93 protein-coding genes and 1 tRNA gene are annotated in these 98455 nt (G+C 68.0%); 49 read left to right on the top strand and 45 right to left on the bottom strand.

Going from position 1 to position 98455, the window contains the following annotated elements; all coding sequences use genetic code 11:
• Positions 1 to 156 precede the first annotated feature (156 nt).
• Together nifA and GH815_RS09130 are read right to left on the bottom strand one after the other, a co-directional pair.
• Positions 157 to 1950, bottom strand: coding sequence for a nif-specific transcriptional activator NifA (gene nifA, locus GH815_RS09135; RefSeq protein WP_153748463.1), 1794 nt, complete (start codon positions 1948 to 1950; stop codon positions 157 to 159).
• 234 nt (positions 1951 to 2184) lie between these two features.
• Positions 2185 to 2808, bottom strand: a complete 624-nt coding sequence (locus GH815_RS09130) for an exopolysaccharide biosynthesis protein (RefSeq protein ID WP_153748462.1) — start codon at positions 2806 to 2808, stop codon at positions 2185 to 2187.
• A 284-nt stretch (positions 2809 to 3092) separates the two neighbouring features.
• Between GH815_RS09130 and GH815_RS09125 the strand changes: the two genes are divergently transcribed.
• The 7 genes from GH815_RS09125 (at position 3093) to GH815_RS09095 (ending at position 9533) form a co-directional block, all read left to right on the top strand.
• On the top strand, positions 3093 to 4193 hold the full coding sequence (locus GH815_RS09125; RefSeq protein WP_153748461.1) for a hypothetical protein: 1101 nt from the start codon (positions 3093 to 3095) through the stop codon (positions 4191 to 4193).
• 96 nt (positions 4194 to 4289) lie between these two features.
• A complete protein-coding gene (locus GH815_RS09120; protein ID WP_153748460.1) occupies positions 4290 to 5150 on the top strand; it encodes a P-loop NTPase family protein in 861 nt (286 codons plus the stop codon).
• Between the two features lie 47 nt (positions 5151 to 5197).
• Complete coding sequence (gene metA / locus GH815_RS09115; protein WP_153748459.1) at positions 5198 to 6124, top strand: homoserine O-acetyltransferase MetA; 927 nt, start codon at positions 5198 to 5200, stop codon at positions 6122 to 6124.
• A gap of 2 nt (positions 6125 to 6126) precedes the next feature.
• On the top strand, positions 6127 to 6999 hold the full coding sequence (locus GH815_RS09110) for an alpha/beta fold hydrolase (protein ID WP_153748458.1): 873 nt from the start codon (positions 6127 to 6129) through the stop codon (positions 6997 to 6999).
• 56 nt (positions 7000 to 7055) lie between these two features.
• Positions 7056 to 8015, top strand: coding sequence for an alpha/beta fold hydrolase (locus GH815_RS09105; protein ID WP_246176375.1), 960 nt, complete (start codon positions 7056 to 7058; stop codon positions 8013 to 8015).
• Between the two features lie 35 nt (positions 8016 to 8050).
• Positions 8051 to 8923, top strand: coding sequence for a polyphosphate kinase 2 (gene ppk2, locus GH815_RS09100; RefSeq protein WP_153748457.1), 873 nt, complete (start codon positions 8051 to 8053; stop codon positions 8921 to 8923).
• On the top strand, positions 8916 to 9533 hold the full coding sequence (locus GH815_RS09095; RefSeq protein ID WP_153748456.1) for a TetR/AcrR family transcriptional regulator: 618 nt from the start codon (positions 8916 to 8918) through the stop codon (positions 9531 to 9533). Before ppk2 ends, GH815_RS09095 begins: the two co-directional genes overlap by 8 nt.
• Positions 9534 to 9620: 87 nt before the next feature.
• On the opposite strand, the gene GH815_RS09090 is transcribed toward GH815_RS09095, so the two are convergent.
• The 3 genes from GH815_RS09090 to GH815_RS09080 all read right to left on the bottom strand — a co-directional run bounded on the left by GH815_RS09090 (position 9621) and on the right by GH815_RS09080 (position 13243).
• Complete coding sequence (locus GH815_RS09090; RefSeq protein ID WP_153748455.1) at positions 9621 to 10085, bottom strand: cytochrome c-type biogenesis protein; 465 nt, start codon at positions 10083 to 10085, stop codon at positions 9621 to 9623.
• A 9-nt stretch (positions 10086 to 10094) separates the two neighbouring features.
• On the bottom strand, positions 10095 to 12071 hold the full coding sequence (locus tag GH815_RS09085) for a heme lyase CcmF/NrfE family subunit (RefSeq protein ID WP_153748454.1): 1977 nt from the start codon (positions 12069 to 12071) through the stop codon (positions 10095 to 10097).
• A 101-nt stretch (positions 12072 to 12172) separates the two neighbouring features.
• Positions 12173 to 13243 (bottom strand): PA0069 family radical SAM protein, encoded by a 1071-nt coding sequence (locus GH815_RS09080; RefSeq protein WP_153748453.1) that lies wholly within the window; start codon positions 13241 to 13243, stop codon positions 12173 to 12175.
• Between the two features lie 112 nt (positions 13244 to 13355).
• Between GH815_RS09080 and GH815_RS19185 the strand changes: the two genes are divergently transcribed.
• The 4 genes from GH815_RS19185 to GH815_RS09060 all read left to right on the top strand — a co-directional run bounded on the left by GH815_RS19185 (position 13356) and on the right by GH815_RS09060 (position 16008).
• Positions 13356 to 14315 (top strand): SGNH/GDSL hydrolase family protein, encoded by a 960-nt coding sequence (locus tag GH815_RS19185; protein WP_153748468.1) that lies wholly within the window; start codon positions 13356 to 13358, stop codon positions 14313 to 14315.
• A gap of 137 nt (positions 14316 to 14452) precedes the next feature.
• Positions 14453 to 15157 (top strand): corrinoid protein, encoded by a 705-nt coding sequence (locus GH815_RS09070; protein WP_153748452.1) that lies wholly within the window; start codon positions 14453 to 14455, stop codon positions 15155 to 15157.
• A gap of 60 nt (positions 15158 to 15217) precedes the next feature.
• On the top strand, positions 15218 to 15376 hold the full coding sequence (locus tag GH815_RS09065; RefSeq protein ID WP_153748451.1) for a hypothetical protein: 159 nt from the start codon (positions 15218 to 15220) through the stop codon (positions 15374 to 15376).
• Positions 15373 to 16008: a DUF1638 domain-containing protein gene (locus GH815_RS09060; RefSeq protein ID WP_153748450.1), complete on the top strand. Its 636-nt coding sequence runs from the start codon at positions 15373 to 15375 to the stop codon at positions 16006 to 16008. Before GH815_RS09065 ends, GH815_RS09060 begins: the two co-directional genes overlap by 4 nt.
• A gap of 6 nt (positions 16009 to 16014) precedes the next feature.
• Here GH815_RS09060 and GH815_RS09055 read toward each other — a convergent pair whose 3' ends face one another.
• Both GH815_RS09055 and GH815_RS19180 read right to left on the bottom strand, forming a co-directional pair.
• A complete protein-coding gene (locus tag GH815_RS09055; RefSeq protein ID WP_153748449.1) occupies positions 16015 to 16845 on the bottom strand; it encodes a hypothetical protein in 831 nt (276 codons plus the stop codon).
• A 170-nt stretch (positions 16846 to 17015) separates the two neighbouring features.
• Positions 17016 to 17447: a SufE family protein gene (locus tag GH815_RS19180; protein WP_343030759.1), complete on the bottom strand. Its 432-nt coding sequence runs from the start codon at positions 17445 to 17447 to the stop codon at positions 17016 to 17018.
• A gap of 132 nt (positions 17448 to 17579) precedes the next feature.
• Between GH815_RS19180 and GH815_RS09045 the strand changes: the two genes are divergently transcribed.
• Complete coding sequence (locus GH815_RS09045; RefSeq protein WP_153748447.1) at positions 17580 to 18047, top strand: hypothetical protein; 468 nt, start codon at positions 17580 to 17582, stop codon at positions 18045 to 18047.
• A 28-nt stretch (positions 18048 to 18075) separates the two neighbouring features.
• Here GH815_RS09045 and GH815_RS09040 read toward each other — a convergent pair whose 3' ends face one another.
• From GH815_RS09040 to purM, 5 genes are all read right to left on the bottom strand, one after another.
• Positions 18076 to 18447, bottom strand: a complete 372-nt coding sequence (locus GH815_RS09040; RefSeq protein WP_153748446.1) for a hypothetical protein — start codon at positions 18445 to 18447, stop codon at positions 18076 to 18078.
• Positions 18448 to 18507: 60 nt separating this feature from the next.
• On the bottom strand, positions 18508 to 18918 hold the full coding sequence (locus GH815_RS09035) for a hypothetical protein (protein WP_153748445.1): 411 nt from the start codon (positions 18916 to 18918) through the stop codon (positions 18508 to 18510).
• A gap of 98 nt (positions 18919 to 19016) precedes the next feature.
• Entirely contained in the window at positions 19017 to 20183 is a 1167-nt protein-coding gene (rnd, locus tag GH815_RS09030) for a ribonuclease D (RefSeq protein ID WP_153748444.1), read from the bottom strand.
• A gap of 147 nt (positions 20184 to 20330) precedes the next feature.
• The gene (gene purN / locus GH815_RS09025) at positions 20331 to 20921 is read right to left on the bottom strand and encodes a phosphoribosylglycinamide formyltransferase (protein WP_343030757.1); all 591 of its coding nucleotides are present in this window, start codon (positions 20919 to 20921) and stop codon (positions 20331 to 20333) included.
• On the bottom strand, positions 20918 to 21964 hold the full coding sequence (gene purM, locus GH815_RS09020; protein WP_153748443.1) for a phosphoribosylformylglycinamidine cyclo-ligase: 1047 nt from the start codon (positions 21962 to 21964) through the stop codon (positions 20918 to 20920). The genes purN and purM overlap by 4 nt, the downstream gene beginning before the upstream one ends.
• Before the next feature lie 118 nt (positions 21965 to 22082).
• On the opposite strand from purM, the gene GH815_RS09015 reads away from it, so the two are divergent.
• A tRNA-Ile gene (locus GH815_RS09015) sits at positions 22083 to 22159 on the top strand.
• Positions 22160 to 22370: 211 nt separating this feature from the next.
• Here GH815_RS09015 and GH815_RS09010 read toward each other — a convergent pair.
• From GH815_RS09010 to GH815_RS09000, 3 genes are read right to left on the bottom strand one after another with little or no spacing between them, the layout of a single operon-like run.
• Entirely contained in the window at positions 22371 to 23717 is a 1347-nt protein-coding gene (locus GH815_RS09010; RefSeq protein ID WP_153748442.1) for a cytochrome P450, read from the bottom strand.
• Entirely contained in the window at positions 23714 to 24907 is a 1194-nt protein-coding gene (locus tag GH815_RS09005) for a hypothetical protein (RefSeq protein ID WP_153748466.1), read from the bottom strand. The genes GH815_RS09010 and GH815_RS09005 overlap by 4 nt, the downstream gene beginning before the upstream one ends.
• Positions 24908 to 24944: 37 nt before the next feature.
• Positions 24945 to 25697 (bottom strand): cytochrome c biogenesis CcdA family protein, encoded by a 753-nt coding sequence (locus GH815_RS09000; RefSeq protein ID WP_153748441.1) that lies wholly within the window; start codon positions 25695 to 25697, stop codon positions 24945 to 24947.
• 107 nt (positions 25698 to 25804) lie between these two features.
• Here GH815_RS09000 and GH815_RS08995 point away from each other — a divergent pair, with 107 nt between their 5' ends.
• Positions 25805 to 26050 carry a sulfurtransferase TusA family protein gene (locus GH815_RS08995; protein WP_153748440.1) on the top strand — a complete coding sequence of 82 codons (246 nt, stop codon included), beginning with the start codon at positions 25805 to 25807 and terminating at the stop codon, positions 26048 to 26050.
• Between the two features lie 71 nt (positions 26051 to 26121).
• On the opposite strand, the gene GH815_RS08990 is transcribed toward GH815_RS08995, so the two are convergent.
• The 6 genes from GH815_RS08990 to purC form a co-directional block, all read right to left on the bottom strand.
• Positions 26122 to 28827, bottom strand: a complete 2706-nt coding sequence (locus GH815_RS08990) for an Rne/Rng family ribonuclease (protein ID WP_153748439.1) — start codon at positions 28825 to 28827, stop codon at positions 26122 to 26124.
• Positions 28828 to 29238: 411 nt separating this feature from the next.
• Complete coding sequence (locus tag GH815_RS08985; RefSeq protein ID WP_153748438.1) at positions 29239 to 30558, bottom strand: sigma-54-dependent transcriptional regulator; 1320 nt, start codon at positions 30556 to 30558, stop codon at positions 29239 to 29241.
• A 21-nt stretch (positions 30559 to 30579) separates the two neighbouring features.
• Entirely contained in the window at positions 30580 to 32343 is a 1764-nt protein-coding gene (locus GH815_RS08980) for a sensor histidine kinase (RefSeq protein ID WP_153748437.1), read from the bottom strand.
• 46 nt (positions 32344 to 32389) lie between these two features.
• Complete coding sequence (gene purQ / locus GH815_RS08975) at positions 32390 to 33058, bottom strand: phosphoribosylformylglycinamidine synthase subunit PurQ (RefSeq protein ID WP_153748436.1); 669 nt, start codon at positions 33056 to 33058, stop codon at positions 32390 to 32392.
• Between the two features lie 16 nt (positions 33059 to 33074).
• Positions 33075 to 33314 carry a phosphoribosylformylglycinamidine synthase subunit PurS gene (gene purS / locus GH815_RS08970; protein WP_153748435.1) on the bottom strand — a complete coding sequence of 80 codons (240 nt, stop codon included), beginning with the start codon at positions 33312 to 33314 and terminating at the stop codon, positions 33075 to 33077.
• 177 nt (positions 33315 to 33491) lie between these two features.
• Positions 33492 to 34253 (bottom strand): phosphoribosylaminoimidazolesuccinocarboxamide synthase, encoded by a 762-nt coding sequence (gene purC, locus GH815_RS08965; RefSeq protein ID WP_153748434.1) that lies wholly within the window; start codon positions 34251 to 34253, stop codon positions 33492 to 33494.
• A gap of 276 nt (positions 34254 to 34529) precedes the next feature.
• On the opposite strand from purC, the gene GH815_RS08960 reads away from it, so the two are divergent.
• The 3 genes from GH815_RS08960 (at position 34530) to bmt (ending at position 36507) form a co-directional block, all read left to right on the top strand.
• On the top strand, positions 34530 to 34982 hold the full coding sequence (locus GH815_RS08960; RefSeq protein WP_153748433.1) for an SRPBCC family protein: 453 nt from the start codon (positions 34530 to 34532) through the stop codon (positions 34980 to 34982).
• A 101-nt stretch (positions 34983 to 35083) separates the two neighbouring features.
• The gene (locus GH815_RS08955) at positions 35084 to 35398 is read left to right on the top strand and encodes a DUF1476 domain-containing protein (protein WP_153748432.1); all 315 of its coding nucleotides are present in this window, start codon (positions 35084 to 35086) and stop codon (positions 35396 to 35398) included.
• A 98-nt stretch (positions 35399 to 35496) separates the two neighbouring features.
• On the top strand, positions 35497 to 36507 hold the full coding sequence (bmt, locus tag GH815_RS08950; RefSeq protein WP_153748431.1) for a betaine--homocysteine S-methyltransferase: 1011 nt from the start codon (positions 35497 to 35499) through the stop codon (positions 36505 to 36507).
• Between the two features lie 132 nt (positions 36508 to 36639).
• On the opposite strand, the gene GH815_RS08945 is transcribed toward bmt, so the two are convergent.
• The 7 genes from GH815_RS08945 to GH815_RS08915 all read right to left on the bottom strand — a co-directional run bounded on the left by GH815_RS08945 (position 36640) and on the right by GH815_RS08915 (position 43985).
• Positions 36640 to 36786, bottom strand: a complete 147-nt coding sequence (locus GH815_RS08945; RefSeq protein ID WP_153748430.1) for a hypothetical protein — start codon at positions 36784 to 36786, stop codon at positions 36640 to 36642.
• Positions 36783 to 37388, bottom strand: a complete 606-nt coding sequence (locus GH815_RS08940; protein ID WP_153748429.1) for a holin family protein — start codon at positions 37386 to 37388, stop codon at positions 36783 to 36785. Before GH815_RS08940 ends, GH815_RS08945 begins: the two co-directional genes overlap by 4 nt.
• Complete coding sequence (locus tag GH815_RS08935; protein WP_153748428.1) at positions 37379 to 37990, bottom strand: holin-associated N-acetylmuramidase; 612 nt, start codon at positions 37988 to 37990, stop codon at positions 37379 to 37381. Before GH815_RS08935 ends, GH815_RS08940 begins: the two co-directional genes overlap by 10 nt.
• Positions 37991 to 38094: 104 nt before the next feature.
• Positions 38095 to 38544: a cytochrome c maturation protein CcmE gene (gene ccmE, locus GH815_RS08930; RefSeq protein ID WP_153748427.1), complete on the bottom strand. Its 450-nt coding sequence runs from the start codon at positions 38542 to 38544 to the stop codon at positions 38095 to 38097.
• A gap of 12 nt (positions 38545 to 38556) precedes the next feature.
• Positions 38557 to 39585, bottom strand: a complete 1029-nt coding sequence (argC, locus tag GH815_RS08925; RefSeq protein ID WP_153748426.1) for an N-acetyl-gamma-glutamyl-phosphate reductase — start codon at positions 39583 to 39585, stop codon at positions 38557 to 38559.
• Between the two features lie 57 nt (positions 39586 to 39642).
• Positions 39643 to 40455 (bottom strand): glutamate racemase, encoded by an 813-nt coding sequence (locus tag GH815_RS08920; protein ID WP_153748425.1) that lies wholly within the window; start codon positions 40453 to 40455, stop codon positions 39643 to 39645.
• 131 nt (positions 40456 to 40586) lie between these two features.
• Positions 40587 to 43985, bottom strand: a complete 3399-nt coding sequence (locus GH815_RS08915) for an indolepyruvate ferredoxin oxidoreductase family protein (protein WP_153748424.1) — start codon at positions 43983 to 43985, stop codon at positions 40587 to 40589.
• A gap of 151 nt (positions 43986 to 44136) precedes the next feature.
• Between GH815_RS08915 and GH815_RS08910 the strand changes: the two genes are divergently transcribed.
• The 6 genes from GH815_RS08910 to GH815_RS08885 all read left to right on the top strand — a co-directional run bounded on the left by GH815_RS08910 (position 44137) and on the right by GH815_RS08885 (position 49588).
• Complete coding sequence (locus GH815_RS08910) at positions 44137 to 45042, top strand: LysR family transcriptional regulator (protein WP_153748423.1); 906 nt, start codon at positions 44137 to 44139, stop codon at positions 45040 to 45042.
• A 344-nt stretch (positions 45043 to 45386) separates the two neighbouring features.
• On the top strand, positions 45387 to 46184 hold the full coding sequence (locus GH815_RS08905; RefSeq protein WP_153748422.1) for a lytic murein transglycosylase: 798 nt from the start codon (positions 45387 to 45389) through the stop codon (positions 46182 to 46184).
• Positions 46185 to 46259: 75 nt separating this feature from the next.
• Positions 46260 to 48419: a phosphoribosylformylglycinamidine synthase subunit PurL gene (purL, locus tag GH815_RS08900; protein ID WP_153748465.1), complete on the top strand. Its 2160-nt coding sequence runs from the start codon at positions 46260 to 46262 to the stop codon at positions 48417 to 48419.
• 72 nt (positions 48420 to 48491) lie between these two features.
• Entirely contained in the window at positions 48492 to 48734 is a 243-nt protein-coding gene (locus GH815_RS08895) for a BolA/IbaG family iron-sulfur metabolism protein (RefSeq protein WP_153748421.1), read from the top strand.
• Positions 48735 to 48738: 4 nt separating this feature from the next.
• Positions 48739 to 49101, top strand: a complete 363-nt coding sequence (gene grxD / locus GH815_RS08890; protein WP_153748420.1) for a Grx4 family monothiol glutaredoxin — start codon at positions 48739 to 48741, stop codon at positions 49099 to 49101.
• Positions 49102 to 49108: 7 nt separating this feature from the next.
• A complete protein-coding gene (locus GH815_RS08885; RefSeq protein ID WP_153748419.1) occupies positions 49109 to 49588 on the top strand; it encodes a hypothetical protein in 480 nt (159 codons plus the stop codon).
• Positions 49589 to 49594: 6 nt separating this feature from the next.
• On the opposite strand, the gene GH815_RS08880 is transcribed toward GH815_RS08885, so the two are convergent.
• Positions 49595 to 49993 carry a cell division protein ZapA gene (locus tag GH815_RS08880; RefSeq protein ID WP_153748418.1) on the bottom strand — a complete coding sequence of 133 codons (399 nt, stop codon included), beginning with the start codon at positions 49991 to 49993 and terminating at the stop codon, positions 49595 to 49597.
• Positions 49986 to 50471, bottom strand: a complete 486-nt coding sequence (locus GH815_RS08875) for a hypothetical protein (protein WP_153748417.1) — start codon at positions 50469 to 50471, stop codon at positions 49986 to 49988. Before GH815_RS08875 ends, GH815_RS08880 begins: the two co-directional genes overlap by 8 nt.
• Before the next feature lie 233 nt (positions 50472 to 50704).
• On the opposite strand from GH815_RS08875, the gene GH815_RS18850 reads away from it, so the two are divergent.
• Entirely contained in the window at positions 50705 to 50848 is a 144-nt protein-coding gene (locus GH815_RS18850; protein WP_170290324.1) for a hypothetical protein, read from the top strand.
• A gap of 123 nt (positions 50849 to 50971) precedes the next feature.
• Here GH815_RS18850 and coaD read toward each other — a convergent pair whose 3' ends face one another.
• From coaD to GH815_RS08860, 3 genes are all read right to left on the bottom strand, one after another.
• Positions 50972 to 51463, bottom strand: coding sequence for a pantetheine-phosphate adenylyltransferase (gene coaD, locus GH815_RS08870; protein WP_153748416.1), 492 nt, complete (start codon positions 51461 to 51463; stop codon positions 50972 to 50974).
• Positions 51464 to 51562: 99 nt separating this feature from the next.
• Positions 51563 to 51997: a CBS domain-containing protein gene (locus tag GH815_RS08865; protein ID WP_153748415.1), complete on the bottom strand. Its 435-nt coding sequence runs from the start codon at positions 51995 to 51997 to the stop codon at positions 51563 to 51565.
• Between the two features lie 66 nt (positions 51998 to 52063).
• Entirely contained in the window at positions 52064 to 52957 is an 894-nt protein-coding gene (locus tag GH815_RS08860) for a LysR family transcriptional regulator (RefSeq protein ID WP_153748414.1), read from the bottom strand.
• A gap of 106 nt (positions 52958 to 53063) precedes the next feature.
• Between GH815_RS08860 and GH815_RS08855 the strand changes: the two genes are divergently transcribed.
• Positions 53064 to 54563 (top strand): CoA-acylating methylmalonate-semialdehyde dehydrogenase, encoded by a 1500-nt coding sequence (locus GH815_RS08855; RefSeq protein ID WP_153748413.1) that lies wholly within the window; start codon positions 53064 to 53066, stop codon positions 54561 to 54563.
• A gap of 62 nt (positions 54564 to 54625) precedes the next feature.
• Here GH815_RS08855 and GH815_RS19175 read toward each other — a convergent pair whose 3' ends face one another.
• Positions 54626 to 55195, bottom strand: coding sequence for a VPLPA-CTERM sorting domain-containing protein (locus GH815_RS19175; RefSeq protein WP_246176374.1), 570 nt, complete (start codon positions 55193 to 55195; stop codon positions 54626 to 54628).
• 314 nt (positions 55196 to 55509) lie between these two features.
• On the opposite strand from GH815_RS19175, the gene GH815_RS08845 reads away from it, so the two are divergent.
• The 6 genes from GH815_RS08845 to GH815_RS08820 all read left to right on the top strand — a co-directional run bounded on the left by GH815_RS08845 (position 55510) and on the right by GH815_RS08820 (position 60722).
• Positions 55510 to 56643 carry a carboxylate-amine ligase gene (locus tag GH815_RS08845; protein WP_153748412.1) on the top strand — a complete coding sequence of 378 codons (1134 nt, stop codon included), beginning with the start codon at positions 55510 to 55512 and terminating at the stop codon, positions 56641 to 56643.
• A gap of 73 nt (positions 56644 to 56716) precedes the next feature.
• Positions 56717 to 57862: an acyl-CoA dehydrogenase family protein gene (locus GH815_RS08840; protein WP_153748411.1), complete on the top strand. Its 1146-nt coding sequence runs from the start codon at positions 56717 to 56719 to the stop codon at positions 57860 to 57862.
• The gene (locus GH815_RS08835) at positions 57859 to 58905 is read left to right on the top strand and encodes an enoyl-CoA hydratase/isomerase family protein (protein ID WP_153748410.1); all 1047 of its coding nucleotides are present in this window, start codon (positions 57859 to 57861) and stop codon (positions 58903 to 58905) included. The genes GH815_RS08840 and GH815_RS08835 overlap by 4 nt, the downstream gene beginning before the upstream one ends.
• Complete coding sequence (gene mmsB / locus GH815_RS08830; RefSeq protein ID WP_153748409.1) at positions 58902 to 59774, top strand: 3-hydroxyisobutyrate dehydrogenase; 873 nt, start codon at positions 58902 to 58904, stop codon at positions 59772 to 59774. Before GH815_RS08835 ends, mmsB begins: the two co-directional genes overlap by 4 nt.
• Complete coding sequence (locus GH815_RS08825) at positions 59771 to 60430, top strand: Crp/Fnr family transcriptional regulator (protein WP_153748408.1); 660 nt, start codon at positions 59771 to 59773, stop codon at positions 60428 to 60430. Before mmsB ends, GH815_RS08825 begins: the two co-directional genes overlap by 4 nt.
• Before the next feature lie 97 nt (positions 60431 to 60527).
• Positions 60528 to 60722 (top strand): YgaP family membrane protein, encoded by a 195-nt coding sequence (locus GH815_RS08820; protein WP_153748407.1) that lies wholly within the window; start codon positions 60528 to 60530, stop codon positions 60720 to 60722.
• Between the two features lie 131 nt (positions 60723 to 60853).
• Here the strand turns inward: GH815_RS08820 and GH815_RS08815 are convergent, their stop codons facing one another.
• Both GH815_RS08815 and uvrA read right to left on the bottom strand, forming a co-directional pair.
• Entirely contained in the window at positions 60854 to 61747 is an 894-nt protein-coding gene (locus GH815_RS08815; protein WP_153748406.1) for a patatin-like phospholipase family protein, read from the bottom strand.
• Between the two features lie 4 nt (positions 61748 to 61751).
• A complete protein-coding gene (gene uvrA, locus GH815_RS08810) occupies positions 61752 to 64610 on the bottom strand; it encodes an excinuclease ABC subunit UvrA (protein ID WP_153748405.1) in 2859 nt (952 codons plus the stop codon).
• A gap of 178 nt (positions 64611 to 64788) precedes the next feature.
• Between uvrA and GH815_RS08805 the strand changes: the two genes are divergently transcribed.
• The 3 genes from GH815_RS08805 to GH815_RS08795 all read left to right on the top strand — a co-directional run bounded on the left by GH815_RS08805 (position 64789) and on the right by GH815_RS08795 (position 66023).
• Positions 64789 to 65163 carry a rhodanese-like domain-containing protein gene (locus GH815_RS08805; RefSeq protein ID WP_153748404.1) on the top strand — a complete coding sequence of 125 codons (375 nt, stop codon included), beginning with the start codon at positions 64789 to 64791 and terminating at the stop codon, positions 65161 to 65163.
• A gap of 99 nt (positions 65164 to 65262) precedes the next feature.
• Positions 65263 to 65685, top strand: coding sequence for a DUF6484 domain-containing protein (locus GH815_RS08800; RefSeq protein ID WP_153748403.1), 423 nt, complete (start codon positions 65263 to 65265; stop codon positions 65683 to 65685).
• Complete coding sequence (locus GH815_RS08795) at positions 65685 to 66023, top strand: hypothetical protein (RefSeq protein ID WP_153748402.1); 339 nt, start codon at positions 65685 to 65687, stop codon at positions 66021 to 66023. The genes GH815_RS08800 and GH815_RS08795 overlap by 1 nt, the downstream gene beginning before the upstream one ends.
• Before the next feature lie 3 nt (positions 66024 to 66026).
• Here GH815_RS08795 and GH815_RS08790 read toward each other — a convergent pair whose 3' ends face one another.
• Genes GH815_RS08790 through tssH form a run of 5 tightly spaced genes read right to left on the bottom strand, consistent with a single transcriptional unit; the run spans position 66027 to position 72899 of the window.
• Positions 66027 to 67040 (bottom strand): hypothetical protein, encoded by a 1014-nt coding sequence (locus GH815_RS08790; protein WP_153748401.1) that lies wholly within the window; start codon positions 67038 to 67040, stop codon positions 66027 to 66029.
• Complete coding sequence (locus tag GH815_RS19170) at positions 67040 to 68005, bottom strand: DUF4150 domain-containing protein (RefSeq protein WP_246176373.1); 966 nt, start codon at positions 68003 to 68005, stop codon at positions 67040 to 67042. The genes GH815_RS08790 and GH815_RS19170 overlap by 1 nt, the downstream gene beginning before the upstream one ends.
• Positions 68005 to 69036, bottom strand: coding sequence for a beta-ketoacyl synthase N-terminal-like domain-containing protein (locus GH815_RS08780; protein ID WP_153748400.1), 1032 nt, complete (start codon positions 69034 to 69036; stop codon positions 68005 to 68007). The genes GH815_RS19170 and GH815_RS08780 overlap by 1 nt, the downstream gene beginning before the upstream one ends.
• A complete protein-coding gene (locus tag GH815_RS08775; protein WP_153748399.1) occupies positions 69033 to 70139 on the bottom strand; it encodes a DUF2169 family type VI secretion system accessory protein in 1107 nt (368 codons plus the stop codon). The genes GH815_RS08780 and GH815_RS08775 overlap by 4 nt, the downstream gene beginning before the upstream one ends.
• Before the next feature lie 9 nt (positions 70140 to 70148).
• Entirely contained in the window at positions 70149 to 72899 is a 2751-nt protein-coding gene (tssH, locus tag GH815_RS08770) for a type VI secretion system ATPase TssH (RefSeq protein ID WP_153748398.1), read from the bottom strand.
• 141 nt (positions 72900 to 73040) lie between these two features.
• Here tssH and GH815_RS08765 point away from each other — a divergent pair, with 141 nt between their 5' ends.
• The 14 genes from GH815_RS08765 to tagF all read left to right on the top strand — a co-directional run bounded on the left by GH815_RS08765 (position 73041) and on the right by tagF (position 91005).
• On the top strand, positions 73041 to 75128 hold the full coding sequence (locus GH815_RS08765; protein ID WP_153748397.1) for a serine/threonine protein kinase: 2088 nt from the start codon (positions 73041 to 73043) through the stop codon (positions 75126 to 75128).
• Positions 75129 to 75202: 74 nt separating this feature from the next.
• A complete protein-coding gene (locus tag GH815_RS08760; RefSeq protein WP_153748396.1) occupies positions 75203 to 76363 on the top strand; it encodes a type VI secretion system protein TssA in 1161 nt (386 codons plus the stop codon).
• Between the two features lie 30 nt (positions 76364 to 76393).
• A complete protein-coding gene (tssB, locus tag GH815_RS08755; RefSeq protein ID WP_153748395.1) occupies positions 76394 to 76927 on the top strand; it encodes a type VI secretion system contractile sheath small subunit in 534 nt (177 codons plus the stop codon).
• A gap of 3 nt (positions 76928 to 76930) precedes the next feature.
• Entirely contained in the window at positions 76931 to 78442 is a 1512-nt protein-coding gene (gene tssC, locus GH815_RS08750) for a type VI secretion system contractile sheath large subunit (protein ID WP_153748394.1), read from the top strand.
• Between the two features lie 37 nt (positions 78443 to 78479).
• A complete protein-coding gene (locus tag GH815_RS08745) occupies positions 78480 to 78962 on the top strand; it encodes an Hcp family type VI secretion system effector (protein ID WP_153748393.1) in 483 nt (160 codons plus the stop codon).
• A 22-nt stretch (positions 78963 to 78984) separates the two neighbouring features.
• Complete coding sequence (tssE, locus tag GH815_RS08740) at positions 78985 to 79695, top strand: type VI secretion system baseplate subunit TssE (RefSeq protein WP_153748392.1); 711 nt, start codon at positions 78985 to 78987, stop codon at positions 79693 to 79695.
• A complete protein-coding gene (gene tssF, locus GH815_RS08735; protein ID WP_153748391.1) occupies positions 79695 to 81566 on the top strand; it encodes a type VI secretion system baseplate subunit TssF in 1872 nt (623 codons plus the stop codon). The genes tssE and tssF overlap by 1 nt, the downstream gene beginning before the upstream one ends.
• Positions 81530 to 82576: a type VI secretion system baseplate subunit TssG gene (gene tssG / locus GH815_RS08730; RefSeq protein WP_153748390.1), complete on the top strand. Its 1047-nt coding sequence runs from the start codon at positions 81530 to 81532 to the stop codon at positions 82574 to 82576. Before tssF ends, tssG begins: the two co-directional genes overlap by 37 nt.
• Positions 82573 to 83814, top strand: coding sequence for a type VI secretion system-associated FHA domain protein TagH (tagH, locus tag GH815_RS08725; protein WP_153748389.1), 1242 nt, complete (start codon positions 82573 to 82575; stop codon positions 83812 to 83814). The genes tssG and tagH overlap by 4 nt, the downstream gene beginning before the upstream one ends.
• A 4-nt stretch (positions 83815 to 83818) precedes the next feature.
• Entirely contained in the window at positions 83819 to 84274 is a 456-nt protein-coding gene (tssJ, locus tag GH815_RS08720; protein ID WP_153748388.1) for a type VI secretion system lipoprotein TssJ, read from the top strand.
• A 10-nt stretch (positions 84275 to 84284) separates the two neighbouring features.
• Positions 84285 to 85619 carry a type VI secretion system baseplate subunit TssK gene (tssK, locus tag GH815_RS08715; RefSeq protein ID WP_153748387.1) on the top strand — a complete coding sequence of 445 codons (1335 nt, stop codon included), beginning with the start codon at positions 84285 to 84287 and terminating at the stop codon, positions 85617 to 85619.
• 4 nt (positions 85620 to 85623) lie between these two features.
• A complete protein-coding gene (gene icmH / locus GH815_RS08710; RefSeq protein ID WP_153748386.1) occupies positions 85624 to 86979 on the top strand; it encodes a type IVB secretion system protein IcmH/DotU in 1356 nt (451 codons plus the stop codon).
• A gap of 3 nt (positions 86980 to 86982) precedes the next feature.
• Entirely contained in the window at positions 86983 to 90516 is a 3534-nt protein-coding gene (gene tssM / locus GH815_RS08705; protein ID WP_153748385.1) for a type VI secretion system membrane subunit TssM, read from the top strand.
• 3 nt (positions 90517 to 90519) lie between these two features.
• Positions 90520 to 91005: a type VI secretion system-associated protein TagF gene (tagF, locus tag GH815_RS08700; RefSeq protein ID WP_153748384.1), complete on the top strand. Its 486-nt coding sequence runs from the start codon at positions 90520 to 90522 to the stop codon at positions 91003 to 91005.
• Here the strand turns inward: tagF and GH815_RS08695 are convergent.
• The 4 genes from GH815_RS08695 to GH815_RS08680 all read right to left on the bottom strand — a co-directional run bounded on the left by GH815_RS08695 (position 90992) and on the right by GH815_RS08680 (position 97410).
• A complete protein-coding gene (locus GH815_RS08695; RefSeq protein WP_153748383.1) occupies positions 90992 to 93283 on the bottom strand; it encodes a type VI secretion system Vgr family protein in 2292 nt (763 codons plus the stop codon). The genes tagF and GH815_RS08695 overlap by 14 nt on opposite strands.
• 80 nt (positions 93284 to 93363) lie before the next feature.
• A complete protein-coding gene (locus GH815_RS08690; protein WP_170290323.1) occupies positions 93364 to 95778 on the bottom strand; it encodes an ImcF-related family protein in 2415 nt (804 codons plus the stop codon).
• Complete coding sequence (locus GH815_RS08685; RefSeq protein WP_343030746.1) at positions 95778 to 96647, bottom strand: M15 family metallopeptidase; 870 nt, start codon at positions 96645 to 96647, stop codon at positions 95778 to 95780. The genes GH815_RS08690 and GH815_RS08685 overlap by 1 nt, the downstream gene beginning before the upstream one ends.
• Before the next feature lie 4 nt (positions 96648 to 96651).
• Positions 96652 to 97410 carry a PP2C family protein-serine/threonine phosphatase gene (locus tag GH815_RS08680; protein ID WP_153748380.1) on the bottom strand — a complete coding sequence of 253 codons (759 nt, stop codon included), beginning with the start codon at positions 97408 to 97410 and terminating at the stop codon, positions 96652 to 96654.
• 129 nt (positions 97411 to 97539) lie between these two features.
• Between GH815_RS08680 and GH815_RS08675 the strand changes: the two genes are divergently transcribed.
• Positions 97540 to 98235, top strand: coding sequence for an OmpA family protein (locus tag GH815_RS08675; RefSeq protein WP_246176372.1), 696 nt, complete (start codon positions 97540 to 97542; stop codon positions 98233 to 98235).
• Positions 98236 to 98455: the final 220 nt, after the last annotated feature.

The raw sequence follows: 98455 nt of genomic DNA, 5'->3' as shown, positions 1-98455 counted from the left end.
CGGGATCAGCGGCGCGGACATGGGCAGGTCTCCTGTGCCTTGAATGTGCGAAAGGGAAGAAGCACAAACCATGCCAACAACACCAAACCCAACACCCAGGTCACCCAACCCCTCAAACCCAGAACACAACGTCGCAAAACAGACAGACAAAAGAACCTAAAAACGGCGCAACTCGATCCCGTGCTTCTTGAGGGCATAGCCGATCTGGCGCGGCGTCAGGCCCAGAAGGCGCGCGGCCTTGGCCTGGACCCAGCCCGCCCGCTCCATCGCGTCAACCAGACGGTCGCGTTCGTCCTGGGGCTCGCCCTCGGATTCGGGCATCGCGGGCGGGGGCGGCGCCGGGGCAAAACCGGCGGGGAAGGACGGTTCGCCAAAGCCTGGCGGCAGGGCGGGCGGCACCGGCGGGCGCTGGCCCGCGGCGCTGTCGATCACCGGCAGCGGCATGCGCACCGCGGCCAGCCCGCCGATCGGCGAGTGGTCGCCCGACTGCATGCGCCACAATTCCGCAGACAGGCAGGTGCCCTGCATGCAGGCCAGTTCGCGTTCGTCGATCTCGCTGCCCGAGGACAGCGCGGCCACCCGGCTGATGCAGTTTTCAAGCTCGCGCACATTGCCGGGGAACTGGCACCGCGCCAGCGCCACCATTGCCCCCGGCGTGATCCGCTTGTCCATGCCGTTCTGGGCGTTGAACCGGTCGAGGAAGGTCTGGGCGAGCTTGGGCACATCCTCGATCCGCTCGCGCAGGGGGGGCAGCACGATGGGCACCACGCAGATGCGGAAATAGAGATCGGCCCGGAAATCGCCGCGCGCCACCGCCGCCTCGAGATCGCGGTTCGTCGCCGTCACCAGCCGCACATCGACCTTCAGCGTCTTCGAGCCGCCGACCCGCTCGAACTCGCCCTCTTGCAGGATGCGCAACAGTTTCGCCTGAAATTCGGGCCCGATCTCGCCGATCTCGTCAAGGAACAGGGTGCCGGTATCGGCCAGTTCGAAACGGCCCTTCTTTTGCGCCAGCGCGCCGGTGAACGCGCCCTTTTCGTGGCCGAACAGTTCCGATTCCAGCAGGCTCTGGCTCAGCGCCGCGCAGTTGACCTTGACGAAGGGCTTGTCGCGGCGGTCCGAAAGCGCGTGCACCGCCTTGGCGAACAGCTCCTTGCCGGTACCGCTTTCGCCGCGCAGCAGAACGGGCGTGTTGGTGCGCGCGACCTTGTGGATCTGCGCGGTCACCGCCTTGATCGCCGGGCTGTCGCCGATGATACCCTTGATCGGCTGATCGCGCAGCCGGCAATCGTCGGCGGATGTCTCGGAGGCGGCATGCAGCGCGGCGCGCGCCTCCTCCATCAGCCGCTCGCGGTCCCGCGCGACGAGGCGGCGGAACTTGATCGACTGTTCCAGGATCGAGGCCACCATGGTCAGGATGCGCTGATCCTCTTCGAGGAAGCGCAAGCCCCCCTCGTCAAGATCGCGCCAGGCGCCGAGCACGCCGATCACATAGGGCGAATGAACCGTCTCGCGGATCGGCACCGCGATCAGCGCCAGCCGGTCATGCGGCGCGCCGGGGGGGATCGCGGCCTCGCCCAGTTCTTCACGGACATTGCGCGACACCAGCGCGACGCCGGTGCGGAACACCTGTTGCGTCGCGCGCACGGGCAGCGCCCGGATCTCGGGCGGCGCGCAGATCGAGCCGCGGGTGGTCGCGGCGATGACGAAGGGGTTCACCGGCTTGCCGTCGCCCCCGGCCCTGCCCTTGTCGTCCAGCAGCGCCAGCGCCCCCATCCGAAGCCCCATGAACGAGGACAGCACGTTCAAGACCGAGGGCATCGCCGCAATCGGATCGCTGGCGCCGGTCAGGATCTTGGCCGCCTCGCAGACGGTGTCGATCGTGAACCGCTCGATCTGGGTCCGTCCGGAGCCACGGGGGGGGCGATGTCCGTTGGTCGAAATCGTCATGTCTTCCTCGCTTGTCAGACAAACATCGGGCGGCGCGGCCCTGCTGTCCATGCCGGGCGCCGACATTGGCGCCTGTCCCGGCGGTTTTTCCAGCGCCGCGGCGGGCCTGATGTCAGTTTTCCGACAATCCATGCTGCGCTGCCGCATTTTTCGGCACTCCGCTGGCGGGCTGCACCGGCCCGCCGGGTGAACCGACGGGAATCGCGGAAGGATCGGCCCCGGCGCCCTGCCCGCCTATCCCATGATCGCCTCGGCCCCCTCGGCAAGCGACAGCACGATGGCCACGGTCAGCAGGACAGAGAACGCCCCGAAGGCAAGGCCCAGCACCGCCACCAGACCATCACGCTCGACCAGCCCGACCCCGACAATGAACAGCGAGATGGCCGGGAACCAACCGCTGCCCGGCACCGGCAGGAACAGCGTGAAGGCGATCACGAACAGCGCCAGCCCCAGCAGCGGTTCGTGCCGGGGCGCGAACAGCGCGACAAGACGCGGGCGCAGCCGCCGTTCCAGCCGCCGGGTGACCGGCCGCAGCCGCAGCAGCGTCAGCCGCAGCTTGTCCGGGTCGATCCGCAGCCGGGCCAGCGGGCCGGGCAGCCGCACGTGGGGAAAGCCCAGCAGCATCTGAAACGTCGTCACCAGCACCGGCAGCGCCGTGATGACCGACGAGCCCGGCGGCAGCGGCAGGATCGTCACCAGCGAGAACACGACGATGGCCCAGCCGAAGGACCGTTCGCCCAGCCCGGCAAGCAGCCCGCCCAGCGTCAGGTTCCCCGCCCGGTGCTGCGCGCGCGAGGTCCGCAGGATCGGCATCGACAAAGATGGCCTGCGCCGTTTTCCGGTCTCGCGATGCGGCATGGCGTTTCCCCGACTGCCCGCCAGATATCGCGGCTCGGGCCCGCCGATGCAATGGCCGCGATGGCAACGGGCCGGGCGAAAGCGCAGGACGCCGCCGCCCGGCGGCCCCGGCCCACAATGACCCCCAAGGCACATTTTGCCACCCAAGGTTCTGAACTGCGGCACGGGTGACACGCCAGACGATAAATCTGCGCCAGACTGGCACGCCATGGTGAACCCGATTGACCGGCCGCGGGCGCGCGCTCTAGCGTGACCGGTAAAAGGCTTGGTCAGGGGGAGAAGACATGAAGCAGGTGGTGACAGGGTTCGTCCTGACCGCAATGGGGATCGGCACTGCCCATGCCGGAGGCGTCGAACGCTCGACCCAGTCGGTCGGCATCCTGTTCGAGCAGGGAACCTATGCGGAGCTGAGTTTCGGCAGGTTCGACGGAAAGGTTTCCGGGACGAGCGCGCTTCTGGGCCCCACCATTGCTTCGGGCGACATGGCGCCGGGCTACAACACCTTTTCGCTGGGCTTCAAGCAGGCGCTGAGCCCAGCGCTCGATCTTGCGCTGATCCTCGATCAGCCCATCGGCGCGGCTGTCGACTATCCTGTCGGAACGGGCTATCCGATCGAGGGCACCACTGCCGAGCTTGACTCGACCGCCATAACCGCCCTGGCGCGGTACCGTTTCGACAACAATGTCAGCCTTATCGGTGGTCTTCGCGCGATGAAGACCTCGGGGCAGGCAAACCTGCCCTTCGTGCTTTTCCCGAACCCCTACACGCTGGACACCTCGTCCGAGACCGATTTCGGCTATGTTCTGGGGATCGCCTGGGAGCGGCCGGAAATCGCGGCGCGGGTGGCATTGACCTACAATTCCGCGATCACGCACAATTTCGATGCCACCGAGAGCAGCCACCTTACCGGCGGACTGCCCGTGACCAGCACCTTCAAGACCGAGATCCCGGAATCGATCAACCTGGAATTCCAGACCGGAATTGCCGCCGACACGCTGCTGTTCGGCTCGATCCGCTGGGTGAACTGGACCGAGTTCACGATCGACCCCGATGAATACCGGAACGTCTACGGAAACGCGCTGGTGTTCTACACCCACGACGTCATCACCTACAATCTGGGTCTTGGCCGCAAGTTCAGCGACACCTGGTCCGGCGCGGTGCTGCTGGGATACGAGGAGACCAAGGGCGACCGGACCGGAAACCTGGGCCCCACCGACGGGTTCACCTCGGTCGGTCTTGCCGCGACCTACACGGCCGGCAGCGCCAAGATCACCGGCGGCGTGCGTTACGTCGATATCGGCAATGCGACGACCCGCGGGCTGGATGGCGACTTCCGCGGCAATTCCGGCTGGGGCTTCGGGCTGCGCGTCGGTTATTCCTTCTGAGGCCGGCCTGCGACCGCCCGGCACGCCCGGGCGGTTTCGTTTGACCGCCCCCTGCCCGCCCGCTACCAGATGCCCGTTCGGCAAGGGCGGCAAGGCATGATCTACGAGTCGGCGGCAGAGTGGCGTTCGGCGCCCCGCAAGCGGGTGCTTCTGTTCGGGATGTCGGGGCTGGGCAAGACCCATGTCTCGAACATGCTGCGCGCGCGGGGCGGCTGGTTCCACTACTCGGTCGATTACCGCATCGGCACCCGCTACATGGGCGAGCTGATCGCCGACAATTTCAAGCGCGAGGCGATGAAGGTGCCGCTGCTGCGCGAATTGCTGCTGACCGACAGCGTCTTCATCGCCTCGAACATCACCTTCGACAATCTGGCACCGCTTTCGACCTATCTGGGCAAGCCCGGCGCGGCGGAAAAGGGCGGGCTCAGCTTTGCCGAATACATGCGCCGTCAGGAACAGCACCGCGCCGCCGAGATCAGCGCCCTGATGGACACCCCGCGCTTCATCGAACGGGCCGAGGAGCTTTACGGCTACGGCAACTTCGTCTGCGACTCGGGCGGGTCGGTCTGCGAGGTGGTGGACCCCGAGAACCCCGAGGACGAGGTGCTGACGACGCTTGCGCGCAACCTGCTGCTGGTCTGGATCGAGGGCTCCGACGCGCATACTGCCGATCTGGTTGTCCGCTTCGACCGCGCGCCCAAGCCCATGTATTACCAGCCCGATTTCCTGCATGCGGCCTGGGCAGCCTATCTGGACGAAACCGGCCTGACCGAGCCCGAGGTCGATCCCGACGCCTTCGTGCGCTGGACCTATGCCCGCGCGCTGGCCCACCGCCAGCCACGTTACGCGGCGATGGCGCGCAACTGGGGGGTCAAGGTCACCGCCGAGGAGGTGGCAAAGGTCACCAGCCCCGCGGACTTTGTCGAGCTGGTCGCCCGCGCCCTTGAGGCCCGCTGAGAAGCCGCCTATCTCTCGTCTCCGCGTCTTCCGGAAAGGCCCGCCCGATGCCGATCAAGATCCCCACCTCGCTGCCCGCCTTCGACGTGCTGACGCGCGAGGGCGTGATGGTGATGGGCGAGGAGGCGGCGGCGCGTCAGGATATCCGCCCGCTCAGGATCGGGCTTCTGAACCTGATGCCCAAGAAGATCCAGACCGAGACGCAATTCGCCCGGCTGATCGGCGCCACGCCGCTACAGATCGAACTTTGCCTGATCCGGATGACCGAGCATCAGACCAAGAACACCGCCGCCGAGCATATGGAGGCGTTCTACCGCCCTTTTGCCGAGGTTGCCGCGACCGGCGAGAAGTTCGACGGCTTCATCATCACCGGCGCCCCGATAGAGCATCTGCCCTTCACCGAGGTCACCTATTGGGATGAGCTTGTCCGTGTAATGGACTGGACACAAAGCCATGTCCATTCCACCTTTGGCGTGTGCTGGGGCGGCATGGCGATGATCTATCATTTCCATGGCGTGAAGAAACACATGCTGGACCACAAGGCGTTCGGCTGCTTCCGGCACCGCAACCTCGTGCCCGCCTCGCCCTATCTGCGCGGATTTTCCGACGATTGCGTGATCCCGGTCAGCCGCTGGACCGAGATGCGCCAGCCCGAGATCGACGCGGTGCCGGGGCTGGTGACGCTTCTGGGCAGCGACGAGGTGGGGCCCTGCCTGATCGAGGACCGGGCGCATCGCGCGCTCTATATCTTCAACCATTTCGAATATGACAGCGACACGCTGAAACAGGAATACGACCGCGACGTGGCGAATGGCACGCCGATCAACGTGCCGATCAACTACTATCCCGGCAACGATCCGGCAAAGGCGCCGCAGAACCGCTGGCGCAGCCATGCGCATCTGCTTTACGGCAACTGGATCAACCAGATCTACCAGACCACGCCCTATGACATCGACCGGATCGGAACCGCCTGAGAATGCATGACCGCTATATGCCCACGGGCGAGGTTCTGGACATCGACGGCACCCGCGTCCACGCCCATCAGGAGGGCGCAGGCCCGGACGTGATCCTGCTGCACGGGGCGGGCGGGAATACGCGAGACTTCTGCTTCGACCTGATGGGGCGGCTGACCCCCGATTTCCGCGTCACCTCCTTTGACCGGCCAGGGCTGGGCCATACCGATCCGCTGCATCCCGATGGCGAAAGCCCCTTCGAACAGGCCGAAATCCTGGAACGGGCGGCGGCACGGATGGGACTTGGCCCGGCGCTGCTGGTCGGCCATTCCTTTGGCGGGACGGTGGCGCTGGCATGGGCGCTGGACCATCCCGACCGCGCGGCGGCCGTGGTGTCGCTGGCGGGCGCCGCGATGCCTTGGCCGGGCGGGCTGGGGCCGTGGTATGCGCTGGCCTCCTCGCCCTTCGGGGCGGCGGTGGTGATCCCGCTGGTCTCGGCCTTTGCGCCGCGGGCGCTTGCGCATCAGACCATCGAGCGGATCTTCGATCCCGACCCGGTGCCCGAGGGCTATGCCGAGCATATCGCCATCGAACTGTCGATGCGCCCCGACAGCCTGCGCGCCAACACCCGGCAGGTGAACGGGCTGAAGCCGCATATCCGGGCGATGGCGGCGCGTTACGACGAACTGAAGATGCCGATCGAGATCCTGCACGGCGACGCCGACAGGATCGTGCCGATCGAGGTCCATTCCCGGCCGCTGGCGGCCCGGGTGCCCAGTGCCAACCTGATCGAGCTGCATGGCGTGGGCCACATGCCCCACCATGCCCGCCCCGAAGCCGCCGTAGCCGCGATCCATCGCGCCGCCCGGCGTGCGGGGCTGCGCGCAGGCGACTGATCCCGCTGGACCCGCCTGCCCCGGCCGCTATGTCCCGCTTGAGGGAGCCCGCCGCGATGCAGACCAGACGTACCTTTACCGGCCTGATGGCCGCCGCGATGCTGGGGGCCTGTGCCAGCCCCGCGGCACAGGACCGGCCCGAGACAGCGGACCGGGCGGCGCAGCTTTACCCGCCCATCGGGCAATTGATGCGGGTGCGCGGGCGGATCGTGCATGCCCATGACGAGGGGCGCGGACCGGCGGTGATCCTGATCCATGGCGCCTCGGCCAATCTGCGCGACTTCACCTTTTCGCTGAGCGGCCAACTGGCGCGGCGCTACCGTGTCGTTGCCTTTGACAGGCCGGGCCTTGGCCATTCCCAGACGCTGAACAATCGCGGCGAGACCCCGGCCGAACAGGCCGCCCAGCTTGACGCCGCCGCCGCGATGCTGGGCATCCGCCGGGCCGTGATCGTCGGCCATTCCTATGGCGCCGCCGTGGCGATGGCCTGGGCGCTGAACCACCCGGACCGCGCCGCGGGCGTGGTGACGCTGGCCGGGGTGACGATGCCCTGGCCGGGCGAGTTGCCGCGCTTCTACACGGTGGCCTCCAGCGGGCTGGGCAGCGCGGTGGTTTCGGCGCTGGCCACCCGCGCACGCGCCGAACGGGCGGCCGCGCGGTTCTTTGCCCCGCAGCGCCCGCCCGCGGGCTATCTGGACCAGGTGGGGATCGAGCTTGCCCTGCGCCCCGAGACGCTGCGCACCAGCGCACGCCAGGTCGATATCCTGAAACCGCAGCTTGAGGCGATGAACGAGCGCTATCCGGGCCTGCGCGCGCCGGTCGAGATCCTGCATGGCACCGCCGACAATGCCGTGTCGATCGACTACCATTCCCGCGTGCTGGCGCCGCGGTTGCGGACCGGGCGGCTGACCGAATTGCCCGGCATCGGCCACATGCCGCACCACGCCGCCCCCGCCGCGACGCTGGCCGCCATCGACCGCGCCGCAGCCCGCGCCGGATTGCGCCCGCGCGCCTGATCGCCATACTGGCCGAAACGGCAAGGGAGGCGCGCATGAAGGATCTGCCATTCGACGGCGCGATCAGCAAGTTCTACCGCGACACGGCCCCGGCCGAGATCCGCAAGGCCATAGAGACCGCCGACAAGAACGACATCCTGTCCGAGAGCTATCCCTATCGCAAGCGGATGGACGAGGCCGGATACCTGGCCGAGCTTCAGACCCTTCAGGTCGAACTGGTCAAGATGCTGGCCGACATCAAAGCCACGGGCAAGCGCGTCGCTGTCGTCTTCGAGGGGCGCGACGCCTCGGGCAAGGGCGGCACGATCAAGCGCTTTCGCGAGAACCTGAACCCGCGCAATGCCCGCGTCGTCGCCCTGCCCGCGCCGTCGGACCGGGAAAAGACTGAATGGTATTTCCAGCGCTACATCCCGCATCTGCCCGCGGGGGGCGAACTGGTGTTCTTCGACCGCTCCTGGCACAACCGCTCGGTCATCGAGCCTGTCTTCGGCTTCTGCACGCCCGAACAGCGCGAGCATTTCTTTGCCCAGGTGCCGGATTTCGAGAAGATGCTGGTCGATGAGGGGATCGTGCTGGTCAAGCTGTGGCTGAATGTGGGCCGTGCCGAACAGCTGCGCCGGATGCTGAAACGCGAACGCGATCCGCTGAAGCAATGGAAGCTGAGTTGGATCGACATCGAGGGGCTGGAACGCTGGGACGCCTATACCGCCGCGATCCGCGAGATGTTCGCCCGCAGCCATACCGGCCCCGCGCCATGGACGGTGATCCGGTCCGACGACAAGTCGCGCGCGCGGCTGGCGGCGATCCGCCGCGTGTTGGTCCGGGTGGATTACAAGGGCAAGGACGAAGCCGCGGTCGGCAGCCCCGATCCGCGGATCTGCGGCGGACCCGAGATCTGGGATGTCTAAACGCGGCTACCATCACGGCAACCTGCGCCAGGCGCTGGTCGAGGCCGCGCTGGAACTGATCCGCGAAAAAAGCCCGCAGGGCTTCACCCTGACCGAGGCCGCGCGCGCGGCCGGGGTGACGCCCGCTGCGGTCTATCGCCATTTCGAGGGCCGCGAAGACCTGATCGCGGAATGTGCGCGCCAGGGCTTCGTCATCTTTGCGGATCTCATGGAACATGCCTACGAGACCGGCCAGCCCTCGGCACTGGCGAGCCTGTCGGCAACGGGCCGGGCCTATCTTGCCTTTGCCCGTAAATTCCCCGGCCATTACATGGCGATGTTCGAATCCGGCCTGTCGCTGAACGCCGATCCCGATCTCTGCGCCGTGGCGAACCGGGCCAGCGCGGTGCTGGAACGCGCCGCGCGCGAGCTGTCGCGTCATATCCCAGAGGCAAAGCGGCCGCCCGTGGCGATGGTCTCGGCCCATATCTGGGCGATGAGCCATGGCGTGGTCGAGCTTTACACCCGCGGCGCGCCCGGGGCGCGCGTGCCGTTTCCGGCCGAGGATCTGCTGGAAACCGGCATCGGCATCTACCTACGCGGGCTGGGTCTGATCCCGGCCGATGCCTGAGGCGGCACCGGCAAAGGGGGGCGCTGCCCCCCGTCCTTGCGGACTCCCCCCGGGATATTTCCGGCCAGAAGAAGGCAGCGGGCAAGCTCAGTCGCCCATGATCTCCTTGAGGCGGGCCTGTTCCTCGGCGCTGAGCCGTTCGGCCGGGCCTGTCTCGCGGCTGCGGCGGCTGCGGATGTAGAAGACCGCCACGATCAGCCCGAGGCCCAGCATGCCGGGCCCGGCGAAGTAGAGCAGAAGGTTGGCGCCGCTGGCGGGCGGTTTGAGCAGGACGAATTCGCCATAGCGGCCCACGACGTAGTCGAGCACCTGCGCATCGGTATCGCCCGCGACCAGGCGTTCGCGGACCAGTTGGCGCAGATCCTTTGCAAGTTCGGCGTTGGAATCGTCGATGTTTTCGTTGCGGCAGACAAGGCAGCGCAGGCCCTGCGAGAGCGCGCGCGCGCGTTCCTCAAGTGCGGGATCGGCGAGGATTTCGGACGGGTCCAGCGCCCTCGCGGGAGAGGCAAGGGCGAGCGCGAGAGACAGCACCAGAAGGAGACGGTTCACCATCGCCACCCCCTATTCGGCCGGAAGCGGCGCGGCGCCGCTGTCCTTGCGCGCGCCAGCCGCGACGCGCACCCGCCGGTCGCTGAGGCTGAGAAGACCGCCCAGTCCCATGATGATCGAGCCGCCCCAGATCCAGTTGGCAAAGGGCTTGATATGGCTGCGCACCGCCCAGCCGCCGCCCTCTTGCGGGTCGCCGATGACAAGGTAGATGTCGCGGAACACCCCCAGATCGAGCGCGGCTTCGGTGGTGGGCATGCGGGCGACGGGATAGACCCGTTTTTCCGGGGTCAGCGTCGCGATGCGGGTTTCGCCGCGCCAGACCCCCATCGTCGCCATGGTCGAGATGTAGTTCGGGCCCTGCACCTCCTCGACATTCTCGAAGGTGATGCCGTAGCTGCCAATCTCGAACCGGTCGCCGATCTGGGCCACGCGGATATCCTCGACCTCCCAGGCCATGACGCCCGCGACCCCGATCATGGTGATGCCAAGCCCGGAATGGGCCACCGACTTGCCCCAATCGGCGCGCGGCAGCCGCGCGATGCGGCGCAGCCTGTCGCCAAATCCCGCGCGCCCTGCCCGGAGCCACAGATCGACCCCCGCACCCGTCACCAGCCAGGTGCCCAGCGCCATGCCCACCGGCCCCAGCGCGCTGCGCCCGGTCTGCATCGCCCAGGCCAGCGCGCCCAGCGCCAGCGCCAGCGCCAATGCGGGCAGCAGCGGGCGCAGCGCCCGGCCAAGGCGGCCACGCTTCCACGGCAGGATCGCGCCGATCGGCAGCAGGATCGCCAGCGCCACCATGAAGGGCGTGAAGGCCATGTTGAAGAAGGGTGCGCCGACCGACAGCTTGCGATCGAGGATCATCTCGGCAAAGAGCGGCCAGATCGTGCCGACGAACACCACGAAGGCCGCGACCGCGAGCAGGATGTTGTTGAACACCAGCGCAGATTCCCGGCTGACGGTGCCGAAGACGCCCTTGGCCTCCATCGCGCTGGCGCGTGCGGCGTAAAGCGTCAGCGCCCCGCCCATGAACACGCCCAGGATCAGCAGAAGGAACATGCCCCGCTCGGGGTCCGAGGCGAATGCGTGAACGGAGGTGATGATGCCCGAGCGCGTGATGAAGGCGCCGATCAGCGAGAAGCCGAAAGCCACGATGGCCAGAAGGATCGTCCAGCTTTTCAGCGCCTCGCGTTTTTCCACGACGATGGCCGAGTGCAGCAGCGCCGCCGAGATGAGCCAGGGCATGAAGCTGGCATTCTCGACCGGATCCCAGAACCAGAAGCCGCCCCAGCCAAGTTCGTAATAGGCCCACCACGAGCCCAGCGCGATGCCGATGGTCAGGCAGACCCAGGCGGCCAGCGTCCAGGGCCGCACCCAGCGCCCCCAGGCGGCATCGACCCGCCCCTCGATCAGCGCGGCGACCGCGAAGGAGAAGCAGATCGAAAGCCCGACATAGCCGAGATAGAGGAAAGGCGGGTGAAAGGCGAGGCCGGGATCCTGAAGCAGCGGGTTCAGGTCGCGCCCGTCGAAGGGGATCGCCTGCATCCGGGTGAACGGGTTCGAGGTGAACAGAACGAAGGCGAAGAACGCCGCCGCGATCGCCGATTGCACCGCCAGGACGCGCGCGCGCAGGCCCGGCGGCAGCCCGCCCCCGAACCAGGCGGCCATCGCGCCGAACAGGGTCACGATCAGCACCCAGAGCAGCATCGAGCCCTCGTGGTTGCCCCAGACGCCCGTCACCTTGTAGAGCATCGGTTTCAGCGTGTGCGAGTTGCTGACCACCAGGCTGACCGAGAAATCCGAGGTCACGAAGGCATAGGTCAGCGCGCCGAAGCTGAACGCGGTCAGCAGGAATTGCGCGGTGGCGGCGGGTTCGGCCATGGCCATCCAGCCGCTCCAGCCCTTGTGGGCGCCGATCAGGGGGACGACGGCCTGCACCAGCGCAATCGCGAAGGCAAGCGTGAGGGCGAAGTGACCGAGTTCTATGACCATGACATTGTTCTAGACGCCCGGGCCGTGCCCGCCAATGGCTTTTCACGGGGCGCATCGCGGCATTGACGGGAACGTGAGCGGGCGGCGTGGCGGGCGGGCGCTCAGAACAGCGAGAGTTGCTGTCCGGGCCGGGGCGGCAGGCGGAACAGATCGCTGCGCAACCCCGGCAGGTCGCGGTCAAGCCCGAGCCGTGCCGCCATCACGCGGAACCGGCGGGCGATCATCGCCGCATGGGGCCCCTCGCCGCGCATCCGGCGGCCCCAGTCCGGGCTGTAGTCGCGCCCGCCATGCATCTCGCGCAGCTGCGCCATGACACGGCCCGCCCGGTCCGGGCAATGCTGCGCGAGCCAGTCCCGAAAAAGTCCCGACACCTCGAGCGGCAGGCGCAGCATCGCCCAGCTTGCGGCAATCGCCCCCGCCTCGGCCGCACGGGCCAGCAGCGCCTCGATCTCGTGATCGGTCAGGCCCAGGATCACCGGGGCAAGCATCGCACGCACCTCGACACCGGCCGCCGCAAGCCGGGCGATGGTCTGAAGCCGACGCTGGGGGGCTGGCGCGCGCGGCTCCATCGCACGGGCCAGCCGGGCATCAAGCGTCGTCAGCGACACGCCCACGCGCACCAGGCCCAGCCCCGCCAGATCGGACAGAAGGTCGAGATCGCGCTCGATCAGCGTGCCGCGGGTGACGATGCCGACCGGATGGCGGAATTCCAGCAGCACCTCGAGCAAGCGGCGCATGATCTGGTGATCGGCCTCGACCGGCTGATAGGGGTCGGTATAGGTGCCGATCGCGATGGTGCGGGGCCGATAGGACGGCGCCGACAGCTCGCGCGCCAGAAGTTCGGGCGCCCCGGGCCTGGCGATCAGCCGCGTCTCGAAGTCAAGCCCCGGAGACAGGCCCAGATAGGCATGACCGGGCCGGGCAAAGCAGTAGATGCAGCCATGCTCGCAGCCGCGATAAGGGTTGATCGAGCGGTCGAAGGGCACATCGGGCGAGGCGTTGCGGGTGATGACCCGGCGCGGCCGCTCGACACGGATATCGGTGCGCAGGACGGGCAAATCCGCCTCGGGCGCCCAGCCATCCTCGATCCGCTCTGCCGAGAGACGGTCGAACCGGTTCGCGGGGTTCGAACTGGCCCCCCGTCCGGGGCAGCGGGCAAGCGGGCGATCCATCCCCCAAGGATGGAACATTCAGCGAACAAATGCAAGCTGGCTGCATCGTCGTGGACAGAGGCCCCATGCGGCGCTCTATTGTTCACGGAGTCGGGAACGAGGGAGGCCGTCCATGAAGCAGATCGCATTCGCCGCCATGCTTGCGCTTGCGCCCATCGGGGCCAGCGCCGGATCCTTGGGGCTCTATACGGACTTCTTTGTCTTCGGCGACAGTCTCAGCGATCCGGGCAATACGCTGTCGCTGCTGAGCGCGCCCATCCTCGGGACGATCTATCCCCAGGGGCAGTTCACCGATGGCGCCACCTGGGCGTCGCAACTGGGCGCCGATCTCGGCTCGGGCGCCAATTTCGCCTTTGGCGGCGCGGCGGCCGTGACCCAGGGCACGGTCAGCGTCAACCTGCCCGGCGGCCCCTACAACGTCGATCTGCCCGATTTCACGGACCAGCGCGCGGCGTTCGCCCCGCTTGCCCCGACGCTGGGCGCGAACCCCCTGGCGGCGGTCTGGTTCGGCGGCAACGACCTGCGCGATGCGTTCCGCGCTGCCGATCCGGTGATCGCGACACCGGCAGCGATTGCCGCCGCCGTGACCGCGATCGCGACCGGCGTGCAGGACCTGATCGGCGCCGGGATCGGCACGGTTGCCGTCTTTGGCCTGCCCGATCTGGGAAAAATCCCCGAGGCACTGGCGTCGGGCGCGGCAGCTTCCGCCGCCGCGACGGCTGCAACGATGGCCTTCAACGCCACGCTCCAGTCGGCGCTGGCGGGCCTGGGCGGGGGCGATGTGCGCTATGTGGATATTTTCGGGCTGTTCGAACTGGTCCGGTCGGACGCCGCGGCCTATGGATTCACCAATATAACGACGCCCTGCCTGGACGACCTGCTGGTGGGTAATGTTGCGGATTGCGGGGATTTTCTGTTCCACGACACGATCCACCCGACCGCAAGGGCGCATGCCCTGATCGCCGAGCGGTTCCTTGCATCCGTCGCCCCGGTGCCGCTGCCCGCGGGGGGCGTTCTGCTGCTGGCCGGGCTGGGCGGTCTGGCCCTTGTCCGCCGCCGCAGGTTCGACTGAACCGGGGCGTGCCTCGAAAACGTCGCGCGATGCGCGGGCGATGTCGCAAGCGGCCAATCCGGCAGCCGCGAAAAGGCGCTAGATCGGTCCCGGGGCCTGCCTTGCGTGGCGGGTCGCGGGAACCGGGAGTAAGCTGAATGGCCGACGAAGACGACGATCTGATCCTTGCCGACCTGCCGGACGAGGAATTGGTCCCGCAGATGCATGACGACCTTTATGACGGGCTTCGGGACGAGGTTGTCGAAAGCGTCGAGATCCTTCTGGCCCGCGGCTGGGAACCCTATCGCGTCCTGACCGAGGCGCTGGTGGCGGGCATGACCATCGTCGGCAAGGATTTCCGCGACGGCATCCTGTTCGTGCCCGAGGTGCTGCTGGCGGCCAATGCGATGAAGGCGGGGATGGCGATCCTCAAGCCGCTTCTGGCCGAGACCGGCGCGCCCAAGATGGGCAAGATGGTGATCGGCACGGTCAAGGGTGACATCCACGATATCGGCAAGAACCTTGTGTCGATGATGATGGAGGGCGCTGGTTTCGAAGTGGTTGACCTGGGCATCAATACCGATGTCGACCGCTATCTGGGCGCGCTGGAAACCGAACAGCCCGACATCCTGGGCATGTCCGCGCTGCTGACGACCACGATGCCCTACATGAAGATCGTGATCGACACGATGGCAGAGCGCGGCATCCGCGACGATTATATCGTGCTGGTGGGTGGCGCGCCGCTGAACGAGGAATTCGGCCGCGCCATCGGGGCGGATGCCTATTGCCGCGACGCGGCAGTGGCAGTCGAGACCGCAAAAGCCTTTGTCGCGCGCAAGCACAACCGGATGCTGGCAAGCTGACCCCTTGCGGGCCCCCACCCGGGGGCCCCACATTCCCCCAATGAGCCGAGGGGAAAGCCCATGCCGTTCCGCATCTTCGCCCTGATCCTGGCCGGCGTTCTTGCCGCTGCCGCGCTGACCGTCGCGCTGATAACCGCCCTGCCCGGTCACGGCATGGCCGTGCTGATCCCGCTGGCCCTGGTCGCGGCGCTGGCGCTGCGGCTTCTGTCGCGGAAATGATCCCGCCCGGGGACCATGCGCTGACCGAGAACGGCCTTGCGCCAGATGGCACGGGCCGGGTTCTGGTGATCGGCTGCGGCGCGCTTGCCCACGAGATCCTTGCGCTGAAGCGGGCGAATGGCTGGGACCATCTCGACCTCGCCTGCCTGCCTGCGATCTGGCACAACCACCCCGAGCGGATCGCGCCGGGCATCCGCGCGGCCGTGGCGCAGCATCGCGCCGGATATGCCACGATCCTTGTGGCCTATGCCGATTGCGGCACCGGCGGCGGGCTGGCGCGGGCCTGTGCCGAACTGGGGGTCGAGATGATCGCGGGGCCGCATTGCTATGCGTTCTTCGACGGTGTGGACGCCTTTGCCGCCCGGCAGGACGAGCTGACCGCCTTTTACCTGACCGATTTCCTGGCGCGCCAGTTCGATGCCTTTGTCTGGCGCCCGCTGGGGCTGGACCGTCACCCCGACCTGGTGGCCAGCTATTTCGGCAATTACCGGCGGCTGATCTACCTGGCCCAGACCGACGATCCGGCCCTTGATGCAACTGCGCGCGCCTGCGCGGCGCGGCTGGGGCTGGACTATGAGCGGCGGCTTACGGGCTATGGCGATCTGGCGGGGTTTCTGTCGGCGCGCGGCTGAGCGGACTTATTTTCCAGTCAGCAGGCCAGCATCGCCAAGCGCCGAGGGAACCATCGTCGTCAGCGACGGCAGGCCCGTGACGCGCGAAACCAACGCCTCCAGCGGACCGGCCCCGGAGCCCCCGATCAGCCCATGGCCCGAGGGTTTCTGCAACAGGCCGAAGGCCGGGGTGACGGGCTGGCCAAGGCTGCCCGCCGGTTGCATCGCACCGCGCGCGGCAGAGCCGGGGCCGGGCATTGGCGAAATCAGGTGGAACAGGACCGCCCCCAGCACCAGCAGCCCGCCGACATGCAGGATCAACCTGAACCTGCCGAAGGACCAGAACCGCGGCGTCGGTCCCCAGAGATGCTTTTCGATCGGATCGGCCAGCAGATGCGCGGGCGACATCCCGGCCAGATGGCGCTGCGGGATCGCGGGTGTGGAAAACGGATCGTCGGGCGGGATCTGGCCGCGGCCATATTGCACGACAAGCCCGACCAGCGCCTCGGGCACGCGCCCTGCGGGGGCAAGCATGGCCTCGGCGCTCAGCCGGTCCAACCGCTCGCGATCCGCCTGAAGCCGCCCGGCCCGTGCGCGCAGGATGGCAAGGCGGGCCGCGAACAGTTCGGCCACGCGGTCATAGGTTTCCTTGCCCTCCGGGCAGGACAGACCTGCGGCATAGCCGCCCGCATCATCCCTCCATTCCTCATGCGCGCGGATGCTGCTGCCCAGCGCATCCTCTGCCCCGACCAGCACCTGCCTTGCCCGCGCGATCTCGTCGGCAAGCGGAACCGGCGCGCCCGGCTCGACGGCTGCAAGCGGGGCGGGATCGGCGGGAAATGCGAAATGCTGGCTCATGCCCTCTCCTGCAAGCGCGGCCCCGGCGATGACCGGCGCGCTGGCCATTCCCGGGTCAGCCACAGGCTTCGGGACGAGACGGGCAGCAATCGGGCAGGACCATGTCAGGGCCGCGAAACACCGCTACCGGCGGCGGCGTGCCAACGGAAAGCGCCTAAAATGCCCCGCAATCAGGTGCCCGCGGCAACCCCAGCGGCCTGCGTGCGGATCCGCTCGACCATGGCGCGCAGCCCGTTCGAGCGCTGCGAGGACAGGTGTTCGTCAAGCCCCAGCCGCGCCAGTTCCACGCCCGCATCGGTCGCCAGCACCTCGGCCACGGTGCGGCCATCGTAAAGCGCGCGCAGCACCGCGATCAGCCCGCGCACGATCATCGCGTCGCTGTCGCCCTTGAAGCGATAGACGGCACCGGCACCCTGCCCCTCGATCTCGGGCATCAGCCAGACCTGGCTGGCGCAGCCATCGACCTTGGTCGCGGGCACCTTCAGGGCATCCTCCAGAGGGTCCATCGCGCGGCCCATCTCGATGACATGGCGATAGCGATCCTCCCAGTCCTCGAGGAACTCGAAGGTTTCCACGATGTCCTCGAATGCCGCGCTTGCCACCACCCGGGCCTCCTTGCCGTTGCCTCCTCCACTTAGGACCGGCGGCGGGAAAGGTCCAGCAGCCGCCTGTCGCGGCTTTTCAACGGCCCCGCTTTCGGCTAACCCGTGGGCAGAGACAACCCGGGGAGCCCGATGCGCGCACGTTTCATGCTCATCCTGTCGACAGCGCTGATCCTGGGCGGCTGCGCCACGGTACGCGAGTCGCGCCTCAACCCGTTCAACTGGTTCGGCGGTGCGACCGAGGAACAAAGCACCATCGTCGCGGTCGGCCGCCAGACTGCCGATCCGCGCCCGCTGGTCGATCTGGTGGTCGAGATGGGCGTCGAGCGCACGCCCGGCGGTGCCATCGTGCAGGCCACGGGGCGGCCCGCGCGGCAGGGTTTCTGGAACGCGGATCTGGTGCGCGACCCCGCCACACCCGGCGAAAGCGGCGTTCTGGTCTATGATTTCCGCCTTGCGCCGCCCGGCCGGGCCACCCGCGTCGGTACCGAACCCTCGCGCGAACTGACGGCGGGCACCTTCCTGACCGATCAGGATCTGGACGGCGTGCGCGCCATCGTGGTGCGCGGGGCACAGAACCAGCAGCGCGTCAGCCGCTGATCCGCACGCCCCGCGCGCGCCTGCCGGATCACGGCGCCAGCAGATAGGCCCCGCCATACAGCACCGTCAGCACCGCAATGGCGAACAGCCAGTGCCAGAGCGTGGTCCAGCCCGCGCCGCCCGCAGCCGCCTGCTTGCGGGCGCAAAGCGGGCACAGCGTCTCATGGCCGGGGATAGGGGTGCCGCAGCTTTCGCAGGTGGTATCGGGCAGTTCCTTCCTGCGGCGCGGGCTGCGTGCAGCGGGAACGGGAAGCTCGCGCGGGACCGGGGTGGCTGCCGCAGCGGGGGCGGGCGCGACGATGTCAAGCGAACTGAGCCATTTCCGGGCGCGGTTGGCCACAAGCGTCATCGCGGTTGCAGCCGTCAACAGGCTCGTCAGAGCCGAAAGGGTCATTGTCATGGGATCTCCTGAAAAGGGGCCGCAGTCATGGGGCGCGGCGCTGTCGATCGGGTCAGTCGGTCAGGCCCGACCGCCCGGAGGCGCGCGCGCAGCATTGGCCCGCCCATGCCTTTCTGCCGCAGGCCCGAAGGCGGCGGCCATGACCGCACCGGACGCAACCCCGACAAGCTGGCCGGTTCCGGGCTGGTCAAACAGATCCGGCGGGGCATCGGCGGGCTGGGGCGCCGTGGGCTCGGCCCCGCGCCCCGCCCCGCCCGCAAGCGCCGGACCAGCCGCAACTGCCGCGGCCTGAAGCAGCGCCACCCCGGCCCGGTCGCCGGGCCGCGCCGTAACCTGAAGGACAAGTGAAACGACAAGAACAAGGGCAAGCCCGGCAGACAGGATGCCGCCCGGACGGAACCGCCCGAACAGCCGCGTGCGCCCCGTGCCCGAAGGCCAGCCAAAGGCGCGAAAGACGCGGAAAGGGTCCAAGCGGAAATGTCCCGAAAGCGTGGCCCGGCAGAAAACCCGCCGCCACCCTTTTGCTTATATGGCAGCAGGGCCCATCGCTTCAAGCGCCGCCGCGGGGCTTACAGCGTGACCACCTCGACGCTGCTGCCGCGCGCTGTCAGCGCGATCTCGCCCCGGCACAGCCGCAGCGCATCCTCGCCGAACGCCTCGCGCCGCCAGCCCTTGAGCGCGGGCACATCGCGTTCCCCCGCCGCGATCAGGTCAAGATCGGAGGATGTCGCGATCAGCTTCTGCGCCACACCCGTCTCCTCGGACTTGGCCTTGAGCAGCACCCGCAGCAGATCGGCCAGCGCCGGGTTCACCTGAAGCCGCGAATTGGTACCCGGCACCTTGGGATATTCCTCGGGCGCGGTTTCCTGGGCGACGCGCACCGCGGCGATGATGCCGTCTGCAATCTCGCCCCGCCGCGCCTCGCGCAGCAGAAGCCGCGAGCGCGACAGTTCCTCGATGTTCTGCGGCCGGGTCGAGGCCAGTTCCAGCAGCGCATCGTCCTTGAACACCCGGGCACGCGGGATGTTGCGCGACTGGGCATAGCCTTCGCGAAACCGCGCCAGCTCGCGCACCACGGCCAGGAACTTGCCCGAATTGGTGCGCGTCTTGATCCGCTGCCACGCCTCGGAGGGGCGCACGATATAGGTTTCGGGGTCGGTCAGCACCCCCAGTTCCTCGCGCAGCCATTTCGCCCGACCGGTGCGTTCCAGTTCGGCGGCAAGATATTCGTAGATCACCCGCAGATGCGTGACATCGGCCAGCGCATAGGTTTTCTGCGCATCCGAAAGCGGCCGGCGCGACCAGTCGGTAAAGCGCGAGGTCTTGTCGAGATTGTCGCGCGCGATCTTGCGCACCAGCGTCTCGTATCCCACCTGTTCGCCGAACCCGCAGACCATGGCCGCGACCTGGGTATCGAACAGCGGTTCGGGGAACAGCTTACCCTCGGTGAAGAAGATCTCCAGATCCTGACGCGCAGCGTGAAAGACCTTGACCACGGCGGTATTGCGGAACAGCTCGTAAAGCGGATCGAGCGAGAGATCGCCCGCCAGCGGATCGACCAGGATCGCCTCGCCCGTGTCGGGGCCATCGATGCCCGGAATGGCCAACTGGACCAGGCACAGCTTGGCGTAATAGGTGCGTTCGCGCAGGAATTCGGTGTCGATCGTCACATAGGGCCGGGTCGCGGCCTCCTGGCAGAAGGCGGCCAACGCCTCGGTGGTGGTCACTGTCTTCATCTGCGCCCGTATCCTGCCGCTCTCATGCGCAATTCCGCTTCGGCACCGCTCCTCCCCTGATAATGAAAGCGGATCGGCTTGGGAAGGGTGCTTTCCACGCGCGCAAGGATCGGAAAACTTACTGGAATCGGGCGATTGCGGCGCGGTTCAGGGCAGAAGGACGGCCCGCCGGTCGCCCGTTGCAAAGCGGCGCAGGACTGCGGGGTAGAGCCGATGCTCCATCGGCAGCACGCGGGCGGCCAGCGTCTCGGCGGTGTCGCCGGGCAGGATCGGCACCCGCGCCTGGCCAAGGATCGGCCCGCCATCCAGTTCCGCCGTCACCTCATGCACGGTGCAGCCTGCCTGCGTGTCGCCCGCGGCGATGGCCCGGGCATGGGTGTCAAGCCCGCGATATTTCGGCAGAAGCGAGGGATGGATGTTCAGCATCCGGCCCGCCCAGGCGGTGACGAACCCCTCGGTCAGCACCCGCATGAAGCCCGCAAGGCACAGGATATCTGGGGCTGCGCGGTCAAGCTCGGCCTGCAAGGCGGCCTCGAACGCGGCGCGATCCTTGCCGAAGGGGCGGTGATCGACCACCGCGGTCGGAATGCCCATCGCCTGGGCCCGTGCCAGCCCGCCCGCGCCCGGCACGTTCGACAGCACCAGAACGGGCCGCGCCGGATGATCGCCCACCATGCTCTCGGCCAGCGCGACCATGTTCGACCCGCCGCCCGAAATCAGGATCGCGACGCGCTTCACACCAGCCGACCCCGATAGGCCACCCCCTGCCCCGGCACGACCCGGCCGATCCGGTGGACTGTCTCGCCCTCGGCCACCAGCAGATCGGCCAGCGCCTCGGCCCGGTCGGGCGCAACCGCCAGCACCATGCCCAGCCCGGCATTGAAGGTCTTGAGCAGTTCCGCCTGATCCATCCCGGCCGTCCCGACCAGCCAGCGAAAGACCGGCGGCAAGTTCCAGGCCGACAGGTCGATCTCGGCCCCCAGCCCCTCGGGCAGCACGCGGGGCAGGTTCTCGGTGATCCCGCCGCCGGTGATATGGGCCAGCGCATGCACGCCCCCCGCCCTTATCGCCGCCAGCGCCGGGCGCACATAAAGCCGCGTTGGCACCAGCAGCGCCGCGCCCAACGGCCCCTCGGCAAAGGGCGCGGGCGCGTCCCAGGGCAGCCCCGCCAGTTCGACCACCTTGCGCACCAACGAATAGCCGTTGGAATGCACCCCGTCCGAGGCCAGCCCCAGCAGCACGTCACCCTCGGCCACGCCCGCGGGCAGATCGGCGCCGCGTTCCATCGCGCCGACCGCAAAGCCCGCAAGGTCGAAATCGCCCGCGTGATACATCCCCGGCATCTCGGCCGTCTCGCCCCCGATCAGCGCACAGCCCGCCCGGGCACAGCCTTCGGCGATACCCTCGATCACGGTCGCGGCCTCATCTACCGACAGCTTTCCGGTCGCGAAATAGTCGAGGAAGAACAGCGGCTCCGCCCCCTGGCAGACCAGATCGTTCACGCACATCGCGACAAGGTCGATCCCCACGCCGCCCAGTTCCCCGGTGTCGATCGCGATCCTGAGTTTCGTGCCCACCCCGTCGGTCGCGGCCACCAGCACCGGGTCGGTGTATCCGGCCGCCTTGAGGTCGAACAGCGCGCCAAAGCCGCCCAGCCCCGACATGACGCCGGGTCGGGCAGTCCGCCTTGCGGCGGGCTTGATCCGCTCGACAAGCGCGTTGCCCGCGTCGATATCGACCCCCGCCGCGGCATAGGTCAGGCCATTCTTGCGCTCGCTCATCGACGCCCTCCATCTGGTCGGCGCAGCGTTAGCCGATCCCCCGCCGCCTGTCCACGGGGCCCACCGACCCAAGGCCACCTTGACCCCCGGCCCCGGTCTGCTAGTCAGGGTGCAGGTCGGGCCTGTAGCTCAATTGGTCAGAGCAGGGCGCTCATAACGCCTTGGTTGGGGGTTCGAGTCCCTCCGGGCCTACCAAACCCCGACATTTGCAACCTCTTTTCAACGGTTCAACCTGGATTAGTCACGGTTTTCCGAGATCACTCTGGCCGCGCAGAATCTCCCCCAAAGCGGGCCGCCCGTGTGTGGCGCTACGCCTGGCCTTTCCTTTGGGGCCTGCCGTGGTTTCCCGCGCCGGAGGGATCCTTGCCTGTCGCAGACTGGTACGCAAGCCCGGGACGATCAGCAATCAGCGTCGCCTCAGGTCGAGCCATATTCCCTGTTTCGCGCGCAATGTCAGATGCGCAACGGGCACCGGAATGCAGCCCTCGACCGGCGCAAGCCGGAAGCGGCGCAGCAGCAGCGCCAGCAGAAGCACCCCTTCGACCATCGCAAAGCCCGCCCCGGTGCAGACCCGGGGACCGGCCGAGAACGGGATGAACGCCTCGCGCAGGCAGGTCTGGCCCTCGGGTGTGGCGAAGCGGGCCGGATCGAAGGCGTCGGGCCGGTCCCAGAGCCGTTCGTGGCGGTGCAGGTGCCAGGGGCTGATCACGATCTGGGCGCCGGGCGTCACGTCGCGGTCGCGGAACCGCTCGGGCCGTGTCGCCTCGCGCACCATCATCGGGACGGGGGGGTAAAGCCGCAGCGCCTCGCGGAACACGTCGCGGGTAAAGGCAAGCCGCCGCATGTCCGCAAACTCGGGGCGCTCGGGCAGAGATGCGGCCTCGGCGGCGACGCGGTCCTGCGACTCGGGATGGGTTGCCAGCAGATAAAGCGCCCAGGCCAGCGCCGAGGCCGAGGTCTCGTGCCCGGCCAGAAAGAAGATCGCCACCTGATCGACCATCTCGGCGGCATCGAACCCCTGCCCCGTTTCGGGGTCGCGCGTGGTCATGATCTTGGTGGCCAGATCGTCGGGCGCGGTGCCTGCCGCGATCTCGGCCGCGCGGGCCTGCGTCAACGCCTCGATCAACCCGCGGATCTGGCGCGCCGTGGCGCGCGTGCGCCGCCCATGCAGCCGCGGCATCCAGCCCGGACCGGCCACAAGCGCCGCGAGGTTCAGCAAGGGCTGGCTGCGCTGGTAGTCGCGAAAGGCATGGAACACCGCGCCCGCCGTTTCGTCCTCGATCGGGATCGAGAACAGCGTGCGAAAGATCACATCCGCCGCGGCATGGCTGGTGACCGCCTCGATCTCGCGGATGCCGGGTTTCAGCCGGCCCACCGCCGCCTCGCCCGCCGCGACCATCGCCTGGAAGCTGTCGCGCAGCCGCCCCCCCTCGAAGGCCGGGTCGATGATGCGGCGCTGGCGTTCCCAGACGGTGCCATTCGTCACGAAGACCGACTGCCCCAGCAGCGGCGCAAGCCCCGCGCGAATCCGCTCGGATTTCGGAAAGTCGCGCGGGCGCTCTTGCAGCACCAGCCGCAACAGATCGGGCTGGTTCACAAGGAAGGACCGGAAGAACGGCGTGCGGAACTCGGCCATCCAGGCGCGGTAAAGCCGCGCGGGCTGGGCCGACAGGATATCGGCGCGGAACCTGCGCATGTAGCCGATGAGCGAGACCTTGTCGGGGCGGGGCACGGGTTTGGGCGGCAGGGTCATGGCGTGGTCGAGGTGAACGGGTTATGGTGCGTCGTGATGCGGCTGGGCGACGGGGGCTGATCCGCGAAGCGGGCGCCAAGGCTGAGCGGCCCGGCGGTGATGCGGAAATAGTCATAGGCGCCGGGCCGGTCGAAGGCGCAGAGATACTGGAAATGCAGCCGGAAAAAGCGCCAGCGCAGCGCCCGCCAGCGCGCGGGCGACAAGGTCTGCGTAAAGGCCGCCGACAGCACCAGCGGCCAGCGCTGCGGCACCGGCGCCACACCCGCCACCGCCACCGGATCGCACAGCGCGAAGGCGCAGCCATCGCCCGGCGCCGTGACATCGACCCAGGGAATGCGCCCCTGCCCGGCCATCAGCGCCAGATCGGCCCGCAGCCGCCAGGCCCGGGGCAGGAAACTGACCATCGGCGCGACCTGGCCCAGCGTCAGCAGCGACAGCGCCGGACCATCCGCAGGCACCCGCCCCGCGCGGACCAGATCGGCCAGCACCGACACCGCCAGATGCGCGCCCGAGGAATGGCCGACGACCAGCACCTCGTCCACCTCGTCGGTCAGGGCGGCGGCGATCCGGTCGGCAAAGACCGCCAGCCGCGCCTGCAACTCGGGCGGATAGGCACCGCCCTGCCCCGCCGCATGGGCGTAATCATGCATCAGATACCACGCAAACAGCCGCCCGTCCCGCGCCCGGAACCATGCCAGCACCGGCCAGACCGCGACCAGCCCCAGCCAGCCGACAAGGGGCAGACCGCTCAGCGCCAACAGCGTGCCCAGACCGCGGGCAATGGCCAGCGCGAGGGTCAGTTGCACCAGCAGCACCGCGATCGGGTAAAGCGCGGCGATGGTCGGCCCCTTGCGCAGCCGCGCCAGCCGGATCAGCGCGCCCGAGCCCAGATAGGCCCAGGCGGTGCGGATCAACTGCCCATAGGTCGCAAGGATCGAGCCCGACATCGAGCCCTGAACGATATCCGACCAGACCAGCACCTCGAACCGGGCCTCGACCGCGGCGCCCTCGATCCGGGCGCGGACCTGCCAGGTTTCGGAACGCTCGCCCGCCGTCACGGCGATCTCGTGGCCCGAGATGCGCGCCTGTTCGGCGGATTCGCGGCGGTAAAGCTCGCGGTAGCGGCGCGGCGGGAACGGATCATAGCCGGGGATATAGATCACCCGCCGCCGCGCAACCTGCCCCACCATCCGGCCCGAATGGTGCCCGGGCGCGAGTCCCGGCCGTTCAGCCAAGCGTTGCCAGACCCGGGAAGGTTTCGAGCAGCCAGTAGCTGAAGGCGCTGAATGCGCCCGTCACCAGTGCCAGACCGACCGCCAGCAGCAGCGCGCCCATCGCCCGTTCGATCAGCCTCATATGACGCTTGAGCCGGTTCATCAGGCCCATCGAGCGTTCGATGAACAGCGCCGCCAGGATGAAGGGCACGCCCAGCCCCGCCGCATAGACCCCCAAGAGAAGCGTTCCGCGCGCGACATCGCCCTCAGAGGCCGCCAGCGACAGGATCGCGCCCAGTTGCGGGCCGATGCAGGGCGTCCAGCCAAAGGCGAAAGCCAGCCCCAGCAGATAGGCCCCCAGCGCAGAGCCGCCCCGGTCGCCCGCATCCAGCCGCGCCTCTCGGTCGAGGATGGGGATGCGGAAGACGCCCAGGAAATGCAGGCCGAACACGATGACCATGACCCCCGCGGCGCGCGCGAACCAGTCCTGGTTCTGAAGAAAGAAGGCGCCAAAGGCCGAGGCGGTGAAGCCCAGCAGCAGGAAGACGGTGGACAGCCCCATCACGAAGAACAGCGCAGGCAGCAGCGCGCGGCGCCGCGCCCCGGTCTGTCCGGTCAGGTCCCCCATGCTGATCCCGCCCATATAGGCGAGATATGGCGGCACGATGGGCAGCACGCAGGGGCTGACGAAACTCAGGATGCCCGCGACCAGTGACACCAGCATCGCGGGCAAGAGCCCCGCGTCGATCAGCTCGATTCCGAACATCCCGCCTCCTTGTCGGATCCGGCCTTAGCCCAAGCGGGTCCTTTCGTCACGCCGTCGCGTGTCACAAAGCCGTGGACAGGACATCGCAGGGGTCTTGCGCACCTGAAATGGCGCTCTCGCTTGACAGGGATGCGCGTGGGTTGCGTTGCCCGCTGCCGGTGCTCAGGGCGCGCAAGGCACATCACCAGCTTTGCCCCGGGGGTCTGCTGCGGCTTTGGGCCGACAATCCGATCGCGGTGATCGACATCCCGAATTTCTGCCGCGAGGAAGGGCACGAATTCATCGCGGCCAAAGATCGCGAGGACGGTCAGCTTTCCCTGATCCGGCGAGGCGCCGGTCCTGTCTGCGCCTGACCGGGCGCTGCACCGTCTGTTCCCGAAAGGAAGCGCCCGGTCCCCGAGGCAGAGGCCGGGCTGTGTCGGTCCTAGCGGCCGAGCGACCACCATCCCCGCTTGCGGCCGGCCGGGGCGTCCGCGTCGCTGGCGGCGTGATCGCCGGAAGTGTCGGCGGCAACCGGCTCGGGTTCCTTCTCGGGCTCCGGCTGGGGCGCGGCCTCGGCTTCGGGCTCGGCCTCTACCACGGGCAAAGGCTCTGGCTCGGCCGGTGCCTCAACGGCTTCGGGCGCGCTTTCCGGCTCTGCCGACACCTCAGCCGCCTCAGGGGTACTTTCGGTCTCGGCCGACACTTCGGCGACTTCGGGCGCGCTTTCGGCTTCGGCCTTGGCGGCTTTCGATCCGCGCGAGCGGCGGCTGCGGGTCTTTTTCGGGGCGGGCGCCTCGGCTGCCGGTTCGGCCTCGGCTTCGTCGGGCTCGGCCAGCGGTTCTTCGCCCGGCTCGAACGCCTCGTCACCCTCGTCCTCGTCTCCGCCATCCTCGGCAAAGCGGGTCTCGCCCTGCTCGCCGGTCTGACCGGGTTTCTTGCGGCGGCGGCGGCGGCGGCGCTTCTTGGGCTTGTCCTCGTCGCCTGCGGTTGCGGCAGCCGGGGGCGCAGCTGCGACCTCGGGTTCGGGCGCTTCGGCCTCCTCGGCCAGATCGGGCATGTCAGAGGTATCGACCGAAATCACCGGCGCGCTGACCTCGGGCACGGCCCGGGTCGCGGTCTTGAACCGCTCGATCGAGAAATCGGGCGAGATCAGGAACGGATCGGCCTCGACCCGCACCGACAGACCATAGCGCGCCTCGATCTGCGCGATATGCTCGCGCTTCTGGTTCATCAGATAGTTGACGACGCTGACCGGTGCCTTCAGCAGCACCTCGCGCGAGCGGGCGCGCACACCCTCCTCCTCAAGCTGGCGCAGGATCGCCAGCGCCAGATTGTCGTCAGAGCGGATAAGACCCGTGCCGTGGCAATGCGGGCAAGGCTGCGTCGTGGCCTCGATCATGCCGGGGCGCAGGCGCTGGCGGCTCATTTCCAAGAGGCCAAAGCCCGAGATCCGGCCGACCTGAATCCGGGCGCGGTCGTTTTTCAGCTTGTCCTTCAGGCGCTTCTCGACGGCGGCGTTGTTCTTGCGCTCTTCCATGTCGATGAAGTCGATGACGATCAGCCCGGCAAGGTCGCGCAGACGCAGTTGCCGCGCCACTTCCTCGGCGGCCTCGAGATTGGTCTTGAGCGCGGTTTCCTCGATCGAGCCCTCTTTCGTCGCCCGGCCCGAGTTCACGTCGATCGCCACCAGCGCCTCGGTCACCCCGATCACGATATAGCCGCCCGATTTCAACTGGACCGTCGGGTTGAACATCGAAGACAGGTAGCTTTCCACCTGGAAGCGCGCGAAAAGCGGCATCTGCTCGGTGTAATGGCGCACGTTCTTGGCGTGGGACGGCATGATCATCTTCATGAAGTCCTTGGCCACGCGATAGCCGCGCTCGCCCTCGACCAGCACCTCGTCGATCTCTCGCGAATAGAGATCGCGGATCGAGCGCTTGATCAGGTCGCCTTCCTCGTAGATCGGCGCGGGAGCGATGGATTTCAGCGTCAGCTCGCGGATCTGTTCCCACAGCCGTTGCAGATACTCGTAATCGCGCTTGATCTCGGACTTGGTGCGCTGGGCGCCCGCCGTCCGGATGATCAGACCGGCGCCTTCGGGCACCTCAAGTTCGCCCGCGATCTCCTTGAGTTTCTTGCGATCCGCGGCCTGCGTGATCTTGCGGCTGATGCCGCCGCCGCGGGCGGTGTTGGGCATCAGGACGCAATAGCGGCCGGCAAGGCTGAGATATGTGGTCAGCGCAGCACCCTTGTTGCCGCGCTCTTCCTTGACCACCTGGACCAGCATGATCTGCCGGACCTTGATGACCTCCTGGATCTTGTAGCGTCGCAGGCGCGGCTTGGGACGGCGGATCTCCTCGGTCACGTCCTCGTCGGCGATCGACTCGATCTGGTCGTCGCGCTCGGCAGCATCGGCGGGCGCGTCCTCCTCGGATGCGGGTTCGGCCTCGGCGCCGGAGTCCGCCTCGCCCGGTTTGCGCGCGGGCTTGCGACGACGGCGGCTCGACCGGCGGGACTTGGCCTGATCGGCGTCATCCTCAAGCGGCACCACCGCGTCCGCGGCCTCGTCCTCGCCCAGATCGACGACATCCATTCCCGGGATCGAGGCAGGCTCGCGGGTTTCAACCGGATCGTCGCTGCTGGCCGCTGCGGCCATCGTGGCGGGCGGCGGGGGTTCGTCTGCATCGGCCTCGGGCGCAGCGTCGGCATCAGCCTCGGGCGCGGCGTCGGCCGAATCACCCTCCGGTTGCGCGTCGGCGCCGATCTCGGCCTCGGGCGTCTCGTCCTTGGGGGCGCGGCGCGAACGGGTGCGCCGCTTGGAGCGGGGCTTTTCGCCCTCGTCCTCGTCCATCTCCTCGGCGAGCGCGCGTTCCTCGGCCAGCAGCGCCTCGCGGTCGGCAACCGGGATCTGGTAGTAATCCGGATGGATCTCCGAGAAGGCTAGGAAGCCGTGGCGATTGCCGCCGTAATCGACGAACGCCGCCTGAAGCGAGGGCTCGACGCGGGTGACTTTCGCTAGATAGATATTGCCTGCAAGCTGGCGTTTGTTGACGCTTTCGAAGTCGAAATCGTCAACCCGGTTTCCGTCCACCACGACCACGCGGGTTTCTTCCGCATGGGTGGCGTCGATGAGCATTTTCTTTGCCATGTCAATTCTTTGCACCACGGCGGACCGCCTGTCCCCGGTGGGGCCAGACGGTGCGGTGGGTGTCTTGTTGGGGCTTGGGCGCGCGCGGCCGGACGGCGGGCGGCATCTGGCCTGCCCGTCCCGTGCCTGAATTGTGCGGCGCGCTCCATCGCGGTTCTTCTCCGATGCCGCATGGGGGCGCGGCATCCGTTGGTGGTACCCGGTGGCCTGTGGGGCCCCGGGGATGCGGTGGGTCCTTGCGGAACCCTATCGGTCTGTTTCGTGCTGGTCCGGGACATGTCGCCGCGGGACGCGCGAAAGACAGCGAAACTCATCAGGTGCGGCGGCGCGTCCCGCGGGACAGTCCGCCGCATCGCGACATTATCGGCACTGGGCAGGCAAACACAATGCCTTTTTCCGTCGCATTCCAGCCTAGAGATAGTCGGACCGGCTGAGCCCGTACTTGGCCATCTTCTCGTTCAGCGTGCGCCGGGGCAGGCACAGTTCTTCCATCACGCCCGAGATCGAGCCCTTGTGGCGGCGCATCGTGTTGTCGATCAGCATCCGCTCGAACGCCTCGACATATTCCTTGAGCGGCTTGCCCTCGGTCGTCATCACCGGCCGCGTCGCCTCGTTATCGGCCATCAGAAGGCTGGCGATCGTGCCAGAGCCGCGCCGGCTTTGCAGCACCGCGCGTTCGGAAATGTTGATGAGCTGGCGGATATTGCCGGGCCAAGGCGCCTGCATCAGTTGCGCGGCTTCCTGCGCGCTGACCTCGGGCGCGTCGCAGCCATATTCCTCGGCGAACTGCTCGGACAGCCGGTTGAACAGGGTCAGGATATCCTCGCCGCGGTTGCGCAGGGGCGGCAGGGTGATCCGCATCGCCGCAAGCCGGTAGAACAGGTCGGGGCGCAGCATGTCCTCGACGGTCTTGTCCTGTTCCTGAAGGTTCGACACCGCGATGATGCGGGTCTCTGCCGGACTGCCCTGATCGTTGATGAAGGTCAGAAGCCGGGCCTGAAGCGCGGGCGACAGCGCCTCGACATCCTCGAGGCAGAGCGTGCCACCGCGTGCCTCCTCGACCGCCGGAAGCGCCCCGCCCTCATCGACGGGGCCGAACAGCCGCGCCGACAGCGCGTCGGCATCGCAGGCCGAACAGGCGATCTGCACGAATTTCTTGCCCGCGCGCGGGCCGACCGCGTGCAGCGCATGCGCCACTAGCGTCTTGCCGGTGCCGGTTTCGCCGTCGATCAGCACATGGCCGTCCGCCTGGCCCAGATCGAGAATGTCCTCGCGCAGCCGCTCCATCACAGGGGAGGAGCCCATCAGCTTCTTGACCAGAACCGTGCCATCGCCCAGTTCGCGGCGCAGCGCGCGGCTGTCCAGCGTCAGCCGCCGCGCCTGGCTGGCGCGCTTGGCCAGTTCGGTCATGCGGTCGGGGTTGAACGGCTTTTCCATGAAGTCATAGGCACCGATCCGCATCGCCTCGACCGCCATCGGCACGTCGCCATGGCCGGTGATCATGATGACGGGCAGCGTGGAGTCGAGGCTCATCAGCTTTTTCAGGAAGGATATCCCGTCCATGCCCGGCATCTTGATGTCGGTCACGACGACGCCCGCGAAATCGGGGCCGATCTCCTTCAGCGCATCCTCGGCCCGGGCGAAGGTGGCGGTTTCGAAACCCGACAGCGCCAGCCACTGGCTGATCGACTGGCGCATATCCTGTTCGTCGTCGACAATCGCGATCTTCATGGCCTGAGGCTTCCGTCCTGATTACTCTGCGGCTTCCATGTCCTGGCTCAATATGGGAAGCTGAACCTCGAATACAGCCCCGCCCTCGTGCCCGTTGCGCGCCGTCAGCCGCCCGCCCAGATCGTTCACGATCCCCGACGAGATCGCAAGACCCAGCCCGACGCCGTCGCCGGGCTGCTTGGTGGTGTAGAAGGGCTCGAACAGCCGGTCCGGATCCTCGATGCCATGGCCGTTGTCGCGCACCGTCAGCGTCGCCGTCTCGCCCGCCGAAAGGATGACATCGACCTGCGGCTCGGGCGTCTCGCGCGTGGCGTCCAGCGCGTTGCGCAACAGGTTGATGATGACCTGCTCCAGCCGCACCCGGTCGGCCATCACCATCACCGGCTGGCGCGGCATGGTCCGGGTGATCGTGACACGGCGGGTCTTGAGCTGGGGTTCCATCATCGACAGCGCCCCCGAGATGCATGATCGCACGTCCAGCGGCTCGAACGCATCGCCGCCCTTGCGGGCATAGCTTTTCAACTGCCGCGTGATCGCGCCCATCCGCTCGATCAGGTCATCGATGCGCTGGAACGAGGACAGCGCCTCGTCGGGCCGCTTGCGCTGCACCAGAAGCCGAGCGCCTGCCAGATAGGTCTTCATCGCGGCCAGCGGCTGGTTCAACTCGTGGCTGACCGCGGCCGACATCTCGCCCAGCGCGGCCAGCTTGGAGCTTTGCGCAAGCGTCTGCTCGACCACCTCAAGGTTCTTCTCTGCACGCTCGCGCTCTGCGATCTCGCGTTGCAGCCGGGCGTTCAGTTCGCGCAGTTCGGCGGTCTCGCGCTGGAACACACGCGAGCGCAGATGGGCGCGGCGCGACATCAGGTAGAAGGTGCCCGCCAGAAGGATCGCAAAACCCATGATCTCGAGCGCAAGAACCGCGTTCACCCGCTCGCGCACCGAGACATAGGTCGTGAAGGACACGATCCGCCAGCCACGAAACGGGATGCGCGCCTCGTTGCGCATCACCGCCTCGCCCATCAGATAGGCATCGGGCGGCAGCGCGCCCCAATCGGCCGTCGCCTGCAACGCGCGCCGGATCGCCGAGGGTGGCGAGCGTACCGCCAGCGCCTCGTCCACGGTGCGACCGCGCCAGCGCGGTTCGGTCGACAGGATGATGTTGCCCTCGCTGTCGGTGACGATGATCGCATCCGCGATGCCCGCCCAGCTTTTCTCGAACTTGGCCAGATCGACGCCCACCACGATCACGCCGGCTCTGCGGCGGTCGGCCGTGACCGCACGCGAATAGGTAAAGGCAAAGCCCCCCGCCTCGGTGCGCGAGGTGATGAACACCGTCTCGTTCGAGCGCTGCGCCTCGACGAAGAAGGGGGCGCTGCGCAGGTTGCTGCCGATCTGGGCGCGATCCGTCGCCGCCACCACCCGGCCGGTATTGTCCAGCAGCATCAGCGAGGCCGCGCCGATCTCGTCCACATAGGAGATCAGCCGCTGCGAGCTTTGCGAGAAATCGCCGCTGTCGAGCGCCTGGATCAGCATCGGATCGCGCGACAGCAACAGCGGCACCACCGAGGCACGCTGCAATTCGCTGACCACGCTGCCCGAGTAAAGCGCCAGCCGGACCTGCGCGCGGTTGCGGGTGTTCTCGGTAAAGCGTTCGGTCAGCCAGGTATTGGTGACCCAGACCGTCGCGACGGCAACCGCCACCAGCAGGAGAAGCGCGATGCGCTTGCCCCATCCCCCCGCGCCATAGGGGCGGACGATCCTGGCCTGGCGGAAATAACCCAGCATCGCTACAGGTTACGCCCTGGCGCGTGCAGGCTCAAGCGCGGCCCGTTCAGGCCAGCGCAAGCGCGCCGATCAGCGAGCGGAAAAGCGCCGCCCCGTCGGTGCCGCCATGGGCGGGCTCGGCGGCGCGTTCGGGGTGCGGCATCAGCCCCAGCACCCGGCGGTTTTCCGACAGGATCCCGGCAATCCCGGCGGTCGAACCGTTGGGATTTTCGGCATAGCTGAAGGCGATGCGGTCCTCGTCGCGCAGCCGCGCCACAAGGTCGGCATCGGCGACATAATTGCCATCGTGATGGGCGATCGGAATGCTGATCCGCTGCCCTTTGGCATAGCAGGCGGTAAAGGCGCTGTCGGCGGTTTCGACCGTCAGATCGACGGGCTTGCAGATGAATTTCAGCCCCGCATTGCGCATCAGCGCACCGGGCAGGATGCCGGTCTCGGTCAGCACCTGAAAACCGTTGCAGATGCCCAGCGCATAGCCGCCGCGATGCGTGTGCTCGATCACCGCCCGGGTGATCGGCGAGCGCGCGGCAATGGCCCCGCAGCGCAGGTAATCGCCGAAGGAAAACCCGCCGGGGATGCCGACGACATCGACACCCGCGGGCAGCGCATTGTCCTTGTGCCAGACCATCGTGACCTCGGCGCCCGCATTGCGGAACGCCACGGCCAGATCGCGGTCGCAGTTGGAACCGGGAAAGACCAGAACGGCAGCTTTCATCGCATTCCCTCCGGTCTCAGCCGATCTCGATGTCGAAGCGTTCGATCACCGTGTTGGCCAGCAGCTTCTCGCACATCTCGCGCACCTGTGCCTCGGCCCTGGTGCGGTCGGTCTCGGCCAGTTCCAGGTCGATCACCTTGCCCTGGCGCACCTCGCCCACACCCTGAAAGCCCAGCGTGCCCAGCGCATGGGCCACGGCCTGCCCCTGCGGGTCCAGAACGCCATCCTTCAGCATCACGTGAACGCGGGCCTTCATCCTGTGGTCCTTCCTTGTCTTGCTGCGGGCCTTGAACTGTTGCGGGCGCGGGCGGCGCCGCCGCCCCCTGACCTTCCGTTCGGATCATTTGCGCCTGTGCTTGCCGCGGGCGCCGTCGCGTGTGGGGTCATGTCCGGGGCGGGTTTGTGATGACACAAGCCGGACACGCTTTCCCTTTCAATTGATGAGGGTCGGCTTCGATGCGTGGGTGACGTTCGAGGGCAGCACGCCCAGCCGCCGGGCGACCTCGGAATAGGCATCCGTCAGGCTGCCCAGGTCGCGGCGGAACACGTCCTTGTCCAGATGCTGGCCGGTCTTGACATCCCACAGCCGACAGCTGTCGGGGCTGATCTCGTCGGCGACGACAAGGCGCATGAAGTCGCCATCCCAGATCCGGCCGATCTCGATCTTGAAATCCACCAGCTTGATGCCGACCGCCATCATCACGCCCGACAGGAAGTCGTTCACGCGAAGCGACAGTGCCACCATGTCGTCCAGATCCTGCTGGCTGGCCCAACCGAAGGCGATGATGTGCTCCTCGGTCACCATCGGATCGCCCAGCGCATCGTCCTTGAAGTAGAACTCGACGATGGGACGGGGCAGCGGCGTGCCCTCCTCGATGCCGAGCCGCTTGGACATCGACCCGGCGGCGGTGTTGCGCACGACGACTTCCAGCGGAATGATCTCGACCTGACGGATGAGCTGCTCGCGCATGTTCAGCCGCTTGATGAAATGGGTCGGCACACCGATCGCGTTCAGCCCGGACATGAAGAATTCGGACAGACGGTTGTTCAGCACCCCCTTGCCCTCGATCACGTCATGCTTCTCGGCGTTGAAGGCGGTGGCGTCATCCTTGAAATACTGTACCAGCGTTCCGGGCTCGGGGCCTTCGTACAGGATCTTCGCCTTGCCTTCGTAGATCTTCTTGCGCCTTGCCATGGATACTCCGAATCCGGACGGCGCGGGAGACGGACGCCCCGCGCGCTTGTGCTGCGCTTTTAGGGCAAGGACAGCCCTGCCGCAAGGCGGCGCGGATCGGCCAAGCGGGCCGGATCCGCCCCCAGTCCGGGCCGCATGGCGGACAACTGCGACTTTGGTATCCCTTGACGGCGCCGGACGCATGAAGAAATTCACCCGCACCGGTAGAAATCCGGTCGCCTCTAGGTTGCTGGAGTGTGCCTTGCTCAGGCCTTCTGCGGGCCGGAAGGGAAACCGATGGACCGGTTCGTGATCGACCACGCAGCCCCCGTGCGCACCGTCGCGCACGAGCTTATCCCCGCCAGTCGTGAACGGGTCTGGCACACACTTACCGATTTCGAACGCTGGCCCGCCTGGAACGACACCATCCGCGGGGTCAGGCAGATCGGCCCGCTGGCCCATGGCAGCGTCCTGATCTGGACCGATGCACACGGGTTGACGTTGATCGCCCAGATCGCAAGGCTGGAGCCCTGCGCCTGCATCGGCTGGATCGGACAGGCGGGCGAGGTGCAGGCCGGATACCTGCTGACGCTGATCGAGAAGGGCGACGCGACGCTTGCCAGCGTCGAGGCGTCGGTGGCCTCGGGCCTTGCGCGGCAGTTGCCGGGGCTGACCGAACGCGCGCTGAATGCCGCACTTCGGCGCGGTCTGGCGGCGTTGGGCCGCGAAAGCGTGCGCCGGTCCGCATAGGGACGAAGAACCGCGCCCCGAAGGCAGGCTGCCCCTAGGCATCGCGGCGTTCTTCCCTTAAATGGCTGTCGAAAGCGGAATCCCAGGAGGGCCAGACCCCGATGACCACCTTCGACGAACGCGAGAACGCCTTCGAGAACAAGTTCGCCCATGACTCCGAACTTCAGTTCAGGGCCGAGGCCCGGCGCAACAAGCTTCTGGGCCTCTGGGCGGCAGAGTTGATGGGGCTGTCGGAAGACGACGCGCTCGACTACGCCAAGCAGGTGGTCAAGGCCGATTTCGAGGAACCCGGCGACGAGGATGTGTATCGCAAGCTGGCCGGCGATCTGGGCGACAAGGCCGACGAGGAAACGATCCGCGCCAAGATGGCCGAACTGATGGCACTCGCGCGGGACCAGATCATGACCGAAAGCTGAGGCGCGGGCGTGTCGGTCGACCGATGCGCGCTTCTGCTTCAATCGCGACCGGCGGCCCCCTCTGCGGGCCGCCGCACCGTTTCACAAGGACGTGACCGATGACAGATGCTCTGTCCCGCCTGCTCGAAACCCGCGACTGGTTGATGGCCGACGGGGCCACGGGCACCAACCTGTTCAACATGGGGCTTTCCTCGGGCGACGCGCCGGAATTGTGGAACACCGACAGGCCCGACGCGATCCGCGCGCTTTACCGCGGCGCGGTCGAGGCGGGATCGGACATCTTCCTGACGAATACCTTCGGCGGCAATGCGGCGCGGCTGAAGCTGCATGACGCACAGGGGCGGGTGGGCGAGTTGAACCGCGTCGCCGCAGAACTGGGGCGCGAGGTGGCGGATGCCGCAGGCCGGACGGTCGTCGTCGCGGGCTCGATGGGGCCGACCGGCGAGATCATGGAGCCGATGGGGCCGCTTTCCTATGCCACGGCGGTCGAGATCTTTCACGAACAGGCCGAGGCGCTCAAGGCGGGCGGGGTCGATATCCTGTGGGTCGAGACGATCAGCGCGCCCGAGGAATACAAGGCCGCGGCCGAGGCCGCGCGGCTGGCCGGCATGCCCTGGTGCGGCACGATGAGCTTCGACACCGCGGGCCGGACCATGATGGGCGTGACCTCGGCCGATCTGGTGGATCTGGTCGAGCGGCTTGGCTGGAGCCCGGTCGCCTTCGGGGCGAATTGCGGCGTCGGCGCATCGGATCTGCTGCGCACGGTGATGGGCTTCGCGGCAGCCGGATCGGAACGGCCGTTCATCGCCAAGGGCAATGCGGGCATCCCGAAATACCATGACGGGCATATCCATTACGACGGCACGCCCGAACTGATGGCCGATTACGCAGTGCTCGCACGCGATTGCGGGGCAAGGATCATCGGCGGCTGTTGCGGCACCACGCCCGAGCATCTGCGCGCCATGCGGGCCGCGCTGGAAACCCATCCCCGCGGCCCACGGCCCAGCCTTGACGAAATCGCCACGCAGCTGGGCGGGTTCTCGTCCTCGTCGGATGGCACCGGCGATTCCGACGCGCCGGACCGGCCCCGGCGGCGGCGGCGCGGCTGACGGGCGATCCGCCGGGCCCGCCGCACCCGCCACGAGACCATTCGCCCCGAAAGGGACAGTGCGGCGCGACGGTTGCGGTGATGGAACGGGGGACGGGGGGGACGTGCCGATCCCATCCGTCAGACCGCCCCGCTAGAACAGCGCCACAACCAGACCGACCCCGGCCAGCGCGATCACCAGCTCGCGGCAAAGCGGTTCGGTCCGGTCATGCTGCCACAAGGCGGCTAGGCTACCCAGCGCGGCCAGCACGCAAAGATCGGCGGCAAGCGCGAGGCTCATTCCCTTGCCCTCCAGGCATCGAGCGCGGGGTTCGGTGAGGAACCGGATGACGCGGGCCGGGGCTCGGCGGGCGGTGCGCTTGCAGCGGGCGCCGATTGCGACTGCGGCGCGGCGGGGGCGGTGGAGCTGGTCGTCTTGTCAAGCTGGTCCAGCAGGCGCAGGTTTTCCAGAACGGCCGGGGTGCGCGCCATGGTCTCGGCAATCGAGCGCTGGAACTCCTGCCCCTTGGCCTGATAGCGCGAGCCGAAATAGAAGCTGATGATCGCACCCAGAAGCCACCACAGCGGCTCGGGCACCAATGCGATCCCCTGCATCCGCGACGAGAACCAGACCGGATCGACCATCGCGGAGACCAGCAGGAACACCGTCCCCAGCGCCAGGAACGGCCGCGGCAGGCGGTTCATGCCATCCACCAGCCGGTCGAAGGCACTGCGCTGGGGATGGGCAAACTCGTGGCCGAACTGTTCCAGCGCGGCGCGTTGAAGATCCGCCGCGCGCTGGTCGGACGCCTCGGCATTGACGCGGAAGACCTCGACCGCTTCGGTGATGACATTGCGGCCTGCGCCGAAAAGCACGTTCGCCAGTCCGAATTTCAGCGCCATTTCGCGGTCCTTTCCCGGTGTTCGGCATCGCTCAGGTGGTAGCGGACCGAGATGAATTCCTCGGCGCGGACGATCCAGCCGCCCTTGCCGCCATCGCGGCGGCGGGCGTATTTGCGGCTGGCGGGACGGCTGTCGGCAATCGCGTAGTAATAGTTGCGCCGGGCGATGCCGTAGGCGTCCACGATATGATCGGGGGCTGCGGCGGCGGCGATCTCGGCGGCGCGCGCGGTCTGCGGCCCGATCACGCCATCGACCGACACCCGCTGGCCCATGTCGTTGAACAACCGTTGCAGGATCTTGACCGCATTCGCACCGGCATTGACATACATGTCAAACAGCGTCGGGTGCAGGATCGCAGGCAGGGTGTGAATGCGCGGGCGCCGGAAGTAATGCTCGATGAAGATCGCGACCGCATCCTCGCGGGTCAGCGCCCGCACATCGGCCTCGGTGATCCTGCCATCGCCGGTCTTGTCGATCCCCAGCGACTTGAGCGTGCCCAGCGTCACCCCGTATTTGGTGGCCCCGCCCGGATCGTCGGGGTCGTTCACGAAGCCGCCCTCCCGGGCGACGATCTGTTCGGCAAGCTCTTTGATGGTGCGCATGGAGTCCCCTCGGTTCGACGTTCGAAGCGGGGGGATATTGTGTCAGCGGGGTTAATGCGGCCCGAGACCACCGTGCGCTGGTGCAACGCGGCCGGGTGCGGGCGTCAGGTGTCGCCCTCGGTATGGCGGTAGACGCCCTGTTCCTTCAGCGCGTCGACAACCTCGCGCGGCATGTAGCTTTCGTCATGCTTGGCCAGGATCTCATGGGCCACGAACACCCCGTCGATCAGCCGCCCGGTGCCCACCATGCCCTGGTTCTCGGCAAACAGGTCGGGCAGCACGCCGGTATAGGTCACCGGCACCACCGCGCCGCCATCGGTGACGTTGAAGCGGATCGTCTCGCCCTGCCCGCGTTCCAGGCTGCCTTCCTCGACCAGCCCGCCGATGCGGAACACCTCGGTCGGTTCGGGCGGCTGCGCCATAATCTGGCTGGGCGAACGGAAGAAGTTGATCCCGTCCTTCATGGCATAGCCGATCAGCGCCGTGGAAATCCCCAGCGCCACAAAGGCCACCAGGATGATCTGTATCCGCCGTCTCTTCTTCAGTCCGCGCATCGTCCCTCTCCGTCAGGGGAAGCAGGGCGCCAGCATCAGCCCCGTTTCCTCCGCGATCCCCAGCATCAGGTTGGCGTTCTGCAGCGCCTGCCCCGACGAGCCCTTGGTCAGGTTGTCGAGCGCGGCAAACACCAACGCCCTGCCCGGTCGCCTGTCCCCCACAACGCCCAGATGGACGAAGTTCGAGCCGCGCACATGGCGGGTCGAGGGATGCTCGCCGAATGGCAAAACCTGAAGGAACGTCTCATCTTCATAGGCCGTTGCCAAGGCCGAATGGATCGCCTGCGGATCACCTTTCAGCCAGCAGGTCGTCAGAATCCCCCGGTTCGCGGGAATCAGGTGCGGCGTGAACTGCACCTCGACCCGGCGGCCTGCCGCCTTGCTGAATTCCTGATCGAACTCGCCCAGATGGCGATGGGTGCCGCCGACCGCATAGGCGTGAAAGCCTTCGGACAGTTCGGCATGCAGCAGGTTCTCCTTCAGCGCCCTGCCCGCCCCCGAAACCCCCGCCTTCAGGTCGATGGCGATGTCGTCCAGGTCGATCACCCCCGCCTCGATCAGGGGCCGGATCGCGTATTGCCCGGCCGCCGCGTTGCATCCCGTGCCCGCAACCAGCCGGGCGGCGCGGATCTCGTCGCGATAGAACTCGGTCAGCCCATAGACCGCCTCGGCCTGCAATTCGGGCGCAGCGTGGGGCTTGCCGTACCATTTCTCGTAATCCGCCGGATCGCGCAGCCGGAAATCCGCCGACAGGTCCACGATCTTGAGGCTACGCGGCAGCTCGCGGATCACTTCCTGGCTGGTGGCATGGGGCAGCGCGCAAAAGCACAGATCGACCGCCGAGAAGTCGATTTCCTCGATCCGCACCAGATCGGGCAGGTCCAGATGGCGCAGATGCGGGAACACGGCCGCCATCGGCTGGCCCGCCTTGCGCTCGCCCGACAGCGCGACGATCCGCATGCCGGGATGGGTGGCGATCAGCCGGACAAGCTCAGCCCCGGTATAGCCCGAGGCGCCCAGGATGGCGACGGAATGGGTCATATTGCGCTCCGCGCTGGTGTCGGTTGGGGTTCTAGACGCGACGGGCCGCGCCCGCAATCACGCGGCGCGAAATTCGATGCGGCGGCGCAGGAATTGCGTGGCCTTGTTCGACACCGTCGCCGGATCGCCCGTGGTCAGGAACATCGACTCGGTGCCCGGCCCCAGCATCCCGGGATGACGGCCCAGGTAATCGGCCAGGCTTTCAGCCACCAGATTCGCCTGCGAATAGACCCGGACCTCGGGGCCCAGCGCATCCTGAAAGGCGCGCTCCATCAGCGGATAATGCGTGCAGCCCAGGATCGCGGCCTCGGGATGCGGCATCCGCCGCTTCAGCGCCTCGACATGGCTGCGCACCAGCGCCTCGGCCAGCATCTCGTCGCCCTGTTCGATCGCATCGACCACACCGCCGCAGGGCTGCGCCTCGACATCGACGCCGATGGCGCGAAAGGCCAGTTCCCGCTGAAAGGCGCGGCTGGCGACCGTCGCGGGCGTGGCAAACAGCGCCACATGCTTGACCGCCACCTCGCGGGGGGGGGAATTGTCGCCCCATTGCCGTTCGGTCAGCGCCTCGATCAACGGCACGAAGACACCCAGCACGCGCTTGTCCTTGGGCACCCAGCTTTCCTGCATCCGCCGGAGCGCGGCGGCCGAGGCCGTGTTGCAGGCCAGGATCACCAGATCGCAGCCCGCCTCGAACAACCGCGACACACCCGCCGTGGTCAGCCGGTATACGTCCTCGGCATCGCGCACCCCGTAGGGCGCATGGGCATTGTCGCCGAAATAGACGAAGGGCACATCGGGCAGCCGCCGTGCGACGGCGTCCAGCACCGTCAACCCCCCAAGACCGGAATCGAACACACCCACTGCCATGGCCTGCCTCATGCGCTGCGCATCGCGCCCGGGCAGGGCCGCCGGAAGGGCGGCGCCCGGGGCTGTTTTCCCACTCATAAGTCGAGTTGTAGCGGAAATCCATCGCCCGATGCGCGCGGCGATGGCTGGCGCTATTCCGCCGCCTGCCGCAGCGCCACGCCCCCCGCCCGGAACGCGGCCAGCAAGTCCGCGCGCCGCGCGGCCGCCTCGGCCTCGGCCTTCGCCTTGACCGGGCCGAACCCCTTGACCGACAGCGGCAGTTCCGCCAGCGCCACCGCCGCCTCCAGCCGGTCGGGCGTCAGCCCCGCAATCACCTCGGCCATGTCCGCCTCGTAAGCCCGGATCGCCGCCCGCTCGCGCCGCCGCTCGCCCTGCCAGCCGAACGGATCCAGCGGCGTGCCGCGCAGCCGCCGCATGGCTGCCAACAGCCGGAAGACACGTTCCATCCGCGGGCCATAGCGCCGCTTGGCCGGTCGGCCCTCGGGACCGCGCCCGGCCAGGAAGGGCGGCGCCAGCAGATAGCTTACCTCGAAATCGCCCGCGAACTCGGCCCGCGCCTTGGCGGCGGTGTCCAGATGCAGCCGCGCGACCTCGTATTCGTCCTTGTAGGCCAGCAGCTTGTGATAGCCCTTGGCCACGGCTTCTTTCAGACGCGGATCGGCGAACCGGTCCACCATCCGGCGATAGCGCCGCGCCAGCCGCGCCGACTGATAGGCCGCCAGATGCGCCTCGCGCATGGCGATCTTCTCGGCCAGCGTCCGGGGCTGCGCCTCGGGCGCCGCGATGGCCCGCTCTGCCGCGTCGGGATGCAGCGCCGCCCAGCGCCCGATCTCGAAGGCCCGCCGGTTGCCCGCCGCATCCGCGCCGTTCAACTCGATCGCGCGCAGGATCGCCGCCAGCGACAGGGGCACCAGCCCGCGCTGCCAGGCGGCCCCGGTGACGATCATGTTGGCATAGATCGTGTCCCCCATCAGCCGATGCGCCAGCTCCGTCGAATCGATCAGGTGCAGCCCGTCCTTCAACCGCGCCCGCAAGGCCAGTTCCAGCCGGTCCGAGGGCACGCGAAACGCCGGATCGCGGGTAAAGGCACCGGTCACGATGTCATGGGAATTGACCACTGCACCCGTGCGCCCCGTGGTCATCAGCCCGATGGTCTTGGCCCCGGCCGTCACCACCAGATCGCCGCCGATCACCGCATCGGCCTCGCCCGTGGCCACCCGGATCGCCGAGATATCGCCGGGCCGCTCGGCGATGCGGCAATGGACATGCACCGCCCCGCCCTTCTGCGCCAGCCCCGCCATTTCCATCATGCCCGCGCCCTTGCCCTCGACATGCGCCGCCATCGCCAGAATCGCGCCGATGGTCACCGCGCCGGTGCCGCCGACCCCGGTGATGACCATGTTCCATGTCCCCGCGATGGCGGGCAGCGCGGGCTCGGGCAGGTCGCCAATCTCGATCTCCCGTGCCTCGCGCCGCAGCGCCGCGCCCTTGAGCGTCACAAAGCTGGGGCAGAACCCCTTGAGGCACGAGAAATCCTTGTTGCAGGCCGACTGGTCGATGGCGCGCTTGCGGCCGAACTCGGTCTCGACCGGCACGATGGCCACGCAATTCGACTGAACCCCGCAATCGCCGCAACCCTCGCAGATATCGGTATTGATGAAGACCCGCAGATCCGGATCGGGAAAGGCGCCCTTCTTGCGGCGGCGGCGCTTCTCGGCGGCGCAGGTCTGGATATAGACGATCGCCGTCACCCCCTCGATCCGGCTCAGCCGTTCCTGCACCGCCATCAGGTCCGCACGGGGATGCAGCGGCACGCCGGGCGGAAAGGCTTTGGGGTCCACCGCCTCCTTCTCGTCATGCACGACCTCGACCCGGCGCAGCCCGGCCGCCACCAGTTCCGCCACGATCTGCGGCGCGCTCAGCCCCCCATCATTGCCCTGCCCGCCGGTCATCGCCACGGCGTCATTGTAGAGGATCTTGAAGGTGATGCTGGTGCCTGCCGCCACCGCGGCATGGATCGCCATGCGGCCCGAATGGTTGTAGGTGCCATCGCCCATGTTCTGGAAAACATGACCGCGGGTCGAGAACGGCGCCTCGCCGATCCAGTTCGCCCCCTCGCCGCCCATATGGGTGTGGCCCGTCGTCTCGCGGTCCATCCATTGCACCATGAAATGACAGCCGATCCCGGCATAGGCGCGTGCGCCCTCGGGCAGCCGGGTCGAACTGTTATGCGGACAGCCCGCGCAGAAATAGGGCAGCCGCGCCGCCAGATCCTGCGCATTGTCCGCCCGCCGCGCCGCGCGGATACGATCCAGCGCGGCCGCCAGACGTTCGGACCCGCGCCCCTCCTCGATCAGAACCTCGCCCAGCTTCTCGGCGATCAGCACGGGATCCAGCGCATAGCGCGCGGGGAACAGTTCCTGCCCGCGGTCGTTCTGCCAACCATAGATCCGCCGCCCCCGGCGGTTGTGAAAGATCGCCTCCTTGGCCTGCACCTCGATCAGCTTGCGCTTTTCCTCGACCACCACGATCAGGTCGAGCCCCTCGGCGAACTCGGCAAAGCCCTTCATGTCCAGCGGAAAGGTCTGGCCCACCTTGTAGGTGGAGATCCCCAGCCGCTCGGCCTGCGTCTCGTCGATGCCCAGAAGCCCCAGCGCATGCACCAGATCCAGCCAGTTCTTGCCCGCCGCGACCAGCCCGATCCGGGCCCCCGGCTTGCCCCATACCCGCCGGTCGATGCGGTTGGCATGGGCGAACGCCTCGGCCGCGAACCGCTTGTGGTCGATCATCCGCGCTTCCTGCGCGACCCAGTGATCGCCCAGCCGGATGTTCAGCCCGCCCTCGGGCAACGGGAAATCGGGTGCGGCAAAGGACATCCGGTCCGGGCGGCCATCCACCACGGAGGTTACCTCGACCGTGTCCTTCATCAGCTTGAGCCCGACCCAGACCCCCGCGAAACGCGACAGCGCATAGCCGTAAAGCCCGAAATCCAGAATCTCCTGCACCCCAGCGGGCGACAGCACCGGCATGTAGGCATCGACCAGCGCCCAGTCCGACTGGTGGCAGGTGGTCGAGGATTCGCCGGTGTGATCGTCCCCCAATGCCATCAGCACACCGCCATGGCGCGACGTACCCGCAAGGTTGGCATGCCTCATCACATCGCCCGAGCGGTCCACCCCCGGGCCCTTGCCGTACCACAGCCCGAAGACGCCATCGAACCGCCCCTCGCCGCGCAACTCGGCCTGCTGCGTGCCCCAGAGCGCGGTGGCCGCCAGATCCTCGTTCAGCCCCGGCTGGAACCGCACATCCGCCGCCTGCAACGCCGCCGCCGCGCGGGCCATCGTCATGTCCACCGCGCCCAGCGGCGAACCGCGATAGCCGGTGACATAGCCCGCCGTGTTCAGCCCGGCCGCCCGGTCGCGCGCCTTCTGCATCAGCATCAGCCGCACCAGCGCCTGGGTGCCGTTCATGAGGATCGGCGATTTCGTCAGGTCATAGCGGTCGTTCAGGCTGACATCCTGCCGGATCATGCGCGCCCCTCCCTCGCGGTCCTGCATCATGATAGGTCAAAATTAATGACCTACAAAATCAATTCCTCGCCACATCTTGGTTTGCAATCGGACAAGGCCCACCTGTAGGACACCGCGCAGGCGGGCATGGCAGCATTGCAGGAATTGCATGATGGACTGGGACAAGCTCCGGATCTTCCACGCGGTCGCAGACGCGGGCAGCCTGACACATGCGGGCGAAACGCTGCACCTGTCGCAATCCGCCGTCAGCCGCCAGATCCGCGCGCTGGAGGACAGTCTTGGCTCGACCCTGTTCCACCGCCATGCGCGCGGGCTGATTCTCACCGAACAGGGCGAGTTGCTGTTCGACGCCACCACCGCGATGAGCAAGCGGCTGGAGGCCGCCGTCGCGCGCATCCGCGACAGTGTCGAGGAGGTGTTCGGCGAGTTGCGCGTGACCACCACCACCGGCTTCGGCTCGCTCTGGCTGGCCAAGCGACTGCCCATCCTCTACGAACGCTACCCCGAATTGCGCATCGACCTGATGCTGTCCGAACAGGTGCTCGATCTGCCAATGCGCGAGGCCGACGTTGCCATCCGCATGAAGGAACCCAGCCAGGCCGACCTGATCCGCCTGCGCCTGATGAGCGTGCGGATGCAGCTTTATTCGGTGCAATCCTATCTCGATGAACACGGCACGCCCGCCAGCCTCGACGATCTCGCGACCCACCGGCTGATCTGTCAGAACACCTCGACCGCGCAGGTCAGCGCGGGCGCGCGGCTGGTGCAGGAATTGCTGGCCCACCCGATCCGCTCGACCCTGACGGTGAACAACTATTTCGGCGTGCTTCAGGCGGTTCTGAACGGTCTGGGGATAGGCGTGCTGCCCGACTATGTCACCGAGGATCACCCGCAACTTGTCCGGGTACTGCCCGCAATCGAATCGAACGAGGTTCCGGTCTTTCTGGCCTATCCCGAAGAACTGCGCGCCTCGCGCCGGATCGCCGCCTTCCGCGAATTCATCACAGAGCAGATCACGGAAAAGCGCCAGCGCGAGAAAGACACGTCAGGATTGTGAGATATCTGTCACACGCATGACGGGCATGCAACCCTGCCGCGTTTTTTACCTTGAACCAGCGCCAGAGCGTCCATAATTGCTGTGACGAAGGCGGAAGCAGCGCTTTCGTCTTTACCTCCCTGTTGGACTTGGGCCGAGCTTTTTGCTCGGCCTTTTTTTGTTCCGGACACCGGATGCCCGCTTTCCAGGCGCCCCAGGGGACATCGGGCACATTTGCCGGGCAGCATCAGAACGTCAGTGTAGCGGCATCGGCCCTGGGGCCGCTGTCCAAAATCGTCCGAATCCGGCATTGGGTCACCGGGCGGCGGGCGCTATTGTCATGCTCGACCGACAGGAGATACCTCATGCGAATCCGTGCCTTCGCCCTTACCGTTGCCGCGCTCTGCCTTGCCGGACCGGCGCTTGCCACGCCCTGCGGGGATGGCGCCGCCGGTTTCGAGACCTGGAAACGCGACTTCGCCCGTGAAGCCGCCAGCGCCGGGATCGGCCAGCGCGGGCTCGCGGCGCTGGCGGCAACGCAATACGCCCAAGCCACGATCAATGCCGACCGCAACCAGCGCAGTTTCCGCCTCAGCTATCCCGAATTCTGCCAGAAGCGCGGCTGCGACGTGATCGCCCAGCAGGGCCGCAGCCGCAAGGTGCAGAACCCGGCCTTCTATGCTTCGCTCGAACGGGTCTACGGTGTCCCCGCGGGGGTACTGATCGCAATTCACGGGATGGAAACCGCCTTTGGCCGCTTCATGGGCAATGCCAACGTGCTGAACGCCACCGCGACGCTGGCCTTCGATTGCCGCAGGCCGGATTTCTTCCGCCCCCACCTGATTGGGGCGCTCAGGATGATCGACCGGGGGATGATGTCGCCCGGCGCCATCGGCGCGATGCATGGCGAGCTGGGCCATACCCAGTTCCTGCCCGGAAATGCCCTGACCTATGGCCAGGACGGCAATGGCGACGGGCGGATCGACCTGACCGACATGGCCGACGCGCTGGCCTCGACCGCGAATTTCCTGCGGCAAAAGGGCTGGCGGCCGGGGGAATCCTATCAACCGGGCAGCCACAATTTCGAGGTGCTCAAGCAATGGAACGCGGCCGGCGTCTACCAGCGCGCATTGGCCGAGATCGGGGCGCGGATCGACGGCTGAAACCCCCGCGGCCCCTTTCCCCGCCCCGCGCCTTGGCTTAAACAGCCGCCCAAAGGCGACATGTGGGGAAAGACGATGCAGGAACCGGCCATCACCGACGAGCTGATCGCGGCCCATGGGCTCAAGCCCGAGGAATACGCGGAAATCCTGCGGATTCTGAACCGCGCGCCCAGCTTTACCGAGCTTGGCATCTTCTCGGCGATGTGGAACGAGCATTGCTCCTACAAGTCGTCCAAGAAATGGTTGCGCACCCTGCATACCGAGGGTCCGCAGGTGATCTGCGGCCCCGGCGAGAATGCGGGCGTCGTGGACATCGGCGACGGGCAGGCCGTGGTCTTCAAGATGGAAAGCCACAACCACCCGAGTTACATCGAGCCCTATCAGGGCGCCGCGACCGGCGTGGGCGGCATCCTGCGCGACGTCTTTACCATGGGCGCCCGCCCCATCGCGGCGATGAACGCTCTGTCCTTCGGGCAGGTCGATCACCCCAAGACCCGGCAACTGGTGCATGGCGTGGTCGAGGGCATCGGCGGCTATGGCAACTGCTTCGGTGTGCCGACCGTGGGCGGCGAGGTCCGCTTCCACCCCGCCTATAACGGCAACTGCCTTGTGAACGCCTTTGCCGCCGGGCTGGCCGATGCCGACAGCATCTTCTATTCGGCCGCCTCGGGCGTCGGCATGCCCGTGGTCTATCTGGGCGCGAAAACGGGGCGCGACGGTGTGGGCGGGGCCACCATGGCCAGCGCCGAATTCGACGAGGGGATCGAGGAAAAACGCCCCACGGTACAGGTCGGCGACCCCTTCACCGAGAAACGGCTGATGGAGGCCTGCCTTGAACTGATGGCCTCGGGCGCCGTCATTTCCATTCAGGACATGGGCGCCGCGGGCCTGACCTGTTCGGCGGTCGAGATGGGCGACAAGGGCGGCCTTGGCATCCGGCTGGATCTCGACGCCGTGCCGCAGCGCGAAACCGCCATGACCGCCTACGAGATGATGCTGTCCGAAAGCCAGGAACGCATGCTCATGGTGCTGCGCCCCGAAAAGGAGGCCGAAGCCCGCGCGATCTTCGAGAAATGGGATCTCGACTTCGCCATCGTCGGCGAGACGATCCCCGAGGACCGTTTCCTGATCCTGCACCGGGGTGAATGCAAGGCCGACCTGCCGCTGTCGAAACTCTCCTCCTCGGCCCCCGAATACGACCGCCCCTGGGTGCCGCCCCCCGCCCCCGCGCCGCTCGCCGAGGTGCCGGGCATCGACCCGATCGACGCGCTCAAGGCACTGATCGGCTCGCCGAACCATGCCGCCAAGCACTGGGTCTACGAACAATATGACAGCCAGGTGATGGGGGACACGATCCGCCGCCCCGGTCTTGGCGCAGGCATCGTGCGCGTGCATGGCACCGACAAGGCGCTGGCCTTCACCTCGGACGTGACGCCGCGCTATGTCCGCGCCAACCCGGTCGAGGGCGGCAAGCAGGCCGTGGCCGAAGCCTTCCGCAATCTTTGCGCAGTCGGCGCGCGCCCGCTCGCCGCCACCGACAACCTGAACTTTGGCAACCCCGAAAAGCCCGAGATCATGGGCCAGTTCGTCGGCGCGATCCAGGGCATCGGTGCCGCCTGCCGCGCGCTCGACCTGCCCATCGTGTCGGGCAATGTCTCGCTTTACAACGAAACCGATGGCAGCCCGATCCTGCCCACCCCCACCATCGGCGCGGTCGGCCTGATCGACCATATCGACCAGGTGATCGCCGGAACCCCGCAAGAGGGCCATCTGGCGCTGCTGCTGGGCAACACGACCGGCCATCTGGGCCAATCCGCCCTGCTCTACGAGGTGTTCAACCGCGAGGATGGCGACGCGCCGCCCGTTGACCTTGCCGCAGAGCGCGCGCATGGCGAGTTCATCCGCGCCAACCGCCACCTGATCGCCGCCGCCACCGACCTGTCGGATGGCGGCCTCGCGCTCGCCGCCTTCGAGATGGCCGAGGCGGCCGGCGTGGGCGTGCATCTGGATGCCGCCGACACCCCCACGCTGTTCGGCGAGGATCAGGCCCGCTACCTGATCGTCGCCCCCTTCGACGCCGCCGAGGCGCTGATGGTGGCCGCCGGCAAGGCGGGCGTGCCGCTGGCCACCGTGGGCCGGTTCGGCGGCGACAAGGTCGGCTTCGGCGCCGCCTCTGCGCCACTGGCAGAGCTTGCCGCCCTTTATCGCAGCGCCTTTGCCGAGGCACTGGGCTAAGCCCCAACGCGGCCCTTGCGGCGGTTTGCCGACGCGCTTACCTTGACCACGACGAACAGGACGGAGCCCCGAATGGCCATCGCGCCCGAAGAGATCGAAGCCCTGATCCGCGCGAAATTTCCCGATGCGCAGATCACCATCACCGACATCGCCGGCGACGGAAACCACTATGCCGCCGAGGTGATCGACGAAAGCTTCCGCGGCCAGAACCGCGTTCAGCAGCAGCGCGCCGTCTATGCCGCCCTGAAAGAGCAGATGGAGGGCTCCAAGGGCGCGCTCCACGCGCTTGCCCTCACCACCAAAGCTCCGGAGTGACCCCATGTCCGACGCAGAAACGCGCATCAAGGAAACCATCGACGGCAACAGCGTCGTCCTGTTCATGAAGGGCACCCGCGAGATGCCGCAATGCGGATTCTCCAGCCGCGTAGCGGGCGTGCTGAACTTCATGGGGGTCGAGTTCGCCGATATCAACGTGCTCGCCGACGAGGATATCCGCCAGGGCATCAAGGATTTCTCGGACTGGCCGACCATCCCCCAGCTTTACGTCAAGGGCGAGTTCATCGGCGGCTGCGATATCGTCACCGAGATGACGCTGTCGGGCGAGCTCGACAAGCTCTTCGACGACAAGGGCGTGGCCTATTCAAAGGAAGCCGCCGACAAGATCCGCGCCGCCAACGCCTGAGACGGCCATGCTGCGCGCGCGGCTCTGGTATGGCCCGGCCGGGCATGGGCTGGCGCTGGACCGTGTCGCGCGCTACCTAGCCGGGCCACTCGCCTGTCAGGTGCGCAGCGAAACCCACATCCGCTTCGGCCGCCGGGTGCAGGCGCTGGTGCTGCATGACCCCATCGCCGCGATGATCGAACTTGACCGCCGCCCCGAGGTCTCGGCCGAGGCGGCGGACCTGATCGCCCGCCTGCCCGCAAGCGCACCGCCCGCATTGGCGCTGAAACTGGCCGGATGCACCGCCCGGCTCGACCTGCACGACGCCCCGGGTCAGCGCCTGATCCCGTCCAGCGGCCCTGCGCGCAGCGTCCTCGTCCCGCTCGCCTTCGCCATGGATGGGCTGGTCGAGGATCTCGAAAGCGGGCGGCTTTCGCATTTCCGCCTGCCCGGCACGCCGCCCCGAAACTGGCTTGCGCGCATCCTGTCGGGGCTCTTGCGGCGCTGAGCAGGCTCAGCCACCCATCACCTTTTCCTCGACCGTATCGGCCAGCGATTCCGCCCGCGCCGCCAGTTCGGCGAAGGTATCGACCACGATGGACGGGATCACCGGCACCTCTATGCGCTCGGGCGCTGGCGCGGGGCGGGATTCCAGTTCGCCGATCCTGGCGCGTGCCTCGCCCAGCTTGGCCTCGATCCCGCGCAGCCGTTCCTCCAGCCCCACGGTCTTGTCCGCCAGCATCAGCCCAGCCATCAGCAGCATGCGCGACTCGGGCAGATGCCCGCCCTGCGCCGCCAGCACCGCCGCCTCGGCATCCAGCGCGCGCGCCGCAGCCTGAAGGAATGGCTCCTCGCCGGACTGGCAGGCCACCTCGAAGCTGCGCCCGCCGATGATGATCTCGACATTAGGCATGGGCCCCTCCTTCGGCCAGCGGCCGCAGATCGGCGATGATCGCCTCCAGCTCGGCCCGGTCGCCCGCGCGCAACGCCTCCAGCGCGGCAAGCTCGGCCATCATCGCCGCGTCGATTGCCACGGGATCGCCCAGTCCCTCGGCATTGGCCGCGCGCAATGCCGCGCTCGTCTCGCGCAACCGCGCATTGACCGCGCGCAGCCGCTCGACCTCTGCCTCCAGCGCCTCGGCGCGCTCGGTCATCTCATGCGCACGCCGATCCAGCCGTGCAACCTGGGTCTCCTGCCGCTCGCGGATCGCCTTCACGCGATCGTTCAACTGGGCATTGGTGCTGCGCTCGATTTCCAGCGCCTCGCGCAGGCCCTCAAGCTCGGCGGGATCGGGCCGGTCGGGGTCGATCCGCTCCAGCCTTTCCAGCCCCGCCCCGATCCTTTCCAAAGCCGCGGTAATCCGCCGCTCGAACTCGGTGATCTCGCTCATCTCTGCCTGTTCCCCGGCCGTTCTGCCTCGCCCCAGTCCACCCCCCGGGACCGAATCGGTGCAGCGGGACTTGGGTCAATTTTATCTCAAGGTGCAACCGAATGCGCCCCCTTTCCAGTCAAGGGCTTACCGCCTATGCTTGACCTACTGCCCGAAGACCGCGCACCCCCCCGCCGACCAGAGCACGCCATGACCCGCTCCACCCCAGCCCGCCGCCACCCCGGCCCCGCCGCATGAGCAATCGCGTCGCGATCGTGCTGCTCGTTCTGGTCGCCCTTGCCGCAGCGGCAGACCAGGTGCTGACCGGCTCTGCCAATACCCTGTTTCTCGCCCGCAAGTTCGTGGACCTGATCGACGCCCTGGCCTTCTGGCGTTGACAGTCACAGGGCCACCGGGCGCGTCCTCTGCTTCTTCTTGGTTCAAATACCCAACGCGCGGTCCGGAACGGGCCGCCCAGAAAATGTCTTGCGCCGCAGGCGCTCCGCTGGATCGGGTCCGGTTCAGGCGAAGCGCGCCACCAGCCGGTCGCGCACCGCCGGCGTGACGAAGGACGACACATCGCCCCCCAGCCGCGCGATTTCCTTGACCAGCCGCGAGGCAATCGCCTGACGCCGCGCATCCGCCATCAGGAACACCGTCTCGATCGAGGAATCGAGCGCGCGGTTCATGCCGACCATCTGGAATTCATACTCGAAATCCGCGACCGCACGCAGGCCGCGCACGATCATCGTGGCGCCCACGTCGCGCGCGCAATCGATCAGCAGGTTCTCGAACGGATGCGCCACGATCTCGGTGCCGGTCCGCGCGCCCAGCGCCGCGCATTCCGCCTCGATCATCGCCACGCGATCCTCCAGCGGGAACAGCGGACCCTTGTCGCGGTTGATCGCCACGCCGATCACCAGCCGGTCGACCAGCGCGCAGGCCCGCGTGATGATATCGATATGGCCAAGCGTCAGCGGATCGAATGTGCCGGGATACAGGCCAATGCGCATGGGGGCCCCTTTCTGCCAGTCTTTCCCCGCACGCAACTATATTGCCGCGCCTTTTGCAAGTGCAGCATCGACCGCGCCCCCTGCACGACGCAGCGCCACTCAGAACCCCATGATCATGCCTTCCAGCGCGTCCTTCTCCATCGACAGTTCGGACAGCCGCGCCTTGACCACATCGCCGATCGAGATCAGCGCCACCATCCGCCCCTTGTCCATCACCGGCATGTGGCGGAACCGTCCCTCGGTCATGCGCGCCAGGACCTGATGGGCCGTATCCTCAAGCGTGCAGGTCTGGATCGTGCGGGTCATGATTGCCGCGACGGGCTGCCCGAGCACTTCGGATCCCCGCCGACCGACCTCGCGCACGATATCGCGTTCGGACAGGATGCCTTCCAGCGTGCCGGAAGCGTCGCTGACCACCAGCGAGCCGATCCGCCTTGCGGCCAGTTCCGCCGCGGCCTGGGCAACCGTGGTGTCCGGCATCACCGTCGCCACACCCGGCACCAGCTTGGATTTCAGGATCTGATGGACTTGCATCGCGCCTCTCCCCATAGCGCCCCGAACGGGACCGGGGTTCAGCGTCGCCCCGACTGCGACAATCTGTCAAGCGATCCGTGCCTCAAGCCGGGCAACTTCTGCGCGAAGCCCGTCGAACAGCAGGGAAGCGAAGCGGTTCAGCCGGGCCAGCTTGCGGTCGCCGCCATGGCGGATCAGATAGAAGCTGCGCTTCAGCGACACCTGATCGGGCAGCACCCTGACCAGCCCCGGCGCCGCGGGAATCGCGAAATCATGCACGATCCCCAGCCCCGCCCCCGCCCGCAGCCAGTTCAGCTGCACCGCGACCGAGTTCGAGGCCAGCGGCACCCGCTCGACCCCGATCTCGGACAGGTAATCCAGTTCGCTGTCAAAGATCATGTCAGGGATATACCCCACGATCCGGTGCCCCGTCAGATCGGCCAGCCCGCGGATCGGCGGATGCCGGGCCAGATAGTCGCGATGGGCGACCAGGTGCAGCCGGTAATCGGTGACCCGCTGCACGGTCAGCCGCCCGGTCTCGGGCGGGCTGACGGCGATTGCCATGTCGGCCTCGCGGCGCGACAGGTTGAACACCCGCGGCAGCGCCACGATCTGCACCTCCAGCCCCGGATTGGCATCGCAGATCGCCGCCGTCACCTGCGGCAGCAGGAAATTCGCCACCCCGTCCGGCGCCCCGATCCGGACCGAGCCGGTCAGTTGCCCGCCCTGCCCGCGCAATTCCTCGGCCCCCTCGGTCAGCGCCTGTTCGGCCTGCATCGCGCGGTCCATCAGCCGTTCGCCCGCCTCGGTCAGCCCGTAGCCGCGCGGCGAGCGGGCAAAGAGCGCCGCGCCCAGCGTCTCTTCCAGCCGGGCGATGCGACGGCCCAGCGTTGCGGGGTCCAGCTTCAGCACCTTGCCCGCCCCGGTCAGGCTTTCGGCCCGCGCCACAGCCAGAAACAGCCGCATGTCGTCCCAGTTCATGCCCATGTCCTTGCATTTTCGCAAAACACCTTTGGCAAACTGCCGCTTTTCCGGGGAATTCTGCAAGACTATCCTGCGCGCACACAGGATTCCCGGGAGGATTGCCATGAAGGAACTGACCCATTTCGTGAACGGCCAGCAGGTCAAGGGGACCTCGGGCCGTTTCGCCGATGTCTACAACCCCGCGCTGGGCGAGGTGCAGGCGCGCGTGCCGCTGGCCTCCAAGGCCGAGATGGATGCCGCCATCGCCGCCGCCGCCGCCGCCCAGCCCGCGTGGGGCGCGACCAACCCGCAGAAACGCGGCCGGGTGATGATGGAATTCGTCCGCCTGATCCACCGCGACATGGACAAGCTGGCCGAGGTTCTGTCCTCGGAGCATGGCAAGACCATTCCCGACGCGAAAGGCGACGTGCAGCGCGGGCTTGAGGTGATCGAGTTCTGCATCGGGGCGCCGCAGATGCTGAAGGGCGATTTCACCGACAGCGCCGGCCCCGGCATCGACATGTATTCGATGCGCCAGCCGCTGGGCGTCGTCGCGGGCATCACGCCGTTCAACTTCCCCGCCATGATCCCGCTGTGGAAGATGGGCCCCGCACTGGCCTGCGGCAACGCCTTCATCCTCAAGCCCTCGGAACGCGATCCGTCCGTGCCGCTGATGCTGGCCGAACTGTTGCAGGAGGCGGGGCTGCCCGATGGCCTCTTGCAGGTCGTCAACGGCGACAAGGAGGCGGTCGACGCGATCCTCGACAACCCGTTGATCCAGGCCATCGGCTTCGTCGGTTCGACCCCCATCGCCGAGTACATCTATGGCCGCGGCTGTTCCAACGGCAAGCGGGTGCAATGTTTCGGCGGCGCCAAGAACCACATGATCATCATGCCCGATGCCGACATGGACCAGGCGGCGGATGCGCTGGTGGGGGCGGGCTATGGCGCGGCGGGCGAACGCTGCATGGCGATCTCGGTCGCGCTGCCGGTTGGTGAGGAAACCGCCGACCGCCTGATCGAGAAACTCGTCCCCCGCATCGAAAAGCTGAAGGTCGGCCCCTATACCGCGGGCAATGACGTCGATTACGGCCCGCTCGTGACCGCCGAGGCCAAGGCCCGCGTGCTGGGACTGATCGATTCGGGCGTGGCCCAGGGCGCCGAAATCGTCGTAGACGGCCGCAACTTCGCCCTGCAAGGCTATGAAAACGGATATTTCGTCGGCCCCACGCTGTTCGACCGCGTGACCCGCGACATGGACATCTACAAGACCGAGATCTTCGGCCCCGTGCTGTCCACCGTGCGCACGAAAACCTACGAAGAGGCGCTGGGCTATGCCATGGACCACGAATATGGCAACGGCACCGCGATCTTCACCCGCGACGGCGACACCGCGCGCGATTTTGCCAACCGGGTGAATGTGGGCATGGTCGGCATCAACGTGCCGATCCCGGTGCCGCTGGCCTATCACACCTTTGGCGGCTGGAAGAAATCGGGCTTCGGCGACCTGAACCAGCACGGCCCCGACGCCTTCCGCTTCTACACTCGCACGAAAACCGTCACCTCGCGCTGGCCGTCCGGCCTGAAGGAAGGCGGGGAGTTCCACTTCAAGCAGATGGACTGAAACGAGAAAGGGCGGCCTTGGGGGCCGCCCTTTTTTGTCAGGTGCGCTGTGGCGCGGGCGTGTCAGGCCTTTTTGCGGCGCAGCGCGGCCAAACCGCCGATGCCCGCGAGCAGCAACCAGCCCGCGGCGGGCAGCGGAACCAGGTTCGGTTCGCCGTTGTAATACGCCGAGCCGTGCGAGAGGCCGTCCTTGGAATTGCCGGGACCCGAGGTGCTCCATGTACCGACCAGCGGCTTGGTCGTGTCGAGCAGGAACGCGGCGAAGGAGTTTGCCTGCTTCAGCGTCAGAGCGACGTACTGATAGCCAAACGGGTTCAGCAGTTCCCAGTTCAGAACACCGTCGTCATTGTCATCGTCGAGTTCGAAAAGTGCGAAGGACACATTCCCGTCGCCGGCGGTCGCATCGTCGGTCTTGTCGCCAAGGGTCCAGCCGGCCATGCTGAACAGGGTGTAGCTGTCGGTAATGGTGTTGGTGTCATTGCCCGACGCGCAGAACTTGTCCAGAACCGCGTCCGGACTGCCCTGGTTGACCGTGTAACTCACATTGCCGAAAGAACACGTCGCCGCCGACGCCGCCCCCGCCATCACCACCGCAGCGACGGCCGCTGCCGCTGTCGTCTTCAATAGGTTCATGCCTTCCCCCTCAAATAAACGCAGCACCGCCCCTCGCGAGCCACTTCCAATCACGACAGAAATACGACGATACTCTGTCATCTCAAACAAGGAACCGACGGGGGATGTCGCTTTTCGACCCTGACGCGCGCATGTTTCCTGCTGACGCCACGGCAACTTTCGCGGCAGCCGCATGTCACCCCGACTGATGTCGCCCCTTGGTTGTTCTTCACGAATCGCTTCGGCCCTTTTCCCCTGCTCCACGCGAAATGCTTGCCGCCCCGGATGTTTCCTGCTGACAATGCGCAGGCATGCCATCGCCGAAGGGCCGCTCGATGACCGTCACCTCCCCCGATTTCAGCATCGGCATCGAAGAGGAATACCTGCTCGTCGATACCGCGACCTGCGCCCTTGTCGAGGCACCCAAGGCATTGATGGAGTCCTGCGCCGCCGAGCTGGGCGGCCAGGTGACGCCCGAATTCCTGCAATGCCAGATCGAGGTCGGCACCCGCGTCTGCCGCACCGTGCCCGAGGCGCGCGAAGACCTGCGCCGGTTGCGCGCCACCGTCGCGAAACAGGCCGCCGCCCATGGTCTGGCCCCCATCGCCGTGTCCTGCCACCCCATCGCCGACTGGCAGGAACAGCACCACACCGACAAGCAGCGCTACAACGATCTGGAACGCGCGCTGGCGGGCGTGGCGCGGCGGATGCTGATCTGCGGGATGCATGTCCATGTCGGCATCCCCGATCCCGACCAGCGGATCGACCTGATGGCGCAGATGTCCTATTTCCTGCCGCATCTTCTGGCGATGTCGGCCTCCTCGCCGTTCTGGAAGGGGGTGAATACGGGGCTGGCCTCGTACCGGCTGACGGTGTTCGACAACCTGCCCCGCACCGGCCTGCCGCCGCGGTTCGAAAGCTGGTCGGATTACGAACGCTCGGTCGGCGCGCTGGTCAGGCTGGGCCTGATCGAGGACGCCACGAAAATCTGGTGGGATCTGCGCCCCTCGGCCCGGTTCCCGACGCTGGAAACCCGGATCTGCGATGTCTCGCCCCGGCTGGAACATGCGCTGTCCATCGCCGCGCTGACCCAGTGCATCGCCCGGATGCTGTGGCGGCTGGCCGGAAAGAACCAGCGCTGGCGGGTCTATGAACGGTTCCTGGTGGGCGAAAACCGCTGGCGCGCGCAACGCTATGGCGTGACCGAGGGGCTGATCGATTTCGGCCGCAAGGAACTTGTCCCCTTCCCCGACCTGCTGGACGAACTGATCGCGCTGGTCGAACCCGATGCCGCAGCGCTGGGCTGCTGGGCCGAGGTGCAGGCCGCGCGCGACGTGATCGCCGATGGCACCTCGGCCGACCGGCAGCGCCGGGTCCATGCCGCCGCGCTGGCCGAGGGCAAGACCGCAGATCAGGCGATGGCCGCCGTTGTCCGCGCCCTGATCGAGGAATACAACGCCGATCTGTGACGCCCGGCCCCCTTGCATTCGCGCCGGGCAGCCTGTCAAATGAACGCGCGTTCAATAATTCCGGGGAGGAACAATGGAATTCGCATTGAGCGAGGAGCAGGTCGCGATCTTCGACATGGCCCGCGCCTTCGGCGCCGAGGAAATCGCCCCCCATGCCCGCGCATGGGAGCAGGAGGGCACGATCCCCCGCGATCTGTGGCCCAAGCTGGGCGCACTGGGCTTCGGCGGGCTTTACGTCTCCGAAGGGTCGGGCGGCGCCGGGCTGACGCGGCTGGACGCGACGCTGGTCTTCGAGGCGCTGAGCATGGCCTGCCCCTCGGTCGCGGCGTTTCTGTCGATCCACAACATGTGCGCCCGGATGATCGACAGCTTCGGCAGCGCCGAGCAGAAGGCCCGCATTCTGCCCCCGGCGCTTGCCATGGAAAAGGTGCTGTCCTACTGCCTGACCGAACCCGGTTCCGGCTCGGACGCCGCCGCGCTCAAGACCCGCGCCGAACGCACGAACGAGGGCTTCAGTCTGACCGGCACCAAGGCGTTCATCTCGGGCGGCGGCTATTCGGATGGCTATATCGTGATGGCCCGCACGGGCGAGGACGGGCCCCGGGGGATTTCCGCCTTCTATGTCGAGGATGGCACCCCGGGGCTGTCCTTTGGCGGGCTCGAGGACAAGATGGGCTGGCGCGCGCAACCCACACGGCAGGTGCAGCTTGACGCCTGCGCGATCCCGGCCGCGAACCTTCTGGGCGAGGAGGGCAAGGGGTTCCGCTACGCGATGATGGGGCTCGATGGCGGGCGGCTGAACATCGCCGCCTGTTCGCTGGGCGCCGCACAGGCCGCCCTTGACGCCACGCTTGCCTATATGGGCGAGCGCAAGGCGTTCGGGCAGACCATCGACCGGTTCCAGGCGCTGCAATTCCGGCTGGCCGATGCCGAGATCGAGTTGCAGGCCGCGCGCATCTTCCTGCGCCAGGCGGCATGGAAACTTGACCAGGGCGCGCCCGATGCCACGAAATTCTGCGCCATGGCCAAGAAATTCGTCACCGAAGCGGGCAGCCGCGTGGCGGATCAATGCCTGCAACTGCATGGCGGCTACGGCTATCTGGCCGATTACGGCATCGAGAAGATCGTCCGCGACCTGCGCGTTCACCAGATCCTCGAAGGCACCAACGAGATCATGCGCCTGATCGTCGCCCGCCAGATGATCGAGGCCCGCGGATGAGCGAGATCGCGATCCGGCAGGAGGGCCGCGCGGGCCGCATCACGCTGACCCGCCCCAAGGCGCTGAATGCGCTGACCTATCCGATGTGCCTTGAGATCGAAAAGGCGCTGGACGCCTGGCGGCACGAGGATGCCGTGGCGCTGGTCGTGATCGACGCCGAGGGCGACAAGGCGTTCTGCGCAGGCGGCGACATCGCGGTGATGTATGAAACCGGCCGGCAGGGCGACTACGCCTATGGCCAGAAATTCTGGCGCGACGAATACCGGATGAACGCCAAGGTCTCGGGCTACCCGAAACCCGTGGTCAGCCTGATGCAGGGCTTCACCATGGGCGGCGGCGTCGGCGTGGGCTGTCACGGCAGCCACCGCATCGTGGGCGAGACCAGCCAGATCGCCATGCCCGAATGCGGCATCGGTCTGGTGCCCGATGTGGGTGGTTCGCTGCTGCTGGCCAGCGCGCCGGGGCGGCTGGGGGCCTATCTGGGCGCAACGGGCCGCCGGATGGGACCGGCCGACGCGATCCTTGCGGGCTTTGCCGATCATTTCGTGGCCGAAGCCGACTGGCCCGACCTGATCGCCCAGCTTGTCGCCACCGGCAATCCCGACGCCATCCTTGCCGCCGCGCTGCCCCCGCCGCCGGGCGATCTGCCCGGACTTCAGCCGCTGGTGGACCGGCTGTTCGCCGCGCCGGATCTGCCCGGGATCGTCGCCGCGCTGCAAGCCGACGGGTCGGAGTTTGCCGCCGACACGCTGGCCCGCCTTGGCCGGGGCAGCCCGCTTTCGGTCGCCTGCACCATCGAGATGCAGCACCGCCTTGCGGGCTGCGACGACATTCGCGAGGCGCTGGCGCTGGAATACCGCTTTACCCATCGCGCGCCGGAACATGCGGATTTCCTGGAAGGCATCCGCGCGGCAATCATCGACAAGGACAGAAACCCGAACTGGCGCCATGCCGACCTGAACTCGGTCCCCGCGGCCGATGTGGCGGCGATGCTGGCACCGCTGGGGCCGGACGAATTGAACCTGGAGGAGGACAGAACATGAAGGTGGGCTTCATCGGACTGGGCAATATGGGCGCGCCGATGGCGGCGAACCTTGCAAAGGCGGGCCATCAGGTGACGGGCTTCGACCTTGCCGCCCCCTGCCCCGAAGGCGTCACCCCGGCCGCCAGCGCCGCCGAGGCCGCGCGCGGGCAGGATGTGGTCATCACCATGTTGCCCAACGGCGCCATCCTGCGCGCCGTGGCCGCCGAGGTGCTGGCCGTGATGGAGGCAGGCGCAGTGCTGCTGGATTGCTCGACCGTCGATGTCGAAAGCGCCCGCGCCGTCGCCGCCGAGGCCGAGGCCGCAGGCAAGATGGCGGTGGACGCGCCCGTTTCGGGCGGTGTGGGCGGGGCCGCGGCCGGAACGCTGACCTTCATGGCGGGCGGCAGCGAAGCGGCCTTCGACAAGGTCCGCCCGCTTTTCGACGTGATGGGGCAGAAGGCGGTGCATTGCGGCGCCTTGGGTGCGGGCCAGGCGGCCAAGATCTGCAACAACATGATCCTCGGCGTCACCATGATCGCCACCTGCGAAGCATTCGCGCTGGCCGACAAGCTGGGGCTGGATCGCGGCAAGATGTTCGATGTGGTCTCGACCTCGTCGGGCTACAGTTGGACCATGAACGCCTATTGCCCCGCCCCCGGCATCGGCCCGAAAAGCCCCGCCGACAACGACTACAAGCCCGGTTTCGCCGCCGAACTGATGCTCAAGGATCTGCGCCTTGCCCAGCAGGCCGCCGAGGCCGCCGATGCCGACACGCCCATGGGCCAGCGCGCGGCCGAGCTTTACGCCGCCTTCGTCGAACAGGAGGACGGCCGCGGCATGGATTTCTCGGCCATGCTGCCCCGCTTCGAGAAACGCGGCCGGGCATGAGCTGGCTTTCGCGCGCCGAGGGGCTGGAGGGGATCGAGCCGGGCACCGCCGCCCGGCTTGAAAACCTGCCCGTGCTGCGCCTGCCCAAGGGCAAGGTGCTGTTCTGCCCCGGCGAGGCGGCGCGCGGCTTTACCATCCTTCTGGGCGGCCGGGTCGAGGTGTATCTGGTTGGCCCGACCGGCCGCGAGATCCTGCTTTACGCCATCGAACCGGGCCAATCCTGCGTTCAATCCACCCTCGGCCTTCTGGGCGGCGAGGATTACACCGGCGAGGCGATCACCGTCACCGATTGCGAGGCGGTGCTGATCCCGCGCGAAAGCTTTCTGTCGCTGATGGACAGCTCGCCGGTCTTCCGCCGCTTCGTCTTCGGCGCCTTCGCGACCCGGCTTCAGGCGATCATGGCGCTTCTGGAACGGGTCGCCTTTCAGCGTGTCGAAAGCCGCCTGGCGGCCGAATTGCTGGCCTCGGCCGAAGACGGTGCCGTGCGCGCCACCCATCAGGAACTGGCCACCCGCATCGGCACCGCGCGCGAGGTCGTCTCGCGCAGGCTTGACGTGCTGGCCCGGGGCGGGATGGTGCGGCTTGATCGCGGGCTGGTGACGATCGAGGATGCCGAGGCCCTGGCCCGGGTCGCGGCAACCGACGGGGCCGGGTGACACAGTCACAGACCCGGCCGGGCGGTTGCGCCATGGTGGGAAGACAACGCCCGGGGGATTCGGGCGAAGACCCATTCCACACCATCGGAGAAGACCCATGCTCAAGAAGAATGTCGGCGGCATCGACCGTATCGCCCGCATCGTGGCCGGCCTTGCGCTGATCGCCATGTATTTCGTTCGTCCCGATGCCAGCATCCTCTGGCTGATCGGCATCGTGCCGCTGGCGACCGGGCTGATGTCCACCTGCCCGCTCTACAACCTGATCGGCGTGAACACCTGCCCGAAAGGCTGAGGCCGGGATCAGGGCCGTCTGGCACGGCCCTGTCAGATTGATTGCCCGCCCGGACCGAAGCCCCGCCTTTGGTCCGGGCGAAGCTGTTTTTCCGTGACCACACGCGCCCGGGTCGTCGCGGCCCGGGATCGTTACCCTTGCCGCAACTCGCCCAGCATGTCGGCATGGCGCTCGACCAGGCGGCGGCCTTCCTCGATCGCTTCGGGGGCGCGGTGCAGGTCCAGCACCGAGACATGCGCCAGATGCGCGCTCAACAGCGCATGCGGCGGTTCGCCCGCCAGACGGCTGCGCCGGATCTGCTCGGTCATCACGTCGATCGCGGTCGAGACGACATCGACATAGTTCGGCGGCCGCGGCCCCGGATCGTCGGGCATCAGCCAGGACAGTTGCTTGCGCATCCCCTCGGGCAGCGCCTCGGCAATCGCCGACCAGGGGCCATCCTCGGGCGGCGCGGCCTGCCAGATCTGGCCGAACCGCTTGCCATTGGGATTGACCGCGATGATGATCTCGGCCCCCAGCGCGCGGGCGGCCGAGACCGGAACCGGATTTGTCAGGCCCCCGTCCAGCAGCCAACGCCCCTCGTGGTGATAGGGGCTGATGACCCCCGGCAGGGCGGCCGAGGCGCGCACCGCCGCCCCCAGATCGCCCTCTGTCAGCCAGATCTCGCGCCCCGTTTCCATGTCGGTGGCAATCGCGGCAAAGGGGCGGTCCAGATCCTCGATCCGTTCGGGCAGGCCCAGATCCTTCAGCACGCGGGCAATCTGGCGCCCTTCGACCAGCCCGCCGCTGATCAGGCTGACATCGAGCATGCTCACCAGCCGGGTGCGCGTCATGCCGCGCGTCCATTCCTCCAGCGCGTCGAGCCGACCCGCCGCATAGGCCGCGCCCACCAGCGCCCCCATCGAACAACCCGCAACGACATCGGGCGCCAGCCCCAGCGCATCCAGTCCGCGCAGCACGCCGATATGGCACCAGCCCCGCGCCCCGCCCGAGCCCAGCGCCACCCCGATCCGGCCCCGGACCATCGCGCTATTCCGCGGCCAGATTGCGGGGTTTCAGCATGTCCTTGAGGTAATGCCCGGTATGGCTGGCCGCCACCTCGGCCACCTGTTCGGGCGTGCCCTCGGCCACGATCCGCCCGCCGCCATCGCCGCCCTCTGGGCCGATGTCGATGATCCAGTCAGCGGTCTTGATGACATCCAGATTATGCTCGATCACCACGACCGAATTGCCCTGTTCGACCAGTTCGTGCAGCACTTCCAGCAATTTGCGCACATCCTCGAAATGCAGCCCCGTGGTCGGTTCGTCCAGGATATAGAGCGTCCTGCCCGTCGCCCGCTTGGACAGTTCCTTGGACAGCTTGACCCGCTGCGCCTCGCCGCCCGAAAGGGTCGTGGCCTGCTGGCCCACCTTGATATAGCCCAGCCCCACCCGGACCAGCGCATCCATCTTTTCGCGGATCGCGGGCACGGCCTTGAAGAACGCCTGCGCATCCTCCACCGTCATATCAAGAACGTCGGCTATACTCTTGCCCTTGAAGCGGATTTCGAGGGTTTCGCGATTGTAGCGGGCGCCATGGCAGGTTTCGCAGGTCACATAGACATCGGGCAGGAAGTGCATCTCGATCTTGATGACGCCATCGCCCTGACAGGCCTCGCAGCGCCCGCCCTTGACGTTGAAGCTGAACCGCCCCGGCTTGTAGCCGCGCGCCTTGGCCTCGGGCAGGCCCGCGAACCAGTCGCGGATCGGCGTGAAGGCGCCGGTATAGGTCGCGGGATTTGACCGCGGCGTGCGGCCGATGGGCCGCTGGTCGATGTCGATCACCTTGTCCAGATGTTCCAGCCCCTTGATCGTCTCGCAGGGGGCGGGCGTCTGGCGGGCGCCGTTCAGCCGCATGCTGGCCGTCTTGAACAGCGTCTCGATGGTCAGCGTCGACTTGCCCCCGCCAGACACGCCGGTCACGCAGACGAACATGCCCAGGGGGAAATCCACCGTCACCTCGCGCAGGTTGTTGCCGGTCGCCTTGACCACGGTGATCTTCTTGCCGTTGCCCTGCCGCCGGGTGGCGGGCACCGCGATCTCGCGCGCGCCCGACAGGTATTGCCCCGTGACCGAGGCCGGATCGGCCATGATCTCGGCCGGGGTGCCCTGCGACACGATCATGCCACCATGCACGCCCGCACCGGGACCGAGGTCGAGCACGAAATCGGCCTCGCGGATCGCCTCCTCGTCATGTTCGACCACCAGCACCGAATTGCCCTGGTCGCGCAGGTTCTTGAGCGTGGTCAGAAGCCGCCCGTTGTCGCGCTGGTGCAGCCCGATGGACGGCTCGTCCAGCACATAAAGCACCCCCGTCAGCCCCGATCCGATCTGGCTAGCCAGCCGGATGCGCTGGCTTTCGCCGCCCGACAGCGTGCCCGCATTGCGCGACAGCGTCAGGTAATCGAGGCCCACATTGTTCAGGAACCCCAGCCGCTCGCGGATTTCCTTGAGGATCGCGCGGGCGATCTCGTTCTTCTGCCGGCTCAGGCTGTCGGGCACACGCTCGACCCAGGCCAGCGCCTCGCGGATCGACATCTGCACCACTTCGCCGACATGCAGCCCGCCGATCCGGATCGCCAGCGCCTCGGGCTTCAGCCGGTGCCCGCCGCAGGTATGGCAGGAACGGTTGTTCTGATAGCGCTCGAACTCCTCGCGGATCCAGGCGCTGTCGGTCTCGCGGTAGCGCCGTTCCATGTTGGGGATCACGCCCTCGAAGGGCCGCGTCACCTGATAGATTCGCCCGCCCTCGTCATAGCGGAACGGGATTTCCTCCTCGCCCGAACCATGCAGAAACACCGCCTTGACCGGCTCGGGCAGGTGTTTCCAGGGCGTGTCCTTGTCGAAACCGTAGTGGCGCGCAATGGCTTCGATGGTCTGGCGGAAATAGGGCGACTTGCCCTTGCGCCAGGGCGCGATGGCCCCGTCCCAGACGGTCAGCGCGGCATCGGGCACCACGAGGCGTTCGTCAAAGAACAGCTCAACCCCCAGCCCGTCGCAATCGGGACAGGCGCCATAGGGGGCGTTGAAGGAAAACAGCCGCGGCTCGATCTCGGGGATGGTGAAGCCCGAGACGGGACAGGCGAATTTCTCGGAGAATGTGATCCGCTCGGGCTCGCCCTCGGTTGGCGCGGTTTCCAGCACCGCGATCCCGTCGGCCAGATCCAGCGCCGTGCGCAGACTGTCGGCCAGCCGCGTCTCAAGTCCCGGTTTCACCACGATCCGGTCCACCACCACGTCGATGTCATGGCGGAACTTCTTGTCGAGCGTGGGCGGATCGTCCAGTTCGTGGAAGGTGCCGTTGACCTTGACCCGCTGGAAGCCCTGCTTGCGCAGCTCGATGAATTCCTTGCGGTATTCCCCCTTTCGGTCGCGCACGACGGGGGCCAGCAGATAGGCGCGGGTGCCCTCCTCCATCGCCACGATGCGGTCGACCATGTCCTGCACCTGCTGCGCCTCGATCGGCAGGCCGGTGGCGGGCGAATAGGGCGTGCCCGCTCGGGCGAACAGCAGCCGCAGGTAATCGTAGATTTCGGTAACGGTGCCGACCGTCGAGCGCGGGTTCTTCGAGGTGGTCTTCTGCTCGATGGAAATCGCGGGGCTCAACCCGCTGATATGGTCCACATCGGGCTTTTCCATCATGTCGAGGAACTGCCGCGCATAGGCCGACAGGCTTTCGACATAGCGCCGCTGGCCCTCGGCATAAATCGTGTCGAAGGCAAGGCTGGACTTGCCCGAGCCCGACAGCCCGGTGATGACCACCAGCGCGTCGCGGGGAATGTCGACGTCGATATTCCTGAGATTGTGCTCGCGCGCGCCGCGCACCTCGATGCGTTTCAGATCGGCCATGACTGCCCCCGGGGATGACGCGACAACACATAGAGGATGCGCGGCGGATTCCCAACGGGAAAAAGGGAACATCCGGCGAACATCCGCCACCATCCCGGCCCGACTGCCGATTGCCGCTTAACAATCCGGCGCGGGGGCCTATAGTCCGCCCGACCCCCGGCAAGAGGAGTGTGCGCCAATGTTCAAGGTCGTCGATCTGATGCTCCGGCTCTACCCCAATATCGACGAGATTCGCGCCCGCGACGCCGCGCCGCTGGCCGAGAAGGGCGAGATCACCCTGATCGACGTGCGCGAACCGCACGAGATCGCCCGTTTCGGCAAGTGCAAGGGCGCGATCGAGGTACCGATGCACATGCTCCGCCACAAGGCCGACCGGAAAAGCCCGCATTTCGACCCCGCGCTCGACCCGGCCAGAACCTTTGCGATCTATTGCGACACCGGCGCGCGGTCGCTGGCGGCGGCGCGGGTGATGAAGAAGCTGGGCTATGACAAGATCTACAACATGGGCAGCTTCCTAGAATGGCTGAACGCCAAGCTGCCGGTCGAGAAATAGCCCCCGCCCGGCCCCGTGGCCCCACCGCGCCGCTTGGCGCAGCGGGGCTTCTGTGAAAGACTGTTCCCGAGGGGGCTCTGCACGGGGGACAGCGGCCGCATGACCCGCACCGACCAGATCGACGGCGTGGCGCTTGGCGTCATCCTCGGCTTCGAGGCGGGGGCGCCGCTGGTCGTTTTCGTGGGCAATGCTCAGGATCACGCGATCCCCGCCCGCTCGCTGACCGCGCTGAGCGCCGCGGATGTGGGCGCCGAGGTGGCGCTGCTTTTCGAGGACGGCCGCCGCGACCGCCCGCTGATTATCGGCAAGCTGGTCGAACCGCCCCGCCAGGACCGCCCCCCCCTGGTGATCCGCGACGGCGAGACGGTGCGGGTGACGGCAACGGAACGACTGGAATTGCGGGTGGGCAAGGCATCCATCGTGATGCTGGCAGATGGCAGGATCACGATCCGCGGCAGCTATCTGACCAGCCATGCCTCGGCCACCAACCGCATCCGCGGCGGCTCGGTCAACCTGAACTGATGCCCGCCCCGGTCCTGGAGCACATCGTTCGCCAGCATGCCGAACAGGCCGCGTTCCTGTGGACGATCTATGACCGGCACATGCTGCACCCGGAGGAAAACGAGGAAATGGACGCCCTGCGCCTGTCCCGCCTGATCGAGCGGCTGGAGGCGCATCTGGACGGGCTGCGCGTGGCGGGTGCAGACGGCCTGCGCATCGCCGAGGAACTGTTCGCCGAATATCCCGAACCGGGCGAGTTGTTCGTCCTGCGCATGCTGCAACCCGGCGCCGCGGGGCTGCGCATCGCCGATCTCGATCTGGCAAAGGTGCGGGAATACCTGGACGCGAAGCTGGGCTGAGGATCAGCCCTCGATGAACTCGTAGGGCACGACCTGCCAGCCATTTCCCTCGTTCACAAGTATCCGCGCATCCTCGAAGGCATAGGCTGCGCTTGCCGATCCCGCCGCACAGAACACCTCGTCGGGGGCGGGCAGCGGCTCGGCCCAGCCGGGCGCGGGCTCTGTCCCGTCCATCGGAACCAGCACCCCGCCCGTCAGTGCCTGCACCCCGCCGCGCATGCGCAAGAGCCCCTTGACCGGCGCATCGGGTTCTATCGGGGCAGCTACGATTTCTTCGCCGGCGGGGTCCAGCAGAGAGGCCGCGCGCACGCAAACCACCAGCACCCGTTCGCCCAGACGGTCCAGGAAGAAGACCTGTTCCCCGGTCGGCAGGTCCAGCGGACGCCAGACCGCGCCGTCCAGCGCCCACAGAACGCCATGGCCTGTTCGGCGCCCCCGGATCAGCAATTCGGCCACCCGCGTCGCATCGCCTGCGGCATTCGCCGCCAGAAGCGCATCGGAAAAGACAGGCCGCGGCGCAAACTCTCCGCCGAAAAGATAGCCCCCTGACCCGGTCCGCATGGCCGAGTAAAAGACGGTCGTGTCATTCGCGGCGCGCGGAAAGTCCAGCGACAGGAACCGCCATGGGCCGCCTGCGGTTTCCTTGAGATAGGCCTGGCCGCCATACCCGAGTGCGAACAGGTGGTCTTCGCGGGCCACCAGCGAAGACATCCGCCCGTACCCGGCCGCCCCGGGGGCAGTATAGCCTGCGCCCGCGATCTGTTCTGTCCGGGTCTCGGCACCGACAAGCGTCACCTCGCCCTCGCCCGAAAGAGCCACGAAATCGCACGCCCCCTGCCATGCCGGGGGGGAGGCACTAAGCGCCACAAGATCGTCCACCTCGGCCCGTTGGGCAAAGCGCATGCGCCCGTCCACCCGCCGGCCGACATGCAGACCGAATTCCTCGTCCTCCTCGGACCCGCGCGTGGCCACGCAAACCCGCTCGTCCTGCGTCACCGCACCCCATTCAAGGATCATCACCCAAGCCCCTGCTTCTGCATCACGGCCAGCCCCGGCGATCCCGCCGTCAGCTTGTCCTTCGAGGTTCGCCCCTGCTTGTTCCTGATGGGGTCGGTCTGGGCAAAGACCTTGAGCACCACCTCCTGAAAGCATTCCATGCTCAGCGGATCGGGCACGAGTTCGCCCAGCGCCGCCACCGCATGCAACCGGATCTCGCCGACAGGCGCGACATGCGGCGGCGACTTGGCCGCGCCGATCCTGGTCAGGTTGTCGTCAAGATGATGGTGCACCGTGGTCGCCTGCCCCTTCGGCCCCCTCTTGGCAATATGCTTCGACTTGGGGATGCAGATCGCGATGCCCTCGGAGTATCGCGGCGCCCCCTTCACGCGGTATTGCACAAGGTTCTTCTGCCCCTTGACATTCGCACGGTAAACCCGGTCGGGGATGACATGGTGCGCTTCGGATTTCGGGTCGCGCTTGCCGCATTCGTCCTTGATCGCGCCATGTTGACCGCACAGGCATTTCGGCGGTTCGGCAGTTCCGGATGCAGCGGGCTTGGCGGTGTGGATCTGGGGCGGGGTGTTGGCCGCGGGCGAGGCGTGGTTGTTGGTGGTCAGGTCAGAGAAGCGCACCACCGGCTCGCCCTCGAACTTCACGTTCGGCGACCACGAATTGAAATAGGACTTGCCCGTGTTCTTGGAGGTGATGACTCCCTTCTTCGCGGCGCATCCCGCCTCGTCGCCCGAGGTCCTGGACATGTCGGACTTGTTCTTCAGGTTGACCGTCTTGCCCTTGATGAACACCGTCGATGTGCCGTTCTCGGTATCGCCCGCCATCGCGAAATTCGGATAGGGCACCGGCACGCCCGGCGGCGTCGCGGGGTTCTCGGGCGGGGTCATGCAGACATCGGGGAAGGCCGCGATGGTCTGGGCCTGCACCGCCTTGCCCGAGATCTCCAGCCCGTTGGCGAACACGTCCCCCATCAGCCCGCCTCTGCCCGGAACACCGCCGCGCCGCAGGCGCCATCATCGGCACTGGCCTCGATCAGCACCGGATCGCCGCCCGCATAGGCCTTGCGCGCAGCACTCAGCGCCATGCCGATCATCAGCGGCACGACCGCCGCGCCGACATTTCCCAGGCTTTCGGCCGGGCTCCAGAGATCCTGGAATTCGGAACGGCCGCGTTCCAGCCGCAGCGCGGCCAGCGCGGTCTGCCTGAACCAGTATTGTTCGCCGATCAGGTCGGCGATGCGGTAGTCGATCTGCGCCAGGCCGACCCCCGCCGCGCCCAGCGCCTGGGCATAGGCTTCGGTCATGCCGTCACCGCGCAGCGGCAGGTCCAGCCCGTCCGCGTCGAGCCCGTTGTAAAGGAACGCCTTTTCGCGGGCGAGCCCCAGCCCGACCAGCCGCAACCCCGCCCCGGCCCGCCCGCACAGCACCGCCGCCGCCGCCTCGCCCGGCAGAAAGCCGTTCGCGTTGTCTGGTGTCAGCAAGCGGCGCGCGCCGTGGTAATGGGCGATGGCCGGGGCGGTCAGGTAGCTGTCCACGCCGGCCACCACCACATAGTCAACCGCGCCCTCGGCCAGCATCCGGCCCGCCTGGCGCAGCGCGACAAGGCCCGAGGGGCGGCCATGGGCGACGATCTGGGTGCGGGTGCGGGACGGGATCTCGACGATGGCGCCGATCCGGGCGGCCAGCCCGGCGGCATCGCGCAGCGGTCGGCCCGGGCGGTCCTCCTCGGGCAGGCACAGGATCAGCGCCGCCTGCCCCGCCGCCGCGGGCACAGCCTGGAACAGTTCGGCAATGGCGCCCGCGGCCAGATGCGCCAGCCGCTTCTCGCCCAGCCAGTTGCGCGGCAGAGGCACCGGCGCACCGATCAGCCAGTCGCCGCCCGGCCCCGCAAACCGCGTCTCGCAGAACCCGTCAAGCCGCGCGCGCAGCGCCGCACAGGACGAGGGCGCATCCAGCCCCACCGCCGTCACCATGCCCGCCGCAAGGATCGACAGCGCGCTCATGCCTCGTCTTCCTCGGGTTCGGGTTCGGGCATGCCCACGGCGCGAACATAGCGCCGCCCCTCGGCGCGGGCGCGGACCATCGCCTCGGTCGGCGGGCCGATCCAGGCGGTGGAAAATTCGGTGATGATGCGCCGGATCGGGACCGAGACGCGCCAGACCAGCATCATCGCCCGCGCCTCGCAATCGAACAGCAGCGTGTCGGGCAGAAGCGTGCGTTCGAGCGCCGCCGCCTGCCCGCGGAAGATCGTCACCGGCAGCGCGCTTTCGGGCGGCAGACGGAACGCCTCGCGCCCCCGCGGCGTCAGGTGGCCCAGGATCACCGGCACCCCTGGGCCGGGCGGGTCGATCTGCTGATCCTCGGGGGCGCATTGGAAATAGCGCTCGTCGAAATCGGCGGGCAGGAAGGGAAACACCTCGTCCTGCCAGCGCTGGTCATAGGTGCCCGCATATCTCAGCCGCTCGGGCCAGCCCCGCCCCACCGGCCCCAGCGCCATGGGGCGGTAGCTGCCATAGGGCGAGGTCACGGCCACGCCCGGTTCCTGCGTGTTGGGCAGGGGCTGGCCCGACAGGCGCGACTGGTTTCGCACCTGCCCCCAGCCCAGCCCCACCGGGTTCGGCCGATAGACCGCGGGCGCGGGATCGTCCGGGTCGCTGCGGTCCGGCCCGCCAAAGGCGGTGTCGTAGGAAAACCGCATCTTCGAAAAGGGATGCGGCTCGGTCGCCGTCACCACCGGCCCCACCACGCGCCATTCGCGCGCCCCGATCACGTCCAGCGTCTTGGACCATTCCCCCACCCGGATCCCCACGCGCACCCCCTGCACCGGCCGTCCCCCGGGGGCATGGGCGGACCCGTTCACGACCACGTCGCAACGCGGCTTGCGAAAGGCGAAATCGGTTTCCCACAGCGGCGCGGAAAAGCCCGGCGCGCCGGTGAATTCGTCGGCCATCACCAGCGGGCGCTGGTCCTCGGCAACCGGCGGCATGTCGCCCGTATCGGGAAAGTCGAACGTGCCCTTGACCACCAGAACCAGATGCTCCCGCCCCGCCTTGTCCATGCCTTGGGTAAAGGCCGGGACGAAACGGGTCTGGTTCAGGATCTCCATGGCATTGCCTCAATCGAACGCGTAGGCGAACCCCTCCGCGCTGCCGGTCACCGTCACCCGCGCCAGCGTGGAGCCGTCCAGCGTGCGGTTCAGGATCTGGCGGCTGAGTTCCGGAAGCAGCGTGTTGGTCAGGATCGCGTCGATCATCCGCCCGCCCGACTCGATCTCGGTGCAGCGCGCCTTGATCAGGTCCATGGTCCCTGCGCCAATCACCAGGTCCGCGTCATGGCCCTTGCGCAACCGTTTCGCGATGGATTTCAGCTTGAACCCCGCGATCAGTTCCAGCGCCGCATCCGACAGCGGGTAATAGGGGATCGTCACCAGCCGCCCCAGCAGCGCGGGCGGAAACACCCGCAGAAGCGGCGCGCGCAGCGCGGCGGTCAGGTCATCCAGATCGGCATGCAGCTTGCCGTCCTCGGTCATCGCCATGATCTCGTCGGTGCCGACATTCGAGGTGAGCAGGATCAGCGTGTTCTTGAAGTCGATCCGGCGGCCCTCGCTGTCATCCATCATCCCCTTGTCGAAAACCTGAAAGAAGACCTCGTGGATATCGGCATGGGCCTTTTCCACCTCGTCGAACAGCACCACCGAATAGGGGCGGCGGCGCACCGCCTCGGTCAGCACGCCGCCCTTGCCGTAGCCCACATAACCGGGCGGTGCGCCCTTCAGCGTGGAAACGGTATGCGCCTCCTGAAACTCGCTCATGTTGAAGGACAGAAGGTTCTGTTCCCCGCCATAGAGCGCGTCCGCCAGCGCCAGCGCCGTCTCGGTCTTGCCCACCCCCGAGGGCCCGCAGAGCAGGAAGACCCCGATCGGCTTGTCGGTCGCGGCAAGCCCGGCATAGGCGGTCTGGATGCGGTTCGAGATCATCTGCATCGCGTGATCCTGCCCCACCACCCGCTGGCCCAGGATCTCGGGCAGGTGGATCGCGCGCTCGGTCTGGCTGGCCACCATCCGGCCGGTGGGAATGCCGGTCCAGTCCTGCACGACGCTGGCCACCGCGTTGCGGTCTACAGATGGCAGGATCAGCGGGCTCTCGCCCTGCTTCTCGGCCAGTTCCGCCATCTTCGCCTTCAGCGCCGCCAGCTTCTCGGCGCGCTCCGCCTCGGTCATGGCGGGCGGCGGGGCGGGTGTTTCCGCTGCCGGGGGCGCGTCGCCTTCCCCGGCGTTTTCGGGTTTCGCCGCTTCGGGCGCCATGTGCCCCACCGCGCCGGTCTCGTCCAGCGCAGCCCCCCCGCCCCGCAGATCCGCGCGCAGGTCCAGCACCTCGTCTACCAACGCCTTTTCGGCCTCCCACCGTGCATTCGCGGCGGCAAACTCGGCCTCGGCCTCGTCCAGCGCGGCTAGGATGCCCGTCATCCGCTTGCCGGTGTCGATGCCGATGGCGGCCTCGCGCTCGGCGATGCCCTGCTCGATCCTCAGCGCAGCAAGGCGGCGGTCGATATCCTCGACCGCGGCGGGTGTTGCATGCTGCGAAACGGCAACCCGCGCACAGGCGGTATCCAGAAGGCTGATCGCCTTGTCGGGCAATTGCCGGGCGGGAATGTAGCGATGCGAAAGCTGGACCGACGCCTCCAACGCCTCGTCGAGGATCTCGACCTTGTGGTGACGCTCCAGCACACCCGCGACGCCCCGGCACATCCGCACCGCCGCGTCTTCGGACGGCTCGGCCACGTTGACCACCTGGAACCGGCGGGTAAAGGCCGGGTCGGGCTCGATATATTGCTTGTATTCCGACCATGTGGTGGCCGCGACCGTGCGCAATTCCCCCCGCGCCAGCGGCGGTTTCAGCAGGTTCGCGGCATCCCCCGTTCCGGCCGCCCCCCCCGCCCCGATCAGCGTATGCGCCTCGTCGATGAACAGGATCACCGGCACGTCCGAGGCTTGCACCTCCTCGATCACCGCGCGCAGGCGCTTTTCGAACTCGCCCTTGACGGACGCCCCCGCCTTCATCAGCCCCACATCCAGCAGGTGAAGTTGCACCCCCTTCAGGCTGGGCGGTACATCGCCCCTGGCCAGCCGCTGGGCGAAGCCTTCGACCACGGCGGTCTTTCCCACGCCCGCCTCGCCGGTCAGGATCGGGTTGTTCTGGCGCCGCCGCATCAGGATGTCGATGATCTGGCGGATCTCCATGTCGCGGCCCACCACCGGGTCGATCCGGCCCGCCCGGGCCCGTTCGGTCAGGTTGGTGGAAAACTGCGCCAGGGCCGACTGCCCGCCCGGCGCAGGTTTCTTCGCCGCCTGTTCCGGCCCTGCCCCCATCCCCTCGACCGAGTCGGGCAGCAGCGCGTCCAGTTGCCCGGCCATGTCGCGCGGGTCGATCCGGTCGAATTCCAGGCTGATCTTGTAAAGCAGCGCCTCGATGACCGGTGTGTTCAGCCCCGCGAGCAGCAGATAGGCCGAGCGCACCGCCTCGTCGCCATATTCCAGCTGGCCCAGGCTCCACGCCTCCTGGATCGCGCGGAATATATGGTCGGAAAACTCCTCGACCGCGCTGGCGCCATGGGGCAGCGCGTCCATCGCGCGGGTGATGTCGGCCTCCAGCCTTGCGAAATCGACACCCGCGGATCGCAACAGGATCTCGAAATCCGACTTCGGCGCATGGGCCAGTTCCGCAACGAAATGGACAAGCTCGACATAAGGATTGCCCCGCGCCTTGGCCGCCTGCGCCGCGGCCGAGAACGCCTTCAGGCAGACAGGGTTCAGCTTGCCGACAAGTTCCTTGCGCTTGATCGTCTCCTGGCTGCCGCGTTGGGCCATGGCTGTCTCCCCCTGACATCCTGCCGGTCGGCGCGGGCACGCGCAAAGGTTCCGGCCGCCCGGCCCGCGTGCTAGTCTACGCCCGAAACCCGCCACGGCGACAGGAATTTTCGCCCCCGGCGTGCAGAGCGAGGCCCGCCGATGAAGGATCCTTTGCCCTCGGACATCTTTCACCCCGGCCAGGTGCTGAACAACACCTACGAGATCGAGGGCGTGCTGGGCCGCGGCGGCACCGGCGAGGTCTATCTGGCACGCAACCAGATCTCGGGCCGCCAGGTGGCGATCAAGGCGCTGTCGGCGCGGTTCTCTGGGAACGCCGACTACATCGAACTGATGAAGCGCGAGGAGGAGATGCGCAACATCCACCATGATGCGGTGGTGCGCTATACCGAATGCTCGCGCTCCGACCAGGGCCATGTGTTCCTGGTGATGGATTATATCGACGGCCCGTCGATGAATGACGAGATGCTGGCCCGGCGGCTGGACGAACGCGACCTGATGGTGATCGCGCATCGCGTGGCCAGCGGGCTGGTGGTGACCCATGGCCGGGGCGTGGTGCATCGCGACCTGTCGCCCGACAACATCATCCTGCGCGGCGGCGATCCCGACAAGGCGACGATCATCGATTTCGGCATCGCCAAGGACATGAATGCGGGCGCGCGCACCATCGTCGGCAACCAGTTTGCGGGCAAATACGAATATGCCGCCCCCGAACAGGTCGAGGGCCGGGCCGAGCCGCGGTCCGATCTCTACGGGCTGGGGGCATCGCTTCTGGCCGCATGGCGCGGCGAGGTGCCGTTTCTCGGCACCACCCCGGGCGAGATCGTGCGCCGCAAGCAAAGCCCGCTGGATACCGAGGGCGTGCCCGAACCGCTGAAGGGGCTGATCGACACACTGACCGCCCCCGACCCGGCCGCGCGGCCTGCCGACGCCGCCGCCGTGGTCGCGCGGATCGACGCGGCGCTGAAGCCCCGCACCCGCCACGCGGAACCCGCCCCCAGGGCGCGGCGCGGCCGGGCGTGGCTTGCCCTGCCCGCGCTGGCGGTCGTTCTGGGCTTTGCAGCCTGGGCGCTGGGGCTTTTCGATCCGCTCCTGCGCCAGAAGCTTCCCGTCGCCTCGCCCTATCGGCTGGCGGCCGCGCATGATCCGGGCGTGCCAGGCCGGATCGCGGGCAACGCCCCGGACGAAGCCGCCGCCGCGGCCCTTGTCGCCGCCTTTGCACAGGCCACGGGGCAGCCGCCTGCCGAAACCGCGCTGGTGCTGGCCAGCGGGCTGCCACGGGCGGACTGGACCGCTCAGGCGGGCGCGCTGATCGCGGAACTGGCCGCGCTGGACCGCTGGCAACTTGTGCTGTCGGGACTGTCGGCCGAGGTCACGGGGCTGGCCCCCGATGCCGCCGCGCGCGACGCGTTGCGCACCCGGCTGGACGCCTGGTCGGCCGACAGCGGCTTTGCGCTGAGCGCGACAATCGCCGCTGGCCCCGAACGGCTGGACGCGGCACAGGTGCAGGCGGTGCTGGACCGGCTGGCCACCTGCGGTCGGCTTGACCAGCAGTCGCCCGACGACGCCAGCTATCCGCTGGGCGCCAGCATCGTCATCACCGGCGACATCGCCGCGCCCGAAGACAAGCCCGCCATCGAGGCCGCGCTTGCCCCGCTGATCGGCGACCGGACCGCGCAGGTCGAGACAAGAACGCTCAACCGCGATCTCTGCGCGATCCGCGCGGTGCTGCCGCCGATGGGGGGCGGGACGCTCTCGATCTGGCTGGGCGAGGGCGAAAGCGGCGAGGCGAACCTGACCGGCATCTACCGCGTCGGCCAGAATCCCGTGGCCGAGGTGCTTGCCCCCGCCAGCCTTTCGCAGGGCTCGCTCTGGGTCATGGTCGTGGACAATACCGGCAAGGTCTTTCATGTCCTGCCCCAGATCAACAGCACCGAACACGCGCTGAGCGAAATCGGCCGGGTCGAGGGGGGACTGCGCCGGATCCGCGTGCTGCATTCGATCGAGGAATTCCGCGCCGATCCCGGGCTTCTGGCCTTTCGCATCACGGATGGCGATTTCGGCAAGTCCGAGATCGTCGCGATCCTGTCGCGCAACCCGCTTTTCGACATGCGCCGCCCGCGCGACGAAAGCGTTGCTTCGGTGGCCGAGGCACTGACCGAGGCCCTGCGCGGGCGCGAGGGCGAGGTGCTGGGCGTGGCGTCGCGGATCATTGACGCTCGTCAATAACCGCTCACGATCGTTGCCAGAATCGCAACCATCTGAAATGATTCCCCTGTCATTCGACATGAAGGACGGGGGCGTTGGTTAACCCAGACGTGTTTCTCGCCCCGCTTGACGGGGATAATCCGTCGGGAACCGAACTGAGGAGCGATCCGCGGTTCCAGGCGATCGAACGGCTGATCGAGCCCGCGTCCCGAGAGGCAAGGACCGAGGCGCCCGGCACCGCTCCGACCCCGATTTCGCCCGTGGACTGGCCCGAGGTGCTGGCCGAAGCAACCGCGCTGGCAAGTGCGGGGCGCGATCTGCGGCTATTGGTGATCGTCGCCCGCGCGCTGGCCAACGAAGGCGCCATCGACCGCGACAGGGGCTATACGGGATATGCCGGGCTTGCGCAGGGGGTTGATCTGATCGCATCCGCGCTGGCCACATACTGGGACAGCATCCACCCCGACCTGCGCCCCGGCCCGACCCCGCGCGACACCGGGCTGCGGCGGATCAACGCCTTGATGCAGCTTGAGAATGCCGAGAGCGGGTTGCTTGGCGATCTTGAAATGAACGCGGTGATCGACGCGCGCGGACTGGGGCTTGTGACAGGTGCCGACCTTGCTGCGGGCAGCCTGACCGACAACGATGTGCAGCGCGAGGCGCCCTCGGGGCTGGGCCAGAAGGAACAGGCGCAGATCCTCGAAGCCCATGCCGCCCGCCGGGCGCGGGTCGAGGCGGCGACCCGCGCCATGGCGATCGAGACTCCCGAAGCCTTTGCCGCGCTCTGCGACAGCCGCAATGCCGCGCGCGCCGCGCTGGACGCGCTGGCCGCCGCGGTGAATGACCGGCTGGGCCTTGGTCCGGGCGAGGCGCTGCGCTTCGTGGCACTTGGCCGTTTCCTCGACCGGGTGGGCGCCACGCTTGCCGCCGCCGCGTCCCATGCCCGGGCCGGGGCCGCCCCCGCCACGCCAGACGTGCCCGACGCCCCGGCCGGGGCGGATCCACCGCCCGCCACCGCCCCGCGGGGCAGCATGAACGGCTTTCAGATCAATTCGCGCGAGGATGTCGAACGAGCGCTCGACCTCATAATCGCCTTCTACGAACGCACCGAACCCTCCAGCCCCATTCCCCACCTGGCCCGGCGCCTGCGGCGCATGGTGCCGATGGATTTCATGGAACTGATGGAGGAGGTCGCCCCCGGCGGGCTCAAGGATTTCCGCGCCATGGCAGGCGTGCCCGAGGGCAGCAGGAAATAGACGAGGACACGGCAGAACAGGGGTCAGCACATGGCAGAAAGCAAGCAGAAGGTGATCGAGCGCAACCGCGCCCCGCGGGTGCAGATCGCCTATGAGGTCGAGCATTACGGCAGCCCCACCACCATCGAGCTGCCCTTCGTGATGGGGGTCATGGCCGACCTTGCCGGGGCATCGGAAACGCCCGAGGCGAAGAAGCCGGTGAACGACCGCACCTTCGTCGAGACCGATGCGGGCCGCTTCAACAAGTTCATGGAGGCGCTCGGCCCCCGGGTAAAGGCGCGCGTGCCCAACAGGCTGCCCGCCAAGGAAGGCGCCGAGGCCGACGAGGAAATCTTTGTCGATCTGAGCTTCACCTCGATGGGCGATTTCGCCCCCGACAAGGTGGCCGAGCAGATCCCGACGCTGGCCGAGTTGTTGCGGATGCGCCGCCAGCTGGAGGAATTGCTGAGCTACATGGATGGCAAGGTCGATGCCGAAAAGCGCATCGCGCAACTCTTGCAGAACGAACCCCTGCTTGCGCAGGCCGCCGAACGGGCCATGACGGCCGGGAAAGAGGAGGGCTGAGCCATGGCCGACGCACAGGAACAGAAGGCCGCAGGCGCCGCCGCCGAGGCCGAGGCGCTTGATCTGGGCGAGTTCTCGGCGCTGCTGGAAAAGGATTTCCGGATCAAGGAAAGCGAGGCCGACAAGCTGCGCGCGCTGGTCTCGAACCTTGCCCTTGCCGCGACCGAAAAGGCGGGCACCGCGACGATCTCGGGCAATGCGGTCAAGTCGATCAAGTCGCTGATCGCCGGGCTCGACCATCTGCTGAGCGAGCAGATGAACGAGGTGATGCATTGCGCCGAATTGCGCGAACTCGAAGGCACCTGGCGCGGGCTGCATTATCTGGTGAACAACACCGAGACCGATCAGAAGCTGAAGATCCGCGTCCTGAACATCAAGAAGGACGAACTGGCCGATGTGCTCGAGGATTACGAGGGCCAGATGTGGGACCAGTCCCCGGTCTTCAAGAAGCTTTATACCGAGGAATACTCGATGTTCGGCGGCGAGCCCTTCGGCGCGCTGATCGGCGCCTACGAGTTCTCGCACCGGCCCAAGGACGTGACGCTGTTGCGCAACCTTTCGGGCATAGCCGCCTCGGCGCATGCGCCCTTCATCGCGGCGGCCGCGCCGCAGCTTTTCCGCATGGAAAGCTGGCAGGAACTGCCCAACCCGCAGGATCTGTCACAGATCCTGTCCTCGCCCGATTACGCAAGCTGGCAGAGCCTGCGCGAAAGCGAGGATGCGCGCTATATCGGCCTGACCATGCCGCGCGTGCTGGCCCGGCTGCCCTATGGCGCCGAGACGGTCCCGGTCAAGGGCTTCGCCTTCGAGGAACAGATCGACGGCAAGCACGATCATTATGTCTGGATGAACGCCGCCTTCGCGATGGGCGTGAACATCAATCGCAGCCACAAGCTGTTCGGCTGGGGCAGCCAGATCCGCGGCGTGGAATCGGGCGGCACAGTCATCAACCTGCCGGTCCACACCTTCCCCACCGATGACGGCTCGGTGGCGATGAAATGTCCCACCGAGATTGCCATCGACGACCGGCGCGAGGCGGAACTGGCCAAGCTGGGGCTGATGCCGATCCTGCACCGCAAGAATACCGATGTCGCGGCCTTCATCGGCGCGCATACGTTGCAGGATGACGAGGCCCGCGCGGGCAGGCTGGTGGACCCGGCCGCCCAGGCCAATGAACGGCTGTCGGCCAACCTGCCCTATCTGCTGCCGGTCTGCCGCTTTGCGCATTACCTCAAGGCCATCGCGCGCGACAAGGTGGGCACGTTCAAGGAACGCTCGGACATGCAGATCTGGCTGTCCGAATGGATCAACCGCTATGTGCTGGCCAACCCCGCCATGGCCGACGACGCCGCCAAGGCCAAGCGCCCGCTGGCCATGGCCGAGGTGCAGGTCGACAGCGTCGAGGGGCGGCCGGGCTACTATACCGCGCGCTTCTACCTGCGCCCGCACTACCAGCTCGAAGGCATCAACGCGAGCCTGCGCCTTGTCTCCGAACTGCCCTCCGTGAAGTCATGAGTAGCCGTGCCGAGACCTTCAACCGGGGAGAGAGACCATGACACTGAACGCCTATATGAAAGTGCCGGATATCGACGGCGAGTCGAGAAGTGCCGGGCATGAAAGCGAAATCGACCTTTACGACATTTCCTGGCTGATGAAGCAGGAATCGCATGCCCAGATCGGGTCCGGGCGCACGCGCGGGCGGGCGCAGATCGACCCGATCTTCGTGAAGAAATGGTATGATGCCTCATCGCCCTATCTCGCGCTCGCCTGCATGCAGGGCAAGTCCTTCGCCGAGATCCTGATCATGGTACGCAAGGATTCGGGCGATGCGCATCTGGACTATCTCCAGATCACCCTGACCAATACCACCATCTCGCATTACCAGATCGTCGGCGAATACGAAAACACCAAGGCGATCACCGAGATGGTCGGGCTGGCGGCCGAGAGGATCAAGGTCAAGTACATCATCCAGGCCGACGACCATTCGGCCGGCGACGAGCACGAGATCGAATACGACATCGCCGCGGGAAGGTGAGCGCGGCTGAAAGGCACCGATGATGGCTGAGCCGGGCCCCAGTGCCAGAACCGAACTGGTGCAGCCCTCCCTCTGGGACCGGCTGCGCGACGACCTGCCCGGGCTTGTGGCCGAAACCGACGCGCTTGCCGCCGATCTGGCACAGGCGCTGGGGGCAGAACGGGTGCAGGCGCTGGCCACGGGCGGTCCGCGCGCCATCGAACGCGAGGCAGCACTGGACGAGGCGACGCGCAGGCGGCTGATGCAACTGGCCGACGCCCTGGCCCGGCGTCGGCGGCTGGAAGACCGCGGTATCGTGGTCACGGCAGATGTGCTGCGCGAGGCGGTGCGCCGCGACATCGAGGCGTTGTTCAACATCGAACGGCTGGAAGCCCGCTTCCTGCTGACCGACCGCGAGCGGGCCGGACAGGACAGCCCGGGCGATCTGCTGGCCGATTTCCCCGAGGTCCGGGCCTCGGTCGTGAATTTCGGCGTCCCGGCCTTTGCCGGGCATACCGGCAGCGATTTCGACACCGAGGCGCTGGCGCGCGAATTGCGCACGCTGTTGCAGGTCTTCGAGCCGCGTCTGCGGCGCGACAGCGTCAAGGTGCAGGTCCGCACCGGGCAGAAAACCGGCCTGCGCGTCGATATCGACGGCATGCTGTTGCTGGCCCCGGTGCCCGAGCGGCTGCGGCTGTCCACGACCATCGACCTTGACAACGGGCAGGCCCTGACAACGGTCGAGGTGCTGTGATGGACCGGGCGTTCCTGACCTATTACGAGGAGGAACTGACCCATATCCGCGGCCTGGCGGCCGAGTTCGCGGCGCTGCATCCGACCGTCGCGCGCAATCTCGCGCTCGATTCCGTGCCCTGCCCCGATCCCTATGTCGAACGGCTTCTCGAGGGTGTCGCGTTTCTTGCCGCGCGCACCCGGTTCAAGGTCGATGCCGAGGCCAGCCGCCATGTCCGCAACCTGCTGGACGCGCTCTATCCCGATCTTGCTGCGCCCGCCCCCGCGATGGGCATGGCCATCCTGCGCCCTGGCCCGCAGGTCGACGGCATGGCGGGCGGCCATATCGTCCGGCGCGGCACCCGGCTGGTTGCCGGTCTGCGCGAAGGGCTGTCGACGCGCGCGACCTATTCCACCGCGCAGGATGTGACGCTCTGGCCGGTGCGGATCGCGGCGGCGGGCTATCTTCAGGATGTGGGCGCGCTGCGTGCCGCGGGGCTGTCGGGCACACTGGCCGCGGGGGCCGAGGCCGGGCTGCGGCTGGTGCTGGAACCCTCGGGGCCGACGCCGCTGGCCGGGCTGTCGCTCGACCGGCTGGATCTGTTCCTTGGCGGGCGGGGCAATGGCGGCGCGCTGTTCGATGCGATCTTCGGCTGGGGCCGCCGCGTGCTGGCGCGACCCATGGGCGGCAGCTTCCGTCCGACGGCCCCGCCCGAACTGGTCGGCATCCCCGATGCCGAGGCGCTTCTGCCCCGCGTCCGTCCCGCCTTCGAGGGGTATCGGCTGATCCGCGAATATTTCCTGCTGCCCGAGCGGTTCCATTACGCCCGCCTCGACGGGCTGAACCCGGTCCTGCGCGACAGTTCCGCGGGCGTCGAGATCGTGATCCTGCTCGACCGCCCCCGCCCCGAGCTTGCCCCCGTCAGCGCCGAGGATTTCCGCCTGTTCGCGACGCCCCTGGTCAATCTGTTCGAGAAGGAGTGCAACATCGTCGAGATCGACCCGAGGCGCGCGGATCATGTCGTCCATGCCGACCGCACCCGGCCGCGGGATTTCGAGATCTACCGCATCCTTCGCGTCGAGGATGCCGACCGCGAGGGGCAATCGGCACGGATCATGCCGCTTTACGCGGTCGAACAGAACCGCAGCGCGACCGGACAGGTCTATGCCGTCGAACGGCGCCGCCGCCGCCCCGGCGAGGATGAACTTCGCCGCGGCCAGACCCGCACCAGCCATCCCGGCGACGATCTGTTCCTAGCACTCTCGCACCCGCCCGGCGCCGACCCCGCAACGCTGGCGCGACGGCTCGACATCCGCGCGCTGGTGACGAACCGCGATCTGCCGATCCTCGACGACAGCCCGACCCTGACGCTGGAAACCGGCGATCCGGTGGCGGGCGTCACGCTGATCGGCGCGATCCGCCGCCCGCGCCCCTCGCTCGCCGCCAGCCTGCCCCGGGGCACCGGCGGCACCACCGATCTGGATGCCCTGACATGGCGCTGGATCGCGCAGCTATCGCTCGACCATCTGTCGCTTGCAGGCGAGGGCTCGGACGCCGAACCGCTGCGCGCGATGCTCGACCTTTACGCCGACCGTGGCGATCCCGCCCTTGCCCGGCGCGCGCGCGCGATCCAGCGGGTGCGCGCGGCGCCGGTGATGGCACGGCTGGCCCTGCCCGGCCCCACCTGTTTCGGCCATGGCACCGAGATCATTCTGGACACCGACGAGACCGTGCTTTCGGGTGCGTCGACGCTGCTGCTCGGCGCGCTTCTGAACCGGCTTTTCGGGCGCTATGCTGCAATCAATTCCTTCGTGCGCACGCGCACGCGGCTCATGCAACGCCAGGAGGAGGTGACATGGCCGATGACGCCCGGCCAGCGCGCCCCGATCTGAGCGGGGCCTTGCCCCCGGGGCTCGACCCGGCCGAGACCGGGTTCTTCCAGCTATTGCGCCTGCTCGAAACCGATGCGCAGCGCTTCGGTCGTACGGGTGGCCCCGAGGCCGAGCCGGTGCGGCTGGGCCAGAACCTGCGGCTGGGCTTTGCCACACGCGATGTCGAGGGCGTCACCCCCGGCACCCCGCCGCGGATCGAGGTGAACGTGCTCGGGCTGCTCGGTCCCGAAGGGCCGATGCCCCTGCACCTGACGCGCTGGGTGATGGCGCGGCTTTCGAACCGCTGGTTCGCGGGCGACCGCGACGGGGCCAGCGCCGATACCGCCTTTCTCGATTTCTGCAACGTCCTGCAGCACCGGATGATCGCGCTTTACTGGCGCGCCTGGGCCGAGACGCGCCCCGAGGTGCAGATCGCCCATGGCACCGGCGGGCGCACTGCCGCTCTGATGCGCGCGCTGGCGGGGCTTGGCCTGCCGGGGGTCAGCGCGGACGGGCCGGGCGCCGACCGGATGGCGCTGCGCCATGGCACCTCGCTTTCCGGTCAGGTGCGCGGGGTCGAGCGGCTGACCCGCTTCCTGTCGGACGTGATCGGTGCACCGGTCACCTTGCGCGAATTCATCGGCGTCTGGACCGACATTCCCGTGCCGCTGCAAACACGGCTTGGCCGCGCCCATGCGGGCCTTGGCACCGGCGCGGTGGCGGGCGCGCGGACCTATGCCCGCCATGCGCGGGTCGAGATCGTGGTCGGCCCCCTGCCCCGTCCCCGCTACGAAGCCTTCATGGCCGATGGTCCCGCGCAACAGGCGCTGCGCCGCGCGGTGCTGTTCGCGATGGGCCATGGCATCGACGCGGACCTGCGGCTGGTGCTGGCCGCCGAGGCGGTGCCGCACGCGCAACTGGGGGCCGTGCGCCTTGGCCGAACCGCATGGCTCGGGCCGCGTGCGCGCCGCGATGCCGACGACCTGCGGCTTGCCCGCATAACCGCCCAGGGCCGGAGGGTGGCGGCATGACGCTGGTGCTGATCCTGGAACACGGCCCCCACCCGCAGGCCGAAACCCGCCGCAGCCTTGACGAGGGCGAATTGACCATCGGCCGCGATGCCAGCGCCGACTGGCGGATCGACGATCCCGACCGCTTCGTGTCGCGCCAGCATTGCGCCATCCATGGCGAGGCGGGCCGCTTTACCGTTACCGACACCTCCTCGGGCGGGCTGTTCGTCGATGGCGCGGAACGGCCGCTGGGACTCGGCAACACCGCCACGCTGGAACACGGGATGCGGCTGCGGCTGGGCGATTACGTCCTGCGCGTCGAGCTTGGCGCCGCCGCGCGGCCCGAACCGGCGCGCGCGGCCCCCGCACGCGACCCCTTCGCCTTCGATTTCGGCGAAGCCCCCCCCTATGAGCCGCCGCCCGAGCGCCCGGCCAACCTGCCGCCCAGCTTCCGCGGCGCGATGCGCTCGGGCGATTTCACCGAGCCCGCGCAGAAGGGGCCGGGCTTCCAGTTCGACGACCCGTTCACGCTGGAGCCCGCCGCGCCCCGCCGCCCGCCGGACCCCGCGCCGCCCCCGGCAGGCGGCTATTTCGACACCGCCTCCCAGCGCCCCCCGCCCGAACCGCCCGCAGCAGCCCCCTCCGCCCCAGACTGGCGCATCGCGCCCCAACCCGCCCCGACCGACGCCGCCCTGCGCGCCGCCTTCTACCGCGGCCTCGGCATCGAGCCGCCCCCCGCAGGCACCGATCCCGAGGCCGAGATGGAGGCGCTTGGCGCGCGCTTCCGGGCGCTGACCGAGGGGCTGATGCAGCTTCTGCGCGCCCGGGCGCAGGAAAAACAGAATGTCCGCGTGGCCCAGACCGTGATCGGCGCAGCCGAGGTCAACCCGTTGAAATTCCTTCCGACCTCGCGCGAGGCCGTCGAGGCGCTGACGATCGGGCGCGGCCCCGGCTACCTGCCCCCCGACGCCGCCATCGCCGCCTCGTTCCGCGACCTGGCCGACCACCAGATGCGCACCTGGATCGCCGTGCAGGCCGCGCTGCGCCAGATGGTCGACCGCTTCGACCCCGCCGCCATCGAACGCGATCTCGAAGCCGAGGGCCGGTTGCAGACCTTGCTTGCCGGCGGACGGGGCGCCAAGCTCTGGCAGCTTTACGAGGAGCGCTATGCCCAGATCGCCCGGTCGGCCGAAGACCGGTTCCTGGGCGAGATCGGCGCCGAGTTCCGCGCGGCCTATGAAGACGCAAAGGGGAGGTAGGACCATGACACGGATCGACAGGCGGATATTGCTGGCAGGGACCGGCGCGGCGCTGCTGCTCGCGGGCTGCACCCCCGGGCCGGGGGCGCTGAGCGTCAGCGCACAGGGGTCCGCGGGGATGAACCCGGGGCCGGACGGGGCCGACCGGCCGCTGACACTCAACATCCTGCAACTGCGCGGCGCGGCGGCCTTTGACGGGGCGGATTTCTATGCGCTTCAGACCCCGCAGACCGCCCTTGGCGGCGATCTGGTCAAGGCCGACCAGATCGTGCTGAGCCCGGGCGCGGCGGCGACACGGGTGATCGGGCTGGAAGCCGGGACGGCGGTGATCGGCGTCGTCGCGGGCTATCGCGACCCGGGCGGCAAGGTGTTCCGCGCCAAGATGGCGGCCCCCGCCTCGGGCAATATGGGGCTTGTCGTCAGCGTCGGCCCGGGCGGCATCAGCCTGACATCGGTCTGAGGAATGCGGAATGGGTGAGGGTAACAGGGTAGTCTGGTCGGAGGGTCTGTTCCTTCGCACCCAGCATTTCCAGCAACAGGACCGCTGGACCGAGGCACTGGTGCGCGGTGCGCTGGGCGCGGCGCGGCACCAGAGCTGGGGCTTCGGGCGGCTGGTGCTGGACCGCGCCGCACTGGGGGCGGGCCGCATCGGGATCGAGACGGCCCAGGGCATCCTGCCCGATGGCACGCCCTTTTCGCTGCCCGAAACGATGCCCGCGCCCGAACCGGTCGCCGTCGCCGCCGACACACAAGCCGGGCTGGTGCGCATCGCCGTTCCGCTGGAACGCAGCGGCGCGGCCACGATCGAGCCGCATCATGCCGACCCCGCAGGCGCGCGCTATCGCGGCGCGCTGTTCGAGATCCGCGACACCGTGCTGAACGGCGCCGAGCCCGAGGAAATCGAACTCGCGCATCTGCAACCCCGCCTCCTGCTGCCCGGCCAGGACGAGACCGGCTTTGCCACCCTGCCCATCTGCCGGATCGACGGGCTCAAGGCCGATGGCGCCGTCGTACTTGACGAGGGCCATCTGCCCCCCGCCCTCATCACCGCCGCCGCGCCCTGGTATGCCCGCTTCGCCCAGGAAATCGCGGTCGGGCTGGAACGCATCGCCGAGGCGCATGGCAAGCTCCTGATGGGCGGCAGCGGGGCCTCGGTCGAGAACCTGCTGATCCTGGAACTCGCCAATACCGCGCGCCCGCGGGTCGCGCATATGCTGGCGCAGGATCTGTTCCACCCGTCGGAATTCTTCCTCGAACTGGCGGGGCTGGCCGGGCGGATGGCGACCTTCGGATCGAATTCGCGCAGCCTGTCGGCGCTGCCCGCCTATGACCACATGGACCCCCAGCCCGCCTTCGAGGCGCTGGCCGACACGCTGCGCTCGCTGATCCTGTCGCTGCGCCATGTCGAGATCCGCGCCCGCCCGCTGGAGGTGCGCAAGCATTCGCGCAATGTCTGGACCGTGCGGCTGGGCAATCCCGAGCTTGTGAACAGCTCGCGCATCGTGGTTCGCGTAGGCTCGGACATGTCCGACGAAAAGCTGCGCCAGATCTTCGTCAACCAGACGACGGTGGGCGCCGCGGACGAATTCGACACGCTCTGGAAATCGCGGCTGCCCGGCATCCCGCTGAAGCCGCTTCATTCGCAACCCCGCGAGATCCCCTATGACGGCGACCGGCTCTGCCTGGAACTGGACCGCCATTCCGACCATTGGGCGCAACTGGCCGACGCCGCGGGCTTCGTGATCGGGGTCTCGGGCGACTTGGCCAGCGAACCCGAAATCGACTGCTACGCGGTCAGCAGGTGAGGCGATGACACGCGACGATCCCTTCGGGCTGGACGACGACGCGGGCCGCACCCGCATCCGCCCCGCGCGCCAGGCCCGCGGTCCCGCCACCATCGCCGCCCGGCCCGGAACGGCGGGCGAACCCGCGCCGCGGGTTCAGCAACTGCGCGCCTCGGCCAATCCGCTGGTGAACGCCTTTGCCGCCCTTCTGGGTCTTGCGCCGGAACTGGAACGCGCCATGGCGCCCGAAAACCCCGAGACGCTGCGCGCGCGGCTTCTGGACAACCTGATCCATGCCCGCGACGCCGCGGTGGGCGAGGGCGTGCCGCTCTCCCGCGCCGATCAGGCGGCGTGGTTCGTCGCCGCCCTTCTGGACGATGTCGCGCTGAACACCCCCTGGGGCGGGCATTCCGACTGGCCGCGCGAACCGCTGGTGGTCTCGCTCTCGGGCGATGTCGATGCCGGGACGCGGTTCTTCGACCGGGCCGAGGATCTGCTGCGCTATTCCGAACGCGACCCCGACATGCTGGAACTGGCCTATCTCTGCCTCGGGCTCGGCTTTCGCGGCAAGCACCGCGTCACCGGCCCCGCGGGCGAAGGGGCGATGGCGCAGATGCGGGCCGCGATGGCGCGCGCGCTGCGCCGTCCCGACGATGCCGACCGGGCGCTGTCGCCCCATTGGCAGGGCGTGGCCGCAACCGATGAACCGCCCCGCTTCCGCGTGCCGCTATGGTCGATCGCGCTGGTCGCGCTGGCGGCGATAACGCTGATCTATGCGGGGCTGTCGATGCGGCTGTCGTCGCGGGGCGAGCAGTTGTTTACGCAGGCCTCGGTTCTGCCCCCGCCCGAACGCGCGGGGATCTACCGGCCCCTGCGCGAAACCGCCGTGCCCGAAGCCCCCGCACTGATCGCCGAACCCGTGGTGCTGGAACTGCTGCCGCTCTTTGCCGGGGCAGCCCCCCCCGACGCGCTGGCCGCACTGACCGGGCGCGAGGATGTCTCGCTGGCGATCCTTGCCCTGCAATCCCCCGACCCCGAACTGTTCCGCTCGGCCCGCGCCGAGATCAACGAGGTCTATGCCCCCCTGATCGCCGCCATCGCGCGGGTGATCGTCGACAATCTGGACGTGATCGGCGGCGTGCGCGTCGTCGGCCATACCGACAGCGTTCCGGTGCAGCGCGCGAACCCCTTCGCCTCGAACCAGGGCCTGTCCGAGGCACGCGCGCGCACCATTGCCGATCTGCTGATCGCGCTGGGCGTGCCCCCCGGCATCGTCGCGCATGAGGGCCGCGCCGCGACCCAGCCCATCGCCGACAATGCCACGCGCGAGGGCCGGGCGCGCAACCGGCGGGTGGAAATCCATATCGAGAAGAAGGTCTGATCCATGGGCGGGCTCAAGGCGGTCTTCGGTTTCCTGATCTCGCGGCTGTTCTGGACGCTGATCGGCCTTGTGCTGCTTTGCGCGCTGATCTGGGTCTATGGTCCGGTGATCCGCGTGGGCGAGGTCGCGCCGCTTTCGGGCGAACTGGCGCGGATCGTCACCATCGGGCTGATCGTGATCGGCTGGCTTGCCGCCCAGCTTATCCGCCAGATCCGCGCCGCCCGGGCCAATCGTGTCTTCGTCACCGAACTTGCCCAGCCGAAAGAGGCGCCGCCGCCCGTGCCGGGGGCCGAGAACATCGCCGAGGTGGGCGAAAAATTCCAGGGCGTGCTGGAACGGATGAAACGCTCCAAGCTGGGCGGGCGCAAGTTCCTGCGCGACATGCCGTGGTATGTCATCATCGGCCCGCCCGGCACCGGCAAGACCACCGCCTTGCGCCAGTCGGGGCTGCATTTTCCCATCGAGCTGGGCGACGATCTGCGCGGCATGGGGGGCACGCGCAATTGCGACTGGTTCTTTACCGAGGATGCGGTGCTGATCGACACCGCGGGCCGCTATACCGAACAGCAAAGCGACCCCGCGACCGATGCCGCCGAATGGAGCGGTTTTCTGGATCTGCTGAAACGCCATCGCGGACGGCGCGCGCTGAACGGAGTGATCGTGACGCTCTCAGTGCTGGAACTGACCGGCGACGAGGCCGCGCTGCGCGCCCATGGCCGCGAGATCCGCAAGCGTCTGGCCGAGCTTTACGACCGGCTCCAGATGCGATTGCCGGTCTATCTGATGATCACCAAGGCCGACCTGATCCCCGGCTTCGAGCCGTTCTTTGCCGATCTGTCCACACGCGCGCGCGAACAGGTCTGGGGCGCGACGCTGGGCACCGAGGCGCGGGTCGATGGCGTGACCGTGGCGCGCGAAATGACCGCCCTTGTCGCCGAGATCGAGCGCCGCATCGTCCCCCGCATGGCCGAGGACCGCCCGCTTGCCACACGGGGCGAGGTGTTCCGCTTTCCCGCCCAGATCGAGGCGCTGACCGGCCCGATGAAGGCGCTGATCGACACCGTCTTCGGCGAAAACCGCTACGAGGACAGCGCCTGGCTGCGCGGATTCTACCTCACCTCCGCCACGCAGGAGGGCAGCCCGGTCGATCTGCTGGTCGGCAGCCTTGCCCGGCGCTTCGGCCTGCCCGCCAACCGGCCCGAGCCGCGGGCGCATCGCGAGACGCGCAGCTATTTCCTGCACGACATGATGGCCCGGCTGATCTTTCCCGAGGCGGGGCTGGGCACCTTCGATCCCCGCGCCGAGGAGCGCCGCGCCTGGATCTTCCGCGGCACGCTGGCCGGGGCCACGCTGGTCACGGTCCTGGCCGGGGCGCTGTTCCTGTTCTCCTTCCTGCGCTATTCGGGCGGGATCGCCGATCAAGAACGGCAATTGACGCTGCTGCAATCGCGGCTTGCGAATGTCGCGGCGCGGCAGGCCCCGACCGAACCGCTGGATCTGGAACTGGCGCTTGACGCGGTGGACGAGGTGGCCGATGCCGAAACCCGCGTGCCGCGCGGGCTGCTGACGGCGCTTGGCCCCTCGGCCGCGGCCGAGATCGAGCGCGCCCAGCGCATCGCCTATGAACGCGCGCTGCGCAACATCCTGGAACCCCGGATGGTCGCGCTTCTGGAAGCGACGATGTGGAAGAAGGTGCGCGATCCCGATTACATGCTGGGCGCGCTCAAGGTCTATCAGATGATCACCGGGCTTGCCCCCTACAACACCGAGTTCGCCCGCGGCTGGTGGCAGCAAGCGCTGCCCGCCGAGGCGCCGATCGACCCCTTCCCCACCGGCATCGCACGGGCCTACCAACTTGACGCGCTGGCGCGCATGGCGGGCGAGGAGGACCGGATCGTGCCCGATCCCGCGCTGGTTTCCGCCGCGCTGGAAAGCGTCTGCACCATCCCGCTGGCCACCCGCGCCTATCGCGCGCTGATGGCCGCGCCCGAGGTGGCGGGCCTGCCCGAGTGGATCCCGGCCGAACATGCCGGACCCAATGGCGCGCGCGTCCTGACCCGGCTTTCGGAACGCACCCTGCGCGTCGGCCTGCCCGGCGCCTTCACCCATCGGGGCTTTCACGAGGTGGTGCTGCCGCTGGTCCCCGAGGCCGCGGCGCAAGCCGCACTTGACCGGGCGGTGTTCGCGGGTGGCTGCCCGGAAAGCGCGGGCGCCTCGGTCGCCACGCTGGAGGGCGATATCCTCAAGCTCTATTACGAGGATTTCATCGCCACCTGGGACGGCTTCCTGCGCGACATCCGGCTGGCGCCGATCGGCGATCTGGCCGTGGCACAGGCCAATCTCAAGGATCTTTCCAGCGCGGATTCCGCGCTCAGGCGGCTGTTGCGTGCCATCGTGGCCGAAACCCACCTGACCCGGCCGGCCGAGCCGGGCGCGGCCATGCCCCCCGGTGCGATGCGGGTGGCGGAAAAGACGCTGGGCAAGGTCGGGCGGCTGGCATCCAAGACCGTCAAGACCGTCTCGGATATCGCGGCGCTGCGCCCCGACGCGCCGCCGCCGGGCGAGCCGGTCGCCGACCATTTCGCCCCGATCCGCGGCACCATCGAGGAAATCGCGGGCCAGCCCCCCACGCTGGAACCCGCCATTGCCGCCCTTTCGGCCCTGTCGAACGAATTGCAGACCGTCGCCGCCAGCCCCGACCCCGAGGCTGCGCTTCTGGCCCGCGGCGGGCTGCCGCAACTGACCGGCGCCATCGCCAATCAGGCCGCGATCCTGCCCGATCCGGTCGATGCCTGGATCGCCGGGATCGCGGGCGATGCCATTGCCGTCACCCGCGACGCGGTGCTGGCGCAACTGAACGCGCGCTGGCGGGCGGATGTGTTGTCCTTCTGCCGCGCCGCCATTGCCGGGCGCTATCCGTTCGACCCAGCAAGCCGGATCGACGTGAACATCGCCGATTTCGCGCGCCTGTTCGGGCCGGGCGGGCTGATCGACAGCTTCACCACCACGCATCTGGCCACCTATGTCGACAGCACCGCCCGGCCTTGGCGCTGGCGGGCGGATTTCGGGCTGACCGATGACCGGCTGGTACCGTTCCAGCGCGCCCGCGCCATCCGCGACGGGCTGTTTCCGGGCGGCGCGGGGCCGGTCATCGCCTTTTCGCTGGAGCCGAAGGATCTGTCGCCCAACGCCTCGCGCGTGACGCTGAATGTGGACGGGCAGATGCTGGCCTATTTCAACGCGGCCGCACGCCCGATGCCGATGACATGGCCCGGGCCGGACGGCACCAATCTGGTGTCACTCTCCTTCACGCCGGTCGACGGCTCGCCCGAGGTGATCACGTCCGAGACCGGCGCCTGGGCGTTCCTGCGGCTGTTGCGCGCCAACAACCTGCAACCGACCGAGTTGCCGGAACTGTTCCGCCTGACGCTGGGGCGCGGCGGGTTCTCGGCGCGGTTCGACCTGCGCGCGGGCAGCGTGGACAACCCGTTCGATCTGGGTCTGTTCGGCGGCTTTTCCTGCCCCGACGGGTTCTGAGGCATGCCCCCCGCCACCGCGCTGTTCGGCAAGCTGCCCGGGCTGGGCGATTTCGTCGCCCGCGGCCTGCCGCCGGGGCTGCGCGCGCCGCTTGACCGCTGGCTGACCGCCCATCTCGCCCGCCATGCCCGCGCGCCCGAAACATGGCCAGAGGCGGGGCTAAGGGCCACGCTGCTGCTGAACGGAACCAGCCTGACCGCACTGATCCTGCCCTCGACCGACCGCGCAGGCCGGGCCTTTCCGCTGACCTGCTGCCACCTGCCCGGGCTGGACCGCGCGGCGGCCGAGCATTGGTGCACCGCCGCCCTGCCCGCCGCCCGCGCCGCGACCGAAGGACAGCTTGACCCCGACGCGCTGATCGCCGCCCTGCCCGCGGCGCTACCCGCGACGGAGCCCGCCCCCGGCCTCTGGACCGCCGACAGCCCCGGCCTGCCCGACAGCCCGGACGAGGCCCTTGCCCGGATCTTCGGCCCGCTCAGTTCTGGTTGATCTTGCTGCCCTTGATCGTGACCTCGCCGCTTGCCTTGGCGGTGATCTTGCCCGACCCCTTCAGCGTGATGTCCTTGCCCTCGATGCTGATCGTGCCGTCCTTCTTCATCGCCATGGATGCCTTGCCGACCTTCAGCACGATGCTGTCCCCGGCCTCGATCACCAGGTTCTTGCCGACCTTCACGCCCATGTCCTGCGCGACCTGGGTCACGGCGCCCTTGCCCACCTTCAGCGCCCGCGCGCCGGCCACCTCGATGGACTGGTCCGCCCCCACCCGGGTCGTGTCGGTCTTACCGATCTGGGCCGAGCGCGCACCGCCCACCGCCCAGCTATCGGCGCCGCCCACCTGATGCGACTGGGCGGCGCCGACGCTGACCGAGCGGTTGCTGCCCACGGCCTGGCTCTGGTCCGCGCCGACCGTCCGGCCTTCGTTCGCGCCCACGCTGTCATCGCGCGAGGCGCCGACGCTGACCGACTGGTTCGCGCCGACCGACTGGCTGTGATTGGCGCCGATCGTCTCGGCGCTGTTGGCGCCAATCGCGATCGTCTCGTCCACACCCACGCTCAGGCTGCGGTTCGCGCCCACGGTCTCGTCATCGTTCACGCCGATCTTGACGGTGCGGTTGTTGCCGACAGAGGTGGACTTGTCATTGCCCACCGATTCCGTCCGGTCATGGCCCACGCTTTGCGTAGCGTCATGGCCCACATCCTCGACCCAGTCATGGCCGATTGTGCGCGTCTCGTCGTTCTTGACCAGTTCGGTATGGTCCTTCTCGGCCTGGAAATAGACCTCCTCGGCCCCTTTCCGGTCCTCGAAGCGCAACTCGTTCCAGCCCCCCCCGCCGGGCGAGGACATCGACTTCCAGCCCGATTGCGTCTCGTTGCCGGGCAGGCCATAGGGCGGCATCTGCTCGGCATTGTAGACCCGGCCCGTGATCAGCGGGCGGTCCGGGTCGCCCTCCAGGAAATCGACGATCACCTCCTGCCCGATCCGCGGGATCTGGATCAAGCCCCAGCCCGCCCCCGCCCAGGCGGAACTGACCCGCACGAAACAGGACGAATTCTCGTCGCGCCCGCCCAGCCGGTCCCAATGGAACTGGACCTTCACGCGCGAATACCTGTCGGTGAAGATCTCGGCCCCCGCAGGCCCCACCACGGTCGCGGTCTGCGGCCCCTTCATTACCGGCCAGCGGCTGCGCCGCTCGGGCCGGAAGGGCAGCGCCATGGGCGCCAGCACCAGCCGCGCCTCATAGCCCTGGGGTTGGCGCTCGGTGCGCTGGCCGCTGCGATACTGTTCCTCGCGCAGCGTGTAATCGGCCCGCAGGATCATGTAGGCGTCATTCTCGGCCTCGCGCGGGAACCCCGTCAGCCTGAACTTCGCCCCCGACAGCAGGGCGGGCGCGGTCGTCACCGCCTCGGCCCGGCGGGCGGGCGCCTGCACCTCCTCCAGCCGGATGCGGCTGCGCCCGTCGCCCGCCGACACCTGCACATAGCCGCCCGGGTAGTGATACCGCTCGCCATCGTCCAGCGCATGCCCGCGCGGGTCATCGGCCCGGGTGGCCAGATCGGCAGAGGGTTTCTCGAAATCGTAATCGGTCTGAACAAATTTCCCCGTCACGACCGAGGTGCAGGGCTGCCATCTGGTGATGTAATCGCCATCGCGAAATGTGACGAAGGCATCGGGCTCGAACGCCAGTTCGTCCAGCCCCCCCGCCGCCTTCAGGCTTGCATTGGCATCGGTCAGGATCAGCCGGTGGCCGCCTTCCTCATGCTCGAAGAAATGAAAGATGCCCTCATCCTCCAGCAGGCGCTGGACGAAATCGAGATCGCTTTCGCCATATTGCACGCAATATTCCCGCGGCGCATAGCTGCCCTGAAGCCGCTTTTCAAAGGACGCGGCGGGATAGGCGGCGAACACCTGTTCGACGATCTCGACCACGCTCATGTTCTGAAAGATGCGGTTGTCGCTGCGATTGCCCAGAAACCACAGCCAGGGCCGCAGCACGACCTCGTAAAGCGCGAAACCGTCCTGCATCCGGTCCATGCGGAACGCGGCGGCCAGCCCGTGAAACCAGCGCGGTTCCTCGCCCTGCCCGCCGACCCGCACCGCGAATGGACGCCCCAGCAGATCGGCCGGGTCGAGTTCCAAATCCGGGCTGATCAGCCCCACCCGGTAAAGAAACGGCGCCGAGATCTCGTCATGCCCCTCCAGATAGGCAAAGCGCAGGAAGTCCTGATCCAGCGGTGTCGTGACGGCGAAATGGCGGTCCTCGAACATCTGCCTGCCCCCTTCTGGCGACCCGTCGGTGCCAGTATAGCGCGGGCGGGCGGCCTTGGGCGGGTTTTCCGCGCGCGGCCTTACAGCGTCGTCGGGCAGGTCAGCCCGCGCAGCAGCGGGCGCGCCGAAACCGGGTTCTGCGCAGCCTCGAACAGGATCTCGACAAAGATGCGCCCCTCAGCGCTACGGAAATCGACAAGGAAGCGCCGCCCCTCGTCGCGGCGGCGCACCCGGACGCCATCGAGTAGCCGGATCAGCCCCCAGGCGCCCGGTTCGGCCAGCGTGCCACCCCCGGTTTCGCCGCGAAAGCCGATCTCGGCGCCCGCCTCGGGCACCGGCCCCGGCCAGACCAGCCGCTCGGCCCCGGCGGCAGCCGAGAGCGGCACGCCCTGCCCGCCCACCGCCATCACCGCCTGCCCCCGCTCGGCCAGCGTCGTCAGGGTCAGCGCGGCCCCGAACCGCCCCTCGGCATCGAAGAACCCACCCGCCGCCCCCAGCGCGTGTTCGAAGAACGCGGCACTCTCGGGCGAAAGGCCCGCCAGCCGCGCCTCGGGCTTCCAGCGCCAGGGCCGCGCGGTGGTGTCGAGATAGGGCGCCAGTGTGCTGGCAAAGAACGCCTGCAATGCGCCGCCCGGCCCGAACAGCGCGGTGAAATCGGCCATGTCGGCAGGCGCACCCTCGGCAAAGGGATAGCGGCCTTCGACCGTGCGCTTGCACAGGGGCAGCACGGCGGCCTGCCAGCGCCGCGTCACCGGGTTGGTCAGGATGTCCGCATGCGCGGCCGAGGTCTGGGCCAGCACATCCTCGACGATCTGCACCACCACCAGCGGCGCGGTCTTCAGCGCCTCGACCGAGGCCGCGCGGTCCTGAACGCTCATCAGCCGTTCCGCCGCCGCCTCGTCGCCCTCGCGCATCGCGCCCAGCGCCACGTTCAGCGCGGCGAAAAGCGCCGCGATCTCGGCCATCTTGCCCGCCTCGACATATTGGATCGCCGGGCCGAACACGGTGGCCAGCCGCAATTGCCGCGCATGGCCGCGCCGCCGGTCCGCGCCCCCCGCCTGCGCCCAGACCTCGCGGATCAGCCGGGCCAGCGGCGAATTGGGCGCCGCCAGCAGCCCCGAGATCCGCACCGAGGCATCCCTGTCGCCAAAGGGGCGCACGCGCAGATCCGCCAGATAGCCCTGCCAATGGGCCAGCGTCTGATCGTGCAGCACATCCATCACCCGGTCGGGCGCGGCGTTGACCTGCACCGGCACCACGCCCAGCAGGTCGGGCGCGACAGCGCGCGCCGTCTGCACCGCCAGCCCCGCGCCGTAATCCCGCGCCCAATCCCAGCCCGACGCTATGAAAAGCCCCGGCAGCGGCGCCTCCATCCCCCGCCCCGACCGGCGCAACACCACATCCGCCAGCCCCGGCACCGCATCCTCTGCCCGCCAGGGCGCCAGCGCCGCCGCCCCGTCTGAGCGGCGCAGTTCCAGCCAGGCGCGCTCAGCCTCACCCGCCTCGCGGGCGAACAGCCGGGCCTGCGCCAGCAATTCGGGATCCTGCGCGGGCAGCGCAGCGGCCGGGCCGGTCAGCGCGGGCACATGCGCCACCAATGCAGCCAGCGCCGGATCGTCCGCCCCGCGCGCCGCCAGCCAGCCCGCCAGATAGGCCCCGCTCCACGCCGCCTCGCCGGTCAGGATCGACCAGGCCCGCAGCGTGTCGTAAAGCGCCAGCCCCTCGCCCTCGCCCGCCAGCGCCTCGGCAACCGCCCCCGCCATCGCGCCGGGCAGATGCCGCGCGACCGCCGCCCCGTATTCCCCCCGCGCCTGCCCCGCCGCATCGAACACCCGCCCGCCCAGCGGCGCGCCCCGCGCCGCTGCCTCGACCCGCGCCAGTGCCGCCGCCATCCTGTCGAGGCGGTCGCCCAGATCGGGGCCGATCTCCGCCCGGTCAAGGCCGATCGCCAGCGCCTCGGCCTGAAAACCGCGGATCAGATTGGCGTGAAAGCGATAGTCCAGCGCCAGCGCATAGCCCCCCAGCGCCAGCACCAGCGCCAGAACACCCCCGACCGCCCAGCCTGCCCCGCCCGAACGCCGCCGCGTGCCGCCGCGCCGCGCCGCCTCGGCCCGGTCGAGCAGATTGTCCAGAAACCCCGCCAGATCGGCATAATCCGGCCCCTGCCCGCGCGCCGTGTCGCGAAAGCCCCGCACCCGGTCCAGCGAGATGTCGCGCCCGTCGAATAATTGCCGCGCCGCCAGCGCCGACCAGCGCCGCACCGACAGCCCCGGCAGGCTGCGCGCACGCTGGTCGATCAGCACCGCCAGGGCATAGCGCGCAGGCCGGATCGCCTGGACCGGCACCCCCTCGGCCAGCGCCGCGGCCTCGAACCGGTCAAGCCGCGCCCGCGCCTCGGCCAGCAGCGCATCCTCGTTCCCCGCCATCCCGGCCAGGAAATCCAGCACCGGCCCGGCAAGCCGCAACAGCCGTCCGGTATCGGGCCGCCCTGCCATCAGCCGCCCAGTTGCCCCTCGTCCAGCCAGCGGCGCAGCGTCTCGGCACCGACTTCGAAATGCATCGAATCCTCGCGGCTGTAGGTGGCCCCCCAGAACCATCCCTCGTCGTTGAAATATTCCGCCAGGATCAGCAGCCCGAACTGCGTGCCCCCATCGGCAAAGGCATCCAGCACGCCTTCGAGCGTCAGGTCGACCGCGGTGCCCCAGCTATGGTTCGAGATCGCGGTGGTCGAGCCACGGATGTTGCGCGCACAAAGCGCCCCGGCGGTGCCCAGCTTGGCATGGATGTCGGGATCGGTCTCGGCCAGCCGGTCCAGAATCCGTTCCAGCGAATCGAGTGCCGGCCGGATCATCGTCACCGTGATCGGCCCGATCCGCCGGGTTTCCAGAAGCGCGCGCAGCCGCGGATCGGTGACCGGCTGGCAGTCCTGCGAATAGCTCGCGCGCGGATTGCCCAGAAGCTCCAGCATCACCCGGTTGTTGGGCTGGGTGATGCCCTTGTTGAACCGCGCGCGGGCCAGTTGCATCACCTCGGTCAGTTCCTCGGTCTCGGGCGGATCGTCGTCATGCGAGGGCAGCGCCGGGGCATCCCCCCCGAAACCGGGCGCCGCCACGGGTGCCCGGCCCGCCATCAAGGACATCTCGTCCCTCAGCCGCGCCAGATCGGCCCGCGCCTCGCGCAGCGCAGCACCCTGGCGCGCGATCTCGGCCTCGGCCACGGCAATACGTTCCTCGGCCCGGCCCAGCCGCAACTCTGCCGCCGGATCGGCCCGTTCCAGCACCGCACCGACCACGGCAAAGCTGACCGCCGCGCTCACCAGCCCGATGGCGATGATGATCGGCCCGATCAGCGCCCCTTCCCGCACGGGTTCAGCCCTCCTCGATCCCGATGACGATGACCGACACATTGTCCGGCGCACCCGCCGCCAACGCAGCCGCGACCAGCGCCCGGCAGGTCTCGGCCGGGGCATCGGCGCGGCCCAGGATCGCTGCGATGTCCTGCTGGCTGACGCAGCGCGGCAACCCGTCACTGCACAGCAGAAGCCGGTCGCCGGGCACCACCGGCACCGACAGACTTTCGGCGGCAAAGCCCGACCCCATCCCCACCGCGCGGGTGACCACATGGGAATCGGGATGGCTCTCGGCCTGATCGGCGCCTAGCGCCCCCCGGTCCACCAGATCCTGCACCAGCGTATGATCGCGGGTCAGCAGCCGCAGATGCCCGCCCCGCATCAGATACCCGCGGCTGTCCCCGGCCCAGACCAGATGCGCCACCGCATTGCGGATCATCGTCGCAACGACCGTGGCGCCGATCTGCCCCCAACCCTCGGCCCGGGCACGCGCCCCGATCGCGCCATTCGCCGCCTCCAGCCGCTCGATCATCGCCGCCACCGGCGCCGCCGAGTCCGGCAGGCCCGCCAGCGCGTCGATCACCATGTCCGAGGCGACATCGCCCGCCGCATGGCCGCCCATCCCGTCGGCCACGGCCCATAATTCGCCGCTGTCGGGATCGGTCAGGATCGCGTCCTCGTTGCGCGTGCGCACCAGCCCGCGATGGGTCAGCCCCGCCCCCACCGGCCGCGGCATGTCCAGCCCCGGCACCGGCACACGCGGCGTCGACGCACTCATCGCGCCGCTCCGCCTGCGCGCCGTCCGCTCCGGTCAGCCATGCCGGTCCCCGTCCTGGTCGCGAATTGAACCGAAGCGAAGGATACCGTAGAATGACCCGCATCTGAACGGATTTCTCTGGGGGGAGCGATGCGAAGGTTTCTGGGACTGGCGCTTGGCGTCGCAATTGCATGGGCCGCGCCCGCAACCGCACAGGACATCAGCGATGACGAATTGCTGCGGATCTTCGAAACCCAGCGCAACGCATTCCGCGAAGCCACGGAAAGCGGCATGGGCCGCACCCGCGGCCTGACCCTTGTCACCGTCGAGGATGTGCAGGGACCGACCACCGCCGCCGCTGCCGAGGCCCCTACCGCCCCGCCCGAGGGCGGCGAGGGCGTCAGCATCGGCTCCACCGGCACAGCCGGGCTTGCCACCACCGGGCTGCGCCCGCTCGCGCCCGCAACGCCAACCGCCCCGACCCCGGTGGTCTTCGGCCAGCTTGCGCCCGAGTTGCAGGTCAATGTCCGGATCGAGTTCGCCTTCGATTCCGCCGCCCTCTCGCCCGACCAGAAACCGCGGCTCGAACAGCTCTGCCGGGTGATGAAGGCCAGCGACATCGCCCGGTTCCGGATCGTGGGCCATACCGATGCTGCCGGGAGCGACGCCTATAACGAAAGGCTGTCGATCCTGCGCGCCGAGGAAGTGCAGCGCTATTTCGTCAACGAATGCGGCATCGACCCGACCCGGCTGGAAGCCATGGGCCTTGGCAAGCGGTTCCTTTTCAACACCGCCAATCCCCGCGCCGGCGAAAACCGCCGGGTCGAATTCCAGGCGCTGAGCTAACCCCACACCCGCACCCCTCCCACCCGAAACCAATCTGTCTTCTTCTTGGTCAAAATACCCCGGGGGGTCGCGGGGGGCAGTGCCCCCCGCGCGGGTCGCCCCGGCAAGGCCGGGGCGGCCCGCGGCCAAAGCGCCTAGTGGCGCAGACCATAGGCCCCCCGCAGCCCGCGCTGCGTGCCCGGCCCGAAATTGCCGTCGATCGCCCCGCCATAGAAATCAT

Origin of the sequence: Rhodovulum strictum, assembly GCF_009649175.1 — a bacterium.
GTDB lineage: Bacteria > Pseudomonadota > Alphaproteobacteria > Rhodobacterales > Rhodobacteraceae > Rhodovulum > Rhodovulum strictum.
This window is presented reverse-complemented; position numbering and strand designations above follow the sequence as displayed.

Bases quoted from the DNA above. Each gene is read 5' to 3' on its own strand.
- nifA (WP_153748463.1), bottom strand. From the start codon at position 1,950: ATGACGATTTCGACCAACGGACATCGCCCCCCCCGTGGCTCCGGACGG.
- GH815_RS09130 (WP_153748462.1), bottom strand. From the start codon at position 2,808: ATGCCGCATCGCGAGACCGGAAAACGGCGCAGGCCATCTTTGTCGATG.
- GH815_RS09125 (WP_153748461.1), top strand. From the start codon at position 3,093: ATGAAGCAGGTGGTGACAGGGTTCGTCCTGACCGCAATGGGGATCGGC.
- GH815_RS09120 (WP_153748460.1), top strand. From the start codon at position 4,290: ATGATCTACGAGTCGGCGGCAGAGTGGCGTTCGGCGCCCCGCAAGCGG.
- metA (WP_153748459.1), top strand. From the start codon at position 5,198: ATGCCGATCAAGATCCCCACCTCGCTGCCCGCCTTCGACGTGCTGACG.
- GH815_RS09110 (WP_153748458.1), top strand. From the start codon at position 6,127: ATGCATGACCGCTATATGCCCACGGGCGAGGTTCTGGACATCGACGGC.
- GH815_RS09105 (WP_246176375.1), top strand. From the start codon at position 7,056: ATGCAGACCAGACGTACCTTTACCGGCCTGATGGCCGCCGCGATGCTG.
- ppk2 (WP_153748457.1), top strand. From the start codon at position 8,051: ATGAAGGATCTGCCATTCGACGGCGCGATCAGCAAGTTCTACCGCGAC.
- GH815_RS09095 (WP_153748456.1), top strand. From the start codon at position 8,916: ATGTCTAAACGCGGCTACCATCACGGCAACCTGCGCCAGGCGCTGGTC.
- GH815_RS09090 (WP_153748455.1), bottom strand. From the start codon at position 10,085: ATGGTGAACCGTCTCCTTCTGGTGCTGTCTCTCGCGCTCGCCCTTGCC.
- GH815_RS09085 (WP_153748454.1), bottom strand. From the start codon at position 12,071: ATGGTCATAGAACTCGGTCACTTCGCCCTCACGCTTGCCTTCGCGATT.
- GH815_RS09080 (WP_153748453.1), bottom strand. From the start codon at position 13,243: ATGGATCGCCCGCTTGCCCGCTGCCCCGGACGGGGGGCCAGTTCGAAC.
- GH815_RS19185 (WP_153748468.1), top strand. From the start codon at position 13,356: ATGAAGCAGATCGCATTCGCCGCCATGCTTGCGCTTGCGCCCATCGGG.
- GH815_RS09070 (WP_153748452.1), top strand. From the start codon at position 14,453: ATGGCCGACGAAGACGACGATCTGATCCTTGCCGACCTGCCGGACGAG.
- GH815_RS09065 (WP_153748451.1), top strand. From the start codon at position 15,218: ATGCCGTTCCGCATCTTCGCCCTGATCCTGGCCGGCGTTCTTGCCGCT.
- GH815_RS09060 (WP_153748450.1), top strand. From the start codon at position 15,373: ATGATCCCGCCCGGGGACCATGCGCTGACCGAGAACGGCCTTGCGCCA.
- GH815_RS09055 (WP_153748449.1), bottom strand. From the start codon at position 16,845: ATGAGCCAGCATTTCGCATTTCCCGCCGATCCCGCCCCGCTTGCAGCC.
- GH815_RS09045 (WP_153748447.1), top strand. From the start codon at position 17,580: ATGCGCGCACGTTTCATGCTCATCCTGTCGACAGCGCTGATCCTGGGC.
- GH815_RS09040 (WP_153748446.1), bottom strand. From the start codon at position 18,447: ATGACAATGACCCTTTCGGCTCTGACGAGCCTGTTGACGGCTGCAACC.
- rnd (WP_153748444.1), bottom strand. From the start codon at position 20,183: ATGAAGACAGTGACCACCACCGAGGCGTTGGCCGCCTTCTGCCAGGAG.
- purM (WP_153748443.1), bottom strand. From the start codon at position 21,964: ATGAGCGAGCGCAAGAATGGCCTGACCTATGCCGCGGCGGGGGTCGAT.
- GH815_RS09010 (WP_153748442.1), bottom strand. From the start codon at position 23,717: ATGACCCTGCCGCCCAAACCCGTGCCCCGCCCCGACAAGGTCTCGCTC.
- GH815_RS09005 (WP_153748466.1), bottom strand. From the start codon at position 24,907: ATGGTGGGGCAGGTTGCGCGGCGGCGGGTGATCTATATCCCCGGCTAT.
- GH815_RS09000 (WP_153748441.1), bottom strand. From the start codon at position 25,697: ATGTTCGGAATCGAGCTGATCGACGCGGGGCTCTTGCCCGCGATGCTG.
- GH815_RS08995 (WP_153748440.1), top strand. From the start codon at position 25,805: ATGGCGCTCTCGCTTGACAGGGATGCGCGTGGGTTGCGTTGCCCGCTG.
- GH815_RS08990 (WP_153748439.1), bottom strand. From the start codon at position 28,827: ATGGCAAAGAAAATGCTCATCGACGCCACCCATGCGGAAGAAACCCGC.
- GH815_RS08985 (WP_153748438.1), bottom strand. From the start codon at position 30,558: ATGAAGATCGCGATTGTCGACGACGAACAGGATATGCGCCAGTCGATC.
- GH815_RS08980 (WP_153748437.1), bottom strand. From the start codon at position 32,343: ATGCTGGGTTATTTCCGCCAGGCCAGGATCGTCCGCCCCTATGGCGCG.
- purQ (WP_153748436.1), bottom strand. From the start codon at position 33,058: ATGAAAGCTGCCGTTCTGGTCTTTCCCGGTTCCAACTGCGACCGCGAT.
- purS (WP_153748435.1), bottom strand. From the start codon at position 33,314: ATGAAGGCCCGCGTTCACGTGATGCTGAAGGATGGCGTTCTGGACCCG.
- purC (WP_153748434.1), bottom strand. From the start codon at position 34,253: ATGGCAAGGCGCAAGAAGATCTACGAAGGCAAGGCGAAGATCCTGTAC.
- GH815_RS08960 (WP_153748433.1), top strand. From the start codon at position 34,530: ATGGACCGGTTCGTGATCGACCACGCAGCCCCCGTGCGCACCGTCGCG.
- GH815_RS08955 (WP_153748432.1), top strand. From the start codon at position 35,084: ATGACCACCTTCGACGAACGCGAGAACGCCTTCGAGAACAAGTTCGCC.
- bmt (WP_153748431.1), top strand. From the start codon at position 35,497: ATGACAGATGCTCTGTCCCGCCTGCTCGAAACCCGCGACTGGTTGATG.
- GH815_RS08945 (WP_153748430.1), bottom strand. From the start codon at position 36,786: ATGAGCCTCGCGCTTGCCGCCGATCTTTGCGTGCTGGCCGCGCTGGGT.
- GH815_RS08940 (WP_153748429.1), bottom strand. From the start codon at position 37,388: ATGGCGCTGAAATTCGGACTGGCGAACGTGCTTTTCGGCGCAGGCCGC.
- GH815_RS08935 (WP_153748428.1), bottom strand. From the start codon at position 37,990: ATGCGCACCATCAAAGAGCTTGCCGAACAGATCGTCGCCCGGGAGGGC.
- ccmE (WP_153748427.1), bottom strand. From the start codon at position 38,544: ATGCGCGGACTGAAGAAGAGACGGCGGATACAGATCATCCTGGTGGCC.
- argC (WP_153748426.1), bottom strand. From the start codon at position 39,585: ATGACCCATTCCGTCGCCATCCTGGGCGCCTCGGGCTATACCGGGGCT.
- GH815_RS08920 (WP_153748425.1), bottom strand. From the start codon at position 40,455: ATGGCAGTGGGTGTGTTCGATTCCGGTCTTGGGGGGTTGACGGTGCTG.
- GH815_RS08915 (WP_153748424.1), bottom strand. From the start codon at position 43,985: ATGATCCGGCAGGATGTCAGCCTGAACGACCGCTATGACCTGACGAAA.
- GH815_RS08910 (WP_153748423.1), top strand. From the start codon at position 44,137: ATGGACTGGGACAAGCTCCGGATCTTCCACGCGGTCGCAGACGCGGGC.
- GH815_RS08905 (WP_153748422.1), top strand. From the start codon at position 45,387: ATGCGAATCCGTGCCTTCGCCCTTACCGTTGCCGCGCTCTGCCTTGCC.
- purL (WP_153748465.1), top strand. From the start codon at position 46,260: ATGCAGGAACCGGCCATCACCGACGAGCTGATCGCGGCCCATGGGCTC.
- GH815_RS08895 (WP_153748421.1), top strand. From the start codon at position 48,492: ATGGCCATCGCGCCCGAAGAGATCGAAGCCCTGATCCGCGCGAAATTT.
- grxD (WP_153748420.1), top strand. From the start codon at position 48,739: ATGTCCGACGCAGAAACGCGCATCAAGGAAACCATCGACGGCAACAGC.
- GH815_RS08885 (WP_153748419.1), top strand. From the start codon at position 49,109: ATGCTGCGCGCGCGGCTCTGGTATGGCCCGGCCGGGCATGGGCTGGCG.
- GH815_RS08880 (WP_153748418.1), bottom strand. From the start codon at position 49,993: ATGCCTAATGTCGAGATCATCATCGGCGGGCGCAGCTTCGAGGTGGCC.
- GH815_RS08875 (WP_153748417.1), bottom strand. From the start codon at position 50,471: ATGAGCGAGATCACCGAGTTCGAGCGGCGGATTACCGCGGCTTTGGAA.
- GH815_RS18850 (WP_170290324.1), top strand. From the start codon at position 50,705: ATGAGCAATCGCGTCGCGATCGTGCTGCTCGTTCTGGTCGCCCTTGCC.
- coaD (WP_153748416.1), bottom strand. From the start codon at position 51,463: ATGCGCATTGGCCTGTATCCCGGCACATTCGATCCGCTGACGCTTGGC.
- GH815_RS08865 (WP_153748415.1), bottom strand. From the start codon at position 51,997: ATGCAAGTCCATCAGATCCTGAAATCCAAGCTGGTGCCGGGTGTGGCG.
- GH815_RS08860 (WP_153748414.1), bottom strand. From the start codon at position 52,957: ATGAACTGGGACGACATGCGGCTGTTTCTGGCTGTGGCGCGGGCCGAA.
- GH815_RS08855 (WP_153748413.1), top strand. From the start codon at position 53,064: ATGAAGGAACTGACCCATTTCGTGAACGGCCAGCAGGTCAAGGGGACC.
- GH815_RS19175 (WP_246176374.1), bottom strand. From the start codon at position 55,195: ATGAACCTATTGAAGACGACAGCGGCAGCGGCCGTCGCTGCGGTGGTG.
- GH815_RS08845 (WP_153748412.1), top strand. From the start codon at position 55,510: ATGACCGTCACCTCCCCCGATTTCAGCATCGGCATCGAAGAGGAATAC.
- GH815_RS08840 (WP_153748411.1), top strand. From the start codon at position 56,717: ATGGAATTCGCATTGAGCGAGGAGCAGGTCGCGATCTTCGACATGGCC.
- GH815_RS08835 (WP_153748410.1), top strand. From the start codon at position 57,859: ATGAGCGAGATCGCGATCCGGCAGGAGGGCCGCGCGGGCCGCATCACG.
- mmsB (WP_153748409.1), top strand. From the start codon at position 58,902: ATGAAGGTGGGCTTCATCGGACTGGGCAATATGGGCGCGCCGATGGCG.
- GH815_RS08825 (WP_153748408.1), top strand. From the start codon at position 59,771: ATGAGCTGGCTTTCGCGCGCCGAGGGGCTGGAGGGGATCGAGCCGGGC.
- GH815_RS08820 (WP_153748407.1), top strand. From the start codon at position 60,528: ATGCTCAAGAAGAATGTCGGCGGCATCGACCGTATCGCCCGCATCGTG.
- GH815_RS08815 (WP_153748406.1), bottom strand. From the start codon at position 61,747: ATGGTCCGGGGCCGGATCGGGGTGGCGCTGGGCTCGGGCGGGGCGCGG.
- uvrA (WP_153748405.1), bottom strand. From the start codon at position 64,610: ATGGCCGATCTGAAACGCATCGAGGTGCGCGGCGCGCGCGAGCACAAT.
- GH815_RS08805 (WP_153748404.1), top strand. From the start codon at position 64,789: ATGTTCAAGGTCGTCGATCTGATGCTCCGGCTCTACCCCAATATCGAC.
- GH815_RS08800 (WP_153748403.1), top strand. From the start codon at position 65,263: ATGACCCGCACCGACCAGATCGACGGCGTGGCGCTTGGCGTCATCCTC.
- GH815_RS08795 (WP_153748402.1), top strand. From the start codon at position 65,685: ATGCCCGCCCCGGTCCTGGAGCACATCGTTCGCCAGCATGCCGAACAG.
- GH815_RS08790 (WP_153748401.1), bottom strand. From the start codon at position 67,040: ATGATCCTTGAATGGGGTGCGGTGACGCAGGACGAGCGGGTTTGCGTG.
- GH815_RS19170 (WP_246176373.1), bottom strand. From the start codon at position 68,005: ATGGGGGACGTGTTCGCCAACGGGCTGGAGATCTCGGGCAAGGCGGTG.
- GH815_RS08780 (WP_153748400.1), bottom strand. From the start codon at position 69,036: ATGAGCGCGCTGTCGATCCTTGCGGCGGGCATGGTGACGGCGGTGGGG.
- GH815_RS08775 (WP_153748399.1), bottom strand. From the start codon at position 70,139: ATGGAGATCCTGAACCAGACCCGTTTCGTCCCGGCCTTTACCCAAGGC.
- tssH (WP_153748398.1), bottom strand. From the start codon at position 72,899: ATGGCCCAACGCGGCAGCCAGGAGACGATCAAGCGCAAGGAACTTGTC.
- GH815_RS08765 (WP_153748397.1), top strand. From the start codon at position 73,041: ATGAAGGATCCTTTGCCCTCGGACATCTTTCACCCCGGCCAGGTGCTG.
- tssB (WP_153748395.1), top strand. From the start codon at position 76,394: ATGGCAGAAAGCAAGCAGAAGGTGATCGAGCGCAACCGCGCCCCGCGG.
- tssC (WP_153748394.1), top strand. From the start codon at position 76,931: ATGGCCGACGCACAGGAACAGAAGGCCGCAGGCGCCGCCGCCGAGGCC.
- GH815_RS08745 (WP_153748393.1), top strand. From the start codon at position 78,480: ATGACACTGAACGCCTATATGAAAGTGCCGGATATCGACGGCGAGTCG.
- tssE (WP_153748392.1), top strand. From the start codon at position 78,985: ATGGCTGAGCCGGGCCCCAGTGCCAGAACCGAACTGGTGCAGCCCTCC.
- tssF (WP_153748391.1), top strand. From the start codon at position 79,695: ATGGACCGGGCGTTCCTGACCTATTACGAGGAGGAACTGACCCATATC.
- tssG (WP_153748390.1), top strand. From the start codon at position 81,530: ATGGCCGATGACGCCCGGCCAGCGCGCCCCGATCTGAGCGGGGCCTTG.
- tagH (WP_153748389.1), top strand. From the start codon at position 82,573: ATGACGCTGGTGCTGATCCTGGAACACGGCCCCCACCCGCAGGCCGAA.
- tssJ (WP_153748388.1), top strand. From the start codon at position 83,819: ATGACACGGATCGACAGGCGGATATTGCTGGCAGGGACCGGCGCGGCG.
- tssK (WP_153748387.1), top strand. From the start codon at position 84,285: ATGGGTGAGGGTAACAGGGTAGTCTGGTCGGAGGGTCTGTTCCTTCGC.
- icmH (WP_153748386.1), top strand. From the start codon at position 85,624: ATGACACGCGACGATCCCTTCGGGCTGGACGACGACGCGGGCCGCACC.
- tssM (WP_153748385.1), top strand. From the start codon at position 86,983: ATGGGCGGGCTCAAGGCGGTCTTCGGTTTCCTGATCTCGCGGCTGTTC.
- tagF (WP_153748384.1), top strand. From the start codon at position 90,520: ATGCCCCCCGCCACCGCGCTGTTCGGCAAGCTGCCCGGGCTGGGCGAT.
- GH815_RS08695 (WP_153748383.1), bottom strand. From the start codon at position 93,283: ATGTTCGAGGACCGCCATTTCGCCGTCACGACACCGCTGGATCAGGAC.
- GH815_RS08690 (WP_170290323.1), bottom strand. From the start codon at position 95,778: ATGGCAGGGCGGCCCGATACCGGACGGCTGTTGCGGCTTGCCGGGCCG.
- GH815_RS08680 (WP_153748380.1), bottom strand. From the start codon at position 97,410: ATGAGTGCGTCGACGCCGCGTGTGCCGGTGCCGGGGCTGGACATGCCG.
- GH815_RS08675 (WP_246176372.1), top strand. From the start codon at position 97,540: ATGCGAAGGTTTCTGGGACTGGCGCTTGGCGTCGCAATTGCATGGGCC.